This is a genomic window from Streptomyces panaciradicis (genome assembly GCF_023516615.1).
Taxonomy (GTDB): Bacteria; Actinomycetota; Actinomycetes; order Streptomycetales; family Streptomycetaceae; genus Streptomyces; species Streptomyces panaciradicis.
On sequence record NZ_JAMGBF010000022.1, the window covers coordinates 56,084 to 162,299 of the forward strand.

The following is a 106,216-nucleotide window of genomic DNA, read 5'->3' on the forward strand; positions in this document are numbered from 1 at the left end:
TGCGCTACCGGATCGTCGACGAGGACGTACGGCTGCTGCTCAAGCACTGTGCCGCCGACGCCACCTGACGGCGTGTGGACGTGACGGACGCCCCGGAGCGGGGGATCCCCGGGGCGTCCGTCGTTCGGGAGTGGTTCAGGAGCGGGCGCCGCGCCGGCGTCGGCTCGCGACGACGATCGCCGCGCCGCCGGCCAGGAGGACCGCCGCGCCGCCGGCGATCAGGCCGGAGCCGCTGCCGCCGCCGGTCTCGGCGAGGTCGCCTCCGCCGCCGTTCGGCGTGGCCGCCGGGACGCTGGTGGACGCGGACGCCTCCGGGGTGTCCGACGCCGGCATCGAGGCGCTCGGCGGCGGGGTGGGGCTCTCCTCGGCCGGGGTGGAGGGGGTCGTGGAGGGCGTGGCGGGGGGCTGCGACTCGGTGGTCGTGCAGTCCTTCGTGCCGCCGTTCCAGGACGCGATCAGCTTGTCCTTGATGACCGCGTGGTCCGGGCCGGCCGGCAGGTCGCCGTGCTCGAAGCCGTCGTTCGCGCCCTGCTTGCCGTCGAACTTCGTGGCGCCCCGGTAGAGGTCGATCTGCGCGAAGCAGCCCGCGTCCGGCACCGAGATGTCGAGGGAGTCGGTCTGGCCGGGCTTGACCGTCACCGTGTCGAAGTCGACGAAGACCTGCTCGCCCGAGGTGGCGAAGGTGGCGCCGTGGGCGAGGTAGGAGGCGAGCGAGGCGGTGCAGGTGGCGGCGTCGCCGGCGGTGCGGACCTTGATGTGGACCTTGCCGTCGTCGGTGGGCCTGAGGTTCTGGTCGTCGACCTTGACGGAGTCGAAGAAGCCGGTGCCGTCGAGGGAGAACTGGCAGCGGTCGGTCTCCGTCTTGGTGCCCGCGCCCGTGCCGGGCCGGTAGGAGCCGCCGGACTTCCAGCCGTCCCCGCCGGGGGCGCCGCCGTGCGCCCAGGCGCCGGAGGCGGCGGCGACGGTGGCGGCGCACAGGGCGAGCGACGCGGCGCCCGTTCCGAGCAGTCGGCGCGCGGTGACACGTCTCGCTATGGACATGGCGGATCCCCACTTCGGCATGTGCAGCACCCGGCGAGGGCCGCGGGCAGCGTGAGGGCATGCGGCGGCCGGCCCTGCCGGGGTGATGGTCGGAGAAACAACTGGCTCACTGGTCACATGAGCCTCAGTGCGCTCACATCGTGGATGCCGTGATCGAACACTGTCAACCTGCGGTGACGCAGCGGTAGTTCAATCTTGCATCACAATTCCGACACAAGCGGAAGGCGGCCCTTCCGCCTGTCCGGTGCTCAGCCCACGGTCGGGGTGGGGCTGGCGTTCGGGCTCTGCTCGCCCGGCAGGACCGGGGGTTGGGTAGTGCTGTCCACCGGCGGGGTGAGCACGATCTCGGGCTGGCCGGCGGCCGGGGGCGGCGGGGTCAGGTCCTTGGCGGGCAGCTTCGGCGGGGTGGTCTGCTGGAAGAGCACCTGGTCGAAGTTGACCAGACCGGTGTTCTCCATGACCGTGATGTGGTCCAGCACCGTCGCGTTGGCCTGGTCGGCCAGGGTCCGCACCACCGAGTTCGTGGTGGTGGAGCGGATCTTCGCGATGGTGTTGAAGATCGAACCGTGCGTCACGCGCAGGATGTTGGCGAAGTCGATGTCGAACTGCTTGCCACTGTCGGCCTTGAGCGTGTTGACGAACCCCACCTGCTGCGGGCTGGCCACGTTGGGGATGGTGATGTTGAGCATCCTGCTGATCTTGCGGCAGCTGGCGTCCAGCGCCGCGTGACCGTCGATGAGGTGCTTGCTGGCGGTCTTGACCGCCGCGCTCTGCCCCTTCTGCAGGCCCAGCTGGCCGACGGGGTACTCCCACAGGCCGGCCGCGCGCACCTTGACCACGAAGTCCCGGTCCTGCTCGGTCAGCGGCCCCCACTGGGTCTGCGCGATGACGTTCGTGCCCGAACTGGACACGGTGTTCACCCCGAGCATCGAGGGATAGGCGAGTGCGACAAGAGTCAGACTGAGGGCACCGCCCACGAAGAGAGTCCCCATCGCGTTCCGCGAAAAGCGCACCGTGCCTCCTGCCCCATCGGGTGTCCCGCCTTCGTGCGGCGGGGTCGGACGGAGGGGAGTACGGACGGCACAGGGTGTCGGAACCTTTTGATTTGGTAAAAACTCACGGGTGTGAGGCGGGTCATGTAGAGGTGTTCATGACATGCGTTGACGGAATGTTGACCACTTCACGGGAGAGTCGAGACGAAGCTCCGACCTAGATTCGGCCCATGCCCCCACAGCCCGCGCCCCGGGTCCCCGCGGCCCTTCCCGTCCTGCCGTACCGCAAGCCCACCAAGGGCCGCGACTACTGGGTCATCGACGACGTGCTGCCCGACGTCGACGCCGTACGCGCGCGCTGTCTGGCGAAGGACGACTGGGTCCGGGGCTACCCCTACACCTCGGAGACCTGGCCCGGGCTGCGGACGATGCCAGGGCTCGAACCCGCGGAACTCGCCCGGGTCGAGCGCCTGGTGCGGCAGGCGACCGGGGCGAAGGAGCTGTGGGTGCAGGAGGCGCCCGGCGGCGGGACCCTCAACCACAACTGCGTCCAGGTCGTCGGCGAGGGCGAGAGCGAGCCGCGTCCGCACACCGACTCGCGGGCGCTGTGCCGGTACGCGGCCGTGCTCTACCTCAACCCGGGCGTCGGCAAGGACTGCGGCACCGCCTTCTACCGGCAGTCCCTGCCCGGCGGCCGGCTCGGCGGCAACATCGTGCAGGCCCCGCACAACAACCTCGTCGAGGCCCTCGGCACGCGGTACGTGCCCGCCGACCACTTCGAGGAGGACGTACGCGTCCCGCACCGGTACAACCGGCTGCTTCTCTACAGCGCCAACCTCGTGCACAGCGCGACCGGTTACACCGGCAGGACGCTGGAGGAGAAGCGGATGACGGCGGTCTTCTTCTGGATGGCCTGAGCGGCCGGGGCGCTACCTCTGCCCCAGGCCGCCGCTGCCGAAGGAGCCGCTGGAGCCGGGCATCCAGCGCCGGCGGTGCTGATCCTTCCCGGTCCGGGTCCCCGCGTGGTGCAGCTCGTACGGCATCATGCGCTCGCCGTCCTCAGCGTGCGGGACCTCGTCCGGTTCGCGTACCTCGCGCATCTCGTGAACGGCTCCGCCCTCGGGAAGGTGGGGCTGCTCGCCCGGTGCCGGCCGCGGGAGCTCGCGGTCGCTCACCCGCATGCCGAACCAGAAGGCCCAGATCAGGGCACCGGCGATGACCAGGCCACCGACGAAGGCGCCGATCACGTTGAGTACGTCACCCGACGAGGCCGCTATTTCGAACGTCGCGGTACTCATGTACCGATTATCACCCAAACAGCCTGTTTGGCGAGGCGGAGGCGTTCCGCGGCGCCGGAGGGCGAACCGGGCGACGTCTCTTGAGGGTTACGGTTGCCGCAATCCCTGGTGTCGCCGCGGTGAGCACCGCACCATGGGCACATGACACGGGCTCAGAAGGCCATGGACCGGCTCGCGGCATGGCCCGACCTCACCCCGTGCGAGGCCGGCTGCGGAACGGGCCGGGCCTTGCGTTCGGCGCGGGACGAGATCGTGCACTTCCACTCCGGGCGGGACGTGGACCTGCACCTGACGGCCCGCGCGATCCGGCGGCTGCACCACGACTTCGCGGAGTCGTCCGCGATCCGGCTGGTGCCGGGGTCGCGCTGGGTCACCGTCCACCTCGACTGCGACGCCGACGTGGACCTGCTGCTCGGCCTCGTCAGCGTCGCCCTCAAGGCGCACGACCGGCAGGTCGGGGCGCCGGGCACGGACCCCCTGCCGGAGGCCGTGTGCAACTTCCGCCGGGTGACGGTGCTGCAGCGCGGTGAGGGCGGCGAGGGCTGAGTCCCACCCGCACGAAATCTCCCCATCACCCGAAACTCGCTCCACGACTGTCACAGGCATGACATACGCTGCTGACAGCAGCCGCGCCCCGTGCGCCACCGCCGTCGAGCGGTCGTGCCCGGGCGCCGCGCGGCGCTTTCGACCACCCGGTGCCACACCGGGTTCTCTCGTGGGGGTATCAGTACTGTGCGCAGGCGCAGCATCTCGACCGCGACGGCGCTCGCGGTCCTCTTCGGCTCGGCGGCGCTCGCCGTCGGCGTGGCGGGACCGGCCGCGGCCGACTCCGCAAAGATCCTGCCGGTGAAGTCGGTCGGCGACATGGTCGTCGACGGCGTCCACAAGGTGGTGTACATCTCCGACCCGGTCGGCGGGAAGATCCTCGTCGCCGACTACTCCGGCACGGTCCGGGCGACCCTGGGCAGCGAGCCCGGCGTGACCGGCCTCGCGCTGTCGGCCGACTCCGGCACGCTGTACGCCGCGGTCAAGGGCGAGAACCGGATCGTCACCGTGGACACGCAGACGGTGACCCCGGCCCTGAGCTACTCGCTGGGCACGGCCGCGCCGCGCGACCTGGAGGTCGTGGACGGCCGGATCTGGTTCTCCTACGACTCCGACCTCGGCTTCGTCGACCCCGCCGGCGGCGAGTCGGCGGTCCACCTCGACCAGGCGCCGGGCGATCTGTCGGGCCAGGTGCACCTGGGCGCCGACCCGTCCGCACCGGGCGTCCTGGCGGCCGGCGACGGCAGCACGCTGGCCGTGTACGACGTCTCGGCCGACGGCGCGAAGCTGCGGGTCAAGGGCGGCCTCGACTCCGGCGGCAAGCAGGTCGACATCACGCCCGACGGCAAGCAGGTCCTGACCTCCTGGGGCAGCGGCTACGGCTTCCCGGCGTACTCGACCACCGATCTGAGCAAGGTGAGGGACTACCCGGGCAACGCCTACCCGAACGCGGTGAGCGTCGCCCCCGACGGCTCGGTCGCCGGCGGCTCCTTCTCCTGGTACGACCCCGACGTGCACGTCTTCCGCCCCGGTGGCAGCAAGCCGGTGCGCGAGTACGACTTCCCCAACACCGGCAACAGCAGCGGCTCCGACACCCTCGTGGACGCGGCTCTGGCCTGGGCGCCGGACAGCAGCAGGCTCTTCGCCGTCTCCGAGAACGACGGCGGGGTCTACACCCTGCGGGCGCTGACCGACCCCACCAAGGAGCTGCCCACCCTGAAGGTGTCGGCCCCCGCCAAGGCGGACCGCGCCAAGAAGCTCACCGTCACCGGCAGGCTGACGTCGGTGACGGCCCTCCCGGCCGGCACGAGCCTGAAGGTCACCCGTACCGACCTGGACTCGCCGGACGGCAAGGCGCTGGCCGCCGTCGCGACCAAGGCCGACGGCAGCTTCTCCTTCACCGACACCCCGCCGGCCGGCGGCAAGGTCACCTACAAGGTGTCCTTCGCGGGCGACGCGACCCACACGGCCGCCTCCGGCTCCGACGCGGTCGAGGTCTCGCGCGCCACGCCCGCGCTGACGCTGAACAACAACGGCAAGCTGTACGCGTACGGCAAGGACGTGAAGTTCACCGCGCACCTCGGCACGACGTACAAGAACCGCACGGTCGAGATCTGGGCCAACCCCTTCGGCGGCGACAAGCCCAACAAGCTCGTCAGGTCCGGCCGGGTCGACTCGCACGGCAACTTCTCCGGCACGGTCGACATGACCCGGGACACCGACGTCACGGCCGTCTTCAAGGGCGACGCCCGCTACAAGCCCAGGACCGTCAAGGTCACGGCATACGCCAAGGTGAACGTCTCCACGGCGGTCACCAAGCACTACAAGAAGGCCAAGATCGGCTCGCGCACGTACTACTGGTTCCACAAGAACACGTCGCCGGTCGTCACCACGAGCATGACCTACTACCCGGGCCGCGAGCAGCGCCTGGAGCTGGAGGTCTACTACGCCGGCCAGTGGTACCCGGTCGACGGCAGCCCCCAGTACTTCGCACTGGGCTCGAACGGCAAGTCGGCCGTGAGCCTGGGCGCCGCGGGCGAGTCCGGCATCAAGGCCCGTGTGCGGGCGGCGTACATCAACGGCTCGTCGGGTGACACCGTCAACAGCTCGACGTACACCGGGTGGAAGTACATCTACTTCTCCAACTAGCCCCGCGGAGTGTCCTCCTGGTGGTCGTGAGCCGGGGTCCGGGAGAATGCCCTGGTGAGCGACCACATAGCGACACCACCCCCCACGTCCCCTCCCGCGCTGCGCCCGGTCCGCACCCTGGCCCGGCTGACCGCCGTCGCGCTCGGCCTGGCCGGTGCGGCCTGGGCGCTGCGGGCCGTCTGGGAGATCCGGCTGGCCGTGACGGGGGAGCCGGCCTCGGGCCCGCCGGACCAGGGCGGCGGCGAACACCGCCAGCTGACCTCGCTGGAGAACGGCTACCACCTGATCAGCAGCGCGGGCGGGATCACCGCGTTGATCTGCGCGATCCTCTTCGTCGTCTGGCTGGACAACGTGCGGGACAACGCGCGCGAACTGTCCGGCACACCGCCGCGCTACTCCGGATTCTGGCTCTACGCGGGCTGGTTGATCCCCCTCGCCAACCTGTGGATCCCGCGCCGCATCGTCGCCGACGCCCACCAGGACAGCGCCCCCGGCGAGCGTCTGCCGCGCTCGGTGAACGTGTGGTGGGCGCTGTGGCTGCTCGGCATGTTCGGCGGCGTGGGCCTGATGTACGCCGACGACACGGACGAGGTCATCGGCCGCGCCTACACGGACGTGTGGATGCTGCTGGCGGCCGACGCCGCCGTCGTCGGTGCGGCGGTGGCCGGCATCCTCGTCGTCCGCGCCGTCACCGCCGTACAACTGCGGTACGTGGACGGCGGGTTGCGGTCCGGCGAGTAGCCGGCGGGCCGCTCAGCTCACGCACACCAGGCCGAGCAGGCAGATCCCGGACGGGGACGTCGACGCCGTCGACGTGTCCGAGCCGGAGGTGCTCGTGGACGGGGAGGTCCCGGAGGTGTCCGAGCCTCCCGAGGCGGACGTCGAGGACGACGAGGTCGACGAGGACGACGTCGAGTCCGACGACGAGGCCGGGGCCGACGCCGTGCTGCCGCCGGCCGTCGAGGACGTCGACGACCCGCCCGACGTCGTGCCGGAGCCGCCGCCCGCCACCGTGGAGGTCTGCTGCGGGGAGCCGGCCGTGGTCTTCGCCGACGTCGTGCCGGAACCCGTCCAGGGCTGCGTGCGCGCCGAGTCGGTGTGGGCCGAGGTGCCCGAACGCTCCTGCGTGACGCCGCCGTTGGTGGCCGCCCCGGAGGCCGGGGTGCCGGTCTTGCGGTGCTTGCCCGTGCCGGCCGGGGGCAGGACGACGGTCCCCTGGTCGGCGGTCTCCGCCACGCCCATGCTCGTGACGTCCGGCGTCTGCGCGGCCTGGGTCTGCTGCCCGGACCCGCCGCGGTTCATCGCGGACACGGTCAGCCCGCCACCGACGAGCGCGACGGCGGTCGCCACGACGGCCCGCCGCTGGTTCTTCCTCCACCGCTCCCGCTGCCGGCGCCGCGCGGCCCTGCCCTCCTGGGTGGGCGCCGGGTCCTCGACGTCGGCGTCGGCGCCGAAGGGCTCCGGCTCGTCGTACGAGGCGGCGGGAGCCGGGTGCTCCCGCACCGGCTCCGGCCACGCGGCCGTGGCGGCGGGAGCGGCGACGGCACGGCCGCCGTCGGTCAGCGGCGCGATGTCCGGGGCGTAGGCGCCACAACCGGGGCACACCAGGGCGCCGTTGAGGTGCCGGCGGCACGAGGAGCAGTAGTCCATCCGCTGTCATCCTGACGGTTCGGCGTGTCGCTGTTCGACTTTTCGCATGGGGGGTCGAGCGGCCAGCAACGGTAACGACGGTTTCGAAAGACTGTGTGGGCCCTGTGTGGTGCTCCTGCGCGGGTTCTCTTCACACTCCCCACCCGGTGGGTGAACGGCCTGGTCAGCACGGGCGGCCGGGGACGCGATACGGGCCTGTGGCCTTGATCACTCGCCGGGGCGGTGGTGCTGTCCCCCGCGCCTCGGTGGCGCTGACACCACCGGCGAACCGGCTGGCAGCCGGAGTGATCGCGGCAGGGCGCGTGCCTAGCGTGGTGAGGCATGGCCACCCCCCTCAGCACCTTCATGCCGGGCAGACGCGCAGCCGCGGCGGCCCTGCTGGCCGCCCTCGTCGGGACCGTCGCTCCGGCGGCCGCCGCCCAGTCGCCGCCCGCGGCCGGGCAGCGCGCCGACTGCGGCGGACACGGCGAGCTGCGCCGGGCGCTGCGCGTGCTCACCGACCGCGACGGGATCGCCGGGGCGGCGGTCCAGGTCACCGACCCGGCGGCCGCGGACCCGTCGTGCGTCCGCTTCACCGCCGCCGAAGGCACCGCCGACCTGCGCACCGGACGCCCCATGAACGCCACGGACCGGCTGCGCGCCGGCAGCGTCACCAAGACCTTCACCGCGACCGTCGTGCTGCAACTCGCCGCCGAGCGGCGGCTGTCGCTCGACGCGTCCGTCGACCACTACCTGCCGGGCCTGATCCGCGAGAACGGCTACGACGGCCGCCGGATCACCGTGCGGCAGCTGCTGCGGCACACCAGCGGGCTGCCGGACTACCTCGACGCCCCCGAGTTCGAGCACCTCGACCGTCTGCGCGACCGCCACTTCGAGCCGCGCGAGCTCGTCGTCCGCGCCCTCCGGCTGCCGCACCCGAGCACCCGGTGGTACTACGCCACCACCAACTACCAGGTGGCGGGCCTGATCATCCGGAAGGTCACCGGCCACTCGCCCGAGTCGGAGATCACCCGCCGGGTGATCCGGCCGCTGCGACTGCGGGACACGTACTGGCCCGGGGACGACCCCCGCGTCCAAGGCCCGCACTCGCACAGCTACTTCACGCCGGAGGAGGGCGGGACCCGCGTCGACGGCACCGACTGGAACATGACCTTCGCCGGTGTCGGCGGCGCCCTGGTCTCCACCCCGGCCGACCTCACCCGGTTCACCACCGCGCTGCTCGGCGGCCGGCTGCTGCCCGCGGCCCAACTCGCCCAGATGCGGCGGACGGTGGCCGCCGACCCCGACCGGTTGTGGCCCGGCGCCCGCTACGGACTGGGCCTGATCTCCACACCGCTGCGCTGCGGCGGCCTGTGGTGGGGCCATGCCGGGACCGTGCCGGGCGGCCACCGGGCCCTGACGGCCGTGGGCCCCGGCGGGCGCAGCGTCGCCGTCGCGCTCAACCAGGTACCGGACTCGTTCGAGGCCGAGCAGCACTTCCAGGACGTCGTCCAGGCCGCCCTGTGCGAGGACCGCCACACCGGGACGCGGACGGCACCGACCACCGAAGGGACGACTTCATGAACCGCGCCGCAGCCTCCTTACGGCGGAGCACGGCCGGAAGGGCCGTGTTCGGCCTGGCCGCCGCCGCCCTCGCCACCACCCTCCTGCCCGCCGCCGCCCGCCCGGCCGCGGCGGCCCCCGGCCCCCTCGCCCGCTACGAGCATCAGCACCTGACCTGGAAGAGCTGCCTGCGCGGCCCCGACGACGCGCTGGGCAAGGAGCTGGAGCAGGCGGGCGCCCGGTGCGCCGACGTGACGGTCCCGCTGGACTACACCAGCCCCGGCGGCCGTACGGTCACCGTCGCGATCTCCCGGATCCGCGCCACCGACCGCGCCCACCGCGTCGGCGCGCTGCTGCTCAACAGCGGCGGCCCCGGCGGGCAGACGATCGGCGACCCGCCCTGGGTGCGCAAGGCGATGAAGGACGTCGGCAAGCGGTACGACATCGTGGGCGTCGATCCCCGGTTCGTCGGCCGCAGCACCGCGCTGGACTGCCACTGGCCGACCGGATCGGCGTTCCGCTCGGCGGGCGTCGACCGGGCCGGCTTCGAGCGCACGGCCGCGTTCTCGGCGGAACTGGCCCGGCGCTGCCGGACGTACGCCGGGGACCTGCTGCCGCACGCCACCACCCGCAACACCGCGCGCGACATGGACGTCGTGCGGGCCGCGCTCGGCGAGCGGCGGATCTCCTACCTGGGCTACTCCTACGGCACGTACCTCGGCCAGGTGTACGCCTCGATGTTCCCCGGCCGCACCGACCGGGTCGTGCTTGACGGCGTGATCTCCCCCGACCGGTACGGTCCCCGGCTGCTGCGCGGCGTGGCGCCGGCCAACCGGCACGCCCTGGAGGGCTGGGCGTCCTGGGCGGCCGCCCGCGACGCCACGTACGGCCTGGGCCGCACCCGGGGCCGGGTGCTGGCCGCGGTGGACCGCGTGCAGGCGGCCGCCGCCCGCACCCCGCTGCGCGTCGGTGCCCACCGGGTCGACGAGCACGTGGTGCCCGTCCTCGTCCTCAACGGCCTCTCGCAGGACAACGCCTCCGCGTACGGCGACCTCGCCCAGGGCGTACGGGACCTGCTGCGCGCGGCGGACGGCGGGCGGGTCCCCACCCCGTCGCCGTGGCTGGCCGACGCGCTCGCGTTCACGCTGACCGGGACCGAGTCGGCCTACGGCAGCGCCCAGACGTCGATCCTGTGCGGTGACGTGGCCGCCCCGCGCGATGCGGAGGTCTACTGGCGCGACGTCCAGCGCGCCCGCGCGCAGGACCCGTTCTTCGGTCCCGTCGCCGGCGACATCAACGCCTGCGCCTACTGGGACGCGCCCCGCGAGCGGCCCACGGCCGTGCGGGCCGACCTCCCGGCGCTGCTGGTCAACGCCACCGGGGACCCGCGCACCACCTACGACGGCGCCCAGGAGGTGCGCCGCATGTGGCCCTCCTCGCGCCTGGTCACCCTGCGCGGCGCGGACCAGCACGCGGTGTTCGGCGTCTACGGCAGCGCCTGCGCCGACGCGGCGGTCGACCGCTACCTCGCCACCGGGCGGCTGCCGGAGCGGGATGTCACCTGTCAGGCGCCGCCGAGGTAGGGTCGGCCACCGCTCCGCCACAACCACCCGAAATTACCGACGGGTTGGGGAGATTCCGTGGAACTGTCGAAAGGACAACCGGATGTCTTGACGTGACCCGCGGGCGCCGTTTGGCTACTCAGCTACCCGATGGCCCTTTTGCACCTCGCCCGCTCGCCCGGAAGGCACCCGTACGTGAACGCTCCAACCCCCCGCAGATCCACTGCCGTTCGGCTCGCCCTGCCGCTCGCCGCCGCCGCCTCGGCCCTCTCGCTCACCGCGTGCGGTGCGATCGACGCCGTGGACGGCGGTGACAGCTCGGCCGCTCCGAACCGGCGCAAGGACATCAAGGTGGGGCTGCTGCTGCCGGACAAGGAGACCGCGCGGTTCGAGAAGTTCGACTACCCGCTGTTCAAGCAGCGCGTGGCCGCCCTCACCGACGGCAAGGGCCAGGTCGTCTACGAGAACGCCGAGGCGAGCGCGGCCAAGCAGAGCAGGCAGTTCGCGGACCTGGTCGACCGCAAGGTGGACGTGATCGTGGTGGACGCGGTCGACTCCACGTCCATCGCCACGGGTGTGCGCAAGGCCAAGGACGCCGGCATCCCGGTGATCGCCTACGACCGCCTCGCGCGGGGTCCGATCGACGCCTACATCTCGCACGACAACGAACTCGTCGGCGAGGTGCAGGGGCGGTCGATCATCGAGGCCCTGGGCGACAAGGCCGGCTCCGGCAAGATCGTGATGATCAACGGGTCGCCCGCCGACCCCAACTCCGCCCTGTTCAAGGCCGGGGCGCTGAGCGAGCTGAAGGGGCGGGTGGTCATAGCCAAGTCGTACGACGTCGACGAGTGGCTGCCCGCCACGGCCAAGGCCGACATGCGCAAGGCCGTCCAGTCGGTCGGGCTGAACGGCATCGCCGCCGTCTACGTGGCCAACGACGGTATGGCGGGGGCCGCCATCGACGCCCTGAAGGAGGCCGGGGCCACCAAGCTGCCGCCGGTCACCGGGCAGGACGCCAACCTGGACGCGGTGCAGCGGATCGTCGCCGGCGAGCAGAGCATGACCGTCTACAAGTCCTTCCTGCTGGAGGCGACGAACGCGGCGGAGATGGCGGTGGCCAAGGTGCAGGACCGCAGCATCGCCTTCGACGCGCTGACGCAGGACTCGGTGGACAGCCCGACGAAGAAGGGCATCCCGGCGATGCTCGTGCCGGTGGTCGCCCTCACCAAGGACAACATCAAGGACACGGTGATCAAGGACGGCGTCTACACCGTGAAGGACATCTGCACGCCGAAGTACGCGGCGGACTGTGCGGCCGTCGGGCTGAAGTAGGCCTGCTCCCGGGGCTGGAGCAGGCCCTCCGAGGCCGCCGTGGGTCCGTCCGCTCACCTGTCCTTGCGGGCCACTCCGCCGTAGATGCCGATCGGCGGGGCGCCGGCCTCCGGCGGTTCCTGCGGGCGCCAGTCGGGGACCAGCACCAGGCCCGGCTCGACCAGGGTGAGGCCGCCGAAGAAGTCCAGGACCCGGGCGTGGCGGCGCGGGTTCATGGTGGCCGTGGCGCCCCTGTACACCTTCACCGCCTCCGCGCGGCCGTCCTCGTGGATGTCGACGGTCGCGTGGGACAGCACGAGGTGGGAGCCGGCCGGCAGGGCGTCGAGGAGGGTGGCGACGACGGCGTCCGGGTCGTCGTCCTCGGTGAGGAAGTGCAGGACGGCCAGCAGCAGCAGCGCCACCGGCCGGTCGAAGTCGATGACCCTGCGCACGTCCGGGTGGTCGAGGACGGCGCGGGGGTCGCGCAGATCGGCCAGGACGACGGAGGTGCCGGTGTCGTCGTCGTCCAGCAGCGTCCGTGAATGGGCGCTGACGATCGGGTCGTTGTCGACGTAGGCGACCCGCGTATCGGGGGCTACGGCGCGCGCGATCTGGTGCACGTTCGGCTCGGTCGGCAGGCCCGTGCCGATGTCCAGGATCTGCCGGACGCCGCCCTCGGCGACGACGTACCGGACGGCGCGCTCCATGAACCGCCGGTTGGCCCGGACGGCCGCCCGTACCTCGGGGGCGGCCTGGATGAACCGCTCGGCGGCCTCCTGGTCGACCTCGTAGTTGTCCTTCCCGCCGAGGAAGTAGTCGTACATCCGGGCCGGGTGGGGCCTGCTCGTGTCGATCACGAACGGCTGGGTGCCGCCGGCGCCGTCACCGCCGTACGGAGTGCTCATCGTCCCTGAACCGTCCTTCACTGCTGGTAGGGGTTCGGCTGCTGCTGCGGCTGCCCGTACGCCGGCCCGCCCTGCCCGGCGGCGGCGGCCTGCGCCTGCAGCTGCTCGGCCTGCTCCTTGGTGACCTTCTGCTCGGCGCCGCAGAAGGTGCACTGCGTGGCGTACCGGGTCGAGATCGGGAACAGCGGAACGAAGAACAGCGTGAACTTCGTGACCCGCTTGCGCAGCGTGTGAGCGGAGGGGTTGCCGCACTGGCCGCATATGAGGGTCAGGATGGCGAGCTGGTAGAGGTACCCCTTGGTGCCAAAAATGATCATGGGGAGCATCCTTCCGGAACGAAGCCTGTCGGCACAGGCTACGGCCGCTCCGGGCCGTTCCGGGCCGTTCCGCGCCGCCTCGAGTGCGTCACCGCCTTGACCGGTGACGCGGTGCGTGCCACAGTCGGTCGACGAGCAGATCGGCGCACGGCCGTCCGGAGGGATTCGCATGATCGACAGGCGTGGTTTCGGCAAGGTCCTGGGGCTCACGACCGGAGCGGCCACCGTCTCGCTGACCGGCCTGCCGGGGCTGCCCGGCGCACGGCCCGCGGCCGCGGCCGCCGTCCCGCGCGACGAGGCCGCGGGCGGGCACACCGGCTTCCCGCGGCTGAAGCGGATCAGGGCCGGGCTGCTGGACGTCGGCTACGCCGAACTGGGCCCGGCCCACGGCCCCGCGGTGATCTGCCTGCACGGATGGCCGTACGACATCCACAGCTACGTCGACGTCGCCCCGCTGCTGGCCGAGCAGGGCTACCGCGTGATCGTCCCCTACCTGCGCGGCCACGGCACGACCCGCTTCCTGTCCGCGCGGACCTTCCGCAACGCCCAGCAGTCGGCGATCGCCCTCGACGTCATCGCCCTGATGGACGCGCTGAAGATCGAACGGGCCGTGCTGGCCGGCTTCGACTGGGGCTCGCGCACCGCCGACATCGTCGCCGCGCTGTGGCCCGAGCGCTGCACGGCCCTGGTGTCGGTGAGCGGGTACCTCGTCACCGACCGAGAGGCCCAGCGGTCACCGATCGCGCCGCAGGCCGAGCACAACTGGTGGTACCAGTACTACTTCGCCACCGAGCGGGGCCGCATGGCCATGGAGGACCCGGACCTGCGCCACGACCTGACCCGGTTCGTCTGGGACACCGTCTCCCCGACCTGGGACTTCGACGACGCCACCTTCGAGCGCACCGCGGCGGCCTTCGACAACCCCGACTACGCGGCGATCGTGGTCCACAACTACCGCTGGCGCCTCGGCCTCGCGGACGGCGAGCGCCGCTACGACGGACTCGAGCAGCGCCTCGCCGGGCGGCCGACGATCGGCGTGCCCACCCTCACCCTCGACCCCGACCGCGACCCCTTCACCGCGCCGGGCGGCGGTGCCGCCTACCGGGACAGGTTCACGGGCGCCTACGAGCACCGCACCCTGACCGGCGTCGGCCACAACGTCCCGCAGGAGGCACCCACCGCCTTCGCCCGGGCGGTCGTCGACGCCGGCCGCCTCTGACGGAGCCGGCCCGGGGTGCGGCGGCACGGGAACGGCCCGGGTGGAGGCCCGGGCCGTTCGTGGTGCCGTGTCCGGGGGTCAGCCGTGGCGGCTCGCCTTGGCGAGGGCCGGGACGAACTTCAGGGCGTCCACGGTGCCGACGCCGGTGGCGAGGTCGTAGCCGTTGACGGCCTTGTAGCCGGTCACGCCGTGGTAGCTGTTGTTCGTGCCGTCGTTGACGTCCACGACGCCGTTGGCCTTGGCGTGGTGGGCGTACAGGCCGTACAGCGCCTGCTGGATGTTGCCCACCCGGTGGCCGGCCGCCTGGTCGGCGAGCGCGACGATGCCCGCGAACAGCGGGGTGGCCTCGCTGGTGCCGCCGCTGACGTCCCAGCCCACGGCGGTCGGGTCGTAGCTGGAGTAGATCCAGGCACCGCCGTTGACCGCGGCGGACATCGAGATGTCCGGGGTGCCGCGGCGGGCGCCGACCTTGCTCTTGACGCCGTTCTGGAACGACGGGCGGGTGAACACGTGCGACTGGCCGCCGCCGCCGGCGCCGTAGTCGTTGTAGACGCTGTCCGGCTTGACGCGCTCGCCCTTGTCGTTCAGGTGCAGCTGCGTGCCGCCGATGGAGGTGACCAACGGGTCCGAGGACGGCCAGGAGTTGACGCGCTTGTCGTAGTACGTCTTGCCGTCCAGCTTCATGTCGGTCGCGCCGCCGTCACCGGAGGCCGCCAGCACGGTCACGTGCTTGCGGTTGGCGTCCTGGAAGGCGTACCGCAGCTTCTTGATGCTGGAGAAGTCGCCCTTGCCGAAGCCGGGGAAGGTGTTCTCCGTGGCGCCGAAGCTCTGGCTGATGACGTCGCCGACGTTGTGGTCGATCAGGTACTTCTCGGCGTCCATCATCTCCGGCAGACCGGTGGTGCCCTCGGTCTCGGAGACGGCCGTCTCGACGACCACGATCTTGGCGGCGGGTGCCACCGCGTGCGCCATCTCGACGTCCAGGGTGGTCTCGCCGGCCCAGCCCGTCATGTCGGAGTTCTTGGGGTCGAAGGCGGGCACGTGGCCCCACTTGACCACCTTCACCTTGGTGCTCGGCAGCCCGAACTGCTTGCTGTAGACGTCCAGGTCGTGCTGGACGGTCGGCGAGCCGTAGGAGTCGACGATGACGATCGTGCGGCCCTTGCCCGTGACGCCCTTGCTGTACAGGGCGTCGAGGTCGTACGCGGTGCGGTACTGCAGCGGGGTGTAGCAGTTGATGTGCCACTTGGTCTGGCACTGCTCGCTGGTCAGCGGGCTGCTCACGCCATGGACCAGGGTGTGTCCGGCGACGGCCGGTACCGCCAGGGTGTGCGGTACGGCGGCGGGCGCGGCGGTCCCCGGGGCGGAGACCGCGAGGGCGGCGACGGCCGTGGTCGCCGCGACGCCCAGCCCGGTGCGGGCTATGTGCATGAATCCCCCTGCGATTCTGAAGTGCACGAAAAGTGATCGCGGTTATATGAGGTGATCGCGAATGGTCTTCGCGCATCCCATCGAATGGGTCATGCACAGTTCAAGGCCGTTGAACGGACGATGCCGAACCCTTTACCGGGCGATGGCCGGGGCGGGCACCGACGTGCCGTTCACCCGGCCCCCCGGTCCGCGTGCAGCGCCAGCACCGGGCACGCGGCGACGGCACGGCGGGCGTGGGCCCGCAGGTGGGAGGGGATCGCCGTCCCCTTCAGGATCGGGTAGCCCCACTCGTCCAAGTCCACCATCTCCGGCAGGAGTTCGGCGCACAGCCCCTGGCCGGTGCAGGCGGCGCGGTCGACACGGAGGGTGCGGGTACGGGTCATCGCCAGGTCTCCGGGGGTGTGGCCGCGGGCACGGACAGCCGCGGCGGGCGGCGGGCGGCGGCGCAGGTGCCGTGGGTGAGGTGGTGCTCGACGTCGTCCGCGAAGCACTCCAGGGCGGAGGCGGCGAGGCGGGCCGCGCCGTCGGGGTGGCGGCAGGCCCCGCGGTCGGGCAGCAGACCGGTGCGCCGGCGCAGCCGCGACAGCAGCAACGCGTCGGCCTGCCCGGCGGCCAGGGCGGCGAAGTCGTCGGCGACCGCGGGCAGTCCGAAGCGGCAGGGCCCGCACTGCCCGGCGCTGTGCGCGGCCAGGTAGGCCAGGACACGGGCCGTCTCGGTGAGCCCGCACGCCGAGCGGGGCAGGGCGACGAGCACGCCGGCGCCGGGCGCGGCACCCAGCCGGGCCAGGTCGGACCGGGTGAGCGGCGTGCCCAGGTGCTCTGCCGGGAGCCAGGTGCCGGCGAAACCGCCCAGCAGCACCGCCCGCAGCGGCTCCACGGCTCCGCCGGCGCGGTCCAGGACCGTGGCCAGCGGCGTGCCGAGCGCCACCTCCAGGACACCCGGTGAGGCGACCGCGCCGGAGACGGTGACCAGCGTGGTGCCGGGCTCGTCCGGCGTGCCGGCCTGCCGGAACCAGCCGGGGCCGTGGCGGGCGACGAGGGCGAGGTGGGCGAGGGTCTCGGCGTTGTGGACGAGGGTCGGCCGGCGTCCGACGCCGCGCTCGTGACTGCGCGGCGGGGCGCTCAGCGGGCGCGCCTCGCCGCCGTTGAGCCAGCGCACCAGCGACGTCGACTCGCTGGAGACGTAGGCGTGCGGCAGGGCGTGCGGGCGCAGGTCGACCTCGTCGAGGCAGGCGGCGCGGCGCTCGTCGACGGCCCGGCGCAGCTGCCAGTACTGCGCCGAACGGCCGCGCGGCACACACAGGTGCACGGTGTCGGCGCCGATCGCCCCGGCGGCCAGGACGGCGCCGTCGAGGACGAGGTGCGGGGCGACGGCGAGCAGGAACTGGTCCTTGTGGCTGGCCGGTTCGCTCTCCATGGCGTTGACGACGACCACGGGGCGTCCGCGTCCCGCCGCGACCGCGCGCAGCTTCTCCGCCGTCGGGAACCCGGCGCCGCCCCGCCCGGTGAGCCCGGCCGCCTCCAGGGCCCGGATCAGCGGCGCGGACCGGTGGTTGCCGCGGGCCGCGGTGACCGGCGGCGAGCCGTACCGGCGCAGATGGTCGGTCAGGTCGGCAGGGCGCCCGGTGGCGTACCAGGCGGACAGCAGCCGCGTCTCGGTCGCGGCCCAAGTGGCCTGCTCGGCAGGGGCGTTCACCGGGGACCTCCGGGGTGCGGGGTGATGGCGGGCGGCGGCGAGCCGTGCCGGCGCGGGGGGTCGGTCAGGTCGGCAGGGCGCCCGGTGGCGTACCAGGCGGACAGCAGCCGCGTCTCGGTCGCGGCCCAAGTGGCCTGCTCGGCAGGGGCGTTCACCGGGGACCTCCGGGGTGCGGGGTGATGGCGGGCGGCGGCGAGCCGTGCCGGCGCGGAGGGTCGGCCAGGTCGGCAGGGAGCCCGGTGGCGTACCAGGCGGACAGCGGCCGCGTCTCGGTCGCGGCCCAAGTGGCCTGCTCGGCAGGGGCGTGCACCGGGGACCTCCGGGGTGAGCGGTGGTGACGGGCGGCGGCGAGCCGTGCCGGAGCGGGGGGCCGGCCGGGTCGGCCGGGCGTCCGGTGGCGTACCAGGCGGACAGCAGCCGCGTCTCGGTCGCGGCCCAAGTGGCCTGCTCGGCGGGGGCGTTCACCGGGGACCTCCGGGGTGCGGGGTGGTGACGGGCGGCGGCGAGCCGTGCCGGAGCGGGGGGCCGGCCGGGTCGGCCGGGCGTCCGGTGGCGTACCAGGCGGACAGCAGCCGCGTCTCGGTCGCGGCCCAAGTGGCCTGCTCGGCAGGGGCGTTCACCGGGGACCTCCGGGGTGCGGGGTGGTGGCGGGCGGCGGCGAGCCGTGCCGGAGCGGGGGCGGCTGCCGGGTTCGGGTCGTGGAACAGGTGGCTTGCGTGGCGGGGGCGTTCACCGGCCGCCTCCGAGGTGCAGGGCGGTCGTCACGGCGGCACGCTGGGCCCAGCCGGGCTGCAGCGGCCCGGCCGCCAGGAACGCGGTGAGCACGACGGGCACCGCGCCCGCGCCGACCGCGGCGGCCAGCCGCCCGGCGGCCCGTCCCGGACCCGCCTTCGCCAGCCGCCACCACACGGCGCCGACCACCGTGAACAGGCAACCGGCGTACAGCCACAGCTGGAGGGAGAGCCGAGTGTCCGTGCCCGTGCCGGCGCCGTGGAAGAGCGCGAACGGCCAGGCCGCGTACGCCAGCCAGTGCACCGCCTTCCAGCGCCGCGCCCCGATCCGCAGCCGCAGCGCGCTGGTCACCAGCACCGCCAGCAGCAGATCGAACGCGACCGTGCCGAGCCCGAGCCACAGCGGCCGGTAGGAGGCGGCGAACGGCAGCACCGTCACCGCCCAGCCCAGGTGCACGAACGGGTCGAGGACCGCGGTGACCACGTGCAGCACGAGGAACACCAGGGTCAGGACGGACAGGTTGCGGTGCAGCCGGCCGATCTCGAAGCGGCCGATCGTGCGCGGCGCGGCGCGTCCGCCGGAGGCGATACCGAGCACCACGGTGGCGGTGAGCAGCAGCAGTGCCAGGGTGCCGCCGGCACGGCTGGCGTACCACAGCGGGCTGCCGACCAGGGCGAGGGTGGTCATCGGGGGCCTCCGTCGGGGGAGTCGAAGTCGTCGGGCGGCCAGCCGCCCAGTCGCAGGACCTGTCCGTCCGCCGCGACCAGCCGGGCCGGCAGTCCGGTGCCGCGCAGCCAGTCGGCGGCCGCGTGGCCCCGCACGATCGCCGCGGTGCTCGCGGCGTTGGCGTCCACGCAGGTCGCGGCGGCGACGGTGACGGTGCGCCAGACGGGGGCGGCGGGTTCGCCGGTGGCGGGGTCGACGATGTGGTGCACGGTGCGGCCGCCGCGGCGCCAGATGCGCACCCGCACGCCCGAGGTCGCCAGGGCGCCGGCCGTCACGGTGACCACGGGGTCCCGGCCGGGCCGCGGGCGGGAGTGGTCGTCGGCGAGCGCGATCCGCCAGCCGCCCTCGGGCGCCGGGCCGGCCACCGCGAGATCGCCGCCCAGGTTGACCACCACTCCGCAGCCGGCGGCGGCCGCGGCCCGTCGGGCGGCCCGGTCGGCGGCCAGCGCCTTGGCGGTCGCGCCCAGGTCGAGGGAGGTGTGCGGGGGCAGGCACAGGACGGCGGTGCGCGGGTTCCAGGCGATCCGGCGCCAGCCGGGGGCGGGCCGGAACACCGGCAGGGGGCGGGCGTCCTCGGGGCGTACGGAGGCGAACGTACGGTCGTAGCCGAGCGCGATCACCGCCCGCCCGACGGTCGGGTCGACCGCCCCGCCGGTCAGTTCGGCCGCCCTGAGCCCGGCCTCGACGGCCTCGGCGAACCGCGGACCCACCCGCACGGGGGAGCCCGCGGCCAGGTTCACCCGGCTGATCTCGGAATCGGCCCGAAACCGGCTGCACGCCAGGTCGATCGCCGCCAACTCGTCCCGCAGCACACCCTCGGCCACGCCCACCTGGTGCGGATCGGCGACGAGCAGCACGGCGGTGGTACCGAGAGCGGGAAACACGACCTCGGCGGGCTCGCCCGTCAGCCGGGATGGGGACGGGGGCGGCGCGGCGGCGTGGTGCCCGGGCGGGGATGGCGGGGCGGCGTGGTGCTCACGCGCGAGCGGCGGAGTGTCGTGGTGGCGGGGCGCCGACGGCGGCGTGACGGGGTCGCGGGGTGAGGGCGGCGGGGCCGTGGGCCGGGGTGTCATGACGCGCCCGTCGTGGTCTGGGGCTGCTGCTGGGTGGGGGCCGGGGGCTGTGCGGGGGACTGGAGGGCCGGTTGGCCGCCGCCTCCGTCGTCGTCGCCCTCCTCGCCGCCGTCGTCCCCGCCCGCGCGGTGGGTGGTCGCGGAGGAGGAGGGGGCCGCCGGGTTGTGCGCGGCCGGGCCGGCGGGGGCCGGGGACGCCGTGCCGCCGGGCAGGACGTGGGTGTACACGGCGCCCAGGGCGGCGGCGCCGGCGACGGCCGCGGCGGCGATCCAGCCGGTCAGGCCGCGGATCCGCGTCAGTCCGCGATCACGGGCACGCGCCGCGCCGGCGGACGGCACGGCGGACGGGTCGTAGTCGGGAGGGGGCGGGTACGACATGGCAGCGGCTCCTGGAGGATCGGCGGCCCGCGTTCGGCTGCGTGCATCTCCAGACTCCGCCGACGCCCCCTCGGAATCCGCTCACCTCTCCTTCAGAACCGGTAAAGATCTCGCCCCCGTCGTCTCCCTGGTCCACAGGGGCAGTTCCAGGACGACGGTCAGCCCGCCTCCGGGGGTGTCCTCCAGCCGTACCGTCCCCCCGTTCACCGTGACCAGCCGGTGCACGATGGCGAGGCCCAGCCCGCTGCCCCGGGCCTCGGGATTGCCGAACCGGTGGAACGCCACCTCCTTGGCCTCCGCCTCCATCCCCGGCCCGTCGTCGACCACCCGCACCTCGGCCGACCGCCCCGCCACCACGCGCCGCGCGACGGTCACCCGGCCCCCGTCGTCCACGGCGTCCAGGGCGTTCGCAATCAGGTTGTCGAGGACCTGCTCCAGATGCCCGCCGCCCAGCGCCGCGGCCGGAGCGGGCCCGGCCGCGGCCGTCAGCCGCACCCCCCGCTCCTCCGCGACCGGCGCCCAGGCGGCCACCCGTTCCTCCACCACCTCGGCGACGGGGACGGCGACGGGCCGGGGCGTGGTCTGCTCGGCGCGCGCCACCGCCAGCAGGCCGTCGACCAGCCGGGACAGCCGCGCGATCTCCACCTGCGCGGCCGCCAGCTCCGCCGCGGTCTCGCCCTCGGCCCCGGCGGCCAGCACGTCCAGCCGCAGCCGCAGCGCGGCGAGCGGGGTGCGCAGCTGGTGCGAGACGTCGGCGATCACGGCCCGGTGCCCGTGCACCAGCGCCTCGGTGCGCCCCGCCATGGTGTTGAAGGTCGTGGCCAGCCGCCGTACCTCCGGCGGCCCGCTGTCCACGACGGCCCGCTCCTGAAGGTCCCCCTCGCCCAGCCTGCGGGCGGCCTCGTCCAGCGTGGACAGCGGACGGCTCACCCAGCGGGCGAGCCGCACGGACAGCAGCACGCACGCGGCGAGGGCCAGCGTCCCGATCCCGGCGGACCAGCCCCAGATCGCGGCGATACGGGCGTCGAGCGGCGCGGCGGAACGGGCCAGGACGACGGCCCCGGCGGGCTGCCGTACGTCGCCGGCCGGTTCGGCGGCCAGCAGCCGTCCCTCGTTCTGCGGCGGTTCCGGCTCGTGCCCGGCGAGCACCCGGCCCACCAGCTCGTCGGCCTCCTCGCCCTGCGCGGCCTTGCAGGGCGTACTGGCCACCAGGTGCCCCGAGCCGTCGTAGACGGCGGCGCAGTCGCCCGCCTCGGCCGCCGCGTGCAGCTCCGTGCCCATGACCGCGGCCGACCGGTGGTCGGAGAGGTGTTCCTCGGCCGCCGCGGCGATCGCCCGGGTCGCCGCCTGCTGGTCGTCACGGAAGGAGACCCGTTCCCGGGCCGTCATCAGCACCCCGAGCGGTACCACCGCCAGCACCAGCAGCGCCGTGGTCAGGACGAGGAAGGTCAGGGCGATGCGCCGGCTCACGACGGCTCCCCGGCCTCTTCGGCGTCCGCGACGGCCCCGAGCCGGAAGCCGTGCCCGTACACCGTCTCGATCAGCCCGGGCACGCCGAGCTTGCGCCGCAGGGCGGCGACGTGCACGTCCAGCACCTTGGTGGGGCCGTACCAGTGGGCGTCCCAGGCCCGCTCCAGGATCTCCTGCCGGCTCACCGTCCGCCCCGGATCGGCGCTGAGGCACTCCAGGATGCCGAACTCCTTCGGCGTCAGCGCGACCGGCCGGCCCTCCACCGACACCTGCCGGGTGCGCAGGTCGACGGTGAGCGGACCGTGCCGCAGGATCTCCGGTCCGCTCGGGCGCCGGCGGCGCAGCACGGCCCGTATCCGGGCCATCAGCTCGGCCAGCCCGAACGGCTTGACCAGGTAGTCGTCGGCCCCCTCGTCGAGGGCCACCACCCGGTCCGCCTCCTCACCGCGCGCGGTGACCGCGATGATCGCGGCGTCCGAACGGGCCCGCAGCCGCCGGCACACCTCGACACCGTCGATGTCGGGCAGACCCAGGTCGAGGAGGACGACGTCGGGGGAGGGGGCCGCCAGGGCCGCCCGCCCGGTCCGGACGCCCTCCACCACGTAACCGGCCCGCCGCAGGCCGCGCACCAGGGAGTCGGCGATGCCGCGGTCGTCCTCGACGACCAGCACCCGTGTCTCCTCGACGGCGCCGGCGGCCTGCCCGTTCGTGCTCACGACCGCCTCCCGGCGCGCTGAGGTGCCCCGCCTGCCAGCATCCCAGCCTGCGCGCCGGCCCGCACCGACGGAAGGGGCCGTTCGTCCCTGGAAGCCCAGGCTCCCCAGCTCAGGGGGCCGACGCCGGCACCTGCGGGGAGTGGGTCTTGATCAGGGTGTTGGTCCAGCGCATCCGGCGCAGCGTCTGCGGATGGCACGCGGGGGCGGGACGCGGTCCCGGGCGGCGGGGCGGACCGAGCTCACCGCGTCGGCGGCGACCTCGCCGCCTGGCGCTCCTGCGTACCGGCACACCGTGGTCCTCGACGCGCTCGAACACCTGCACCGGCACCGCTGAGAACGCGCCGGCCGGGTACCCGGCCGGCGCATCCGAGGTCCAGGAGGCCGACATGAGCGAATCCACCCCGTCACAGGCCGAGGGCGAGCGGGACGAGGACGCACTCCGGTACCGGCCGGCGACCGCGGACGTCCGACCCGCAGGAGCCGCCCCGCACGACCCCTTCGCAGGCGGAGGGCGACGAGGACGCGTCCGACGACGAGAGGAGCGAGGAGTGGGAGAGCGGCCGTTCGGGTCCCTGACGGACTTCGCCGTACACGCCTGGTCCACACCCGTGTGTGCCAAGATCGGGCGGGACGGGTGCGTGGCACGGCCGCGGGGGAGGTGAGGCGCATGGCGGGCGGCGACCTGCTGGGCAGTGGTGACGCGGACCGGGAGACGGAGCTCGAACGGACCCGCATCGCCCGCGAACTCATCGCGGCGGTGGACGGTCTGCGGCCGCCCGACATGCCGGACGCGCTGTGCCGTGCCTGTTCCCGGCTGCTCCCCCTGGCGACCGGTCTGTCGGTGTCGGTGGCCGGGAACAACGACGGCACGGGCGTGGTGCTGTGCGCCAGCGACGACGTCGCCACCCGGCTGGCCGACATCCAGTACACCCTCGGCGAGGGCCCCAGCCCGGAGGCCGTCCGGCTGCGGGCCCCCGTGTTCGCGCCGGACCTGACGCGCCCTCCCGACACCAGCCGCTGGCCGCTGTTCTCCGTCCAGGCGGTCAGGTCGGGCGCGCAGTCGGTCTTCTCGCTGCCGCTTGCCGGAGCCGGGCGCTCGCTGGGCACCCTCGACCTCTACCGCGAGGACTCGGGCTCCCTGACCGGACCCCACCTGCGCACCGCCCTGCTGGTGGCCGACGCGGTGACGCACGCCGTCATGGCGCTCGATCACCACTCCCCGGCCCCCGAAGGAGTCGTAACGTGGCTGGCGGGTGCGGAGACGGACCGCGAGGAGGTGCACCACGCCACAGGAATGATCATGGTGCGGCTGGGAGTGAGCGCCGAGGAGGCCCTGCTGCGGCTGCGCGCCCGGGCCTTCGCCCAGGGGCGCACCGCGACCGAAGTCGCCCGTGCCATCGTCGACCGGACCATGGATCTCGGCGATGACTGAGGACACCAGGCGCATGCCACAGCGCGCGACCACGAAGCCGGGGAGGCGAGCATGAACCGCGAGCGAGAGCTGGCGCGGGCGTTCGTCGCCCTGTCCGACACCTACGCGGCGGAGTTCGACCCGCTGAGCCTCTTCCACCGGCTCGTCCACACCTGCCGGGACCTGTTCGACGTGGACGCCGTGGCCGTGATGATCGCGGACGCCCGGGGCGGTCTGCGCACGATGGCGGCGACCGACGAGGACGCCGAGTTCATGGAGCTGCTGCAGGTGCAGACCGGTCAGGGGCCCTGCATGGACTGCTACCGCAGCGGCACACCGACGAGCGTCCCCGACATCGGCGCCGAGCACGCACACTGGCCCAGACTCGTCACCGCCATGACCACGGCCGGCTACCGGTCCCTGCAGGCGATTCCGATGCGGCTGCACGAGCGCTCCCTGGGAGGCCTCACCCTGCTGCGCCGGCGGGCCGGACACCTGGCGGCGGACGACGTCGATCTCGCGCAGGCCCTCGCGGACTCCGCGTCGCTGGGCCTGATGCACTGGTCCGCCGAGCCGGCCCGTGCCGACGACGTCGTCACCCGCGTCCAGAGCGTCATCGCGGCGAAGGCGACGCTGGACATCGCCAGGGGCATGATCGCGGAGTACGCGGGATCCACCGTCGGCGAGGCCGCCCGCCTGCTCGACGGCTATGTGACCCGACGGCACCTCCGCCTCACCGAGACGGCCCACGCCCTGGTCAGCCGCACCCTGGAGCCGGCCGCCGTCCTGGAGCCGCGGACGGGCTGAGCCCCCGACGGCACCACACGGCTCGGGCCGTGTCTTCGATGTGCTCGCCAGCGCTGCCGCCCCGCCCGCGACGCCTCCTCCACCAGGCGCGCCGCGTGTTCCACGTACGGCGGGAGCCGCCCGCGGCGGGCAGCCGGGCCGGCACGCCGCGCAGGGCCCGGCGGGAGGCGTCTCGAGCGCCGTCGCGGCGGCCCTCACCCCGCACACCCGCCGCACGCCGTCCCCCGTCCCCCTGCCCACGAAGGACGGCGACCTCCCGGCCCGAGCGGACCTGGGCACGGCGGCCTGACCCACCGAACCGCCACCCCCGGCTTCCGCGGACCGGAGGTCAGCCGGGAACGGTCGGGTTCACCTCGTCGCGCCCCCACTCCGAGGAACCGAGCGGATAGGTGTACGCGGGCCGGCCCACGTTCCCGCTCGTGCGGAACGGCCTGCCCCGGTCGTCGACGCGTACCGTGCCCTGCCGGTCACCGCTGGACCAGTCCAGCTCCAGGTACCAGCTCACGTCGTGCGCCCGCGCGTCCGCGAAGACGTAGAACACCTCGGGATCGGACTCGCTCACCTTGTACGGGAAGTCCCGCTCGCCGTTCTTCGGGGAGAGCGCGGGCCGCCCGGCGTCCAGGTCCACCCCGAAGGCCGCCGTCCGCACCCCGCCGCCGCATCCGACGCCCATCGTGAAGTCGTTCCACGCGAGGGGCGCGCTCTTGTCCACCACCCGCACATGCAGCGCTTCCAGGACGACGGTGGCCTTGCCGGTGCCCTGCACGGTCAGCGCGAGCATCTGCTCCCCACCGGGCACCCCGCCCAGCGCGCCGACCCATCCGCGGGCGTCCTGCTCGCCGGGCGGCGGAGGCACCTGCTCGGGCTGCCGGTCCACCAGGTAGTGCTGGCTGCACTGGTCCTCCCACTTGTACGGGTCGACGGCGACCGTGGGCGCGGTGGCCCCGTCCCGCGATCCCGCCTCCGTGGCCGCGCCCGCTCCACCGCTTCGGGGCGCGGAGACGGAGGCCGTGGGGGTCCCGCCGCGCGAGGCCGACGGCGAGGCGGACCCGCGTCCGGCCGACGGGGTGGCGCCGGGACTTCTGCCGACGGACGCGGAGGCGGCCGCCCCCGCGGTGCGCCGGTCACCCCGGTCGTCGTCACCCCTGCCGGGCACGAGACCCACCACGAGCGCCGCCGACACCACGGCGGCCACCACGGCGGCCCCGGCGAGCACGACGGTACGGCGCCGCCGCGCGACGGACTCCCCGGCGGCGGGAGCCTGCTCGCCGAGGGGTGTCCGCGCACCGGCCGGCTCGGAGTCGCCGACCGCGCCGGACTCCGTCGCCTCGGTCGTGGCCGTCCGCTGCTCCCGGCGCCGGGCGTCCGCGAGGATCCACTGCCGGTGCAGTTCCACCAGCTCCTCGGGCGTCGCCCTGCACGCCCGCGCGAACCGTTCCACGGGTGCGTAGTCGGTCGGTACGGCGTCCCCGTTGACGTACCGGTGGAGCGTGGACCCACTCGTGTGCAGCCGCTTGCCGAGCACGCCGTAACTGAGCCCGGACCGCTCCTTCAACCGCCCCAGCAGCTCCGAGAACTCGTCCCCCGCCACCCTTCCTCCCTCTCCCCACGTCCCGGACCCGCGTTCCAGGGGCTGGTCGTTCCCCCAGTTCAGGGCCGTTGCGGGCGTTCCAGCGTCCCGGATGTCCCGGCGGTCCTGGCGGCCGGGACGGATCGCCCCACACCCTTGGGCCATCCAAGCACGCCGCTCCCGGCACCCGGTCGAGCGGTCCGCGCCAACACCCGTACACCACATGGGGGATCACATGTCCGCACGTACGCGCCGCACCGGCCGCGCCCGCATCCTCACCGCCGCCGCGCTCGCCGCCGCCGCACTGACGCTGACGGCGTGCCAGGACGGAGAGGGCGTCCACGACGAGGGGGCGTCCGCGGCGTCCGTGTCCGCGTCGGCCACGCCCACGTCCGCGTCCACCGCGGGTTCCTCGTCCTCCTCCGGGAGCTCAGCCGCCGGCAAGAACGCGTCGACCTCCGTGCACTCCTCGGCCGCCGCGAACTCCTCCGGTTCCACCGGTGGCAAGGGCGCGGCGGGCGGCGCGGGTGGCACGGGCTCGGGTTCCACCCACACCCGCTGCTCCACCTCCGCCACCCGGACGACCGCCACGGTGGTCTCCCGCCCGCTGAACCACCTTCTCCTCACCGTCACCAACACCGGCTCGAAGAACTGCGACCTGATCGGCTACCCGGCGCCCCGCTTCGGCGAGGCCCAGGCCGTCCCGCCGGTCTTCGAGGCCTCCAAGCCGCAGGCGGTGGTCACGCTGGCCCCCGGGGAGTCGGGCTACGCGAGCGTCCTGCTCTCCTCCGCGGACGGCAGCGGCGCGAACGGCTACACGGCCAAGTCGCTGGAGGTGTACTTCAACGACGGTACGACCGCGGCTCGTCCGCCGCTGCCCGCCAAGGGCGTCCACGTCGACGACTCGCTCCGCGTCTCGTACTGGCAGTCCACCCTGGACGACGCCCTGGCCTGGTGACGGGCCGGCACCGAGGCGCGCCGCCGCCTCACCGGTCGGAGTAGCCGATGTCCCCGATCGTCCAGGCGCTCACGTCCTCCAGCGCGACCCGGTACATGCCGCCGGTGTCGGGGATGCCGTAACTGCCCTGGAGGATCCGGGCGACATGGAAGTGGAGGTGGGTGGGGCCGTCGCCGTCGCCGTCGCCGCCGCCGTCGTCCGGCGGGGGGTCGCCGTCCTCCTTGGACGGGGCGAACGCGGCGGCGAACCGCCCCAGGTGGTCGGAGTCCCGCAGGACTTCGGCCACGCGTTCCTTCCACAGGGCTTCCGGGGCGAGCCGTCCGGTGATGACGGCTCCCGGAGTCACCACGGTCAGGGACATCTGACTGCTGTGCTGCGACTCCACCATCGCGGCGATCGCGCGGAGCAGGTCGTCAGGGCGCTTCATGCCTCGGGAGCCTAGCCGGACTCCCTGTGCCGGCGCGCGGCGGCACCGGAGTTGTCACCGCCACGGCACCTGCGCGGGGCGTCGTCTCCCGGCCGTGTTCCGCGCGCGGATGAACCCCATGAGTCGAAAAGACATCAATAACCAACGGTGACGGTCAACGACAGTCAACGTCGGACATGTCTTTTTCATGGGGGATCTCTGCTGTGTCGAAATACGCTCGAATAAGACCGTCGCGCCTCTTCGTCGCCCTCGCCACGGCCGCGACCGTCGCCCTGACCGTCGTCGTGATCGTGGCCCTGACGGTCACCACCTACGACCACACCTCACCGCGTGCCGCCCGGAGCAAGGCGTCGGGCTCGGTGGCGGGGCCGGTCGACTGCCGCAAGGCCAAGTGCGTGGCCCTCACCTTCGACGGCGGCCCGAGTCCGACGACCCCGGGCCTGCTGGACATCCTGAAGCGCCATCACCTGCACGCCACGTTCTTCCTGCAGGGCAAGGGGCACATCGACAGATACCCGCAGATCGTCCGCCGCATCAAGGACGAGGGCGACGAGATCGGCAACCACACCTGGAACCACAAGGTGTTGACGCAGATCGACGCGGCCGACGCCCGGCACGAGCTGAGCAGCACCCAGGACGCCATCGAGAGGATCACGGGCACCAAGCCCGCCCTGATGCGCCCGCCGCAGGGCCGCACCGACCGCGACGTGGCCAAGATCTGCCGGGAGCTGGGTCTGGCGCAGGTGCTGTGGAGCGTCACGGCCAAGGACTACGAGACCACCGACTCGGCCCTGATCACCCAGCGGGTGCTCGAACAGACCCATCGCGACGGCATCATCCTGCTGCACGACCTGCACAAGGGCACGGTGCCCGCCGTCCCCGGCATCCTCAAGGCGCTCCAGCGGCGCGGCTACACCATCGTCACGGTCTCGCAGCTGCTCGCCCCCGCCAAGCCCCGGCCGGGCATGGTCTACCGGCCCTGAACCCGGCCTCCGGCAGCGCCGTCGGGCCGGGCGACCGTACGGCACGGGCCGTACGATCCCGCGCGGTCCGCGGCTCCTGGCCGAACCGCCCCGGCGGGACCCGGTTCCGCTGTACGGCCCGCCCGTTCGACGGGTGCCACATCCCGCGGGGTTCACACGTCTCGGCGCGTGTCACCTGCCGGCGCGTTCACGCGGCACGGCGCCTCACGCGCCGGCGCGGTCACCAGCCCAGGACGTCCCCGCCCGGCGGCGGGTCCTGCGCCGGAGTGCTCGGCGCGGCGTCCTGGCAGGTGAAGCCGAGGCGGGTCAGCGCCCGGCGCATCTCGCCCGAGGTGAAGTCGCGGCGGTTCTGCCGCGTGATCACTTCCCCGACCTGCATCACGGGGTAGACGCGGCTGCCGATGGTGACCGTCACCCCGGTGAGGGGTTCGGGCTCGACGCCGCTCATCGACCGCTCGACCTCGCTCTTGGTGAGGTCGAAGGGGAAGCGGGCGATCACACAACGCATGGATGCCTCCATGAAGTCGGGCAGGGACGCCGGTCCCGGGGACTGCGGGGGAGCGGACCGGGCTAGGAGTTGCCGCGCGGCGTGGCGCCACGGCCGCGGGCGGCGGACCGTGCGGCCCCGCCCCGGCCGCCGGGCCGTCCCCTGCGGCGGCGATTGCCGGAACCGGTGCCGGTACCCGCGCTCCGGGCGGGCGGCGGCGGTGCGGCGACGGTGACGGGCACCCCGGAGGGCGTCCGGGCGCCGGTGATGCGCCGCAGCTCGTCCTCGCCCGGCCGGACCCGGGTGGTGCTCGGGGTGATGCCGGCGTCGGCCATCAGACGGTCCATCGCCCGCCGCTGGTGCGGCAGGACGAGGGTGACGACCGTGCCGGACTCGCCGGCCCGGGCGGTACGGCCGCCGCGGTGCAGGTAGTCCTTGTGGTCGCCCGGGGGGTCGACGTTCACGACGAGGTCGAGGTCGTCGACGTGGATGCCGCGCGCGGCGACGTTCGTGGCCACCAGGACCGTGACGTGGCCCTCCTTGAACTGGGCGAGCGTCCGGTTGCGCTGCGGCTGCGACTTGCCGCCGTGCAGGGCCGAGGCGCGCACGCCCACGGACAGCAGGTGCTTGGCCAGCCGGTCGGCGGCGTGCTTGGTGTCCAGGAACATGATCACCCGGCCCTCGCGGGCGGCGATCTCGGTCGCGGTGCTGCGCTTGTCGTCGTCGTGGACGTGCAGCAGGTGGTGGTCCATCGTGACGACTGCGCCCGCGGACGGGTCGACGGAGTGCACGACGGGGTCGTGGAGGTAGCGCCGCACCAGGAGGTCGATGTTGCGGTCCAGGGTGGCGGAGAACAGCAACCGCTGGCCTCCGGGGCCGACCTGGTCGAGCAGCGCGGTCACCTGCGGCAGGAAGCCCATGTCGGCCATCTGGTCGGCCTCGTCCAGGACGGTGACGCCGACCTGGTCCAGTCGGCAGTCGCCGCGCTCGATGAGGTCCTTCAGCCGGCCCGGCGTCGCCACGACGACCTCGGCGCCGCCGCCCAGCACACTCGCCTGGCGGCCGATCGACACGCCTCCCACGACGGTGGCGAGCCGCAGCCGCAGGGCGCGGGCGTAGGGGGTGAGCGCGTCGGTGACCTGACCGGCCAGTTCCCGGGTGGGGACGAGGACGAGGGCGAGCGGCTGCCGGGGCAGGGCCCGCTGCCCTTCGAGCCGGGCCAGCACGGGCAGGCCGAAGGCGAGCGTCTTGCCGGAGCCCGTACGTCCGCGGCCCAGCACGTCGCGTCCGGCCAGCGCGTTCGGCAGGGTGGCCGCCTGGATCGGGAAGGGCACGGTCACGCCCTCCGCCTCGAGCGCGCTCAGCAGGCGGGCCGGCATGTCCAGTTCGGCGAAGGCCGCGACGGGCGGCAGCGGCTCGGTGAGTGTCGCCGGAAGAGTGAACTCCTGCGGGCGGGGCGTGGCGGGCGCCCGTCGGCCACCGGTCCGCCCGGTGTCCGGGCGATGACTCTGGCGGCCCTTCTCCTGGGCTCGGAAGCGACCGGAGGCGCGGCCGTTACGGCGTGTGCGGTCCATGGAGGAACCCTCCTCGATGCGGCGCATCGAGGAATTCCACTCGCAGCGGCAGCCGCACGAGGATTCGCAAGAATGAGCCGAAGAAAATGGGGCAGAGAAAATGCCCGGGAAATGCGGAAAGCATGACCGAGGGCCCGCACCCCTAGGTGCGGGCCCCGGTCACGCGGTCGCGTCAGCGTCAGGCGGGAACGATGTTCTCGGCCTGCGGGCCCTTCTGGCCCTGCGTGACGTCGAAGGTAACCTTCTGGCCTTCCTGAAGCTCGCGGAAGCCGCTGGTGGCGATGTTCGAGTAGTGGGCGAACACGTCAGCGCCGCCACCGTCCTGCTCGATGAAGCCGAAGCCCTTTTCCGCGTTGAACCACTTCACGGTGCCAGATGCCATATTGAATCTCCCTTGGGGGGCAGTGCCGGAGTCCGCACTTTACGGAGTCCGAGTCGCCGCGATGATCACCCCTCCGGAAAGATCCGGAAAGCTCTGCAAAGAAAAAATTCTCTGGCAACCAAAACTGCAACTGCTATCACGCTAACACAGGTCGGGTGGGAACTCCCATCGATTTCCCGATCACTCCGCAAGCCTCACTCCGTCGTGCCGGGTATTTCTGCAGCGGCCGGACTAGGTATCCGTAGCGGGTTCGTCGAGCCCGCGGCGCATTTCCCGGTTCAGGCGGCGGGTGTCGTCGAGCTGGTCCTCGAGGGAGACGATGCGGCAGGCGGCCTCGATGGGCGTGCCCTGGTCGACGAGCTCGCGGGCGCGGGCGGCGATCCGCAACTGCCGTCGGGAGTACCGCCGGTGACCGCCTTCCGAACGCAGCGGGGTGATCAGGTCGGCCTCGCCGATGGCGCGGAGGAAGGCGGGAGTGGTCCCGAGCACGTCGGCGGCCCGCCCCATGGTGTAGGCGGGGTAGTCGTCGTCGTCGAGGTTCCCGGTGGCAGGGGCGTGGTCGGCGGGCATGGCACCTTGTCTTCGGGAACACGGGGAGGGACCGGGCGGACGCGGCCGGAGGTCCGGCACGGCCCACCCGCCGGACAACCCTAACGCCGCCCGCCCCGGAGATCTGGCCCCGCCGCGACAGACTTTCCCCACGGCACTTTTCTCATCGGCCGCACAGATGCCTCTCAGATCACAGAGGGACGATGGCGTCGTCGCCCCGTTCGGACGTTTCGTACGACTGATCGCGGGCGACTCGAACACAGACGTAAGGAGGCCGTCACCGCCGAGCCACCGCTGCCCGCGACCCAGGAGACCGCCGTATGACCGTCCTCGACCTTCCGCCCCGCTCCGGCGTGCCGAGATCGTCCGTCCGGGACCCGGTCATGGACGAGCGCAACCGCGGCCGTATCGGCTACGGCCTCGTCGTCTGCGGTCTGGCCCTGCTGCCCTGGCTCGTCGTCCTCGCCACGGGCGTCCTCGTCGACAGCGCCCGCGAGTCCCTGACCTGGGTCGGACTGGACAGCCTGGAGGCCGTCGGCCTCGTGACCACGGGCCTGCTCGTCCTGCGGCGCGACCCCCGGCGCACCCTCGGCGCCTCGGCGACCGCCGCGCTCCTGCTCGCCGACGCCTGGTTCGACACGACCACGGCGACATCGGGCACCGACCTCATATCGGCCCTGGCCATGGCGGTCGGCGTGGAACTCCCCCTCGCGGTCCTGTGCGTGATCCTGACGGTCCGCGGACTTCCCGCCGCTCCGGCCCGCGCGAGGACCCAGCCCGGCCGCCGCCCCTGCCCGCACGGTGCCGGCGCCCCGCCCTGCGGCTAGCGCTGCCGCCAGCGGGGCTGCTCTTCACCGGGCTTGCGCGAGCACACCATCGGCGTTCCCCGGTCCGTCCGGCCGGTCGCGCCCTCGGGGGAGCACCACGCGCCGGGATGGACGAAGCCGCCCGGGGCCGGCGAGGAAGAGGTGCCGGTCTGGCGCATGCGGGCACCGGTGATCACTCCGCCGGAGACGTAGTAGGTGCCGCTGTAGAGCTTGACGACACCGGAGGTCTGGGTCGCCTCCAGGCTGACCGTCACGGCCGAACCGGACACCTGGAGCACGCGCAGGCGGTCGTGTGCCGTTCCGGCGAAGGCCGCCACGAAACTGCCGTAGTCCGGGCTGAAGTTGCTTCCCCCGAGTCTCCAGGCGGTCCGGTAGTCGTGGGCGTTGATGGCGGCGTAGTAGGCCTCGACCACGGCGCGGGGCCCATGGGCCGGCCGCGTGGAGGGGGTGACGACGACGGTCCTCGTGACCGTCGGAGCGGGAGCCGAGACCGTCGTGGTCGCGGACGGCGACGGGGTGGCCGTCCCACCGGTGCCGCTCGTGCCGCAGGCGGTGGCGACGCCCACGGTCAACGCCACCACGGGCAGAAGCATCCGGCGCATCGCCATCACCACCCACAGCCGTACCGCGTGGCCGTGCCCGTGCCACTCATCGACCGTCCGACGGTGACCGGCGCTCCGCGCAGATGCCGAAGGGCCCCGCTTCGTGGGCCGTACGACCCGTCAGCGGGTCAGGTAGTGCAGCGCTCCCGCCAGCAGGAAGACGCTCAGGACCCCGAACGTGACGCGCATGGTGGTCAGGCTGCGCCAACGCCGTCCGTACGGCCCGCGCATCGTTTCCGCCCAGTCCCAGACCCACACGTCCGCACCGCGGCAGCCGCCCGCCACCGCCACGCAGGCGCCGGCCCCGAGCAGCAGGAGCAGCCCCATAACTCCCTGAACGAGCGATGCCATCGCCCACCCCCTCAGATCAAGGGACGCATGAGGCTCGTCCGGTTCCCACCGATGAGTTCCGCCGGCCGCCCCGGTCTACCAGTTCGTACGCCATCGAACCACCGACTGGAGACCCGACATGACCCAGCCCGCACACCCCGGCCGCATGCTGTTCGTGAGCCTCCCCGTCACCGACCTGGCGCGCAGCAAGGCGTTCTTCGCCGAACTCGGCTTCAGCTTCAACCCGGCGTTCTCCGACGAGACCTCCGCCTGCATGCTCGTCGGTGAGGACGCCTTCGTCATGCTGCTCACCTGGGAGAAGTTCGCCCAGTTCTCGAAGCTGCCGCCGGCCGACCCCACCACGCACGCGCTGGCGCTGTACTGCTTCAGCGTGTCCTCCCGCGAAGAGGTCGACAAGGTCAGCGCCGCGGCACTCGCGGCGGGCGCGACCGAGGCGGACGACGCCGAGGACCACGGCTTCATGTACGCCCGCAGCTTCTTCGACCTCGACGGCCACGGCTGGCAGGTCATGTGGATGAACCCCGCGGCAGCGGAACAGGGCCCCGAGACGTACGCAGGCTCCGCACACCCGTAAGGCGCGGTCCCCACTCCGACGACAGCAGGTTGTTGCAGTCGGGCCCGGCGCGCTGGCGGCGATCCTGGACAGCAAAAAAGGCCCGGGTCTCCGACCTGGGCCTTCGTGGAGCGGGTGACGAGAATCGAACTCGCGCTCTCAGCTTGGGAAGCCACGGCGCTTGGCGGACCGGATGGCTTCTGACCTGGTCATATGCGCTCTGGCGTGGCGCCCGGAAGCGTGGGATCGCACCGCTGTTGACCGCGGTTCACCGGTTTTAAGGGCACGCCATGGGCACGCCGTCGGCTTGGAGACGAGGAGGGCCCCCTCTTGGTGGCTTGCGCACGGACGAGCCCTGGAAGCGAGCGTTGCCCGGAAGGTCGCCGTTGCAGGAGCACCTGGAGAAGGGCTCAGCGGCGACCGAACAACTCGGGCCGGAGGTAGCTCGGACCAGTCCCTGCAACACGGGCCTGCTGGACACCGCCGAGGCGATAGAGCGGGCCGACTTCGGGGGGAGGGCTGCGAGGAGATGACGGGCCTGCGGGATCACGGGGGGTCAGGCATGTCGTGAAGAAGTCAGGCATGCCGTGAGGAAGCTGGGACACGGGCAGGTCCAGGGCTGAGTCTCGATGTGTCCCGTGTCAGTCACCACAGCACGGGCATCGATGGCGGCGGCAGCACCTCTCTAGGCGGGGACGCCGGGGTGCCTGAGCGGTGCTCCGGCTTGATGGAGGCTGGTGAGGGCCTGCCGGTAGGAGTTGATCAGCCCGGTCTCGGCGTAGTCCACGCCCAATTCCTCGCAGTAGCGGCGGACGATGGTCCGGGCCTTGCGCAGGTTGGGGCTGGGCATGCTCGGGAACAGGTGGTGCTCGATCTGGTGGTTCAGCCCGCCCAGCGCGATGTCCGTGAACCAGCCGCCGCGCACGTTGCGTGAGGTGAGCACCTGGCGGCGGAGGAAGTCCGGGCGGTCGTCGCCCGTCAGGATGGGCATGCCCTTGTGGTTCGGGGCGAAGAGGGAGCCGAGGTAGACGCCGAACAGGCCCTGGTGGACGGCGATGAACGCGATCGCCATGCCGGGCGGCAGCAGCCAGAGCAGGACGGTCAGGTAGAGCGCGAAGTGCGCGAACAGCAGGGCGCCGTCGAGTGTTCGGTGCTTGAGCGAGCGATTGGCCAGCGCCTTCACGCTCGACACGTGCAGGTTGAAGCCCTCCAGGGTGAGGAGCGGAAAGAACAGGAACGCCTGCCAGCGGCCGATCAGGCGGGGGAGCCCCTCGGCGGCCCGGGCCTGGTCCTGGGACCAGACCAGCAGGTCGGGGGCGAGGTCGGGGTCGAGTTCCTCGTGGTTGGGGTTGGCGTGGTGGCGGGTGTGTTTGTCCTGCCACCATCCGTAGCTCATCCCGACGCCGGTGCCGGCGATCCGGCCGGATGCTTCGCTGGCCCTGCGTCGGCGGAACACCTGGCGGTGGGCTGCGTCATGGGCGAGCAGGGCGACCTGGCCGAAGACGACGGCCAGGAAGCCGGCGACGGTCAGTGTCCACCAACTGTCGCCGATGAGCGCGACGGCGGCCCACCCACCGACGTAGAGCGCGGCCACCACTGTGGTCCGCACTGCGTAATAGCCGGGACGGCGCCCCAGCAGGCCGGCATCGGCGATCTTTCTCGACAATCGGGCGAAGTCACTTCCGGACGTCCCGGAGGGCGGGGGGCGGACCGTGGTGTTGGTGGTCATGTCGCTGAAGCTCTCTCCGAAGGAGGCAGATGGTCAGGCGCCGCCTCGGAGTTGCTGAGACCGGGCCACAGGCAGGGATGCGCTTTCGCCGTTGCGGACACACATCGCGCGAGGAGCAGGGACGACGGCCCTCTCCGCATGCGGGTTCCCTGCCAGGCGGGTCTCACACCGTGGCAGGACAGGGCCGACGGAGCGACGGCCGCGCGCCCTCAGGGAAGAACCGGGAAGGTCGGGGGCGACTGATCACTGAGGGGCACTCATAACGGTGACCGGCGAGGTCTGCCGCCAGGCCGCGGTTTCCGTGATGAGGACGGCGACGGTGGCCGGGCTCCGGGTGTCAGTGGTGGCTGCCTCGGCTACCGCCTCCCGGACGGCACGGGCGACTGTCAATGGATGGTGTCCGGGGCCGACCGCGAGGTGAACCTCGATCTGTCGGCAGGGTGGATCATCATGCTCCTCCACCCTGACCGGGCGGCTGCCCAGCACGGCGGTGAGGCGGGCGACGCCCGGCACACCCGCTGCGACGTCCGCCAGCTCCCCGGCGAGCCCCCGCACGGACCCTGTTCCGGTCACCGGGGGCGAGCTCCGCGCGGCCGCAGCTTCCGGCGTGGGCCTCGTGGACGTCGCCGCGGTCCGAGAAGCCACGCCTGCCTCCGTGGCCTCACGGAGATCCGTGACGCGCATGTCGGCCGACACCGTGGTCAGCCCGAGCTGTTCGGTGGCCGCGCCCAGCAGCGCGCTCCTCAATGCGTCGGCGGTCTCCGGCAGCGGCCGTACGAGGGAAGCGGTGAAGGCGGCCTCGATGGTGAGCGGGCCAGGCGGTAGCGCGCTGGCCGGCGGACGGACGGCCGGCTCGGACACGGGTTGGAGCGGCGCCGACCCGATGCGCAGGGACTCCAGCCGGACACCGGGAACCTCGGCGGCGGTGGGCGCGAGGGCCTGGACGGCCGCTTGCTCGGTGATCCACGTCCCGTCGTGGGGCCCGCCGAGCGGGAGCAGTCGGCCCAGGTCGAGCCGGCTTCGTACTGCCTGCGTCCACGCCTCGGTCACTGGCCCGCACCCTTCTTCTCGACGGCCGCGGCTCTCTTCCCGCGGCGCTCTGCCCGCAGTGTCCGCGAGAGCTTGGGGAGGGGCCTCAGGCCACTCGTCGGAGCACCCGTCCAACGCTGTTTGTCCAGGAAAAAGGTACTAAAAAGACTATAATCTCAGTAATGCGTGCTCTGTGGCCTCGCGAGGGAGGAATATCCCGATGACTGAGAACACCGGCGTCAGGCTCGGCGCAGCGCCCGGTTCTCGCGGCCGGACGACCATCGCCGATGTGGTGGTGGAGAAGATCGCCGGAATGGCGGCACGGGACGTACCCGGCGTCTATGCCCTGGGCAGCGGATTCGCCCGCTCGATGGGATCCATGCGGGAGCGGATGCCGGGCGCCGGCAGCGGCAAGTCCGCCACGCGCGGGGTCAGTGTCGAGGTCGGAGAACTGCAGGCGGCCATCGATCTGGAACTCGTCGTCGAGTACGGCGTCTCGATCACGGACGTGGCCGCCGCCGTGCGGGAAGACGTGATCTCCGCGGTGGAGCGGATGGCGGGTCGGGAAGTCGTGGAAGTCAACGTCACGGTCAGCGACGTGAAACTGCCCGACGAGGAGGACGAAGGGGAGGAGCGGCAGCGGATCCAGTAGCCGGGGCGGTAGCCCGCGTGAGTGAAGGAGCGCGAAATGAGCAGCAGGGCCGTGGTGGGCTTGATGGCCGGAATGGCGCTGGGTTTCGCCGCGTATTTCGGTAGCTTCTGGGCTTTCCTCCTGGTGCTGGTGCTGGGCCTCGTCGGTCTCGTCGTCGGGCGGTTCACGGAGGGCGACCTCGAACCGGGCGACTTCGTCCGCCGCCGGGACCGGCAGGAGCGGTTCGGCGACGACAGCCGACAGGCCCGGGGAGACTGGCGGCGGTGAGCGGGGAAGCCGGCGAGCGTCCGGGCGTCGTCCCCCGCGGGGAGCGCGGGGCGACCGCCGTCACCGACCGGGTGGTCGCGAAGATCGCGGCCCGGGTGGCGCGTGAGGCGCTGGGCCGGTTCACCGAGTCGGCCGGCCGCGTACCACCCGGCCGCCGGACGCCGCACGTGAGCACATCCGTACGGCGGGCGCCGGAACGGACCGGTGCGGGACAGAACGCCGAGTCCGCCGCCGGAGGGGACGCCGAGTCCGCCGCCGGACGGCAGGCGGTGCTCGGCGAGGCACGGATGCACATCACCGTCGAGCTCGGCTATCCGTCCGACATCGGGGCGCAGTGCGCCGCGGTACGCCGGGAGGTCACCGAGCGGATCAGGGCATGGGCCGGCATGGAGGTGCCCGACCTCGCGGTATCGGTCGACCGACTGCACTCGGCGCATACGCGGCACACGGACCGGGAGCGGGTGAGATGAGCGCGAACACCTCGCGGCAGCCGACCGGTGACACCTACCTCTCCTCCGGTCCGGGACAGCCCCCGTCCGCCGACGGCACCCCGGGGGCGGCCGAGGGCGCCACGAAGGTGACCGACGGATCAGGCCGGCCGGTGCACCGTTTCTGGTCGTCGCGGCGCCTTCCCGCGGCCTTGGCAGCCCTGCTGTCCGCCGTGGCCGTCGGATTTCTCCTGTACGACGTCATCGCGGTGCGGGCGGGCCGGGATGCGATGCGTTGGCGGCGGCGGCTCGCCGAGGAACTGGCCACACGGCCCCTGGACGACGTCTGGATGATCGTCGGGGCGGCGGTGGCGATGGCCCTCGGCCTGTGGCTCTTCCTGCTGGCGGTGACGCCGGGACTGCGCAGGCTGCTGCCCATGCGGCGGCCCACCGGTATCCCCGAAACAGAGGACGTCCGTGCCGGGCTCGACCGCCGCGCGGCCGCCCTGGTGCTGCGCGACCGGGCCATGCAGGTGCCCGGCGTCCAGTCGGCACGGATCGATGTCGGCCGCCGGAGGGTGAAGGCCCGGGCACAGGCACACTTCCGCGACCTCGAGGAGGTCCGCTCGGACCTGGACACCGAGCTGGGCGAAGCCGTGACGTCCCTGGGCCTGGCCCGGCAACCCGCACTGGCCGTACGCGTCCGGCGCCCGAAGAAGGGCTGAGGTGATCCGATGCTCAGGACGGTGAACCGGGTGCTGCTCGCACTGCTCGGCCTCGGACTGTTCGCCCTGGGCGGCGGCGTACTGCTGGGCGCACTGGACCTGCAGCGCCACTGGGACTTCGGCATGCCGGGCTGGTGGCCCTTCCGCGGGCCGCACGACGTGGTGCTGGGCGCCTGGGGACGCACCCGGTGGCGGGACGAAGGCTGGTGGTGGCCGACCGTGATCGCGGCGCTCGCGGTGCTGCTGGTCCTGCTGCTGTGGTGGCTCCTCGCGCAACGCCGACACCGTCTGGACAATGTCCTCGTCGACAGCGAAGACGGCGTGCCGACCCGGCTCAACGGCCGCACGCTGGAGAAGGTCATCGAGGAAGAGGCAGAAGCCCTGGAGGGGGTCTCACGGGCTCACGTCCGGCTGACGGGCCGACGTACCGCCCCGGCCGCACGCGTACGACTGCTGCTGGAGCCCCACGCCGATCCGACGGGAACCCTGGGTCGCCTGAGCGGCGAAACACTCGCACACGCGCGGGACTCGGCCGGCCTGGACCGCCTCCCCGCGAAGGTCCGGCTCCGGGAAGCCCGCCACCGCGCCGCCCGCACCGCCTGAGATCCCCGGAGAACACGCAGATTCCGCACGGCTCCTTCCCGGGAGGCAGCCCGTCATGACCCTCTTCCTGATCCTCCTCGTCGCCGGAATCGCCCTGATCACCATCGGCGCGGCCGTCGACGGCCTGCTCTACCTGATGTCGACGGGCGTACTGCTTCTGATCGCCGACCTGCTCTACCTGGCGGCCCGCTCCATCTGGCACGCCACCCGACGCCCGGCCCGCTGACCGGCTCCCGAATGCCCAGGACCAGAGTGCGATGTTCGGGATCGGCTCGTGCAGCAAGGCGTGAGGGGTGTCGCGGGGGAGGGAATGGGAGAGAACACTTCGCGCTCTGTACCGCATGGACACAGGGGCTGCGGCTTCGAGCGCCACGGCAAGAAGCGGTTCGTCGGCCGCCGGTTCGTAAAGAACAACCGCCTCGTCAACGCCGGTTTCCTCTGGGCCTTCGCCGCCCTCGCCGCCTCTCCGGGAGCGACGGCTCACTACCGACGTCGACGCGAGCACGGAGACTGGCATGCCGCCGCACCACGGCTCTTGCTGAACCGCTTCCTCGGTCAGCTCCATCACTGCCTCAAGACCCGGCAGTTCTTCGACGAACAACGGGCCTTCGCGCCGATGGCTCTGATTCCGGAAGCGTCGAGCGCTCAGACATGGGCAGGGCCGCTGTCGGCTTGCCGCTCACCCGCCTGCCCTGTCCGCTCCGGTTGCCCTGCTCAACTGGGCGGCGAGACGGACGGCGGTCTTCTCCCCGGCTCGCTGCCTTATCAGACCCTCTTTGGCAGCTGCACGAAGCCAGACCTCCGAGCTGTCCCCATCGGCCTTCAGCACCCGCGCGGTCACCACTACGGGATTCAGACCGCCGGCACCGCCGCTGGCAACGATGCGGATAGTTTCGTCCTCACCAAGGCGAACTGTCCTGCTCGTCGGCGACGCCGCCGGCTACATAGACGCCCTCACCGGCGAGGGCATCGCCCTCGCACTGGCCACGGCCGGGGCCGCCGTCCGCTGCCTGACTACCGGACGCCCTGACACGTACGAGCACGCCTGGGCCCGACTGACCCGCCGCCACCGACTGCTGCCGGCGCCCTCTTGGCCGCCACCCGCCGCCCCGCCACCGCCCGCCTCATCGTCCCCGCAGCATCCCGGCTCCCCCCACTGTACTCAGCAGCGGTCCACGCACTGCAGTAACGGTAGGCCGGACCTGGAGACCGCCTGTGTCCCGTGGCCGGGCACAGAGATCGTCTCGCCCTGTGGCCCGGAGGCCCGCTGCAGCCAGAAACTCACCTCGGCCAGGACGGAGGCACGAGCGCCGTCCTACTCAGCCTGCACCCACGAGGGACTGTCGGAGTCAGTGATCAGCCCCCTGCGCAGTGACATCAATCGCCCTCGACTGTCCACATCCTGAGATGGGGCGGCTTCGGGCCGTCTTTCCCACTGGGGCAGGACTACCATGCTGTACAAGCGTCCCAGACCCCGGCGGCTTGTCGTTGAGCGACACAGATGGCTGCGCGGAGCGGACCTCTCGTCCGTCACCCGACGCATCCCTGGAGAGAAACCGGGCGGACCCCATGTCCTGTTGCGCAGGCCCTCGGACCGGCCGTTGTTCCGCCTCCGCCGCACGTACGTCCCTGTCGGCGGCGCGTCAGGAGGAGCCGAGGCTCCCGGCGTCCCCATCTCGCTGCCTGATGGTCTTCTGAACCGAGGCGTCATGCCCCTCCCACAGCTCGCCATCTATCGTCATGACCGACGGAAACGGGCACTGATCACCCTGGCTGGTGAGATCGACCTGGATACGGCACCGCTGGTGTGCGCGGCGCTGGCGCGATGCCTGAGCGACGGCATCCGCGTCCTCGATGTCGACCTCACCCCTGTGACCTTCTGCGACTGCAGCGGCCTCAACGCCTTCCTCTACGCCGCGCAGCGGACCAGGGAGGCCGGCGGGACCCTACGACTGCACAATCCGCCGCCGTCACTGGCGCACATCCTCGACCTCACCGGTTGCGGGTTCCTGCTTCTCGGCCTTCCGCTCGGGCATCTTCCACCGTCTCTCGGGGACGTCCCCGACCCGGTCGCTCCGGCCCTGCCGGACCGGAGTGTTCCGCTGGTGACCGTCCTCACGGGCGATGTGCGGTGATGGCCCAGCCCGGACAGGGGCAGCCGCACGAGCGGCATGCGGGCGAGTCGTCCACCATGGACGCGGCGCGGTTGCGCCGCGTTAACCGCTGGCTGGCGCAGGACCTGGGCGAGGAGCTGGGGGATCTGTACGTCGACTCCCGAGAGACGTCCGCCGCTGAGGCGTACCGCAGCCGCAGCCGCCAAGACTTCCTGAACCGTCTCACCGGCGACATCCGGCGGTCGGGGTTCGCCATGGTGATCGCGGAGACGGACCACCTGGTGGGGTGCGTCTTCGGGTTCCCGGTGGCCAGTGACGGCATCTGGTGGCTCGGGTTCGACGGAGCACTGCCGCAGAGCATCGAGCAGCTCACCGCGTCCGGCGGCGTCTTCGCGATCACCGGCATCCTGGTCCGGCCACACTCACAGGACCAGGACGTGGCCCGCCGTCTGCAGGAGCGGCTGCTGAGCGGCCACCAGGCATCCCTCGGCGCCACCTTGGTGGATCCGGGTGATCACCTGACCCTCGCGTCGCTCCGCTCCTGGGGATGGCGGGACATGGGAGAGGTGCGGCGGCCGGCGGACCCGACCATGTTCCGTGCACTGGTACTCCCCCTCGGGGAACGCACGACGGCGCGGCTGGAGGGCCTGGCCCACGATGCCTGGACCCGGTGGCCCGGATGAGGGCCGACAGCCGGTCGGCCCGCATCCAGGTGCTGGTCGCCGAGCAGGCCGCCCGCCGCGGCGCCCCGGTCGGTGTGGTGGACGTGTGCACCGCGGCCGTGGCCGCCTTGCCGGTCGGCGGAGCCGGGGTGTCGGCGATGTCCCGGACCGCAGCAAGCCATCCGCTGTGCAGCACCGACACCATCAGCGAGCAGTTGGAGGAGCTCCAGCTCACCCTGGGCGAGGGCCCCTGCGTGGACGCCTTCACCCACGGCGCGGCCGTCCTGTCCTCCGATCTGCTGACCGGCGGGCTGCAGGACCGCTGGCCCGTCTTCGCCGACGCGGCCCTGGAAGCCGGGGCACGCGCCGTCTTCGCACTCCCCCTGCAGATCGGGGCGATCAGCCCGGGAGTCCTCGACCTGTATGCCGACGTGCCGACCGTGCTGGACGCAGAGCAGCTGGCCGACGCGCTGGCGTTCGCCGATCTCGCGACGCTGCTCCTGCTCGACGCGCGGATCGACGGGACGGGCGCGCAGGCCGGCGCACCGCCCCGGGACCACGGCTTGGAGGACCTGGGCGGATACCGGGCGGAGATCGACCAGGCCACCGGCATCCTCACCGTCCAGCTCGGCGTCGGCATCGACGAAGCCTTCGTCCGGCTCCGCGCCCACGCCTATACGCAAGGGCGCCGGCTCGCCGACGTGGCCGCCGACGTGGTGGCCCACCGACTCCGCTTCCTCCCGGACAGCGAACCGAAACGGACCGACAACGGCAACTGACCCATCGGCTCAGGCCGACGAACGTGCTGCGCTTCCCCCCGCCTCCCGGCGGGACTAGTCTCAATCGAGGGTGTCACGATGAATCAGCAGCTCCTGGCCAAGACCTTCGTCGAACTGGCGGACAACCTGGTCGCCGACTTCGACCTCATCGATTTCCTGCGCCTGCTCACCGACCGCTGCGTGAGCATGCTCGATGCGAGCGCCGCCGGGCTGTTGCTAGCCGACGGGGACGGCAAACTGCGCGTGATGGCCGCCTCCGACGAAGAGGTGCGCCTGCTGGAACTCTTCCAGCTCCAGAACGACGAGGGCCCCTGCCTGGAGTGCTTCAGTACCGGCGCACCGGTGATCGTCCCCGACCTGACGCGGGAGGCCGACCGCTGGCCGCGCTTCGTCACGGCGGCCCACCGCAGCGGGTTCGGCGCCGTCCAGGCCCTGCCGATGCGCTTGCGTGCGGAGACCGTGGGCGCCCTGAACCTCTTCCGCGCCGCGCCCGGCCCCTTCGACGCGCCCGACACACTCATCGCCCAAGCCCTGGCCGACGTAGCCACCATCAGCCTCCTACAGCAACGCTCCACCCAGCGCAGCACCGCGCTCAACGAACAACTGCAGACCGCGCTGAACAGCCGCGTACTGATCGAACAGGCCAAGGGCAAACTCGCCGAACGACAGAGCATCGACATGGAACGGGCCTTCACCGCCCTGCGTGGCTACGCCCGCGCCCACAACCGGCGACTGTCCGATGTGGCCCGCGCCTTCATCGACGACTCCGAACCCCTCCCCGGGCTGGTGACCTGACCACCCTGGCGCGGGCTGTCGCCTCCGCGGACGCTGCCGAAGGGGCTCCGGCAGCGGCTCTGGCAGTGGCACGGGGCGGCGTTCACAGCCGGCGCCAGCGAGCCGAGGCGAAGGAGAAGGCACCGAAGAGGATCAGCCCGATCGCGACGGCGACCAGGAGCCACGGTCCTACCGATGTCTGCGCGAAGCTCCGGAGCGTCGCGTCCATGCCCTTGGCCTCGTCCGGATCGAAGCGGACGGCTGCCACCAGGACGAAGATCCCGGCCGCGGCGAACACCCCGCCCCGTGCCACGCCTCCGACCACGCCCAGAGCGGTGACGACCTGCTTCGTACGGTGGCTCATGCTGCCGGTGTCCAACTGCTTCAGGAAGCTTCGCATGGCTGCCCGGACGGCGAGTACCGCGCCGATGCCGATCAGGAGGCAGCCCGCGGCTCCCACCAGCACCTGCCCGTACGACAGTTTGAGCGCCGATGCCGTCCAGTCCTGCGACTGCGCGTTGCCGCTGGAGCCCTGGCCGCCCCCGGCGGCGTACACCGCCGTAGTCCAGCAGACGAAGGCGTAGAAGACCGCCCGCCCGCCGTCCAGCGCGCGCGAACCCGCCTTCCGCCGGGTCCCCCTTGTGAGCACGGCGCGGGCTCCCCGCCAGAGCGCCATGGCCGCGAAACCGACGACCAGCGCCCAGAGCATCGCTTTCCCGAAGGGCTGCGTCGCGATCTCGTGCAGCGCGCCCTGCCGGTCCGCCTGACCGCCGCCGCTCCCGACGGCGATCCGGATGGACAGCAGCCCGATCAGTACGTACACGATGCCGCGCGCGACAAAGCCCGCCCGCCCTGCGGCGGTCAGCGTCTCGCGCTCCGTGGAACGGGCTGCGGACTTCGCGCCCCGGCCACGCCCTTGTGCGGTGGACGACGTCACGAAGTCCTCCCCATGGTGTGGACGCGCGATACGCGCCGTAGCCGGTCGCGGTCGGCCCGGCCGACGCGTTCGGTGACCCGGTACCTCAACGCCTGTGCCTTGTGCCTGATGGTCCGTCCGACGCTCATGGCAGCCTCCTGCCTGTCCGGTGAGTGGGCGCCCGCGTGATCGCCGGGCAGGCCGTTGATCCCGCGGGCAGGATCGAGCCTCCGGAACGGACTACCTGCGGCGGCTACGACCGCGCCCGCGCATCGCGAAGCCGACGATCCAGAGGACCAGGAGGACGGCGGCGACCCACCACAGGATCTGCAGGGTGAAGCCGAACCCGAAGACCACCAGGATCAGCAGAAAGAAAAGAATCCAGATCATTGCCGGGCCTCCAGATCGCGGGGATTTCCTGATGTCCGCGGGGTCCGGGCGAAGCGGGAAGGTGGAATGCCGCGCCCGAATGATCCGGAGTGGCATGGCCCTACACCGTGCTGCCAGTCAACGCCCGGCATCCTCCCTTGTCAACGCGGTGTCGACACTGAGGAGTTGGGGGAGCTGAGCAGGGGCCGCCGGGGTGAACGGAGCCTCGGCGGGTGGTTCGGCCGGCTCGGTCGGCGACGTCGGCAGGACGTGGTCCTCCCACCAGGACAGGGCCATCACGACGGCGAGCAGGACAAAGGGAGTTGAAGCCGGAACGATCAGCGCGTACATGCGTGCCGCCTGGTTCGGGATGCGTGCGACGCGGCGGGCAGCAGCTCGTTGCCCGCTTGAGGCACATCGGGCGCGCCGGGACCGCGTGACGCCGAGCGTGTGCGGGAACGGCCTCGCCCGTGACGCGGCGGGCCCCGGCACCGATGCGCGGGGTGCGCCCCCGGAAGGAACGCGAGAGGTGATCGACGCTGCCGGGGGCACGGGCGGCATGCCACACGCTAGCCCTCGCGGCGGTTTTCCGACAGGTGTCAAGCAGCCATCCACGCCGGGCAGACGCGCTGACCTCGCACGGTATCCACAACCCTCGTGCAGGACTACGCTCTGGTGTGAGGCCCCAGTCCCCGGTATCGACGCATTGTCCAACTCCCGGGGAGGCCCACCGTGTTCGTCCTGCTTCTCATTCTCGTCGCCGCCCTGTTCGCCCTCGGCTTCCTTCACCCGATCTGGTGGGTGGCCGCAGCGGTGCTGGTGTACGGCACGACCCGGTACGCCCGCGATCGTGGCGGAGTCCGGGGCCGCGGCGGCGGTTCCGATCCCGGGGACTACGACTACCGGGACTACCAGGAGCGCCGGGACCGTCAGGACCGCTGGGAGCGCCGCTACAGCCGGCAGAACCGGGGGCGCTGGCAGCGCGAGGACCGCCGGGACCACGAACACCACAGGTGACGCGTGGAGCGACCTGGCAGTCATGTGTGCCGGACGGTTTCAGCCGGACCGGGCACGTCGAACTCATTGAGAGGTGCATGTCATGCATCGCACGACCCTGTTACATGAGGACTTCTGGAAGCTGCGGGCCGAGGCCACGTGGGGGAACGCAGCCTCTGGAGACGATCTCGTCGCACTGCGCGCCGAGAACGATCAGCTGCGGCGGGCGATGGCCGGCCGCGCCGTCATCGACCAGGCCCGCGGCATGATGATGGTTCTGACCCCTTGCGGCCGCGGGACGGCCAGGGACCTCCTGGTCGACATCTCGCGGCAGTGCCACACCAAACTCGCCGAGGTGGCCGCGGCCGTGGTCGCCGCCTGGGAGGGCAAGCCGCTCCCGGAGCGGATGCAGCGGGCGCTACGGCGTGCACTTCGGCGGCTGCACGCGGAAGACCGAGACGGTGAGACTCACCCCCCGGCCGATGAGCCGTCCAAGTAGGGAGAGGCCATGATTCACGCAGCCGACGTCCGGGAATGGCGCAACCGCGACGTCGTCGACACCGAGTCGCACAAGATCGGTGTCCTGGAGGCGGTCTACGTCGACACCACCACCGACCAGCCGGCCATGGCCACGGTACGGACCGGACTGCCCACCCGGCACCGCCTGGTCTTCGTCCCCCTTCAGGACGCGATCGCCGGGCCGGACTATCTCAGGGTCGGCTACGACAGGGCACTGGTGAAGCAGGCCCCGTCGATCGGCACCGACGACGTGCTTCCCGCCGAGCAGGAGGAAGCGATCTTCAAGCACTACGGACTGCCCTACCAGGCCGGTGCGGCCGGCGAACGGCAACTGGCGCGCCGCTGACCACCTACGGACGCGACGACTGCCGTGTTCGCCGCGGCAGACGGTCGTCGGCGGGGGCTCCTTGGCGAGGTGCCCTCGCGGCCGGTGATGACGTGACGGCGGGTGGGCATGCCCAGGTCGAGGGCCCGGCGGGTGCGTGTCTGCTCTGCGTCGAGCTGCGCGAGCTGGTCCCGCGCCCCGGCGAGGCTGACTTGCAGACCCTCGACTTCATGCCGGCCGCCGTCTCGGATGCCGCGAACTCCGCGTCTGACCACATCGTGTGGCCGCTCATGTCAAAACTCCCGTGATGAGGGATGGGCGGGTTCTACGCAGCGCCGCTGGGTCTGGACAGTAGCCCGCGGACGGCGGCATCCCTCGGAATCGGAAGAAGACGAGCATGCCGGACTCTGCGCTGGTAGGCGTGTGAGGTCGGCGCGCCACTCACTGCCGGAATGGCGGATATGAACCCACGACCTCTTCCCTCCGAATGAGGACTGGGCGTGATCAACGCCTGCCAGTTTCGCATTTCCGCAGGTCAGGGCGTTGGATTGGCAGGTCTCGGGTGGTGTTGGGAGGGCTCGGGGAGCGGGTCGGGTCCCAAACGGCTCCCAGCGGCTGGGCTTCCGTGGCGTACAGGGTGTCGTTCGTTATCGGAGGGGGCGGCGACCGGTGCGGTGGGACCAGCGGACGGCGATAAGGCCCAGCGCAGGGCTATCCGGGAACCTCTGCGTCGGGCCCTCGCGCGGTGACGGTATCGGCCGTGGTAGTCGACTGGCATGCCGATGAAGCCTTCCGATGCCGCGGACCGTTCGTCTTGGTTCGGGCGGTTGCGCCGCGTGATCAGCCGTTCGCCAGTCGGGCGCGGAGGGCGGCGGAGCAGCGGTATTGAGCTGGGGTCGCGTTCGCTGGGCTTTGTGGCGCTTGGGTTCCTCACGCTGGTGCCACTGCTGTTCATCGTCTCCTCCGCCAGTCCCGAGCATGGGCGGGGGTTCGCGCAGTGGCTGGGGGAAGGGCTTGGTGTGCCGACAGCCTCCAGGCAGCAGGCCGAGCAGTTGTTCACTCGCGCCCGGCCAGGCCCTCCGGACCACGACCCCGTTCGGTATCGCTGCCCGTGCCGTGTTCGGCCTGACCTTCGGGGCGGCGGTGCAGACCGGCTACGAGAAGGTCTGGGACCTGCCGCCGGCCCGCTGGTGGGCAAGTTGGCGGCATGTGGTGTGGCTCGGCGTCCTCACCGGATACCTCTTCGTCTCCGCCACCACCATGCTGCGCCGCGAACCCCTGGCAGGTGGGGCCGTGGCCTCGCTGAGCGGCCAGGTCTGCTCCGCCGGCCACGAGTGCGCGTCGCTCTACGGCCGCGAGCCCTCCGTCCATGAGATCGCCAAGTACACCGGCCTCACCGAGGCGGAGGTGTGGCTGGGCCAAGAGGCGATGCGGAGCTTTACTTCCCTGTGCCTGGACGCCGTACCCGGCCGATCCGAGCACAGCCTTCTGGTAGCGGGCGCGGTGGGCCGGAGTTCCGGCCCCCTGGGCGCGCTCCCGGCAGGGGCGAATTTTCGGCGGAGGCAGAGCAACGGCCGGTCCGATAGCCTGCGGAGCAGGACAGAGGACCCACCCAGTTCCCTCCGGGGATGCGCAGGGTGACAGACGAAAAGTCCGCACCCCACAGCCATCTGTGTTCAGCACTAGCATGTCGCCGGGGTCCGGGACGTCTACACACAGCGTAGTGCTCGCGTCATGTACGGACCGTTCGAAGCAGCCCAACCCCAGGATATGGGCGCTGCAAAAAACGCGGTGGCTCACGCATATCCGAGGCACCGCACGGTATTCGCACGCGAAACGCCCAAGTCGGCCGCGTGGGGCGGTCCGTGCCTTGCCGTCCCGGTCCGGATGAGCCCCGCACTCGCCTGGGCACGATGCTGCCGACTGAGTCGGAGCCCCGTGGCGAAACGATCGTCGCGGGCGGGGCGGCGCGGAAAATCCCCGGGATCGCCGCAGCCGGGCAGCGGGTCCCTGTGGCGTCGGCCCTGTCTTCGCCGGGCGGTTGTCGGCTCACTCCAGGAGCACGAGGTGGTCGGCGGCGCCCCCGCGCCATTCGATCAGGAAGAGGGTCGCGTCGTCGGTGGTGCGGCCGCCCCGTTGCTGCTTCAGGGTGTGGGAGAGAGAGCGCACCACCGCTCGTACCCCCTTCGTTGTGTGTTCGATGCGGTTGACCGAGTGGATGAGTTGTTCTTCGCCGAATTGTTCTTCGCCGGCTTCGTGCTCCTCGATCAGGCCGTCGGTGAAGCACAGCACTCGGTCGCCGCGTTGGAGCATCTGCCCGCTGATCTGGGGCTCTTCACCGCCGAAGCCGACAGGCAGGGTGGTCGGGCCTGCCAGTTGCCGGACGACCCGGTGGTCGCGGATCAGCAGCGGTGCGGGGTGGCCCGCGTTGACCCACTGCAGGTGGCCCGTCGCGATGTTCAGACGCATCATCTGGGCGGTGACGAAGTGGTCGGGCCCGAACTGCTCGGCGATGGCCCGGTCCATGAACGCGTAGATCTCGGACAGGCCGATGTCGGCACGTCTGGCGTGCCGGTAGGCCCCGACGGCGACGGTCGCCATCGTGGCTGCGTCCAGGCCGTGGCCCATCGCATCGACCATGGCCACGTGCAGGATGTCCTCGTTGAGTGCGTAGTCGAAGCTGTCGCCCGCCACGTCGTAGGCGGGCTCCAGGATTCCGGCCACCGCGACCTGCGGGACGGCCATCGCCAGCGGCGGCAGCAGGGACCACTGGATCTCCGCGGCCACGCTCATCGGTTCACGACGCCGGGCGCGGAAGAACTGATCGGTGTAGCTGTGCTTGGTGACCAGCATGTCGGCGACCAGGCCGGCGAGCCTGCGCAGCAGCCGCCGGTCGTTGTCATCGACGGTGTCCAGGGTGAGGGCCATCACGCCCACCTGGTCGCTGCCGTCCAGCAACGGCAGGTACATCCGGACGCCGTCGGCCCTCGGCACCTCGACAGTGGTCGCCTGCAGAAAGGCCGTGCCGGCGGGAGAGTCGTCGATCGGCTCCGGCTCGCCGACCATCAGCCGCCGACCTGACAGCGGCACCAACACCAGCTGGCCGTAGTCCTGCAGCAGGATCGAGACGTCGCGGCCACCGACCCTGGCCACCTCTTCCGCGATCAGCGGGGCGATCAGCTGCGGCGGCATCTCGTGTGCCCGGTCCAGCAGCACCCCCAGCAGCCGCTCACCGAACCCTTCCGACCGGTCCAGCATGACCTTGTCAGGTCGGCGCTCGCCTTCCGTCACAACCGCACCCCCGCACCGGCGTCGTCAAACCATCGGCGACCGTGTCCATGCTCACCTCGTGCCGCGAGTCCAGCGCCCGCACCGACACACGGGCTCCTGACACCGCACAGAGTGACGCGGCCGCTCACCCCGAACAGCCCATTACGCCAGAGAACGGCATGTCACACATGATCAGAAAAGGTGGCTCTCCGTACCGCTGTGCACCACCTCTCTCCCGGAGCCGTCAGGGGAGCAGAAGATCGGAGCCGGTGTCCGCGAGGAGCCGCGTGGTCTGCGGGGACGGGTGGTGCAGCCGCAGGGACGCGTGGCTCCCGGCGGCGTGCCTCGACGCGTCGAGGAAGACGCGCGGACCGCTGTTGTCGCAGCGGCCGACGGTGGTCAGCTCCACGTCGATGGTGGTGATGCCGTCATGCAGGCACCGCTCCAGAGCGGCGCGCACCTGGGGCGCGGTGGCCGGGTCGATCTCACCGGCCAGGGTGATCAGTGCTCGCCTGCCCCGGTCGTGCCGGTAGATGTTCAGCTGCGGAAGAGTCATGACGCCTCGGTTCATGGGTCCCGGCCGCTCCTCACGCGGTCCATGGCCCGGGTGTACGTTCCCGGGCGTACGCGTCGGTACGAGCCGAGTCGACGGTCCGTACGCGCGGCCGGTGGGGGGAAACCAGCTGGTCACCTGGGGTGAGTGATACGGCGGCTGCGGCGGCGCGGCGGGAAGCGGCCGCGGCCCCCGTCGCGGTGGTCCCGTCGTTCGCCGGCGGTCGGCGACTCAGACCGGTCGGGTTCCACCGGGGGCTGCGGCGTGCCACGTCCGCGACGGCCGGGCAGGGCGGAGCTGTACCGGTGCACGGCGATTCTGTCGGCGTGCTCGATGTTGAGCCGGTGGATCACGTACGCCGCCGCTGCGATGAGGACCCCGAAGGCGGCGGCTGTCAGGAAGGCGTTCATGGCGGCCACCTCACATACCGATGATCAGGCGGCTGGCACGGCCGGGGGGAGGGGTCTGTTGCGGAACGGCCGCTGACACCGACACCGCGGAGGCGCCGCCCTCGTACTCCCATGCCTCGTCAGGGTCCAGTGGCTCGTCGGTCGCCAAGACGCCGTGCCGGCCCTCGTCCGCGGCGATGAGCGCGCTCGCGGTCAGTGGCGGGCCGTCGTAGTCGGACGCGGCAGCCATCAGCCGGGCCGCCGACTCCGCCCCGGTTTCGGGCGGGATGATCAGCAGGTCCCAGCGGCCGGTGCCGTAGGAGAGCAGCAGCAGCTTGTGCGGGTCGATCTCCGGGGTGAACCAGCCGACCTTGACGATGTGGCCGTGCACGGGAACCTTGGGCGGGATGACAGGCCAGTGCTTCGGGTTGACGGCGATGCGGGTGATGCGGCCCCACAGGGGGTCCAACACGTCGGTCAGTGCGGGCAGTTCGCTCAGCAGATCCCGGGAGCGGGGCCACCAGGCACCGTCCAGGAGTCCGCGGGAGGTGCCGTCGGTCTTCAGGGTGAGACGCGCGGCCGGGGCTGCGACGGGCTCGGGGTGCGGCAGAGGTGGAAGCAAGGTCGCCGACATGATGCGGACCCGTCTCCGGGCCGCTTCTGCGGCGGCCCGGGTTTCATCTCTCGCCGAGAACGACCCGGCGTGGAAGCCGGTGTGCGAAATGCTCTCGGTACTGTCCACACTACTCCGCGCTTCGAAGCAGCGAGGAGTAGTGGCCGCCTAGAGCTGGAGCAGTCGTTGGGTGATCTCCCGGTACTGCCTCAGCGCGTGCCGGAGTTCGTCGGACTGCGTCTCGGAGTCCTGGTCCTGCCAGTCGGCCCGTAGGAGACGCCGCCGTTCCGCGAGGGCGTTCACGAGCTGGGCGGTGGCTTCGTCGTAGGCGCTCTCGGCCTCTTGCAGCGCCTTGCGCGGGGTGTCGGCGAAGGTGTTGAGGGCATGCCGGAGGCGCTGGATGATCTTGTCCTGTTCGTCTGACGGGAGCAGCGGCTCCGGGACCGGAGCGCGGCGTTCGGCGCGGCCCCGGGGTTGGCCCGCAGGCTGCTGGGCGCGTGTCTGGTCGTACATCATCGAGGGCCGCTTCCGTTCCGCCTGAAAGTGTCCTTGGTCTTCTGGACGGCCTGTTTCAGGCTTCCGGAGACGCGGTCGATCCTGCCTCGGCGTTGCAATCGCCTGTCGTGCGGATCCTGCTCCGACGTGAACCAACCGGCCTTCACCACATGGCCGTTGACGAGGATCTTGCGCGGGAGGATCGGCCAGTGGCGGGGGTTGACGGCGATATGGGTGATCCGTCCCCACAGTGGATCCAGTACGTCCGCCAGAGCGGAGAGTTCGTGTGTCAGGTCACGTGACCGAGGCCACCAGGCGCCGTCCGGCTCGACGTGCCCTGGTGAAGGACTCACGGGTTTCAGCGCGAGGCGCGCGGTCGGGGTCCTGAAGGGAACGGCCCGTAACGCGCCGAAGCCGGCGAAGTATCCCGCGAAGCCCAGCGCCATCCGGTGAACAGGCCAACCGCGGCCACACCCATCGCGTGCTCCTTCCTCGCTTCGGCTCCGGCAAGCGACTACTCGAGCCGCCGCTCCGGTTGTTCCTCGTCCTCGTCGGGCAAATGCACATCGCCGACCGCGATGTTGACCTCGACCACTTCCAGACCGGTCATCCGCTCGATGGCAGCGATCACGTTCTCTCTGACGTCGCCCGCGACCTCGATGATGGAGACGCCGTACTCGACGACGATCTCCAGGTCGACCGCGGTCTGCACATCGCCGACCTCGACCTTCACTCCGCTGGTGACGGACTTCCCGCCCGCACCGGGCATCCGTTCACGCATGGCCCCCATGCCACGGGCGAACCCACCGCCCATCGAATGGACGCCCGGCACATCCCGGGCCGCCATGCCGGCGATCTTCGCCACCACACCGTCGGCGATCGTCGTACGGCCACGCGACCCCGGATCGCTTCCGTGCGGCACCCCCGCACTCTTCCCGCCGCGCGCGCCCAATGACCCCGCGCGAGGAGTCTCGGGCCGGTTCGGCAGTCCGGTATCCGTCATCTTCGGTCACCACTTTCCGACGCAACAGGCGGCCTGTCGTGCCCCTTCCTTTCACGCTAACGGCGAGTGCCCGACCTCGCTCAGGCAAGCGGCTTGTGAGCGATGTCGGGCATCGCGCCAGGAGGCGGTGTGGTACCCCGCACAGAAGGGCAGGTCGGGTGGCCGGTCGGAACGCCCTACCGGACAGCAGGACGTCAGCCTCCCGGTATCAGCGGCGGGCCAGCCGCTGTCCGCCGTCCACGTAGACGGTGCGTCTCCCCGCCCTTCAAGGCAACGGTGTTCCAGTTGTGTCACTCGCGGATGTCGGCCGAGTGGATCACACCATCTCCCTGTGGCATGCGCCGGTGACGCAACGGCCCCGGCGTATACACACCGGGGCCGCCCTTCCGGGTCGTTGCACGTGAGAGTGCGCCGACCCGCTCACAAGCGTATGCCCAGGAGGCCATTTCGGTCATCTGTGACCGGCCGCAGCTCTGAGGGCGGTCTGCGGCGTGTCAGTCACTGTCCTTCTCCTCGGTCTCCATGAGCTGGATCCCCTTGTGCAGCAGTGTGACCATCGCAGGTGTGTTTCCTCGCGCCCAGTCGACCTGGATCAGTCCCTCGGCCGCCAGGTACGTGCAGGCGGCGGCCAGGTCCTCCTCGGGCATGGCGAGTTCCTCGCGCAGCTGCGCCCCGGTGAGGCCGAGGAGGCGATTGCCTTCCATGGCCTCGTACAGGCTCTTCATGATCGCCTCGCGGTAGTGCTGCCGCTCGTGCAGTGTCGCCATGGTCGCCTGCCTCTCGTGCCGGCACCGACGGAAACCCTTACGTCTGGGGCGGTACCCTCTTTTCCCCCGCTGAGGGGCCATCTCCTCACATTTCGTCCGGCTGTGTGTGATCGTCCCGGAGGACTGGCTGGTCAACAGCCAGGAGCGCACCGGTTCCGCCATGCGCGTGGTGTCCACGGTGAGGTGGAGGCGTGTTCCGCCGTCAGCGCCCGCGGGGTAGCTGCGCGCTGCGGTGGCGGCGAAACAACGGCGGAGAATCTCCGCGACATGTCGAGCCGCCTTTGGGTCCGCGGCGACAATACGAACCTCCGCGGGCCCGGCCGACGGCAGTTTCGGTGACTTCATCGTGACCCCCGTTCGATCACGGGAGCGGGGCCACCAGGCACCGTCCAGGAGACCTGGAACCGAGCCGGTCGGGGCCAGGGACAGCAAGACCGACGCCGGAGGCAGGTGCTCTTTGATGATCGTAGGTTCGATGGTCGCAGTCATGACGCAGACCTGTCCCCGGGGGCTCCTCCTGGAGGCCGGTGTTGTTGCTCGCCGGGAACGGCACCGACGTGACGGCCGGTGTGCGAAGTACTCCCGGTCGTTTCACTCTACGCCGCTCCGAGGCCCGGGACGTGCTCGTGAGCAGGCATTTTACCGAGGGGCACGAGTCCGGCACCGTCGGCGAGCGTAGCCGGTGCGGCGGCGCACGACTTACGGTGAGAGGACGACCGAGAGGACGAGGTCCCGCGTTCGGCGGCGACACCGAATCCCGCAGACAGGCGGAGACACCATGACCGAATCCGACATCCCTCGCGCGCCCGGGCTCCTACCGGACGCGATCCACCGGGCCGCGAAACCCGGGACAGTTCTTCTGCGGCTGGAGACGACACCATCCCGGGAAGGCAATCTCGACGGCGCGTGGTGGCCGCGTTCCCGCGACATCGGCGCGGAGTTGCCCGACCTCATCCACGTGCTGACCGGGCACCTCGGCCCCATCACGCGCGTCGGCCTGGACGCCACCGCATGGGATGGACTTCCCACGCGGCTGGTCATCGACGACCGGGTCGTCCATATCGACTCCTTCCCGGTCGGTGACGACACCGTACTGATCACTCGGGGCGACCAGGACCACTTCTCCCTTCTCGTGATCCCGCCGCACGCGACACCCGATGCCGCCCGTGCCGCCATGGACAGAGCCGTCCGGGCGGACAACGTCACCCATGCCGCACAGATCCTCATCGACACCGGCACCCATCAGGCACACCCGATCCCCGCGAAGGACCCTCGGAGCGGCGAGGAACGCCACGAGCGCCAGGAATGACTTCTGGAGACCCGGGCGCCCGTAGGGCTGTCTTTGCCGGGCGGCGCCGACTTCAAGGCGATCCAGGAGGTGCCGCCCGTCGGAGTGGATGTCCGGTAGTGGTGTCCGCTGATGCTCCGCTGGTGCCGTTAGGGTGCGCGACATGGCCCGTACTCGGCTGTACCGCGACGGCTCCCTGGTCGAGGAGGACTTCCCGGTCCGCGACATCTCCCGGCATCTGGCGGATCCGTCTTCGATCGTGTGGTTGGACCTGTACCGCCCGAACCGTGCCGAGTTCACGGCGGTCGGCGAGGAACTCGGTCTCCATGAGCTGGCTCTCGAGGACGCGCTGCACGAGGGACAGCGGGCGAAACTCGACAGCTACCGCACCCATCACTTCCTCAGTGTCTACGCGGTCGCCGTCGACCCGGACGGCGCAGGACTGACGATGAGCGAGCTCGCGGTCATCCTCACGCCGCAGGCGTTGATCACCGTCCGCAAGGACGCCGCATTCGCCTTCGACGAGTTGGTCGCCCGCTGGGACCGTACCCCGGCTCTGGCAGCACACGGGGTCGCCTTTCTGCTCCACGGCCTGCTCGACTACGTCGTCGACGGGCACTTCGCCGCGGTACAGCAACTCGACGAACGTATCGAGGGACTTGACGATCTGCTCTTCGCTGAAGGCGGCCGGCAGATCCAGACCGTACAGCGCCAGTCCTACGCCCTGCGGAAATCACTGGTTCGCCTCCGTCGCGTGGTCCTGCCCATGCGGGAAGTCGTCAACGCCCTCATGCGCCCCGACCTCGACGTCGTCGACGGCCACCTGCTGCCGTACTACCGCGATGTGTACGACCACGTGCTGCGTGCCGGCGAGTGGACGGAGTCGCTGCGCGACCTGGTGGCCTCGGTGATGGAGACCAACTTGTCGGTGCAGGCGAACCGGATGAACCTGATCATGAAGAAGGTGACGAGCTGGGCCGCGATCATCGCCGTGCCCACGGCGATCACTGGCTTCTACGGACAGAACCTTCCCTACCCCGGCTTCGGACAACAGTCGGGCTTCATCGTTTCCAGCGCCGTCATCGTCGTTGTCCCTCTGACGCTGTACTTCGCTTTCAGGCACTGGGACTGGCTCTGACCGCAGGCACTGATCACCAAGCACGCTGATCTCCGTCCGCAGCACGGGATCCCTGAGGGCGCCCGCGGGTGGACCCACGGTGACTTCCAGTACCGGAACCTGCTGTGGGAGGGCGAGGACCTGGCCGCCGTTCTGGACTGGGACCGGGTGGGCGTGCGGCGGTACGAGGAGGAGGCCGTGCGGACGGCGCAGGTGCAGTTCGGGGTGGACGGGGTGTTCGACCTCGACCGTGTCTCGGCGTTCGTCAGCGGCTACCGGTCCGTGATGCTGGTGGACGTCACCGCGCTCGTGGACGGTGCCCGCAGGCTGTGGTGGAAGCGGATGACGGACTTCTGACAGCTGGAGTTCCACTACGACCGCGGTGACTTCTCCTGCGATGAGCTGTTCACCGCGGATGAGGCGCTGCTGCGCTGGTGGGCCGACCGGCTCGATCGGGTCGAGGACGCGTTCGCCGCCGGGTAGATCCCGAGGGTTTGGAGGTCCGGCCGTCGCGGCCGGGCCAACGGTGCTGCCTGCTGGAGAAGGCCGTCGACAAGGCTCACCGCGCGGGATGAGACCGCCGCCTCGGGCTATCGCATGCCTTCGGCGGACGCGGCGACTGCTTTCGGTAAGCCGGCGAAGTCGGTCCTCAGCGGGCTGAGGCGCTCGACGAGGCTGGACAGCCTGATGGACCTTTGGGTCGGGCAGCGTTCGTCCAAAACACGGGTGGGCAGGACATAGAAGGTCCACTGGTCGAGGTCCAGGGGATCGAGGGTCTGCTTGTCCTGGTGGTGCAGCAGGCAGAAGACGTAGACGTCCGAGCGGCGCATTACCTCCGCTGAGGTAACGCCGGTCTGGGCGTCCCAGCCGGAAGCTGGCGCGATGCCGAACTCGATCTTCGATGGCCGGGGCTGTGCCCACGACTGAAGGTAGGCCGCCGACTTCACCTCCACGCGCCGCTTCTCGGGTGTACGGATGTCCACGGTGTCCCATTCGGTGCGGGTGCCGATCGCGGCGCCCAACGCCACGGCCACGAGGTACTCGGCCAGGACGCCGCGCATGGTGTTGTTGGCCAGGTCGGAGTACGCCCAGCTCCAGAAGTCGCCGAGTCTGCCCACCGTTTCGCCCCCCGCCCGTATCGGCTCACTGCTTTTGCGGCGTGTGATGGCCAGCGGACCAAGCTCGGCAGTCATGGGCGTCCTCCAGACGACGATGTAGGGCGATGCTGATCCTGACAGCAGGCACTGACAACGGAGTTAGGCTCCCAGGCTCACGTGGGTTGCGACGGTTGTAGAGGCCGCAGGACGAAGACAATGACGGGCCTGACCAAGGATCGGTCGGGCCCGTCAGGCATTTACTGGAAGCTGTCGGGGCTCCCCCTCAATGGATTTCGCCGACGGTTGCGTCAGGCGAAGGCGAGAGTGCGGAAGGTGTTGCGCACGTCGGTCAGGGGCTGGCGGTCGCGGGTGTAGTAGAGCTTGTTGGTGAGCAGTACTGCCCACCGCCCCTGCTGCGGGCAGATCCACATGCCGGTGCCGGTGAAGCCGTAGTGGACCCAGATGTCGTCATCGGGGTGGGCGCCAGGGGGCGGGGTGCCAGAACAAGCCGCGCACGGGTTCGAGGGTGCCGGTCTGGACGGTCAGTGACTGTCTGGTCCAGGCAGGGCCGAATCCTGCTCGCCCCAGGCTCCGAGCGGGTGGCCATCGACCTCGGGCCAGAAGTCGTTGAAGGGGACGTCGAGGTCGAGCTTGCCCTCCTCCCACAGGGCGCCGATGGCGGACCAGACGGCGAGGATCTTGGTGAGGCTGGCGGCGTCGAAGACGGTGTCGGCGCGCATCGGCACGTCCGGCTCGTCGGGGTCGAGGACGCCGGGGTGCCCTGGGCGTGGATGCCGTTGGCGTCGCCGATGGCCCACACGGCGCCGGGGTACACCTTGTCGCTGACGCCCTCGTCCAGCAGAGCTTTGATGCGGTCGCCGTCGTACGTCATGGTCTCCCTCTTCGCCGGGGCCATCCCGCCGGTCAGCGTAGTGACGTTCGGGTTGCGGTTCGGAAAGCGACGTCGCTCGGGCGACCGGGTCGGGGCACCGAGGGCTGAGTGCCGGTTCCGTCGGACGAGGTCAGCTCTGCGTCTCCCCAAGGGCTGCGCGCAGCCAGTCCAGAGACTCGGTCGCAAGCACCGCGTCGGCGAGCTCATTGGCGGACTTCGTGGTGAGTCGTCGGCGGCTGTTGTCGATCCAGCGCTGCGCGTTCTCGTAGCCCTGGGCCTTGTACTCGATGCCCTGGATCATGCATTCCAGCTTGTCGGCGTCCCGCGCGCAGAGAGCCTCCGGGGACTCTTTCGCCTCGTATTCCGCGACCAGCTCGCGTACCGCGGTGGCGAGGGCCTCGGGCATGCCCGCGACCTGGTCCTCGGTGACCGCTCGCGGGTCTGCCTGCGGGGCGTACTTCCTGCCCAGGTAGTTCACGTCCCCGGTACGGGTTTCCTGCGAGTCGTGCCATACCGCGAGGAACGCGGCTTGTGCAGGGTCGGCGCCTTCCAGTTTCGCGATGATCGTCGCGAGGAGAGCGGTGCGCCATGAGTGCTCTGCCACCGACTCGGGGTCGCGTACTCCGGCCATCCACCAGCCGGTGCGCTTGGTCTGCTTCAGCGTGCCCGCCTCGTACAGGAAGCGCGCCACCGCGGACAGGTCTTCAGCCACCGTCGGACTCCTCTCACGCCTCGGCGAGGCGGATCGCGTACCGGATGCTCTCCAGCTCCCGGCGCCCGCGCGCCGACAGCTCCCGGCTATCCAACATCACGGGCAGCCTGTCGCGCAGGGCGCGTCCTGCTGCTCCGGATCGCAGCAGGTTGGGCCGTACCTGGAGCAGAGACCAGACGGAGTGGATATTGAGGTCGACGTAGCCGTGATGCGGGGCGAGGCCGTGCGCGAGGTGGGCGAGGAGTTTGTCGCCGGGCCACGGTCCAGGGGTGCGGGCGGCGATGAAGTCGTCGCTCAGTTCCAGGTGGGCCGTCTCGCCGATCCAGTAGGCCCAGTAGTTCAGGTTCGCGGCCTCGCCGGCGTCGTCGTCGATGAGGGCGGCGTCGATGAAGTGGCTCATGCGGTCCCGGTCCCCTTGCCGGGCCGAGACCGCGGCAACAGACCGGGAGTTGAGCCAGCCCGTAAGCCAGCCGCCAGGGCGTTCTGTCGCCTGCTGGTGAGCGAGCCATGCGGAGGCGTCGTCCTGGTCGTCGTACCCGGAGAGGTAGAGGGCCTGGCGGCGGAGCAGGAACTGGTCTTCGCTCCGGGCCTGTTCCGCGGTGCGCCGCATCTGTGTGAAGAATCGCGCGCGGTCTGCGGCCGACAGCTCCGGCCCGGCCGGCGCGGGGCCTCGGCGCTTGCGGGGTGGGGCGGGCAGGTCGCGGACGGGCTGGGGCGGCACGTGGTTGAGGGGCCATGCGAGGACCTCGACGAGGTCGCGCTGCATCACCCAGGCCCCGAGGGGGCTTGCCGCGACGTCGGTCTGGTCGTCAAGGGCGCTCGCGAGGAGGACGTCCGCCTCAAGGGCGCGGTCGAGGGCTTGCAGGAGCGCCGGGGCGGTGCCCATGTGCATGAGCCGATGACGGTGTACGAGCATCTGCCCGATCGGTACAGCGGTCAGCGGGCGGCGGCCCGATTCCCAGCCCGCGATCGTGTCCGCAGACACGCGCAGCTGCTCGGCTATGTCCTCCTGGGTGCGTCCCTGCTGCTCTCGGATGACCCGGAAGACGTAGCCGGAGATGACGCCCGTGCGCGGGCGCCCGCCTGATCCCTGACTGCCCGTCAGGGTTTGTCGCGAACTCGACTGCATGAACGGCCCCATTCCCGTGTGTCCGCAGCAAACCACCTGTACTTGCGGTCACTTCTAGGTGTGATCACGGCTCTCTACCGTCGTATGCACCACCGAACGAGCCTAGTAGGGAGGCTGTCACTGTGGGTTTCGTTGCGGATGCCCCCGAGCCAATACTCCTCAAGCGACAACGCCCCGACGGCCGGTGGTTGGGCTACCCCGAACGCGAGCACCTCCAAGGGACGCGACGATGACCATGACGACTGCAACGGTGGGACCACAGCGCTACCAGGAGCGGTATGCGGCGAGGCTGGAGTCCGTCACTCAGGCACGTCGGGACATAGCGCTGGTGCTTCAGACTTGGGGCCTGCCTCAGCTGGTGGACGTCGCCGCGCAGGTCGTCACCGAGTTGGTGGCCAACGCGGTGGAGCACACTGACGCCGCCACGGTCGGCGCCTCGATCACCCGGGTGGGCAAGGAGTCCGCCCGGATCGTCGTGACGGACACGTCCCGCACCAGACCCACCCCGGGCACGCCGTCACCGAACGACGAGCACGGCCGCGGGTTGCTCCTTGTCGAAGCTCTTGCCCACGCCTGGGGCAGCGAGCTGGTACGCGGCGGGAAACGCATCTGGGCAGAGCTGCGGGTGCCGGCCGCATGCTGATCGCGCTTGTCTCCTTACGGCTCCTGCCCGCAGAGGAGTTGGTCGGCGACCCGCGCCCGGACGCGTGCGTGGAACTGGCCTTCAACCCCACCTGTATGTCTGACGAGGCCGACGCGGTGGTCATCCCGGAGCCGGTCCGGATCACTCCAGCCGACCTTGTGCGGCTGCGCGTCGAGTCGGGCTTGGTCATCAACGAGATCCGCTCCGAGGTGCAGCGCGCCGAGAGCGCGTGGCGGCAGCACCTCAGCCACTGGTACCGCGACGGTCGGCTGGCGGCCGGGACTCGCGCACCGGACATCAGCCTTCTTCAGCGAGTCCTGGACGGACTGCGGAACCCCGTCCGGCTTTGACGCAGACCCGGCGCCTCTTCTTCCCGGCGCCCATGAGACCCCGCACCAGCAGGACTGCCTTCCGCGATGCCGTGCGGGTGAGCAAGGCACACGAAGGACAGGAACTCCCGACAGAGAGGAAGACCGTGTTCAACCACATGGACCGATTCCCCACCGGCAGCCCCCTGCCGCAGGGGCACCTGACCGCCGCCCCGTGGGGCCTGCGCCGCATCGCCCCGTATCCGCCTGTCGAGGGCCCCGCCTACGCGACGGTGACGCTGGACCCGGAGACGCAGACCGCCCGGTACTTCGACACTTCCGGGGTACCCACCATGTCCCCGGGCCACGGCACGTCCTCCGGCACGAATCCCGCGACCGGCACCACGGGCCAGGGCGACCGCAACAGCGACTCCCCGGACAGCGACACGGGCAACGACACCGACCAGTGACTCCGCTGACGAACGACGATCGTCCGGTCCTGGTCGTCACCAACCTCGACGACCCGACCGCGGACTTCGTGATCGCCGAGCTGCACGACCGGGGTGTCCCGGTCGTGCGGTTCGACTCAGGTGACTTCCCCGCCACTCTGTCGTGCTCGGCCGCCATCGGCGGCGACCGTGACAGATGGCGGGGAAGCGTGCAGACCCCGAGCCGGCGTGCCGACCTGGGCGCGGTGCGTTCCGTGTACTACCGGCGCCCCTCCGGGTTTGCCTTCCCCCATCTCGACAAGCAGGACGAACGGTTCGCTGTGGCCCAGGCCCGCTATGGGCTCGGCGGCATCCTGACCTCTCTGCCCGGCTGCCTCTACGTCAACCATCCGAACCGCATCGGCGACGCCGAGTACAAGCCGGCCGGGCTCGCGGCAGCGGCGGCAGCCGGCTTCACGGTGCCGCCCACGCTCGTCACCAACGTTCCGGACGACGCATGGGCCTTCATCAAGGAGCACGGTCCGGCGATCTTCAAGCCGATCTCGGTTCCGCTCTACCTGGTCGACGGCAAGGCCCAGACCGTCCCCGTCACCGAGGTGGCCGCCGACGAGATCGACGACTCCGTGGCCGGCACCATGCACCTCTTCCAGAAGCGGGTGGACAAGGTCGCCGACATCCGGGTCACGGTGATCGGCGAGCGGATCTTTGCCGTGCGGATCGACTCCGGTCTTCTCGACTGGCGCACGGACTACGGCACGCACACCTACACGCCGCTTGCCGCGCCGCCCGTGGTGGAGCGGTCGATGCACGCCTATCTGAAGCACTTCGGGCTCGTCTTCGGGGCGTTCGACTTCGCTCTGACCGACTCCGGCGAGTGGATCTTCATCGAGTGCAATCCTTCCGGGCAGTGGGCATGGATGGAGCCGCCGACCGGTCTGCCGATGACTGCCGCACTCGCCGATCTCCTGGAAGGAGGCATCCGTGGCCTGTGAGCCCGACATGGAGACGGCCGCCGTCGATCTACGGCGTCGGCTCGCCCGGCAACTGGAGAAGGACGGCCGGCTGCGCTCGCCGCAGTGGCGGGATGCTGTGGAAGCCGTGCCCCGCCACAAGTTCATCCCGCGCTTCTACCGGGAGAGTGACGCCCCCGGCGTCACCACCTGGGAGCCGGTTACACGGGAGACGGTCGGCAAGGAGGAGTGGCTCCGGCTCGTCTACACCGACGAGACATGGATGACCCAGTTCGACGGCCACGACATCGACTGGGCCGACCCTAAGCCGATCAGCAACGCGGCCCCCACCTCGTCGTCGACGTTGCCGAGCCTCGTGGTCCGGATGCTCGAAGACCTCGACGTGCAGGACGGTATGAACGTGCTGGAAATCGGCACCGGAACCGGCTACTCGACCGCCCTGATGTGCCACCGGCTCGGCAGCGAGAGCGTGACCTCGATCGAGACGGACGAGGGCGTGGCCCGCCGCGCCCGCGAAGCTCTCACCGGATCCGGTCACACCCCTCACTTGGTAGTGGGGGACGGCCGCGCCGGCCACGGCGCCGGAGCCCCGTACGACCGGCTGATCGCCACGTGCGGCTTCCGCAGCATCCCGCCCACCTGGCTGGAACAGGTGCGGCCGGGCGGCGTCATCCTCACCACCCTGCGTGGCTGGATGCGCTCCCTCGGCCTGGTCAAGCTCATCGTCACCGGGGGCAGCGCGAGCGGCTGGTTCAGCGAGGACGACCCGAGCTTCATGATCGCCCGCCAGCAGGGCGCCCCAGAAAGCCTCGGCATGGTGCCGGGACCCGACGACGGAACGGTGCGGAAGGCCGCGTATGGGCCGGAGGTGCTCAGCACTTCAGGGCCGGCCTTCATGGCACAGCTCGCGGCGCCGGACGCCCGCTTCTTCTCGACGGCGGTCGACGGCGGCCCGGTCAGCACGTTCCTGCTGGACAGCGTCACCGATTCCTTCGCCGTCCTTGCTCCCACGGACGGCGGCTGGCAGGTCCGCCAGGGCGGCCCCCGCCGCCTGTGGGACGCGGTCGAGGCGGCGGTGGGCACCTGGGAGGAGTACGGCTCACCCAACACCGCCGCCTTCGGTGTCACTGTCTCCCCCGACCGGCAGGTCGTCTGGCTCGGGAACCCGAACGGCCCGCAATGGCCGCTACCCTCCTGAGGCAGCCACCACCGACGCGAGGAACGCCAGGATGGACGACGAGCCGCTGAAGGACTGGGCGGAACGCCGTGACGCGAAGATCGGTCGCCTTCGTGCCGTGCCTGTTGTACCCGGCGGCGGGCCCAGGGCATCGCATCTGAATCCGGATGCGCCACGCGCCATCGAGCGCTGGAACGGGCACCTGTGGGAGCCGTACGGATTCGCCGCCAGCCTGGCCGAGGCCAAAGCCATCCTGTACCCGGAGAGCAACGAGCCGTCACCACTCCAAGGGCCGGTGCCGAAGCCGCTGGGCTCCGGCACCGGCAAACACCGCAAACCCCAGGCACCCAGGTCGGATGGCGGCCGGGCGCAAGGGTGATCAGCGCCGCTGCGCCTGCGGCTGCTGCGGAGCGGCGGGGTGCACCGCGGCATGCTGAGCATTGGGTGCCTGGGCTCGTGGGGCGGGTATGTGGCGTTCACCGAGGCGTTGGATGCGCCAGGTGAGGGTCCTGGCGGTGGAGCGAGCGTCGTCCAGTGCGCGCTGGCGGGCGGCGATCTGGAGGAGCTGGCGGGGGTCGTGGCCGGCGGTCTCGGCTTGGGTGAGGGCGGCGGCCAGTGCCGGCCAGGCGGGGTCGTCGAGGATCCGCTCGGCGTGGTCGGGCAGGACGGTTCGTATGTGCTGGGCGTGGTGTTCCACGATGTGGGTGGGTGGCTTGCGCTGGGCCAGGGCGGCCAGTGGCTGAGCGGCTGCGTGCTCGTAGGCCGCTTGGAGGTGGATCAGGGTCTGTTGGGCGGCGGCGACTTGTTGGTCGTGGTGGCGGGTCTGGTGCCAGCGGGTGGTGGCGATGACGACCAGGACGGCGATGTCGAGGAACATCGCCAGTCCGCTCCCGTCACCGGTGACCGGTGCGGTGCGCAGTGCTCGTACGGCGCCGCGCAGGGCGCGGGCCTGGTCCTGCTGGGCGCGGATGCGGGAGCGGGAGGCGCGTTCGAACGCGAGGGCGGCCTGCTGGAGCTGTGCTCGCAGGTGGTCGGGGGCGAGGAGCGGCAGGACGTCGAGGGCCTCGGCGAAGGCCGCGATGTGTGCCTGGGCCACGGTGTCTTCGGCCTGGTCGAGGTGGTGGGGGATGCGTTCGGCCGCCGCGGTGGCCTGGTGCCAGGGGTTTGGCCTACGTCGGCTGCCCGGCTCTGTGGCTGGTGGGGGTTCGATGCCGGTCAGGCGCTCGCGGATTTTGGGGAAGGACAGGTCGGGGGCGAGTTGGGAGCCGGAGAACCAGACCGGCTCGCCTGCGGCGTTGGTGTCGCCTTCGATGGCGACCTTGTAGCCCCGTATGTCCCCGGAGGGGAAGTGCTGGACGTCGACGCGGACACCGTCGACACCGTCGAGGAGGTGGAGGAACTCTTCCGGGCTGGCGGCGATGGACACCAGCTGGCGAACGGTGGTGCGCAGCAGCTCGCGGGAGGTTGTCTGCCGGCCTTGGCGGCGGGCCTTCTCCTGCTCGGCGCGGGTGGGCCGCTTGGCGGCGGTGCGGTCCCCGCGGACCACACGGAAGAGGCCGTATTCCTTCTCGATGGCGGCGAGTTCGCGGTTGGCGGTGAGGTAGTCGTTCCAGTGGCGTGCGGTGCGCAGGTCCGCCCGGACCTTGGTGGCGGCGATGTGGATGTGGTCGGGTGCGTGGCGGACGGCGACCCAGCGGCAGCCGTCGGGATCGCGGTCGGGTGCGATGCCGGTGGCGGCGACGACGCGGCGGGCGATGTCGGCCCACTCCTCGTCGCTGAGGATGCGGTCTTCGGGGGCGGCGCGGATGGAGCAGTGCCATGTGTGCTTCTCGGGTGCGCGGCCGTGCCGCCGGGCCTGCTTGACGTGCAGGTCGAGGTCGGCGACCAGGAGCCTCTTCGTGGTGTCGAAGTCGTCGGCGCGGCCGGGGTCGGGGGCAAAGCCGTCCCAGGAGGCCACCAGGTGCGGGTCGGTGTGGTCCTTGGCCTTCTTGGTGTCGAAGAGGTAGCGGATCAGGCCGGCGGTGTCCTTGCCGCCGCTGATCTTCGCGATCATCGGGCCGCCTTGTGGCTGACGGCCTGGTTCGCAGCTGCCGCGATGTGGCGCACTGCAGCACCGACGGCGTCCAGAGTGCGGTCGGTCTGGGCGAGGAGGGCACTGTCCCCAGGGTGTGGATGGCCGCCGGAGTTGAGCTTCTTGGCGATCTGGTTGACGTTGCGGCCGATGGTGGCGACCTGCTCGCGCAGGGCGGTCAGCTCGTCGATGTAGTCGTCCAGCTGGGTGCGTTGGCCGGGCACAGTGAGGTCACCTTCAACGTGGGCCAGGGTGACGGCGGCGACGTAGTGAGCGCCGCTCAGGTTCAGCGACGTGGCCTTGGCACGGATTGCGTCCCTCTCCTCAACGCTGTAACGGGCATCGACGCGCTTCTTGCGCCGGCCGCCTGGGTCGGGTTTGCGGCGTTGGGCGACTCGATGCAGAGCGGCTGCTTCGGCGGCGCGCGGCAGGGGCACGGCAACGGCGACGGGCTCGGCGTCAGAGTGTTGCTTCTCCTCCTCGGGCACCCCCTGGTGCCCGAGTGCCTCCGCCACCCCTGGGGCGGAGGCTTCCCCGTGGAACCGGCCTGTGGACGGTCCAGCGGGATACCTTGCTGCGCGGTTGTCTGGGGCGATGGGAGTCTCCTGCCGGTTGGTGTGTTCGTGGTGTCGGTCGTGCACGAGTGGTTCTCCAGGGGGTGTTCGGAAGGGGAGCTGAGCCGCCGTGGCGCCGACCGACGGCAGAGGAGGGCCGTGGCCGGAGCAATTCGGCGGCTGTGGGAGGGGATCTGGACAGGGCAACCGAGGTCGGCGCTGTCGGGTTCGGGGCTATAGCTGCAGAGAGCGCAACGGGGACCGGTCCCCACAGCGCTGCGGTGCACGGTCCCCAAACGCTTGGGGACGGGGATCGCGACGCTCATCGGGGACGGTCCCCTGACGCATCGTCAACGGGACGGTCCCCTTGACAGGTCGTCACCGGGACCGTCCCGTTCCCTGCACGGTTGCGGTCCCCGAGGGGGACTCGAACGGGCTGGTGCGGGGACGGTCACCGTCCCTGGGACGCTCTGGGGACGGGCACGAAACGACCTCTGAGCTGCGGTTTCCTCGGGGACTGGTCCCCTCTCGGTCCCCGGTGCGTCGTCGTCATGGTCCCCGCGATGCGGTCCCCGTGCGCCACCGTCCCCGCCATGAGGTGATCGTGATCTCGGGGACCGTCGGGGACCGAGGTTCGGTCCCCGATCTTCGCGGGCTCGGTCCCCGGGACGCGGTCGTCAGGATGTCCACGTCGATCGCGTACGGCTCGTCCGGGACCGCTCGGTCGTAGGACGGCGCAGCTGCCACGAGGAGCGAGGCCGGGCTGCGTCATGCAGCTCGCTGTCGGTCTAGCCGGGCGGTGGCGAGATCGATGCGCGACGGGTGGGGAGCCGCCCGTACGGTGTTGCCCCTGGCGGTGCCGTCAGGGTTCGTCCGCCGTTGACGGCACGGCGCACCCGCAGGTGCGTGGCACCACTCGCACCGGACGCTGAGCGCGTCGGGGACGCCGCTGGCGCCGGCAGCTTCGCGCGCGGCGCGGGTCCGACGGTAGCCGGCCAGCTCGGCGCGGACAGCCGGCGGGATGCACGACCCGATCTCGCGCAGGCGCTCCTCGATGTCGCGGGACCGGCCACCGCTGGTGATCTGCTGGTGCGTCGAGGGGGCGGCCATACCGGCGGCGACAGCGTTGCGGGACCGGAGCAGCTCGGCTCGCCAGGCGGCTGGATCGTCCGGGTCGGCAGCCGGTGTGGGGTCGGTGTGCCGGTCGAGGCGGTCGCGTCGGTGGGCACGCCACTTGCGGGCGATGTCCACGGGCAGGATCGGGTACGGCGAGTCGAGGACGTGGGACCGTATCGCCTCGCGGACGTCCCAGCCGTGGTCGGTGGCGAAGGGCACGTCGTCGAGCAGCTCCTGCCACTGGGCGATCTGGTCACCCGCTTCGCCCGGGCCGGTGCGGATGGTGCGGGGGTCCAGGCGGCCGATGTAGGCGAGGATGGCGGCGATTTCGTTGCGCTCCAGGGGTGGTTACTCCTTACGATCCGGTCGGTTCGTCGAGGGCGGCGAGCAGGGCGGCCATGTGCGCTTCGGAGCGCGTCATGCCGGTGGTCGAGGTGGGCGTGCCGCCGGGCAGGGCGTAGAGGTTGGGGCGGCCAGGGGTGGGGGTGCGCTCGCGGGCGATCCACGCGCGCCAGTCGGCAGCCCAGGCTGCAGCGGTGCGGGGGTCCCAGGTGGCCCGGTAGGTGCGCCACTTCTCGTCGGCGGCGTGCAGGGCATGCTCGCCGAGTCGGGCGAGGTGGCCGTGGTCCTGCAGCCAGGCCCGGGCGTCGTCGTCGATCTGCCAGTCGGTGGCGGAGATGAGCGGGGCAGAGCTGCTGCTGTTACTACCGTTCACCTTCGGTTCTCTTCTGTTCTGGGGGTCGGAATCCGCACCCCCAGAGGGTCTGAATCCGACCCCCCTGGGGGTCACATTCCGTACCGGGGGATCAGATTCCGGCCCCCCGTCGAAGGCGTCGGCAGGGTCGGATTCCGGGCCCCCAGGGGTCGGATCCTGACCCCCCGGGAGGGGCAGATCCTGATCCCCCTCGGCAGCCTGTTCGGCGAGGAACCGGGCAGCGTCCGGCAGGTGGTAGTACGTCTCTCCCCGTGGCCCCTTGCGTCCGGGGAGCGGGACCAGCTCCCCGCCGGCGATCAGCTTGGCCAGTGCGTCACGCACCGCGGTGCGGGAGGCGTTCGCGCGCTTCATGAGGGTGGGCACGGACGCGTACGCGATGCAGCGCCGGTCGATGCACCGGTCGGCGATCAAAGCGAGGACCAGGCGGGCGGTGCCTTTGCTGTGGCTGTTGTTCCACACCCATTCGCGGGCGTCGTGGCTCATGAGGCGGCGGCTCCTAGGTGAGGACGGTGAGATGCGGGCGGCCCTCGACGGGCGGTGCACAGGGAGAGGGGTGGCACACAGCCCCGGCCCGAAGGTGCGGGGGAGGCTGGTGGCGTCGTATGGCCAAGACAGCCACACCCATGCCGCACAAGTCCAGCATTCCGCCGGGAAATCAGACAGCTGACGGCGAACGCTTACGACGAGCGAGGGACCAAAACTATAAACCCGAATCGCCGGTTGCCGAAATAATGCCCCGTCAGATGAAGCCAGAAGCATCACATCGAGAACCCGTTGACTCCCGCTGCGAGCGCAAGCTACAACACAACACCCCACGTCAGAGCATGTCTCCGGGCTGACGAAGCCACCGCCGACCGGATACTCGAAACCCAGCCCGCAGGTACGTCCCGGCCGCTGAGCCGGGCGCAACATAGCCGACGATCGCCGGTTAACCAAACCGGGGATCCGGAGCTACAAATGGAGCTATGGCAGCACGATCCCTGGAAATCGGTCCGGCCGGAATACGGACCGCCCGCACCATCGAAATCCTCCGCACCGAACGCGGCCTCGCCCAGCGCGAGCTCGCCGCCCGCGTCTCCGCTTTCGGCCGTCCGATGACCAACACGATGCTGTCCCGCATCGAACGCGCCCAACGCCGCTGCGACATCGACGACCTCGTCGCCCTCGCCCAGGCCCTCCGGGTCTCGCCCCTGGCACTTCTCCACGGGGTTCAAGCCACATAGGCCCGCCTGCCACTGGCCCGGACTGCTGCCCCAAACCGCTTCCCCGAGTAAAGGACGCTTCGCCCTTGCGCCGACCTGCAATACCCCCTGCCCACGCCCGCTCTCAGTGCACCGCGAAGGAGGTGAATGTGGAATGGCTGACCGCCTCCTGACCGTGGCCGAAGCCGGCGAGCTGCTCGGCACCGGCGAGCGCTTCGTCCGCCGCCTCATCGCCGAGCGCCGTATCCGCTACGTCAAGCTCGGCCGCCCGGTGCGCATCCCCGAGAGCGCGGTCGCCGAGTACGTCGAGGCGCGCACCGTCGAGCCGGTCCGCCGCAGCCGTGCCCGCTACGGGAAGGCGGCCTGATGGCGGGACGCAAGCCGCAGCGGCGGCGCGAGTTCGGCACGGTACGGCGGCTCCCCTCGGGCCGGTGGCAGGCCCGCTACATCGGACCGGACGGCCAGCGGTACACCGCACCGGAGACGTTCGAGACCAGGTCCGACGCCCAGGACTGGCTCAACCTCGTCCGCGCCGACATCGAGCGCAACACCTGGCACAACCCGGATGCAGGCGCGCTCAACTTCGAGAAGTACGCCCTGCGTTGGATGGAGGAGCGTGGCCTGGCCGCGACCACGGTCGACCGGTACGGGGGTCTGCTGCGCGGGCACATCCTGCCGACGTTCGGCGGCAAGGACCTGGACGAGATCACCCCGCCCTCTGTCCGCACGTGGCGAGCCGAGCGCCTGAAGGCGACCGGCCCGACCACGGTCGCCAAGTCGTACCGCCTGCTGAAGGGCATCCTGCAGACGGCGGTCGACGACGACCTCCTCCGAACCAACCCGTGCCGCATCAAGGGCGCCGGCAAGGAGCAGGCCGACGAGCGCCCCACCGCCACCATCGCGCAGGTCTTCGACCTCGCCGACGCCATGGGCCCACGCTGGCGCCTGATGGTCCTGCTCGGCGCCTTCGCCTCCCTCCGCCCGGAGGAGCTGGCCGAACTGCGCCGTCACAGTGTCGATCTCGACGAATGCTCCCTGCGCATCACGCAGGCTTCCCCGGAGCTGACGAACGGACGACGAGTGACGGGCGACCCCAAGTCCCGTGCGGGCAAACGCACCGTGTACCTGCCCGACTTCCTGCTCCCCGAGCTCCGCCGCCACCTCCAGTGGTTCGCCGAGAAGGAACGGGACGGCCTGATCTTCGTCGGCGAGAAGGGCGCCCCCTTTCGCCGCTCGACCTTCGGCCGCAAGTGGCGAAAGGCGCGCACCAAGGTCGGGATGCCGGACAACTTCCGCTTCTACGACCTCCGCCACACCGGCAACACTCTGGCCGCTGACACCGGAGCCAAGTTGAAGGACCTCATGGTCCGCGCCGGCCAGTCTTCGGAGCGGGCCCAGCTGATCTACCAGCACTCGACGGCGAAGCACCAGCGCAAGCTTGCTCGGGGCATCGACGCCGAGGTGCGGCAGCAACTGCGCCAGGCAGATGTGGGGGGAATGCCAGCCGCAGAAGCGTGACGATGCGATGGGCGTAGCGAATCCGGCCGGGTTTCGCTACGCCCGTAGCCGTGTCGGGATTGCCGCTGCAGCACCGTGCGCCCCTCGTGCCCCCTTGAGGGACGGCTTCCGTTGAGATCAGCTTTCTCTGTATGTACTGACAGGGGAGTTGAGGCTGGTCTCGGTCGGCCCTTCTGGAGGGGGAGTAGTGGCGATCAAGTTGCTGTCGGTTGCGCCTGCGCAGAACGAGCTGATCGACAAGGCCATCGTGCTGGGCAATCGATACACGAAGACGTTGGGGCTCTTGAAGCCTCCCGCGTACGCCAAGGCGGCGGAAGACGGTGGACTACTCGTAGCTGTTGAGGCGGACGAGGTGATCGGCTACGCATTGTTCGGGCTCCCGAAAAGGAGCGCGCACATACGCCTGGCCCACTTGTGCGTGGCGGAGGAGCAGCGCGGCAGGAGCATCGCACGGCAACTGGTGGAGGAGATCAGGAAGAGGTATCCACAACGGCTCGGCATAAAGGCCAAGTGTCGTCGGGACTACAACCTCAGCGGCATGTGGACGAGCCTGGGGTTCGTCCCTCACGGCGAGGTACGCGGACGCGGCCGGGACGGGGAGATCCTCGACGGATGGTGGCTGGATCTCGGGCACCCCCACCTCTTCACTGAGGTGGAGAGCGATGCCCTGCTGGTCGTCGCGGTCGACCACGAGGTGTTCGCAGATCTCCGCGGACTCACCTACACAACCGACGTAGAGGAATCCCGTGCCCTGGAAGCGGGCTGGATGACGGATCTCGTCGAGCTCGCCTACACGCCCCAACTGGTCCATCAAATCCGCGATATCGCCGACACCGCCGAGCGCCAGCACCAGCGGGCGGCGCTGTCCGGACTGCGTCAGCTCACTCCCGCCCCTGCGGCCGTGGCTGAACGAACGGCTGAACTGCTCAGCGCGGCCAAGAAGTCACTCCCGGACCTTTCCGACGACGGGGCACTCCGTCGCTGCGCGCAGTACGTGGCCGAGACCTCGTGCGCCGGCCTCCGCGTGCTGGCCACTCGGAACCCCCTCCTGTCCCGCCTGGCGGACGTGGCTTGGGAAGTTGCCAGGGTCCGCGTCGTATCGCCCGCCACGGTGACGCTGCACGTGGACGAGCTTCGACAGGCCCAGGTCTACCGCCCGGCCGACCTGATGGGTACGGACTTCCGGTCCATGGAGGTGTCCCCAGGCGCCGAGGACGAACTGGTTGCCTTTTTCAATCAGTCCGGCGGGGACGACGGATCGGCCTTCGCTGAACGCTTGCGCTCCCTGGCCGCCGACTCGATCGATTGGCGCCGCGAACTGCTTCGGGACGGGGAGGGCCACCCCGTAGCCCTCTACGCGTGGGCGCTGGACGGGCGGACCCTGATGGTCCCTGTGCTCCGCACCGCAGAACATCCGCTCGAAGAGACCCTGGCCAGGCAACTCCTCTTCCTGCTCAAGCGCCTTGGGCGGGACTGCGGCGCGGAGACCATTCGAATCACCGACCCGCATCCCTCGGCCGTGGCCAAGGCAGCCGGTGGGGATGACGGCTTCTTCGAGCACGACGGCAGGCTCGTGGCTCTCCTGGTAAACGTGTGCGGTACGGCAGCTGAGGTGGAGGCCGTGGCTGGAGGGCTCGCTCGCGAGCTGACCGTGGAGGCAGCCGCCCTGCATGAGGGCATGCCCGCCGAGGTAGCCGCCGTGGTGGAACGCGCCTGGTGGCCGACGAAGGTCATCGACTCCGGGTTGCCGTCCTTCGTGGTGCCGATCAAACCGCGTTGGTCCACCGAACTGTTCAACGTCCCGGCCATGCTCCTGCCGCGCAGCGACGTCCTGGGCATCAGTAGGGAGCACGTCTACTACCGTTCGTCGGGGCATCGAGGCGAGAGCGTTCCCGCCCGCCTCCTCTGGTACGTCAGTGAGGGGCCCGCCGGGGTGGAAAGCCAGATGATCGTGGGCAGTTCGCGGCTTGACGAAGTGCTCATCGACACACCTGATGCCCTGTTCTCGAAATTCGAACACCTGGGCGTATATGGTCGAGCTGAGGTTCAGGAAGCGGCTGATGCCTCAGGTCACGCCATGGCACTGAGGTTCTCGGACACCGAGATCTTCCCCAGGCCGGTGACGCTGAAGCGATTGACCGCGCTGGCCAGGGAGCTGGGACTACCTTGGTCATCGAACTCGCTGATCTCGCTGTCGAAGATCAGCAACGAGCTGTTCCAGGCGGTCTACAAAGAGGGGCACCGAAAGACGTGAACGATCCGGAACGCGCGATGCTGCTGTCCGTCCACCCGCGCTTCGCCACCGCGATCCTGGCCGGCAGCAAGACGGTGGAGGTCCGCCGCCAACGCGTCGCCGCTCCTCCCGGAACGCCCGTCCTGCTCTACGCGACTGCCCCCACCATGGCTCTGGTCGGCATGGCGCGTATCGCATCGGTCCACGTTGCCTCCCCCAAGGAGGTCTGGTCGGCGCATCGTGCACAGACAGGGATCACCCGGCGCGAGTACGACGCGTATATGAGCGGTGCGACCCAAGCGAGCGGTCTCACCTTGGAGGACCCCGTGTCCTTCGACGAGCCGGTGACGCTCAGCGCGCTGCGCTCTGCGGGGACCTTCCACCCTCCGCAGAGCTATCGCTATCTGAAGAGTGCTGAACTGCGTCAGGTATCAGAGGCTGGGCCCGCCGTGGGCAGTGCGCTGCGGCAAGCACTGCCGGATGCGGTGCACGCGTAGATCGCTTGGCCACTGCCTGGGGAAGAGATCATCATGTGGGAATGCCTGAGAACCGATCCTACGTGGCACCGGCCGTGGTGCGGCTCCCCCAGTACACGAAAGCGGACCAGGAGGAGATCCTCGGCGACGGCGATGATCCCTTCGGTGTCGCCTCTGTCGGTCTGATCTGGCTGCCGAAGGAAGAACACTTCGCCATCAGGCACGAAGGCCGGCTCGTGGCGCACGCCGGCCTGCTGCGACTGCCTGTCGCGATCGGCGGCGCCGCGACAGAGGTGGTGGGCGTTGGTGGGGTGGCCGTCGCGCCGGGCATGCAAGGTCGGGGCCTGGCTCGGCTCGTCGTCACAGCAGCGCTGGAGCACGCCCGCACGATGGGCCCTGAGCACGCGCTTCTGTTCTGCCGGCCTCCTCTCGTGGCGCTCTATCGGCGCCTCGGATGGCACCTGCTCGACGGGGGAGTACTCGTTGAACAACCCGAAGGCCGCCTGGTGACCATGCCGCTGCAGACCATGGTGACGCCCCTGCGCGACGACGCCCGCTGGCCGCCAGGACCGGTACGGCTGTTCTCGCTCCCCATGTGACGGGTTCCTTCGGGGAGGGGCGCCTACCCAGCGCGGCGACAAAAGTTCACTCCATTCCGCACAGTGTGTGGGGGCCAATTGCCGTACCAGGTCGCGAACTCGGCGAATGCGGAGAGGCCGAAGCCGAGCGCTGCCAAGGGAGGTCTCCTGTGAGCCGAGAACCGCCTCCTAGTCTCCGGACCGGGTATCACGCGCGGTGGTCTGCACGTAGTTGCCGTGAACTGAGGCTTTGCGTAAGCGACTTCGCAGGCACAGTCCTCAGTAGTGACGCAGGTCACTCAAAACGCGTCTCGCCATTTGAGATGCTTGGGAGTCGAGTCACCCAAAGTGGCCGCCGAACGCCCCTGAGGTGCCGCGTTCAGCTCGACTTAGGGCACACGGAGGGCACGCCACCCTCAAATTGGTCTAGGCAACAAACAAACCCCAGATCGCCGACCTGGGGTTTCTCTCTGGAGCGGGTGACGAGAATCGAACTCGCGCTCTCAGCTTGGGAAGCTGATGTTCTACCATTAAACTACACCCGCGTGAGACGCCGACGGAGTCGGTGTCGGAACGCAACGTTACCTTACCTCATGGCAGACCCCCGGCGCTGGAGCCGCGGGGTCTGAGTGCGTTTCAGGGGATGGATGGGGCTGTGAGGGGCAGGAGTTGGGGCGTACGGTGGAGGGGTGGGAGAGGGTCCGGGTGAGGCCGGAGTGCCGCCTGGAGAGTCGTTCCTTCGATCCCGTAATGTGGCATTTGTCGTCCGGTGAGCAGCAGCCCGGCGAGGCTCTTTGGGGAAGGGACTCCAGAACTTGATGGAGCGCACCGTCGTCCGTTGTGCCGATGGGCACGTGTTCAGCACCGCTTCGTTCCCGATGCAGCAGGCCGAGCGGCTCGGCCCCGGTCGGTTGCTCCGATGTCCCCGCTGTGCGCGGCTTCGCAGCGTCGTACCGGTGACCCTCGAGAAGCGGTAGCGGCCCGAGCGGCCGGCAGACAGCACGAAAGAGCAGGCGCGCGGGCTGCCACGATTGTGGTCGGCTCGCGCGCCTTGCGTATCCTCGGGGCGTGCTTCTCTCAGACAAGGACATCCGGGCCGAGATCGACGCCGGGCGGGTACGGATCGATCCCCTCGAAGAATCCATGGTGCAGCCGTCGAGCGTCGACGTCCGGCTGGACCGGTACTTCCGGGTGTTCGAGAACCACCGGTACCCGCACATCGACCCCTCCGTCGAGCAGCCCGACCTCACGCGGCTGGTGGAGCCGGAGGGCGACGAGCCGTTCATCCTGCACCCCGGGGAGTTCGTGCTCGCGTCGACGTACGAGGTCATCACGCTTCCCGACGATCTCGCCTCCCGCCTGGAGGGCAAGAGCTCCCTCGGCCGGCTCGGCCTCGTCACGCACTCCACCGCCGGGTTCATCGACCCCGGGTTCTCCGGTCACGTGACCCTGGAGCTCTCCAACCTCGCCACCCTCCCCATCAAGCTGTGGCCCGGCATGAAGATCGGGCAGCTGTGCCTGTTCCGGCTCTCCTCGCCCGCCGAGTTCCCGTACGGCAGCGAGCGGTACGGCTCCCGGTACCAGGGCCAGCGCGGCCCCACCGCCTCGCGCTCCTACCTCAACTTCCACCGGACGCAGGTGTGACGGACGTGAGCGGCGTGCGGGAGAACCTGACCTACGAGGCGTTCGGGACGGCCGTACGCGAGCTGGCGCAGACCATCGCCGACGACGGGTACGAGCCGGACGTCGTCCTCAGCATCGCGCGCGGCGGGGTGTTCGTCGCCGGCGGGCTCGCCTACGCCCTGGACTGCAAGAACATCCACCTGGTGAACGTGGAGTTCTACACCGGGGTGGGCACCACCCTGGAGATGCCGGTCATGCTCGCGCCCGTGCCCAACGTCATCGACTTCTCCGACAAGAAGGTCCTCATCACCGACGACGTCGCCGACACCGGCAAGACGCTCAAACTGGTGCGGGACTTCTGCCTCGACCACGTCGCCGAGGTGCGCTCCGCCGTCATCTACGAGAAGTCGCAGTCGCTGGTGAAGTGCGAGTACGTGTGGAAGCGCACCGACGAGTGGATCAACTTCCCGTGGAGTGTTCTGCCTCCGGTACACAAGTCGGGAGAGGCGCCGAAGGAGAACCGGGAAGCCGTCTGAACCGCGGGGTTCGCGGAAGGACTGTTGCGGGCAGCAGGAGAGCCCCTCGGCGAAACGCCGGGGGCTCTCTCGCTGCTGCGGCGTCGGGGCCCGCACCGCCGTCGACTACCGGCGGGTGGCCCTTTGGCGCGCCGGGCGCCTGGTGGGCTCGGGCTCCTGCGCCTCGGACGGGAAGGACTCGTCGTCCTCGAAGAACTCGTCCCGGCCGAAGTCCGGGGCCTGGAACGGCGCCGTCGCCGGAGGCGGCGAGACGGCGGCGGGGCGGCGGGGCTGCCCTTCCAGGGGGGCGGAGAACAGCGAAGTCTGGTCGATGAGAGGTCTGCCTTTCGTTACGGGCTCCTGAAGGAGCCCGGTGTGCCGTGACCGGGCACAGCGGTTCTACAACTTGGTCATCTTGGTGTACGGGCTCAGGATGCGCATCTGGGCGGTGCCGAAATCCACGAGGGCCGCGATGCCTTCCTCGATGCCGATCACCCGGCCGAGGCCGTACATGTCGTGGGTGACCTGGTCGCCCGTCGCGAAGTGTTTCGGGGCCGGTGCGACCGGCGCCTTGAACGGGCTGGTGGGCAGATGGCGCTTCGATGCCGCAGGCTTTGTCATGGCTCAGTATGCGCCCAGTTGCGCCCCGCTCGCTGTGGCCGGCGGCACAGATCAGCATGACGGCCACGGCTGCCCGCCGCTGACCTGGGGTTTCCAGACGGCAGGAGAGAAACGGCCGGGAAAAAAACCGGCCACGGCCTCCTCACCGACCGTGCCGGGGCTCCCGGTGACACCCCGGGAGCCCCTCTCGTCGGTCCGATGACGGCCAGCCTCTAGAACGTGCCCAGCTTCACGATCGACAGCAGCGCGATCAGCTGGATCGCCGACGCGCCCAGGGCCTTCGGCCACGGAAGGTCGTGGGAGCGGCTGACCATCATGGTCAGCAGGGCACCGGCCGCCACCCAGGTGGCCCAGCCGAGCATTTGCACGAACGTCGCGTCGCCGCCGAAGAACATGGCGAAGACCAGACGGGGGGCGTCCGTGAGGGACGTGATCAGCATGGACAGGCCGACCGTGGGCTGCCAGGCCCCGTCGCCCCCGAGCTGGCGGGCCAGCGTGTGGGTGACCACGCCCAGGACGAAGGACGAGACGACCATGGCCACCGCGGTCGTCAGGACGATCGGCACCGCGTTCGACAGGGTGGCGTTGATCGCGTCCGAGCGGGCGCCGTCGAAGCCGAACACGGCCAGCAGGCCGTAGAGGAAGGTGACGACGAGAGCGGGGCCCCACATGGCGTAGTCCCGCATCTGCAGGAACGTCTGGGCGGGGGAGAGGACGATCCCGCGGAGCAGGTCCTTCCAGTGCAGCCGGGGGCCGATCGGGCCGGACGGCGACTGGGCCGAACCGGCGCGGTAGGTCTCGCCCTGGCTGTAGGGGTCCTCGCCGACGGAGAACGCCTGCGTGTGACCCGGGTTGTTGGCCGCGTACGGGTCCGGTCCGCCGTGCGGTGCGTAGCCGCCGCCGTCGCCGAAGTACTCCGGCTCGCCGTAGCCGCCGGCACCGCCCGACTGCGGCCACTGGCCGCCGCCGTTGCCGTACTGCTGACCCGGGTGGGGATGCGGCGCCGGCGGATAGCCGTACGACGGTCCCTGCGGCGTCTGCTGTCCGTGCGGGGGGTTTTGCGGTCGCGTTTGCGGAGCGCCGTTGTTCCGGCCGCCGCGTCCGATCCTGAATCCAGCCACGTCTTCGAACGTACCTGGTCCCGGAGAGTGACGTGCCGGACCCGGCCGTTCGGGCCCGGCTTTGCGGCCGACCTGTGACATCCCCTAAGGGGGCGGACCGGCGGCCCCTTAGGGAGCCCCCGGAAGCGTCAAGTCCCCCTGCCTCACAGGGCGATCTCCCAGCCGAAGTCGGAGCCGCCCTTGAGGGAGAGGTCGCGGGCGGTGAGCGACTTGGCGCCGGTGGCGGTGAGGCCGGAGGCGGTGCCCTTCAGGACGGTGACGGCGCCGTAGCCGTTCTCGTAGCTGGTGCCGATGACGAGGTCGGCCTTGCCGTTCCTGTCGAGGTCGGTCAGACGGACCGTCATGCCGAAGGCGTCGCCGGTCTCGCTGCTGCCGGGCACGCCCGTGGTGTTCTGGGTGTACGACGTCGCGTTCGAGGTCCTCAGGCCCGTGGCCGAGCCGAACAGGATCGTCACCGAACCCGAGTCCCTGGCGGTGCCGTTGTCCTCGCCGTAGGCGCCCACGGCGACGTCGGCGTACTTGTCGCCGTTGATGTCGCCGACGGCGATCGCCGAGCCGAAGAGGTCGTCGGTCTCGCCGGAGCCGGGTACGCCGGTCGTGTCCTGGTGGACGACCGTCGGCGTCTGCGCGGGGTCGGGGCCGTTCGGGCCGCCGTACCAGACGCTGATCTGGCCGCCCTTGTGGCCGCCCGGCTTGGCGGCGCGCGGGTCCTCGTGGTCGCCGAGGACGAGGTCGCCGTAGCCGTCGCCGTCGATGTCGCCGATCGCGCCCTGGTGGCCGTCGGCGGCGGGCAGCGCGGTGCGCGCGTAGTCGGACTCGGGGTGGTCGTCCCAGCCCGCGGGGTCGTAGTGGACGTACTCGATGACGCCGGCCTCGTCGCTCTCCAGGAGGTACGGGTACACCCGCTCGGCCGCCCGGTCGCCGTCGATGTCCCCGGCGAAGACCTCGTACGTGGTGCCCACCTCCTCCACGGGGGTCAGGCTCAGGGGCTTGCCGGTGCGGGTGAAGGGGCCCCGGTACAGGCCGGTGCGGCTCTGGCCGGTGGCGGTCACGTCCGTCCTGCCGTCGCCGTTGAAGTCGCCGGTGGCGAGGGAGCCGGCGTAGCCGCCCCACTCGCTCAGGCCGGAGGGGGAGGGCAGCGAGGCGCCGCCGGACAGGCCCGACTTGGACCCCCAGATCACGGTCGCGCTGCCGACGCCGGCGCGGTCGCCGATGCCCTCGTTCGGGGTGCCGACGATCAGGTCGGCGTAGCCGTCGGCGTCCAGGTCTCCGGTGGCGAGGCCGTCGCCGAAGCGGTCCAGTTCCTCGGCGGTGCCGGGGACGCCGGTGGAGTTCTGCGTGATCACGGTCTTCCTGGTGGCCGAGACACCGGAGGACGAGCCGTACAGCACCACGACCGCGCCGGCGCACGAGACCGTGCCGACGGTGGCGCAGGGGGCGGCGACGGCGGTGTCGCGGTAGCCGTCGCCGTTGAAGTCGGCGGCCAGGCCGGAGGGCGCGGCGGTCGCCGGGGCGGCGGTGAGGGTGAGCAGCCCGCCCGTCAGCGCGGCCGCGGTGGCCGACGCGAGGGCGAGTCGCAGGGGCTTGTGCATGCGGGGTCTCCTGCGGCATGCGGGGATGCCCGGGGGCATCGACAGTCGGTGGCGTGCCCTGGGGAGACCTATGCCGTCGGGTAAGGGTTGTACGTGAGAACGGTAAATATTCTCAGGCGGGTCAGTGGTCGGCCAGGAACTCCGAGGCGGAGAAGCGGACCGCCGCCGCGCCGCCACCAGCCCTTTCCCGGTGCCGGGAAGAACGGTGACGGTGTCGCCACCCCGTCGGCCCCGCCGACTAGGCCGGCCCCCTCATGCACGCGTCCGGGACACCGCGACGGCGCGCCCGCGCCTGGGCACAGTGGAGGGATGAGTGCGGACGGCAGGAATGTTCTGGCGGGGGCGCGGGTGGCTACCCGGCTGCCTGCCCAGGATCTGGACCGGGCACGGCGCTTCTACGCCGAGGTGCTCGGGCTGGAGCCCGTGGACGAGCGGCCGGGCGGGCTGCTGTACCGGTGCGGGGGAGTGGACTTCGTGCTCTTCCGGTCCACGGGGACCTCACCGGGGACGTTCACGCAGATGGCGTTCGAGGACGTCGGGGACCTGCCGGCCGTCGTGGGCGAGCTGCGGCGGCGCGGGGTGGTCTTCGAGGAGGTGGACGCGCCGGGACTGAGGACCGTGGACTCGATCGCGGAGGTCGAGGGCAACTACCCGGGCAAGGGGGCCCGCGGGGAGCGCGGCGCGTGGTTCCGGGACAGCGAGGGGAACCTGCTGGCGATCGGGCAGCCGGTGTTCTGAGGTCCCGGCCGGCGGGTGGAGGATGGGCCCATGAGCGTAGTCAAGATCAACGTACTGACCGTGCCGGCCGAGCAGCGCGAGGTGCTGGAGAAGCGGTTCGCCTCCCGGGCCCACACCGTGGACGGCTCCGACGGCTTCGAGTGGTTCGAGCTGCTCCGCCCGGTCGAGGGCACCGACCAGTACCTCGTGTACACCCGCTGGCGGGACGAGGAGTCCTTCCAGGCGTGGATGGAGGGCCCGATGAGGTCCGCGCACCAGGGCGGCCAGGAGGGCGGCGAACGCCCGAGGCCGGCGGCCAGTGGATCGACGCTGTGGTCCTTCGAGGTGGTGCAGCAGTCCGGGCCGAAGGGCGCGTGACGCATACGGCGGCGACCGCGTCGTGACGCATACGGCGGCGCCCCCCGCCTCGTGGGAGGCGGGGGGCGCCGGCGTGGTGGTGCGGGGTCGGGTTACTTCACCGGCTCCGGTTCCGGTGCGCTCTCCGTCTCCTCCTCGCCCGCCGGGTCGACCGGCGTCCTGACGGAGTCGAGGAGCAGCTGGGCGACGTCGACGACCTGGATCGACTCCTTCGCCTTGCCGTCGTTCTTCTTGCCGTTGACCGAGTCGGTCAGCATGACCAGGCAGAACGGGCAGGCCGTGGAGACGATGTCCGGGTTCAGGGACAGGGCCTCGTCGACGCGCTCGTTGTTGATGCGCTTGCCGATGCGCTCTTCCATCCACATGCGCGCACCACCGGCGCCGCAGCAGAAGCCGCGCTCCTTGTGGCGGTGCATCTCCTCGTTCCGGAGACCGGGGACGTTGGCGATGATCTCGCGCGGCGGCGTGTAGATCTTGTTGTGGCGGCCCAGGTAGCAGGGGTCGTGGTAGGTGATGATGCCCTCGACCGGGGTGACCGGGACCAGCTTGCCCTCGTCGACGAGGTGCTGGAGCAGCTGGGTGTGGTGGATGACCTCGTAGTCGCCGCCGAGCTGCGGGTACTCGTTGCCGATCGTGTTCAGGCAGTGCGGGCAGGTGGCGACGATCTTCTTGGCCGACTTGGGCTTGGCGGACTCCGGGACCACCTTGCCGTCGTCGTCCAGCTCCTCGCCGAACGCCATGTTCAGCGCCATGACGTTCTCCATGCCGAGCTCCTGGAACAGGGGCTCGTTGCCCAGGCGGCGGGCGGAGTCACCGGTGCACTTCTCGTCGCCGCCCATGATCGCGAACTTGACGCCCGCGATGTGGAGGAGTTCGGCGAAGGCCTTGGTGGTCTTCTTGGCGCGGTCCTCCAGGGAACCCGCGCAGCCGACCCAGTACAGGTACTCGACCTCGGTGAGGTCCTCGATGTCCTGGCCGACGACCGGGACCTCGAACTCGACCTCCTTGAGCCACTCCAGGCGCTGCTTCTTGGCCAGGCCCCAGGGGTTGCCCTTCTTCTCCAGGTTCTTGAGCATCGTGCCCGCCTCGGACGGGAACGCGGACTCGATCATCACCTGGTAGCGGCGCATGTCGACGATGTGGTCGATGTGCTCGATGTCCACCGGGCACTGCTCGACGCAGGCGCCGCAGGTGGTGCAGGACCACAGGACGTCCGGGTCGATGACGCCGTTGTCCTCCAGCGAGCCCACGAGGGGCCGCTCGGCCTCCGCGAGGGCCGCGGCGGGCACGCCGGCCAGCTGCTCCTCGCTCGCCTTCTCCTCGCCCTCCATCGACTTGCCGCCACCGGCGAGCAGGTAGGGGGCCTTGGCGTGCGCGTGGTCGCGCAGCGACATGATCAGCAGCTTCGGGGAGAGCGGCTTGCCGGTGTTCCACGCGGGGCACTGCGACTGGCAGCGGCCGCACTCGGTGCAGGTGGAGAAGTCCAGCAGGCCCTTCCAGGAGAACTGCTCGACCTGGGAGACACCGAAGATGTCGTCGTCGCCGGGGTCGGCGAAGTCGATCGGCTTGCCGCCGGACGTCATCGGCAGCAGGGCGCCCAGGGAGGTCTCGCCGCCGGCGTTGCGCTTGAACCAGATGTTCGGGAACGCCAGGAAGCGGTGCCAGGCCACACCCATGTCGGTCTTCAGGGCGACCGTGATCATCCAGATGAAGGAGGTCGCGATCTTCAGGCCGGCGAAGAAGTAGGTGAGGTTCTGCAGAGTGGAGACGTCCATGCCCGCGAGCCAGTGGACCACGGGGTAGGAGATGAAGAAGGACGCCTCGTAGGAGTCCACGTGGTGCTGGGCGCCCTCGAGCGCGTGCAGCATGAAGATGCAGACGCCGACGATGAGGATGACGGCCTCGACGAAGTACGCCTGGCCGAAGTTGGAGCCGGCGAAGCGGGACTTGCGGCCCGGCCTGCGCGGGTGGCTCAGCTGCCGGATGGCGATCAGGACGAGGATGCCGAGGACCGTCATGGTGCCGATGAACTCGACGAAGACGTTGTACGGCGCCCAGTCGCCGAGGACCGGCAGCAGCCAGTCGGCCTGGAAGAGCTGGCCGATGGCGTTGACGATCGTCAGCAGCAGGGTGAAGAAGCCCACCGCCACGAACCAGTGCGCCACACCGACGACACCCCAGCGGTTCATCCGGGTGTGGCCGAGGAACTCCCGGGCCACGGTGACGGTGCGCCGGCCGGGATCGTCGGTGCGGGTACCCGCGGGCACGCTCTGGCCGAGCCGCATGAAGTTGTAGATCTGCAGGATGGCGCGGGCGAACAACGCCACGCCAACCACGATCAGAACCAGCGACACGATGATCGCGGCGAGTTGCATTTGGGGGCTCCTCGGGCCTGCGAGGGGGTCTTTCGAGGGAATCCTCGACATTACTAAGCGGTAACTTATGCAGTCCGTCTGAGACTACCCACATTCTCCGTCGCAATGTAGTCAGCGGTGCGGTGATCTGCGTCGCTGAGGGTCACCTCAAAGGTCCGGGACGATCCGATCGTGTTATTCGTACCAAATTGATACATTCGCCCCTAATTTAGACCCGTGCTCTACGGGATCGCCGCCGCCACCACCGCCCTGTTCCTCGCCGCCGTCCTCTCCGCGCTCCTGCGGAGCCCCGCCCTGCGCCTCGGGGTCGTCGACCGGCGGCGGCAGCGGCCGTTGCCGCTGTTCGGGGGAGTGGCGGTGGTGCTCGCCAGCTGTCTGGTCGCCGGTGCCGGGGACTGGGCGGGCGTCGCGCCGCTCGGCGGCGGCGTCGGGCGCCTGCTCGTCGCCGGGGCCGCGGTCGCCGCGCTGGGCCTCCTCGGCGACGTGGGGCGGCTCAGGGTGTGGGTGCTCGTCGCCGGTACGGCGGTGGCGGCGGCCTGTGTGGTGCCGTACGGGGAGACCGGTGTCGGCGGCGGGCTGCTGGCCGTCGGGTGGATCACCTTCGTCGCCCTCGGCTTCCGCGCCCTCGACCACGCCGACGCGCTCGCCGGGACCGTCGGTGTGCTCACCGCCTTCGGGGTGGGGGCCTGCGCCGCCGCCGAGGTGATGGACGGGCTCGCGGTGCTGCTGAGCGTGCTGGCCGCCGCGCTGACCGGCTTCCTGATGCACAACTGGCATCCCGCGCGCGTGGGGCTCGGCGCGTGCGGCTCGCTGTTCGCCGGGTTCGTCCTGGCCGCCGCCGCGGTGTTCACGCGTGCCGGCTACGGACTCGCCTCCAGCGCGGGCGTCCTCTTCCCGCTCACCGCCGTCGCCAGTGCCGACGTACTGCTCGTGGTGCTGGCCCGGCGGCTCGGCGGACGGCCGCTGCAACGGCGCGGGCCGGACCATCTCGCCCACCGGCTGCGGCGGTTGGGGGTGACCCCGCAAGGAATCACCGTGCTGCTGGGCATCGGGGCGTTTGCGGGGGTGCTCGTCGGGGTGCTCGTGGACATGGGGTGGATCGCCGCGTCCGGGGTCTGGTGGGTGGGCGCGGGGGCGCTGATCGTCGTCCTGGCACTGCTCCGGATCCCTGATCGTTCCCCTAGGGGTCCGGCATCCGCGCAGGTCACGGGCAGGTTGCGTGTAAGGAACGGATAAGACTTGAGCCCATACGACTCAGGTCTGTTGACCCATTCGCCGCCGTCATGCACACTTGAGTCCGTTGCACTCAAGTCAGCTGGAGGAACCAACCATGGCACGTGCGGTCGGCATCGACCTGGGCACGACTAACTCCGTCGTCAGCGTTCTGGAGGGCGGCGAGCCCACCGTCATCACCAACGCCGAGGGCGCCAGGACCACGCCGTCCGTCGTCGCCTTCGCGAAGAACGGCGAGGTGCTCGTCGGCGAGGTGGCCAAGCGCCAGGCGGTCACCAACGTGGACCGGACCATCCGCTCCGTGAAGCGCCACATGGGCACGGACTGGAAGATCGAGCTCGACGGGAAGCAGTTCAACCCGCAGCAGATGAGCGCCTTCATCCTGCAGAAGCTGAAGCGGGACGCCGAGTCGTACCTGGGCGAGAAGGTCACGGACGCGGTCATCACCGTCCCGGCCTACTTCAACGACTCCGAGCGCCAGGCGACGAAGGAGGCCGGCGAGATCGCGGGCCTGAACGTCCTGCGCATCGTCAACGAGCCGACCGCGGCCGCGCTCGCGTACGGCCTCGACAAGGACGACCAGACGATCCTCGTCTTCGACCTCGGTGGCGGCACCTTCGACGTCTCGCTGCTGGAGATCGGCGACGGCGTCGTCGAGGTGAAGGCCACCAACGGTGACAACCACCTCGGTGGTGACGACTGGGACCAGCGCGTCGTCGACTACCTGGTGCAGCAGTTCAAGTCCGGTCACGGCGTGGACCTCGCCAAGGACAAGATGGCCCTCCAGCGCCTCCGCGAGGCCGCCGAGAAGGCCAAGATCGAGCTGTCCTCGTCCACCGAGACCTCGATCAACCTGCCCTACATCACCGCCTCCGCCGAGGGCCCCCTGCACCTCGACGAGAAGCTCACCCGCGCCCAGTTCCAGCAGCTGACCGCGGACCTGCTGGAGCGCTGCAAGACGCCGTTCCACAACGTCATCAAGGACGCCGGCATCTCCATCAACGAGATCGACCACGTCGTCCTCGTCGGTGGCTCCACCCGCATGCCCGCCGTCGCCGAGCTCGTCAAGGAGCTGACCGGCGGCAAGGAGGCCAACAAGGGTGTGAACCCGGACGAGGTCGTCGCCATCGGCGCCTCGCTCCAGGCCGGTGTCCTCAAGGGCGAGGTCAAGGACGTCCTGCTCCTCGACGTCACCCCGCTGTCCCTCGGCATCGAGACCAAGGGCGGCATCATGACCAAGCTGATCGAGCGCAACACCACGATCCCGACGAAGCGCTCCGAGATCTTCACGACGGCCGAGGACAACCAGCCGTCCGTGCAGATCCAGGTCTACCAGGGCGAGCGCGAGATCGCGGCGTACAACAAGAAGCTCGGGATGTTCGAGCTGACCGGTCTGCCGCCGGCCCCGCGCGGCGTGCCGCAGATCGAGGTGTCCTTCGACATCGACGCCAACGGCATCATGCACGTGACCGCCAAGGACCTGGGCACGGGCAAGGAGCAGAAGATGACCGTCACCGGCGGCTCCTCGCTGCCGAAGGACGAGGTCGACCGGATGCGCCAGGAGGCCGAGCAGTACGCGGAGGAGGACCACCGCCGCCGCGAGGCCGCCGAGACCCGCAACCAGGGCGAGCAGCTCGTCTACCAGACGGAGAAGTTCCTCAAGGACAACGAGGACAAGGTCCCCGGCGAGGTCAAGACCGAGGTCGAGGCCGCCGTCGAGGAGCTGAAGACCGCGCTCAAGGGCGAGGACACCGCCGAGATCCGCACCGCCACCGAGAAGGTCGCCGCAGTCTCCCAGAAGGTCGGCCAGGCCATGTACGCCGACGCCCAGTCCGCGCAGGCCGCGGGTGGCGCCGACGCCGGTGCCGAGGCGCCCAGGGCCGACGACGACGTCGTCGACGCCGAGATCGTGGACGACGAGCGCAAGGACGGTGCCGCGTGACGGAGGAGACCCCGGGCTTCGAGGAGAAGCCCGACGTCCCCTCAGGCGCCACCTCTGACGACGCCGAGCCGAAGGCCGCCGCCTCCTCCGAGGGGGCGGCCCCGGCCGGGGACGCAGCTCAGATCGCCGGTCTGACGGCCCAGCTGGACCAGGTGCGCAAGGCGCTCGAGGAGCGCACGGCGGACCTCCAGCGGCTCCAGGCCGAGTTCCAGAACTACCGCCGCCGCGTGGAGCGGGACCGGATCACGGTCAAGGAGATCGCCATCGCGAACCTCCTGACCGAACTCCTGCCCGTGCTCGACGACATCGGCCGCGCCCGGGACCACGGCGAACTCGTCGGCGGATTCAAGTCCGTCGCGGAGTCGCTGGAGACCGTCGCGGCGAAGATGGGTCTGCAGCAGTTCGGCAAGGAGGGCGAGCCCTTCGACCCGACGATCCACGAGGCCCTGATGCACAGCTACGCGCCGGACGTCACCGAGACGACGTGCGTGGCCATCCTGCAGCCCGGGTATCGCATCGGCGAACGCACCATCCGCCCCGCCCGGGTGGCCGTCGCCGAACCGCAGCCGGGCGCGCAGACGGTCAAGGCCGAGGGCGCCGAGGAGGCTCCCGCGGCCGGCGACGAGAAGGACAACGGCCCTGAGGAGGGCTGACGTAGACACCGAGCGGAACACCGGAAAGGGGGCGCGTCGAGGATGAGCACCAAGGACTTCATCGAGAAGGACTACTACAAGGTCCTCGGCGTCCCCAAGGACGCCACCGAGGCCGAGATCAAGAAGGCGTACCGGAAGCTCGCCCGCGAGTTCCACCCGGACGCCAACAAGGGCAACGCCAAGGCCGAGGAGCGCTTCAAGGAGATCTCCGAGGCGAACGACGTCCTCGGTGACCCCAAGAAGCGCAAGGAGTACGACGAGGCCCGCACCCTCTTCGGCAACGGCGGCTTCCGCCCGGGGCCGGGCGCGGGCGGCGGCTCCTTCAACTTCGACCTGGGCGACCTCTTCGGAGGCGGCGCCCAGGGCGGCGGTCAGGGGGCCGGCGGCTTCGGCGGCGGGCTCGGTGACGTCTTCGGGGGCCTGTTCAACCGGGGCAGCTCGGGCACCACGCGCGTGCAGCCCCGGCGCGGCCAGGACATCGACACCGAGGTCAGCCTCAACTTCACCGAGGCGATCGAGGGGGCGACGGTCCCGCTGCGCATGACCTCGCAGGCACCGTGCAAGGCCTGTTCCGGCACCGGCGACGCCAACGGCAACCCCCGGGTGTGCCCGACGTGCGTCGGCACCGGCCAGGTGGCCCGGGGTTCGGGCGGCGGCTTCTCGCTGACCGACCCGTGCCCGGACTGCAAGGGCCGCGGCCTGATCGCGGAGCACCCCTGCGAGGTCTGCCACGGCAGCGGGCGCGCCAAGTCGTCCAGGACCATGCAGGTCCGCATCCCGGCAGGGGTGGACGACGGCCAGCGCATCCGGCTGCGCGGCAAGGGCGCGCCCGGTGAGCGGGGCGGCCCGGCGGGCGACCTGTACGTCACGGTCCACGTCTCCGGGCACCCGGTCTTCGGCCGCAAGGGCGACAACCTCACCGTCACCGTGCCGGTGACGTTCTCCGAGGCGGCGCTCGGCGGCGAGGTCAGGGTGCCCACCCTCGGCGGCCCGCCCGTCACCCTGAAGCTGCCGCCGGGTACGCCCAACGGCCGCACCATGCGCGCCCGGGGCAAGGGCGCGGTCCGCAAGGACGGCACCCGCGGGGACCTGCTGGTCACCGTCGAGGTGAGTGTTCCGAAGGACGTGACGGGGAAGGCTCGTGACGCGCTGGAGGCGTATCGCGAGGCGACCGCGGGCGAGGACCCGCGGGCGGAGCTGTTCCAGGCGGCGAAGGGAGCTTGATCGAGATGGACGGCCGTCGACGCAACCCGTATGAACTGACCGAGGAGACCCCGGTCTACGTCATCTCGGTGGCTGCCCAGCTCTCCGGTCTGCATCCGCAGACCCTGCGCCAGTACGACCGCCTGGGCCTGGTCTCGCCCGACCGCACGGCCGGGCGGGGCCGGCGCTACTCGGCCCGCGACATCGAACTGCTCCGGCAGGTGCAGCAGTTGTCGCAGGACGAGGGCATCAACCTGGCCGGCATCAAGCGCATCATCGAGCTGGAGAACCAGGTCGCCGCGCTCCAGCAGCGCGTCATCGAGCTCCAGGCGGCCGTCGACGGCGCCGCCGCGGCGATGCAGCAGCGCGAGGCCGCGGTGCACGCCTCCTACCGGCGCGACCTGGTGCCGTACCAGGAGGTCCAGCAGACCAGCGCACTGGTGGTGTGGCGGCCGAAGAAGGCGAAGGACTAGCGGCACGCCTGTGTGAAGGGGCCCGGAGGTGCAGACCTCCGGGCCCCTTCGTGTGGGCTCGCGGGTCAGCGGCCGACGAAGAACTCCAGCGACGAACTCTGCGCGCTGGGGCGGCCGTAGGGGTCCACGGCGTACACGGTGACCGTGCACGGGCCGTTGTACGGCGGCGTCCAGGAGATGTCGCCGGTGGTGGACAGCTGAGTGCCGCTGGAGCCGCAGGCGCCGTCGATCTCCCAGGAGTAGCCCTTCAGGACGCGGCCCTCGTCGCCCGCGCCGGGCGCGGCCGTGACCTTGACGGGGGAGCGGGCCGGGATCCCCGCCGAGACGAGCGTCAGGCTCGGCGCGGCCGGTCCGGTCTGCGTGGCCCGGCCCAGCCGGTCGACGGTGAGCACCTCGGAGGGCGCGGACTCGGCGCCCGTGCCGTCCACGGCGACGACGTAGTAGGACGCCTCGCCGGCCGGGGCGACGATGTCGTCCCAACCGCCGCCGCGGACGCTGCCGATGGCGCTGAAGCCGCCGTCGGCGCGGCGGTAGACGTTGTACTGGCCGGAGTCCTCGGGCAGGTCCCAGCGCAGCTCGGTCCGGTCGTCGTGGAGGGTGGCGGTCAGCCCGGTCGGGGCCGGCGTGCCGCTCGGCTCGGGGCGGGTGGCGGTCACCGGGGCGGAGGCGGGGGAGACGTTCCCGGCGCCGTCGACCGCGTGCACCCGGTAGACCCAGGCGGTGTCCGTCCCGGCGCGCACGTCGGTGAAGGACGTGCCCGTGACCAGGTCGGGTCCGTCGGCGTCCTGCTGTCCCTCGGGCGCGCCCCACACCTCGTAGTGGTGGACGTCCGCCGCGCCGGAGGCCTGCCAGGCGACGGTGTTGCCGGCGGTGGTGCCCTTCGCCGTGACGCCGGTGACCTGTCCCGGCGCGGTGCGGTCGACGGTGGTCACACCCTGGTCCGCCGTGCCGGCCGAGGTGTTGCCCGCCCGGTCGTAGGCGCGCACCTCGTAGTAGTACGTCGCGCCCGTCATCGGCAGGGCGGCGTCCGTGTACGACGTCGAGGTGGTCGTCGCGAGCGGCGCGGTGCCGAACGACGTGCCCTTCAGCCGCCGGTAGACCCGGTACCCGGCGAGGTCCATCTCCTTGTTCTTCGCCCAGGTCAGCTTCGCCTTCCCGGTCGCCGTGTCGTACGACGGCGAAGTCCCCGTGGGCACCAGGGGCTTGACCTTGTCGACGTCGGCGGAGGTGCGCGGGGTGTACGCGAACCTGACCTTCGCGGCGCCGGTGAAGTTCGCGTAGTCCACCCGGAGTGTGTGCTTGCCGGACGGGATCGTGACGTCGACGGTCTTCGACACCGTCGACGACACGTTCTTCCAGAGGTCGATCCTGCGGGTGCCGTCGAGGTAGACGCGGATGCCGTCGAGACCGCTCGCGCTGAGCGCGAAGGGGCCGCCGGAGCCGAAGTCGCGGGTGACGCTCCAGCGGACGCCGAAGCCGTCCTTCGGCAGGCCGGACACGGGGGCGCCGCTCCAGCTCTGGTCGATCGCGCTGTCGCAGTCCGTCTTCTTCGCCGTACCGGAGAAGGCGGTGTTCCCGAAGAACTGGCGCTTGTAGACGGGCGAGGTGCAGGTGGCCGCCGCGGAGGCGGCGGAGACGGACGCGCCGAGCAGGGCGCCCGCGGCGGTCGCGAGCACCAGTGTCGAAGCCGTCGTACGTCTGGCTGAGTTCATTCGATCCTCTGATCGGTCGAGGACGGCTGTTCGGAACCGTCGTGATCACGACTCGCGAGGTATCGGCTTGGTTGTACGGATCTTTGCCTGACGATTGCCTGCCGTTGCATGGAGAGTCCGTAAAGGGTGTTTGGAGGCGTTTCCTTCATGTCTCCACAACTCAAGCGGAGCGTGGCGTTGCGCACTCGTTAAGTAGTTCCGCTTGACGCCCGGGGGCGGCTGCGCGTTGGCTTTTCAGACATCCGGGCACCTTCAGGCGCCCGAGTCCCGTAGGCACCAGAAGTGAGCAGGCCTGTGAGCAGTCCCACGCGTCGTATCGCCATATCCGTGGCCGCGTCCACGATGACCCTGTCGCTGGCCGGGTGCGGCATGCTCAACGTGTCGGGGGACAGCAGTTCGGCGAGCCCGACGAAGGGCAACGACGTCACCATCGGCCTGTTGCTGCCGGAGAAGGCCAACACCCGCTACGAGGACTTCGACTACCCCATCATCAAGCAGCAGGTGGAGCTGCTCACCAAGAAGCAGGGCAGCGTCGACTACCAGAACGCCGAGCAGGACGCCAAGAAGCAGGCGAGCCAGATGCAGAAGATGATCGACGACAAGGTCGACATCATCCTGCTGGACTCCGTCGACTCGCACGCCATCGCCGGCGAGGTGAAGAAGGCCAAGGACGCCGGCATCCCGGTCATCGCCTACGACCGCCTCGCCGAGGGCCCCATCGACGCCTACGTCTCCTTCGACAACGAACTGGTCGGCGAGGTCCAGGGCCGCACCCTGCTCGACGCCCTAGGCGGCAACGCGGACACCTCCGACAAGGTCGTCATGATGAACGGCTCGCTCACCGACCCCAACGCCAAGCAGTTCAAGGCCGGTGCGCTGTCGGAGCTCAACGGCAAGGTGACGGTCGCCGCGTCCTACGACACCAAGGACTGGAAGCCGGAGAACGCCGAGGCCAACATGACCCAGGCGATCGACAGGATCGGCAAGGACAACATCGCGGCCGTCTACTCCGCCAACGACGGCATGGCGGCCGGTGTCATCGCCGCCCTGAAGAAGGCCGGCGTGACGAAGATGCCGCCCATCACGGGCCAGGACGCCGAACTGGCGGCCGTGCAGCGCATCGTCGAGGGCGACCAGTACATGAGCGTCTACAAGTCCTACCCGCAGGAGGCCGAGGCCGCCGCGCAGATGGCCGTCGCCAAGGTCCAGGGCCACGAAATCCAGTTCGACGCCCTCACCCAGGACAGCGTGGACAGCCCCACCGACAAGGACATCCCCGCCCAGCTCGTCACCGTGACCGCCCTGACGAGGAAGAACATCAAGCAGACGGTGATCTCGGACGGCATCTACACCGTCTCGCAGATCTGCACGGCGAAGTTCGCCTCCGCCTGCGCGTCGGTCGGGCTGAAGTAACCCCTCAGCAGCAACCCCTCAGCGCACAGCGGCGGATATCCGCCATGAGACCCCGTCGGAGGCACCTCCGGCGGGGTTCTTCACGATGCCCCCACAACGTGCCCGTACCACCGTCATCTTGTTGCAAGTCGACGGACGGAGGGTTCTCGATACCCGTACAAACCGGTGTTTTCTTTCGGCCGTGGCCGTCGAAGCCGTGTTGCGGAGCAGGGTGTGTCCGCGCATAGTTGCGCTGCGGAACACGGCGGAACCGGGGGGTGGGATGAACGATGGCCGGGCACGGGGCGGACGCTCATCCACACGGTGCTGACCGACTGTGCGAGGCCGGGGACCGCGTGTACTCCCGGGCGGTGCGGCGCGGACGGGTCTCGCGGCGCGACGCCGAGCCGGTGCCCTGCCTGCTGGACCTCGCCCTGCTGCACCCCGACCCCGACGACATGGACTGGCTGGTCCCGACCTCGCCGCAGGAGGTCATGACCCGGCTGCTGCGCGGGGTGTACGACGAGGTCAGCTCCAGCCAGCGGCGGGTGGGTTCGGCCGTGGCGGCCTTCGAGTGGTACGCCGGTCTCGGGCCCTCGCTCCGGCAGCCGGGCCCGGCCGAGGGCTCCGCGATCCGCGTCCTGGACGGGCTCTCCCGCATCCAGGCGGCCATGGACGAGGCGACGGAGGCCTGCACCACCGAGGTCCTCACCGTCCAGCCCGGCGGCATCCGGCCCGAGCACGAGCTGACGGAGGGCCTGCACCGGGCGCTCGCCCTGCGCGGCCGGGGCGTGCGGATGCGCGACCTGTACACGCACGTGGCCCGGCACGGCCAGGGCCTGCTCAACTACCTGGAGCTGATGGGCGACGCGGTCGAGGCGCGCACCCTCGACGAGGTCATCGACCGCCTCATCCTCTTCGACCGCACGGTCGCCTTCATCCCCGCCAACGCCGACCGCACCCTCGCCCTGGAGCTGCGCCACCCGGCCCTGGTCGGCTATCTGGGAACGGTCTTCGACCGGCTGTGGCGGCTGGCCATCCCGCTGACCGCCCCCCTGCCCGACACCGGCATCGAGGGCATCTCCCACCGTGAGCAGTCCATCGCGGCGCTCCTGGCGGAGGGCCACCAGGACGCGGTGATCGCGGAACGGCTGGGGATAAGCGTGCGCACCTGCCGGGCGCACATCGCGCGGCTGTCGGAGACCCTGGGCGCGGCCAGCCGCACCCAACTCGGCGTCCGCATCGCCCAGGTGGGCCTGGACGGCCCCCGTCACCCCGCGGACGTCACCCCGGTCACTCTTCCGGGTCAGGAATCCCGGACCGTCCGCTGAGCCCGCAGGAAGCCCGTACGGAGCCGTACGGGGCCCGGTCAGCTGTCGGGGTCGAGGATCCCCGACTGGGCGATCAGGTACCCGAGCTGGGCCCGGCTGCCGCTGCCCAGGACCGTGGCCAGCTTGGCTATGTGGGCCCGGCAGGTGCGGACGTTCATGCCCAGGCGGCGGGCGATCGCCTCGTCGACGTGCCCCTCCACCAGGAGCTTGGCTATCGAGTGCTGGATGTCGGTGATGCCGTCGCGGGCGGTCTCGTACGGGGCGCCCGCGTTCAGCGGCACCGACCGCCCCCACATGAACTCGAACAGCCGCATCAGGTACCGGATCAGCCCGGGGTGACGCAGTTCCAGGGCGACCTGCTGGTCGTCCCTGGCGGGGATGAAGGCGACCGTCTCGTCGCAGATGATGAGGCGCTCCACCACCTCGTCGATCGTCCGGTACTCCACCTTGCCGTTGGCGAGCTGGGCGACGTACGCCAGCTTCTCCGGGCTGTAGCGGGCCGTGTGCTGGTACAGGGTCCGGATGCGCACACCACGTTCGATTAGTGGCTTGTCTCTCTCCAGCCCCTGGATGAGGGACTGTTCGGAGAAGCGGTCGTCGCTCGGCTGGATGGTCAGCATCTCGCTCCGGCACTGGGCCGTGGCCATGTTGAGGGCCGCGTTGATCCGCTTTCCGCCCTCCAGCACGGTGATCGAGTCGTCGGTCGCGGCGGCCTTGGCGCTCAGCGCCATGAACGGCTCGAAAGTGTCGGCGAGCTGAATGGACAGCCGCCGGCGTTCTGTGATGTCGCGCTCGATCGGGTAGAGCCGTTCGGCCAGCGCGGCCGACGGGGACACCGGCCGCAGCCAGTCCGCATCATCCGGATCCGGGTGGAGAAGGGCGAACTCGATCAGACAGGGAGCGGACTCCACGTCGGCTCGCGCGACCCGCCCCGTGCGCAGGGCGTTCGCATAGAGTCGGCCACCTTCCTCGCAGAGCTCGGTCACCGCATGGGGATGCGCCGCCTTAGTCTGATTTGCCACGAAATCTCCACCCCCCAGGGTCCTGAACATGCAGGAACATGATGCATCGATCCTGTGGCCATGACGTGCCTGAATGAGCCATCGTCTTATCCGACGGGGGAAGAGGAGACTTTCAAGTGAGGACGAAGCCGACCATGCGCAACAGAATGCTTCGCTCGGTGCTTGTGGCCGCCCTTTCCGCCGTTGTCGGACTCGCAGTGCTGGGCGGTTCTTCCGAAGCGAAGGAGAACACCCGAGCAGACTCCCACTGGCCGGCGGTCGCCGCGTCCACCGTGCTCGCTGACGGACCCGCACCGACGGTCGGCACAGACGACAGCGCCGGGAGCTGACGACGTGACCACTCCACCGGACGACCGTTCCTTCCGTAGAGAAATGGCCACCGCCTACCGATCGGGATGGCACTTCATCGACCTGGTCACCGCGATCCCCCACTCCGGTGACTCGTTGATGGTGACCGTCTTCGGTGAGCCGGTCGTCGTGACGCGGGACGAGGACGAGGACGTGCGGGCGTATCGATGTCTGCGGCGGCCTCGGGGGGCGCCGCAGCCCGTGCGATGTGCCGTCCGGTACGGAATGATCTTCGTCAACCTGGACCAACGAGACCATCGGCTGGTGGAACCCGAGTCCCCCAACGTACGGACCATCTCAGCCACCCCCCGCAGTGCCTGACGCGATTCCCCCGTCGTAACAGATCGCTCAGGTGCTTCCCCCCGCAGCGGCGTCACCGTGACCTGAACACGGTGACGCCGCTGCAGTTTTGGGACGACATTTCCCGCCGTCGGCGCAATCGTCCGGCGCGTCTCAGTGGCCGAAAACCGTCAGCCACATCTCGTCAGCCACGCCCCATCGCCCCCGTCAGCCGGATCTCGATGACCACACGGTTCGGGTTCGGCGCCGGTGTGCGCTCGTAGCGCTCCGCGTAGCGCCGCTCGGCCTCCGCCACCCGCTCCCGCTCGGTCCGTACGACGGCCAGCCCCTCCAGCGTCGCCCAGCGCCGCCCGGCCACCTGGCACACCGCCACCCGCGCGCCCTCCGGTCCGGCCGCCAGGACGTTCGCCACCTTCGCGCTCGTCCTGTTCGTGATCACCCGCGCCAGCCGCGCCTCCGGGTCGTAGGTGACCCCGACGGGCACCACGTGCGGGCTGCCGTCGGGGCGCGGGGTCGTCAGCGTGCACAGGTGCCGTTCCCGCCAGAAGGTGAGATACGAGGGGTCGGGGGCACCGGGATCCTGGGCGTATGTGGCCATGCCTGGAAGGTAGCCCGTCTCACCTTGAGTGGAATAGACTCAACTTTGTGTACGTTGCTCAAGTCAGTGCGGACGACGGCTGACGCCAGGAGGAGAACGCGAACGTGGACGCCGAGCTGACCAACCGGAGCCGGGACGCCATCAACGCGGCCGGCAACCGGGCCGTGACCGAGGGGCATCCCGACCTGACCCCTGCTCACCTGCTCCTTGCTCTGCTCCAGGGGCAGGACAACGAGAACATCGTCGATCTGCTCGCCGCCGTGGACGCCGACCAGGCGGCCGTGCGTGCCGGCGCGGAGAAGGTGCTCGCCTCGCTGCCCAGCGTGACCGGCACGACGGTCGCGCCTCCGCAGCCGAACCGCGACCTGCTCGCCGTCATCGCCGACGCGCAGTCCCGGGCCCGGGACCTCGGCGACGAGTACCTCTCCACCGAGCACCTGCTGCTCGGCATCGCCGCGAAGGGCGGCGCGGCCGGTGACGTACTGTCCGGTCAGGGGGCCACCGCCAAGAAGCTGCAGGACGCCTTTCAGAAGGCGAGGGGAGGACGCCGGGTGACCACCGCCGACCCGGAGGGCCAGTACAAGGCCCTGGAGAAGTTCGGCACCGACTTCACCGCAGCGGCCCGCGAGGGCAAGCTCGACCCGGTCATCGGCCGGGACCACGAGATCCGCCGTGTGGTGCAGGTGCTGTCCCGCCGTACGAAGAACAACCCCGTCCTCATCGGTGAGCCCGGCGTCGGCAAGACCGCCGTCGTCGAGGGGCTCGCGCAGCGCATCGTCAAGGGTGACGTGCCCGAGTCGCTGAAGGACAAGCGGCTGGTCGCGCTCGACCTCGGCGCGATGGTCGCGGGCGCCAAGTACCGCGGCGAGTTCGAGGAGCGGCTGAAGACCGTCCTGGCCGAGATCAAGGACTCCGACGGCCAGATCATCACCTTCATCGACGAGCTGCACACCGTCGTCGGCGCGGGCGCCGGCGGCGACTCGGCCATGGACGCCGGCAACATGCTCAAGCCGATGCTGGCCCGCGGCGAGCTGCGCATGGTCGGCGCGACGACCCTGGACGAGTACCGCGAGCGGATCGAGAAGGACCCCGCCCTGGAGCGCCGCTTCCAGCAGGTGCTGGTGGCCGAGCCCACGGTCGAGGACACCATCGCGATCCTGCGCGGCCTCAAGGGCCGGTACGAGGCCCACCACAAGGTCCAGATCGCCGACAGCGCGCTGGTCGCCGCCGCGACCCTGTCCGACCGCTACATCACCTCCCGCTTCCTGCCCGACAAGGCCATCGACCTCGTCGACGAGGCGGCCTCGCGGCTGCGCATGGAGATCGACTCCTCCCCCGTCGAGATCGACGAGCTCCAGCGCTCCGTCGACCGGCTGAAGATGGAGGAGCTGGCGCTGGAGAAGGAGACCGACCCGGCCTCCCGCGAGCGCCTGGAGAAGCTGCGCCGCGACCTCGCCGACCGGGAGGAGGAGCTGCGCGGCCTGACCGCCCGCTGGGAGAAGGAGAAGCAGTCCCTCAACCGCGTCGGTGAGCTGAAGGAGAAGCTGGACGAGCTGCGCGGCCAGGCCGAACGGGCCCAGCGCGACGGCGACTTCGACACCGCCTCCAAGCTGCTGTACGGCGAGATCCCGTCCCTGGAGCGGGACTTGGAGGCCGCCTCGGAGGCCGAGGAGGAGGCCGCCAAGGACACCATGGTCAAGGAGGAGGTCGGCTCCGACGACATCGCGGACGTCGTCGCCGCCTGGACCGGCATCCCGGCCGGCCGTCTGCTGGAGGGCGAGACCCAGAAACTCCTGCGCATGGAGGAGGAGTTGGGCAGGCGGCTGATCGGGCAGAAGGAGGCCGTGCAGGCCGTCTCGGACGCCGTCCGCCGCACCCGCGCGGGCATCGCCGACCCCGACCGCCCCACCGGCTCCTTCCTCTTCCTCGGCCCGACCGGCGTCGGCAAGACCGAACTGGCCAAGGCGCTCGCCGACTTCCTCTTCGACGACGAGCGGGCCATGGTCCGCATCGACATGTCCGAGTACGGCGAGAAGCACAGCGTCGCCCGGCTCGTCGGCGCGCCTCCCGGCTACGTCGGCTACGAGGAGGGCGGCCAGCTCACGGAGGCGGTGCGCCGCCGCCCGTACAGCGTGGTCCTGCTGGACGAGGTCGAGAAGGCCCACCCCGAGGTCTTCGACGTGCTGCTGCAGGTGCTGGACGACGGCCGACTGACGGACGGTCAGGGCCGTACGGTCGACTTCCGCAACACGATCCTGGTGCTGACCTCCAACCTCGGCAGCCAGTTCCTGGTCGACCCGTTGACCAGCGAGGCGGAGAAGAAGGAGCAGGTTCTGGAGGTGGTCCGGACGTCCTTCAAGCCGGAGTTCCTCAACCGTCTCGACGACCTGGTCGTCTTCTCCGCGCTGACCAAGCCCGAGCTGGAGCGCATCGCCAAGCTCCAGATCGAGCGGCTGGCCAAGCGGCTGGCGGAGCGCCGCCTCACCCTGGAGATCACCGAGGAGGCCCTGGCCTGGCTCGCCACGGAGGGTCTGGACCCGGCCTACGGCGCCCGCCCGCTGCGCCGCCTCGTCCAGACCGCCATCGGCGACCGGCTGGCCAAGGAGATCCTGGCCGGCGAGATCAAGGACGGCGACACGGTCCGGGTGGACGCCTTCGGCGACGGCCTGATCGTGGGGCCGGCGACGGGCAAGACGCTGTAACCCGTCCGCAGCGGTACGGGCCCGTCACCCCACCGGGTGGCGGGCCCGCCGCGTGTCACACCTCGGTCATGGCGAGGTACAGGACCACGACGCACCAGACGGTGAACACCAGGCACCCCAGCCACAGGGTCCACAGCAGCAGACGTACAGCCTTGGACAGTGCTTTGGGTGCGGTCACGGAGGGATCATCGCACCGGCGGGGTACTCGCAGCGGGCGGTGCCGGCAGACGCATCGTGTCAGCCGTGGGCTGACAGGACCGTCGAGGCTTGCCACCACCCGCCCCGCATGGGGGAGGATGGCGGCATCCGTACGAAGGGAAATTCACGGTGACCATCGACCCGTCCTCGATTCCGAACTTCGGGGGCCAGCCCGAGCCGCAGCCCCAAGGACCGGCGGGCCCCGTCGTCCCGGATCAGGACCTCGTGAAGCAGCTCCTCGACCAGATGGAGCTCAAGTACGTCGTCGACGACGAGGGTGACCTCGCGGCGCCGTGGGAGCAGTTCCGTACGTACTTCATGTTCCGCGGCGAGGCGGACCAGCAGGTCTTCTCGGTGCGGACGTTCTACGACCGCCCCCACAAGATCGACGAGAAGCCGCAGCTGCTGGAGTCCATCGACGACTGGAACCGGCGGACCCTGTGGCCCAAGGTGTACAGCCACACGCACGACGACGGCACCGTCCGGCTGATCGGCGAGGCGCAGATGCTGATCGGCACCGGCGTCAGCCTGGAGCACTTCGTGTCCTCCACGGTCAGCTGGGTGCGCGCCGCCATCGAGTTCGACAAGTGGCTCGTCGAGCAGCTCGGCCTCGAGCAGGAGGTCAACGAGGCCGAGGGCGAGTCCGGGGACGACGAGGAGTAGGTCCCCCCGGAGACGCCCGTTACAGAGGCGTGTGGGCGATCACGACCAGATACGCCCCGTAGCCGAAAGAGAGCCCGGCCAGGGCACCGACCACCACGGTCGCGTGCCAGGGCCGGGCTCTGGCCGTACGGACCAGGGCGCTGGCGAGGGGGATCAGCAGCGGGAAGGCCGGCAGCAGGAAGCGCGGCTTGGACTCGAAGAAGCCGGAGCCGCCGACGGCGATCAGCAGCAGCACTCCGCTGTACACGAGGAGCGGGAGCGGGGCGCGGTCGGCCAGCAGCAGGGCGAACAGCAGCACGCCGGCCGCGACGATCAGCAGGGCCATCGGGAAGACGAAGCGGTCCCCGTGCAGCAGCAGCCGCCGGACGAACAGCAGCGCCCCCCGCCCGAAGTCGAACTGCGACCCCCACCGCCGCTGCACCTCGAAGTACCCGCCGAGCGGGCCCCCCGTCCGCCGCCCCACCCACAGCACGTACGCGCTCCAGCCGAGCGGCGCGAGCGCGGCGCCCGTCCACAGCCTGTGGGAAACCTTTCCGCGCCGACGCCACACCTCGCAAACCGCCGCCGCGAGCACCGCCGCCGCCACCGCGCACCCGTTGGGCCGGGCCAGCCCCGCCAGCGCGGCCAGCGCGCCGGCCCACACCCACCGGCTGGTGAGCACCGCGTACAGCGACCAGGCGGCGCACGCGGTCAGCACCGGCTCGGTGTAGGCCATCGACAGCACGACCGAGTGCGGCAGCACGCCCCACAGCAGGACCAGCGCGGTGGCGACGGCCCGCCCGTGCAGCCGTGCGCCGACGGCGTGGATTCCGCAGGCGGCCACCGCCGCGGCCGTCCACGACACGACCAGCCCCGCCGCGCCGCCGCCGAGCGGGACCACGCTCGTCACCGCCCGCACCAGCCCCGGATACAGCGGGAAGAACGCCAGGTCGCTGTAGGCGACGCCCGGGCGGGGGCGCAGGACATGGCCGTATCCGTGCGCGGCGATCCCCAGATACCACCGGGAGTCCCAGGACCGCCCGAGCAGGGTGAGGGCGCCGTGCCCCGCCTCCCGGGCGACGAGAACGAGTACGGCCGTGCCGAGCAGGCGGGCGGCGAGGAACAGCCCGAGGGCCGTGACCGTCGCGGCGAGGGCGGAGTGCCGCGCACGGTCCTTCGTGCCGGGAGCGGGCTCGGTGAGCGAGGGGTGGGTGAGGGTGCTGGCGTGGGTCACACCGGCACATTGCAGGGCGAACCGGGCGGGCGCGAGCAGGAGGCGTCCGGGCGGGTACGGATGCGCCGGGCCCGGCGTGTCGGCGTGACGCGCCTCAGGCGAGCGTCTTCAGCCGCTGCACCGCCTCCGCCAGCACCTCGGCCCGCTTGCAGAACGCGAACCGCACGAACGGCGCCCCCGCCTCCCGGTGGTCGTAGAAGACCGCGTTCGGGATGGCGACGACTCCGGCGCGCTCCGGCAGGGCCCGGCAGAAGGCGAATCCGTCGCTCTCGCCGAGGGGGCGGATGTCGGTGGTGACGAAGTACGTGCCGGCCGTGCGGAAGACGTCGAAGCCGGCGTCCTTCAGGCCCGCCGCCAGCAGGTCGCGCTTGGCCAGCATGTCCTCGCGGAAGGCCGTGAAGTACGCGTCCGGAAGGGCCAGGGCCTCGGCGACCGCGTACTGGAACGGGCCGGAGGAGACGTAGGTCAGGAACTGCTTGGCCGAGCGCACCGCCGCGACCAGCGGCGGCGAGGCCGTCACCCAGCCGACCTTCCAGCCCGTGAAGGAGAAGGTCTTGCCGGCCGAGCCGATGGTGACCGTGCGGTCGCGCATGCCCGGGAAGCCGGCCAGGGGCAGGTGCTCGGCGTCGTCGAAGACCAGGTGCTCGTAGACCTCGTCCGTGACGACGAGCAGGTCCCGCTCCACCGCCAGCTCGGCGACCGCCGCGAGTTCGGCGCGGGTGAGGACCGCACCGGTGGGGTTGTGCGGGGTGTTGAGGAGCAGCAGCCGGGTGCGGTCGGTGACGGCCGCGCGCAGTTCGTCGAGGTCGAGGCGGAAGCTGCCCTCGTGCGGCCGGAGGGTGACCGGCACGCGGGTGCCGCCCGCCATCGCGATGCAGGCCGCGTAGGAGTCGTAGTACGGCTCCAGGGCGATCACCTCGTCGCCGGGCTCCAGCAGCGCCAGCAGGGACGCGGCGATGGCCTCCGTGGCGCCGGCCGTGACCAGGACCTCCGCGTCGGGGTCGTACGACAGCCCGTACCACCGCTGCTGGTGCGCGGCGATCGCGGTCCGCAGCTCGGGCACGCCGGGACCCGGCGGGTACTGGTTGCCGCGGCCGTCGCGCAGGGCCCGTACGGCGGCCTCCCGGACCTCCTCGGGGCCGTCCGTGTCGGGAAAACCCTGACCCAGGTTGATCGAGCCGGTCCGCAGGGCGAGGGCCGACATCTCCGCGAAGATCGTCGTCCCGAACTCGGCGAGCCGGCGATTGAGGAAGGGGCGGGTGCTGGAGGTCATGCGGGCCATCCTGCGCCGAAGCCGCGGGGTTCCTCAACCGTGTGCCGGGGCGCCGCGCGGAGCCCCTTCAGCCGGAGGCCGGCTCCGGCGGTTCCGTTCGGGGCGTCAGGACCACCACCGCGGTCTCGTGCGGCCGGCGTGCCGCGTAGGCGTCCAGGTTCTTGTCGATCTCGCGCCACCGGGCCCACAGCCGCGACCGCTCGTCGCCTGCCGCGGCGTGGGCACGCACGAGCCGCCGCCCGTCCACCAGATCGACGCTCGCGTCCGGGTGCGCCCGCAGGTTGAGCCACCAGGCGGGCTCGCCCGCACCCCACCCGTTCATCGCGAGCGAGACGAGATTCGGACCGTCCTCGAAATAGCCGATGATGACACCGCGCTGCCGGCCCGTGCGGCGGCCGGTGGTGGTCAGCCGCAGCGCGCCCCAGCCGTCGGCGCGCGGCCGCCACAGCGCGAACCGGCCTCCCAAGGCCCGGTACAGACCCCGGTGCGTGGACCAGGCCAGACGGATGAACCAGCGTGGTGGCAGCCAGGGCTTCCTCGCCCGCCGCTCGACCGACATGGCGACCTCCTCGGGCCGGGCCGGCTCCGGTCACCCCCGACGCTAACCGCGGCCGGCGACGGCCGGTAGAGCCGAACGGCCCGGCGTCCGCGACCGGACCCCGGCCGCGGACAACCCTCTGAACTTCCTCAACTCTGCTTTGGCCGTCCGCGCCCACGGGCATCCCCCCGGCACACAGCAAGCGAGGCGCCCACGGGGGGCCGCTTCGGGGGACTCGGAAGGACGGTGACGCCATGCTGACCGGCCTCATCGTGGTGGCGATCCTGCTCCTGTTCGTGGCAATCGTCGTGAAGGCGGCGCGCAGGAGCCCGAGGAACGCGTACGCCAAGCGGTCGTACAGCCGCGGCAGCCGCAGCAGTTGGTGGGCGGGCGACGCGGGCGGCGGCGCTGCGTCGTACGACTCGTCGTCGGGTGGCCACCACTCCGGTGGGCATCACCACTCCTGCGGGGGCGGCCATTCGTCGTGCGGCGGTGGGTCGTCCTGCGGCGGCGGCTCGTCGTGCGGGGGCGGCGGGTGCGGTGGAGGCGGCGGATGCGGGGGAGGCAACTGACGGCAGACGGCGGTCCTCCCTGAAGGGGGATCCGCGGCCGCGCCGAGGAGCGCCCGCCGGGGCACGCACCCGGCGGGCGCCCGCACGTTCCGGCGCACTCCCTGGCCGCCCTGGCGCACGCCCTGGTTGAACAGTTGAGCTGTGGAGCCCTCTGAGGGATGGAAACGCCACGAAGTTGGGTAAAAACGCTGTGGCGGCGCCTCTGTTCATGATTCCCTCTAAAACACCAACACGGCCCCTCGGACGTCCTGCGGACACCCCCTGACCTTCCGACTGGGCTGACCGGGCCGATCCCCCCACAGTCGCCCGGGTGTGCCGGACCCCCACACCACCCTTTCTTTGCGTGCTTGCGGAGCCGATCCATGCTCACGACCCTGAACACCTCGTACACCGACACGCGCGCGGCCGACCTCGCCTGGGCCCTGGGGCGTGAGCCGCTTCCCGCACTGGCGACGCTCGACCTCGAACTGACGGGGACCAGATTGCAGTTGAGACTCCTGGGGGCGTCCCACCAGGTCCTCCTGGAGGAGGAGCGGGGCATCTGTTCGGAGACGGTGGCGTGCATCCCCGGCAGCAGCACCCCGCTGCCGCTCGGCGTGGCCAAGCGCGTCGACGACTGGGAGTACGAGTTCGCGGCGCGGGTGGAGGTCCTCTCGCCGGGCTCCTTCGCGGGCCGCGCCCAGGAGTTGCTGGACCTGGTCTCCGACCACCCCCACGGCCTCGCGGGCGTCTTCCCCGGCAGCCCGCACGCCTTCACGGCGCTGCTCGCGCAGCGGCACGAGGGGCAGGTGCTGTGGCGGACCTGGCACGCCTACCCGCAGGACGGGCAACTGGTGGCGACACGCACGCGCGTGGGCGTCCGCGTGCCGGTGCCGGCCGCGGACGTCAGCATGTCGGGCGTTTGAGGGTGCCAGATCCACACGTGTGGGTGACGAACCGTGATGTCTCCGTGACGTAACGTCGCAGTCGTGATCGAGCCGCACGCTCCAGCCCCGCCGAGCCCCCCACCCCCGTGGGCGGTCCCCGCGCGGCTTCCCGTGCGTGCGGCCACCGGCCGGTTCCTCGTCCTCGCGTGCGTCTTCGTCTGCGCGGCCTGCGGACTGGTGTACGAGCTCGAACTCGTCGCCCTGGCCTCGTACCTGATCGGCGACTCGGTCACCCAGGCCTCGGTCGTGCTGTCCGTGATGGTGTTCGCCATGGGCATCGGCTCGCTGGCCGCGAAGCGGCTGCGCCGGCTCGCCGCGGCCGGCTTCGGCGCCATCGAGGCGACCCTCGCCCTGGTCGGCGGCTGCAGCGCGATGGCGATGTACGCCGTCTTCGCCTGGACCGGCGACTGGGGCGGCCTGTGGGCGGACGGCCCGCGCTGGCTGCTGGTCGCCTTCTCGCTGACCATAGGCCTGCTCATCGGCGCCGAGGTGCCGCTGCTGATGGAGCTGATCCAGCGCATCCGGCGCCAGGACGCGGGCGGCGCGGTGGCGGACCTGTTCGCCGCGGACTACGTCGGCGCGCTCGTCGGCGGCCTCGCCTTCCCGTTCCTTCTGCTGCCGCAGCTGGGCCAGTTGACCGGCGCCCTGATCACCGGCACCGTCAACGCGCTCGCGGGCGGTGCTCTCGTCCTCGGCCTGTTCCGCCGCGACCTCAGCCGCCGCGCCCGCTGGACGCTGCTGATCGCCAACCTCGCCGTCCTCGGTGTCCTCGCCTCCGCGGCCGCCCTGGTCGACGACTTCGAGCGGGCCGCGCGGCACGCGGTCTACGGCGCCGACGTACGGGTGGCGCTGCGCAGCGGCGTCCAGGAGGTCGTCCTCACCGGCGGCACCCACGGCCGCCCCCTCCACCTGTTCCTCGACGGCCGCCTGCGGGTCAGCGGCCGCGACGAACGCCGCTACCACGAGGCCCTGGTCCGGCCCGCGATGAACGGCCCGCACGCGCGCGTGCTCATCCTCGGCGGCGGCGACGGACTGGCCGCCCGCGAGGTGCTGCGCCACCGGGGCGTGCGGCGCGTGGACGTCGTCGAAGCCGACCCGGGAGTCGTCCGGCTGGCCCGCCACGACCCGGCCCTGTCCGCGCTCAACCGCCACGCCTACGACGACCCACGCGTGCGCGTGGTCACCGCCGACGCCTTCCACTGGCTGCGCACGGCACGCGGCGCGGCGTACGACGTCGTCGTCTGCGACCTGCCCGACCCGGGCATCACGGCGAGCACCAAGCTCTACTCCGAGGAGTTCTACGGCCTGGCCCGCCGGGTGCTCGCCCCCGGCGGGCGGCTGGCGGTGCACGCCGGTCCGCTCTCCGTCCGGCCGCACGGGTTCTGGACGGTCGTCGCCACCCTGCGCGCCGTCGGCCTGCACACCGTTCCCTACCGCGTCGGCGACCGCGACGCCGGTCTCGCCGCGGGCCCCGAGCGCATCGCGGGCGCCCTGCGCGCGCCCCCCGACTGGGGCTTCGTGCTGGCCGCCGTCCGCACCACCCCGCCCCTCGGCCTCGACGCGCAGGCCCCGCCCCCGCGCACCCTGACCCGCGCGTCCCTCGCGGCGGACGCCCACGCGGCGGCCCGCACCCGCCTCACCGACCTGCCACCGTCGACCCTGGTGCACCCGCGCTACGCGAACTGACGCCCGGGCGTGCCTGAACCGGTCGGCCATGGACGCGGCCGGTGTGGAGTCGGCAGGCCGGCTGAGTTGGCCGCGGACGCGGTCGTTGCGGAGTCGGTGGGCCGCCCCGGGTCGGGGCTGGTGGTGCGTGCGGGGTGCCCCCTTCCGGCCCGTCCGGTGGCGGACGCGGTCGCCCCTCGCGACGCGCGGTCACTTTCGACCAACAAGGGTGCATGCGGGGGCGTCCTGGGTAGGCTCCGTCGTCATGGAGCATGAGGTGTTTGTTCCGGTTGCGGTCCAGCGGCTCGAGGAGACCCTCGCCGACCCGGCCAGGGTCGCCCGGGCCGTCCCCGGGCTCCAGCAGGACGCCGGTGCAGAGCCCGTCTCCGGGCGGCTGAAACTGCGCGTGGGCAGCCACTCCGTCACCTACCGGGGCAGGGTGCGGATCACCCGGCTGGACGACGGTTCGTACGCCGCCGAGGGCGACGCTGTCGAGGCCCGCGGCACCGGCTCGGTCAAGCTCGCGCTCACCCTGCGTATCGAGGAGGCGGAGGACGGCTCCCGGCTGGCCTTCGGCGGCACGGCCTCCGCGGACGGCCGGCTCACCGAACTGCCCGCCGACGCGGTCACCTCCGCCGTACACCGCCTGCTGAACCGTTTCGCGGAGCAGCTGGCCGCGGTCGCCGAGGAAGGGCCGCAGGAGCCGGAGCCCCTGGTCACGCAGGACTTCGAGGCCAAGGCGACCAGCGACTTCGACACGACCCCGGACGCCGACGACGCCGCCGCGCCCATGCCGGCGGCCGCCCGCGGCCGGGAGGACGTCCCCGAGCCGGCGGACGCCGCCGGGCCGCCCGCCGAGGC

The 106,216-nt window shown here is 71.0% G+C and carries 116 protein-coding genes, 1 tRNA gene and 4 pseudogenes (1 of these 121 only partly in view); 64 read left to right on the top strand and 57 right to left on the bottom strand.

What is annotated here, in order from left to right; all coding sequences use genetic code 11:
- Positions 1 to 68, top strand: partial view of an ArsR/SmtB family transcription factor gene (locus tag M8J74_RS09815; RefSeq protein WP_249836003.1) — the 3' end only. 292 nt of this gene lie to the left of the window's left edge; only the last 68 of its 360 coding nucleotides appear in the window; its start codon lies beyond the left edge, outside the window; the stop codon is at positions 66 to 68.
- Between the two features lie 67 nt (positions 69 to 135).
- Here M8J74_RS09815 and M8J74_RS09820 read toward each other — a convergent pair whose 3' ends face one another.
- Entirely contained in the window at positions 136 to 1,041 is a 906-nt protein-coding gene (locus M8J74_RS09820) for an LAETG motif-containing sortase-dependent surface protein (RefSeq protein WP_249836004.1), read from the bottom strand.
- Positions 1,042 to 1,289: 248 nt separating this feature from the next.
- On the bottom strand, positions 1,290 to 2,033 hold the full coding sequence (locus M8J74_RS09825) for a DUF4142 domain-containing protein (protein ID WP_249836005.1): 744 nt from the start codon (positions 2,031 to 2,033) through the stop codon (positions 1,290 to 1,292).
- 230 nt (positions 2,034 to 2,263) lie between these two features.
- On the opposite strand from M8J74_RS09825, the gene M8J74_RS09830 reads away from it, so the two are divergent.
- The gene (locus tag M8J74_RS09830) at positions 2,264 to 2,950 is read left to right on the top strand and encodes a DUF6445 family protein (protein WP_249836006.1); all 687 of its coding nucleotides are present in this window, start codon (positions 2,264 to 2,266) and stop codon (positions 2,948 to 2,950) included.
- A gap of 12 nt (positions 2,951 to 2,962) precedes the next feature.
- Here the strand turns inward: M8J74_RS09830 and M8J74_RS09835 are convergent, their stop codons facing one another.
- Positions 2,963 to 3,331, bottom strand: a complete 369-nt coding sequence (locus tag M8J74_RS09835) for a DUF6479 family protein (protein WP_249836007.1) — start codon at positions 3,329 to 3,331, stop codon at positions 2,963 to 2,965.
- 141 nt (positions 3,332 to 3,472) lie between these two features.
- Here M8J74_RS09835 and M8J74_RS09840 point away from each other — a divergent pair, with 141 nt between their 5' ends.
- From M8J74_RS09840 to M8J74_RS09850, 3 genes are all read left to right on the top strand, one after another.
- Positions 3,473 to 3,877 (top strand): luciferase domain-containing protein, encoded by a 405-nt coding sequence (locus M8J74_RS09840; RefSeq protein ID WP_249836008.1) that lies wholly within the window; start codon positions 3,473 to 3,475, stop codon positions 3,875 to 3,877.
- A 186-nt stretch (positions 3,878 to 4,063) separates the two neighbouring features.
- The gene (locus tag M8J74_RS09845; protein WP_249836009.1) at positions 4,064 to 6,025 is read left to right on the top strand and encodes a WD40 repeat domain-containing protein; all 1,962 of its coding nucleotides are present in this window, start codon (positions 4,064 to 4,066) and stop codon (positions 6,023 to 6,025) included.
- Between the two features lie 54 nt (positions 6,026 to 6,079).
- On the top strand, positions 6,080 to 6,766 hold the full coding sequence (locus tag M8J74_RS09850) for a DUF4328 domain-containing protein (protein ID WP_249836010.1): 687 nt from the start codon (positions 6,080 to 6,082) through the stop codon (positions 6,764 to 6,766).
- 12 nt (positions 6,767 to 6,778) lie between these two features.
- Here M8J74_RS09850 and M8J74_RS09855 read toward each other — a convergent pair whose 3' ends face one another.
- Positions 6,779 to 7,675, bottom strand: a complete 897-nt coding sequence (locus tag M8J74_RS09855; protein ID WP_249836011.1) for an SCO2400 family protein — start codon at positions 7,673 to 7,675, stop codon at positions 6,779 to 6,781.
- Between the two features lie 321 nt (positions 7,676 to 7,996).
- Here M8J74_RS09855 and M8J74_RS09860 point away from each other — a divergent pair, with 321 nt between their 5' ends.
- The 3 genes from M8J74_RS09860 (at position 7,997) to M8J74_RS09870 (ending at position 12,111) form a co-directional block, all read left to right on the top strand.
- Entirely contained in the window at positions 7,997 to 9,238 is a 1,242-nt protein-coding gene (locus tag M8J74_RS09860; protein WP_249836012.1) for a serine hydrolase domain-containing protein, read from the top strand.
- Positions 9,235 to 10,800 (top strand): alpha/beta hydrolase, encoded by a 1,566-nt coding sequence (locus M8J74_RS09865; RefSeq protein ID WP_249836013.1) that lies wholly within the window; start codon positions 9,235 to 9,237, stop codon positions 10,798 to 10,800. The genes M8J74_RS09860 and M8J74_RS09865 overlap by 4 nt, the downstream gene beginning before the upstream one ends.
- 174 nt (positions 10,801 to 10,974) lie before the next feature.
- Complete coding sequence (locus M8J74_RS09870; protein WP_249836014.1) at positions 10,975 to 12,111, top strand: sugar ABC transporter substrate-binding protein; 1,137 nt, start codon at positions 10,975 to 10,977, stop codon at positions 12,109 to 12,111.
- 53 nt (positions 12,112 to 12,164) lie between these two features.
- On the opposite strand, the gene M8J74_RS09875 is transcribed toward M8J74_RS09870, so the two are convergent.
- Both M8J74_RS09875 and M8J74_RS09880 read right to left on the bottom strand, forming a co-directional pair.
- Complete coding sequence (locus tag M8J74_RS09875) at positions 12,165 to 12,995, bottom strand: SAM-dependent methyltransferase (RefSeq protein WP_249836015.1); 831 nt, start codon at positions 12,993 to 12,995, stop codon at positions 12,165 to 12,167.
- A gap of 17 nt (positions 12,996 to 13,012) precedes the next feature.
- Entirely contained in the window at positions 13,013 to 13,312 is a 300-nt protein-coding gene (locus M8J74_RS09880; RefSeq protein ID WP_249836016.1) for a zinc-ribbon domain-containing protein, read from the bottom strand.
- Positions 13,313 to 13,481: 169 nt separating this feature from the next.
- On the opposite strand from M8J74_RS09880, the gene M8J74_RS09885 reads away from it, so the two are divergent.
- Positions 13,482 to 14,531 (top strand): alpha/beta fold hydrolase, encoded by a 1,050-nt coding sequence (locus M8J74_RS09885; protein ID WP_249836017.1) that lies wholly within the window; start codon positions 13,482 to 13,484, stop codon positions 14,529 to 14,531.
- Positions 14,532 to 14,609: 78 nt separating this feature from the next.
- Here the strand turns inward: M8J74_RS09885 and M8J74_RS09890 are convergent, their stop codons facing one another.
- From M8J74_RS09890 to M8J74_RS09935, 10 genes are all read right to left on the bottom strand, one after another.
- Positions 14,610 to 15,962, bottom strand: a complete 1,353-nt coding sequence (locus M8J74_RS09890) for a S53 family peptidase (RefSeq protein WP_249836018.1) — start codon at positions 15,960 to 15,962, stop codon at positions 14,610 to 14,612.
- A 170-nt stretch (positions 15,963 to 16,132) separates the two neighbouring features.
- The gene (locus M8J74_RS09895) at positions 16,133 to 16,345 is read right to left on the bottom strand and encodes a ferredoxin (protein WP_249836019.1); all 213 of its coding nucleotides are present in this window, start codon (positions 16,343 to 16,345) and stop codon (positions 16,133 to 16,135) included.
- Positions 16,342 to 17,658, bottom strand: a complete 1,317-nt coding sequence (locus tag M8J74_RS09900; protein WP_249836020.1) for an NADH-ubiquinone oxidoreductase-F iron-sulfur binding region domain-containing protein — start codon at positions 17,656 to 17,658, stop codon at positions 16,342 to 16,344. The genes M8J74_RS09895 and M8J74_RS09900 overlap by 4 nt, the downstream gene beginning before the upstream one ends.
- Positions 17,655 to 17,813: a hypothetical protein gene (locus M8J74_RS09905; protein ID WP_249836021.1), complete on the bottom strand. Its 159-nt coding sequence runs from the start codon at positions 17,811 to 17,813 to the stop codon at positions 17,655 to 17,657. The genes M8J74_RS09900 and M8J74_RS09905 overlap by 4 nt, the downstream gene beginning before the upstream one ends.
- Before the next feature lie 306 nt (positions 17,814 to 18,119).
- Positions 18,120 to 18,278 carry a hypothetical protein gene (locus tag M8J74_RS09910; RefSeq protein ID WP_249836022.1) on the bottom strand — a complete coding sequence of 53 codons (159 nt, stop codon included), beginning with the start codon at positions 18,276 to 18,278 and terminating at the stop codon, positions 18,120 to 18,122.
- Between the two features lie 109 nt (positions 18,279 to 18,387).
- A complete protein-coding gene (locus M8J74_RS09915) occupies positions 18,388 to 19,077 on the bottom strand; it encodes a ferric reductase-like transmembrane domain-containing protein (protein ID WP_249836023.1) in 690 nt (229 codons plus the stop codon).
- Positions 19,074 to 20,189, bottom strand: coding sequence for an FAD:protein FMN transferase (locus M8J74_RS09920; RefSeq protein ID WP_249836024.1), 1,116 nt, complete (start codon positions 20,187 to 20,189; stop codon positions 19,074 to 19,076). The genes M8J74_RS09915 and M8J74_RS09920 overlap by 4 nt, the downstream gene beginning before the upstream one ends.
- Positions 20,186 to 20,566: a hypothetical protein gene (locus tag M8J74_RS09925; RefSeq protein ID WP_249836025.1), complete on the bottom strand. Its 381-nt coding sequence runs from the start codon at positions 20,564 to 20,566 to the stop codon at positions 20,186 to 20,188. The genes M8J74_RS09920 and M8J74_RS09925 overlap by 4 nt, the downstream gene beginning before the upstream one ends.
- A gap of 81 nt (positions 20,567 to 20,647) precedes the next feature.
- Entirely contained in the window at positions 20,648 to 22,036 is a 1,389-nt protein-coding gene (locus M8J74_RS09930) for a sensor histidine kinase (protein WP_249836026.1), read from the bottom strand.
- Positions 22,033 to 22,752, bottom strand: a complete 720-nt coding sequence (locus M8J74_RS09935; RefSeq protein ID WP_249836027.1) for a response regulator transcription factor — start codon at positions 22,750 to 22,752, stop codon at positions 22,033 to 22,035. The genes M8J74_RS09930 and M8J74_RS09935 overlap by 4 nt, the downstream gene beginning before the upstream one ends.
- 667 nt (positions 22,753 to 23,419) lie before the next feature.
- On the opposite strand from M8J74_RS09935, the gene M8J74_RS09940 reads away from it, so the two are divergent.
- Positions 23,420 to 24,184, top strand: coding sequence for a GAF and ANTAR domain-containing protein (locus M8J74_RS09940; protein ID WP_249836028.1), 765 nt, complete (start codon positions 23,420 to 23,422; stop codon positions 24,182 to 24,184).
- A 51-nt stretch (positions 24,185 to 24,235) separates the two neighbouring features.
- On the top strand, positions 24,236 to 24,970 hold the full coding sequence (locus M8J74_RS09945; RefSeq protein ID WP_249836029.1) for a GAF domain-containing protein: 735 nt from the start codon (positions 24,236 to 24,238) through the stop codon (positions 24,968 to 24,970).
- 328 nt (positions 24,971 to 25,298) lie between these two features.
- On the opposite strand, the gene M8J74_RS09950 is transcribed toward M8J74_RS09945, so the two are convergent.
- Positions 25,299 to 26,561, bottom strand: coding sequence for a helix-turn-helix domain-containing protein (locus M8J74_RS09950; protein ID WP_249836030.1), 1,263 nt, complete (start codon positions 26,559 to 26,561; stop codon positions 25,299 to 25,301).
- A 214-nt stretch (positions 26,562 to 26,775) separates the two neighbouring features.
- On the opposite strand from M8J74_RS09950, the gene M8J74_RS09955 reads away from it, so the two are divergent.
- Complete coding sequence (locus tag M8J74_RS09955) at positions 26,776 to 27,498, top strand: DUF4232 domain-containing protein (RefSeq protein ID WP_249836031.1); 723 nt, start codon at positions 26,776 to 26,778, stop codon at positions 27,496 to 27,498.
- 28 nt (positions 27,499 to 27,526) lie between these two features.
- On the opposite strand, the gene M8J74_RS09960 is transcribed toward M8J74_RS09955, so the two are convergent.
- Entirely contained in the window at positions 27,527 to 27,925 is a 399-nt protein-coding gene (locus M8J74_RS09960; protein WP_249836032.1) for a GvpU-like protein, read from the bottom strand.
- Between the two features lie 194 nt (positions 27,926 to 28,119).
- Here M8J74_RS09960 and M8J74_RS09965 point away from each other — a divergent pair, with 194 nt between their 5' ends.
- The gene (locus M8J74_RS09965) at positions 28,120 to 28,908 is read left to right on the top strand and encodes a polysaccharide deacetylase family protein (protein ID WP_372500147.1); all 789 of its coding nucleotides are present in this window, start codon (positions 28,120 to 28,122) and stop codon (positions 28,906 to 28,908) included.
- Between the two features lie 220 nt (positions 28,909 to 29,128).
- Here the strand turns inward: M8J74_RS09965 and M8J74_RS09970 are convergent, their stop codons facing one another.
- The 4 genes from M8J74_RS09970 to M8J74_RS09985 all read right to left on the bottom strand — a co-directional run bounded on the left by M8J74_RS09970 (position 29,129) and on the right by M8J74_RS09985 (position 31,921).
- Complete coding sequence (locus tag M8J74_RS09970) at positions 29,129 to 29,416, bottom strand: SCO5918 family protein (RefSeq protein WP_058924172.1); 288 nt, start codon at positions 29,414 to 29,416, stop codon at positions 29,129 to 29,131.
- A gap of 62 nt (positions 29,417 to 29,478) precedes the next feature.
- Complete coding sequence (locus M8J74_RS09975; protein ID WP_249836033.1) at positions 29,479 to 30,969, bottom strand: DEAD/DEAH box helicase; 1,491 nt, start codon at positions 30,967 to 30,969, stop codon at positions 29,479 to 29,481.
- A gap of 178 nt (positions 30,970 to 31,147) precedes the next feature.
- Complete coding sequence (locus tag M8J74_RS09980; RefSeq protein ID WP_007383480.1) at positions 31,148 to 31,351, bottom strand: cold-shock protein; 204 nt, start codon at positions 31,349 to 31,351, stop codon at positions 31,148 to 31,150.
- Positions 31,352 to 31,582: 231 nt separating this feature from the next.
- Entirely contained in the window at positions 31,583 to 31,921 is a 339-nt protein-coding gene (locus tag M8J74_RS09985) for a MerR family transcriptional regulator (protein ID WP_249836034.1), read from the bottom strand.
- A gap of 299 nt (positions 31,922 to 32,220) precedes the next feature.
- On the opposite strand from M8J74_RS09985, the gene M8J74_RS09990 reads away from it, so the two are divergent.
- Entirely contained in the window at positions 32,221 to 32,727 is a 507-nt protein-coding gene (locus M8J74_RS09990; RefSeq protein ID WP_249836035.1) for a hypothetical protein, read from the top strand.
- On the opposite strand, the gene M8J74_RS09995 is transcribed toward M8J74_RS09990, so the two are convergent.
- Complete coding sequence (locus M8J74_RS09995; protein WP_249836036.1) at positions 32,724 to 33,329, bottom strand: hypothetical protein; 606 nt, start codon at positions 33,327 to 33,329, stop codon at positions 32,724 to 32,726. The genes M8J74_RS09990 and M8J74_RS09995 overlap by 4 nt on opposite strands.
- A 120-nt stretch (positions 33,330 to 33,449) precedes the next feature.
- Entirely contained in the window at positions 33,450 to 33,680 is a 231-nt protein-coding gene (locus M8J74_RS10000) for a hypothetical protein (RefSeq protein WP_249836037.1), read from the bottom strand.
- A 118-nt stretch (positions 33,681 to 33,798) separates the two neighbouring features.
- Here M8J74_RS10000 and M8J74_RS10005 point away from each other — a divergent pair, with 118 nt between their 5' ends.
- Positions 33,799 to 34,254 (top strand): VOC family protein, encoded by a 456-nt coding sequence (locus M8J74_RS10005; RefSeq protein WP_249836038.1) that lies wholly within the window; start codon positions 33,799 to 33,801, stop codon positions 34,252 to 34,254.
- Positions 34,255 to 34,918: 664 nt separating this feature from the next.
- On the opposite strand, the gene M8J74_RS10010 is transcribed toward M8J74_RS10005, so the two are convergent.
- Both M8J74_RS10010 and M8J74_RS10015 read right to left on the bottom strand, forming a co-directional pair.
- Positions 34,919 to 35,962: a fatty acid desaturase family protein gene (locus M8J74_RS10010; protein WP_249836039.1), complete on the bottom strand. Its 1,044-nt coding sequence runs from the start codon at positions 35,960 to 35,962 to the stop codon at positions 34,919 to 34,921.
- Between the two features lie 243 nt (positions 35,963 to 36,205).
- Complete coding sequence (locus M8J74_RS10015) at positions 36,206 to 37,012, bottom strand: hypothetical protein (RefSeq protein ID WP_249836040.1); 807 nt, start codon at positions 37,010 to 37,012, stop codon at positions 36,206 to 36,208.
- Positions 37,013 to 37,211: 199 nt separating this feature from the next.
- Between M8J74_RS10015 and M8J74_RS10020 the strand changes: the two genes are divergently transcribed.
- From M8J74_RS10020 to M8J74_RS10075, 12 genes and pseudogenes are all read left to right on the top strand, one after another.
- Positions 37,212 to 37,643, top strand: a complete 432-nt coding sequence (locus M8J74_RS10020) for an Asp23/Gls24 family envelope stress response protein (protein ID WP_249836041.1) — start codon at positions 37,212 to 37,214, stop codon at positions 37,641 to 37,643.
- A gap of 36 nt (positions 37,644 to 37,679) precedes the next feature.
- On the top strand, positions 37,680 to 37,910 hold the full coding sequence (locus M8J74_RS10025; protein WP_249836042.1) for a hypothetical protein: 231 nt from the start codon (positions 37,680 to 37,682) through the stop codon (positions 37,908 to 37,910).
- Positions 37,907 to 38,380: an Asp23/Gls24 family envelope stress response protein gene (locus M8J74_RS10030; protein WP_249836043.1), complete on the top strand. Its 474-nt coding sequence runs from the start codon at positions 37,907 to 37,909 to the stop codon at positions 38,378 to 38,380. Before M8J74_RS10025 ends, M8J74_RS10030 begins: the two co-directional genes overlap by 4 nt.
- Positions 38,377 to 39,063 (top strand): DUF6286 domain-containing protein, encoded by a 687-nt coding sequence (locus tag M8J74_RS10035; protein ID WP_249836044.1) that lies wholly within the window; start codon positions 38,377 to 38,379, stop codon positions 39,061 to 39,063. Before M8J74_RS10030 ends, M8J74_RS10035 begins: the two co-directional genes overlap by 4 nt.
- Before the next feature lie 9 nt (positions 39,064 to 39,072).
- Positions 39,073 to 39,666, top strand: a complete 594-nt coding sequence (amaP, locus tag M8J74_RS10040; protein WP_249836045.1) for an alkaline shock response membrane anchor protein AmaP — start codon at positions 39,073 to 39,075, stop codon at positions 39,664 to 39,666.
- 55 nt (positions 39,667 to 39,721) lie between these two features.
- Positions 39,722 to 39,892, top strand: a complete 171-nt coding sequence (locus M8J74_RS10045; RefSeq protein ID WP_249836046.1) for a hypothetical protein — start codon at positions 39,722 to 39,724, stop codon at positions 39,890 to 39,892.
- Between the two features lie 147 nt (positions 39,893 to 40,039).
- Positions 40,040 to 40,285: pseudogene (locus tag M8J74_RS10050) on the top strand (IS110 family transposase); the annotation flags it as partial.
- A gap of 295 nt (positions 40,286 to 40,580) precedes the next feature.
- Positions 40,581 to 40,855: pseudogene (locus M8J74_RS10055) on the top strand (monooxygenase); the annotation flags it as partial.
- A gap of 520 nt (positions 40,856 to 41,375) precedes the next feature.
- Entirely contained in the window at positions 41,376 to 41,801 is a 426-nt protein-coding gene (locus M8J74_RS10060) for an STAS domain-containing protein (RefSeq protein WP_249836047.1), read from the top strand.
- Complete coding sequence (locus M8J74_RS10065; protein WP_249836048.1) at positions 41,801 to 42,463, top strand: hypothetical protein; 663 nt, start codon at positions 41,801 to 41,803, stop codon at positions 42,461 to 42,463. Before M8J74_RS10060 ends, M8J74_RS10065 begins: the two co-directional genes overlap by 1 nt.
- On the top strand, positions 42,460 to 43,221 hold the full coding sequence (locus M8J74_RS10070; protein ID WP_249836049.1) for an ANTAR domain-containing protein: 762 nt from the start codon (positions 42,460 to 42,462) through the stop codon (positions 43,219 to 43,221). The genes M8J74_RS10065 and M8J74_RS10070 overlap by 4 nt, the downstream gene beginning before the upstream one ends.
- 78 nt (positions 43,222 to 43,299) lie before the next feature.
- Positions 43,300 to 44,016 carry a GAF and ANTAR domain-containing protein gene (locus tag M8J74_RS10075; RefSeq protein ID WP_249836050.1) on the top strand — a complete coding sequence of 239 codons (717 nt, stop codon included), beginning with the start codon at positions 43,300 to 43,302 and terminating at the stop codon, positions 44,014 to 44,016.
- 82 nt (positions 44,017 to 44,098) lie between these two features.
- Here the strand turns inward: M8J74_RS10075 and M8J74_RS10080 are convergent, their stop codons facing one another.
- The 3 genes from M8J74_RS10080 to M8J74_RS10090 all read right to left on the bottom strand — a co-directional run bounded on the left by M8J74_RS10080 (position 44,099) and on the right by M8J74_RS10090 (position 45,631).
- The gene (locus tag M8J74_RS10080) at positions 44,099 to 44,932 is read right to left on the bottom strand and encodes a DUF1206 domain-containing protein (RefSeq protein WP_249836051.1); all 834 of its coding nucleotides are present in this window, start codon (positions 44,930 to 44,932) and stop codon (positions 44,099 to 44,101) included.
- Positions 44,933 to 45,151: 219 nt separating this feature from the next.
- Positions 45,152 to 45,301: a hydrophobic protein gene (locus M8J74_RS10085; RefSeq protein ID WP_249836052.1), complete on the bottom strand. Its 150-nt coding sequence runs from the start codon at positions 45,299 to 45,301 to the stop codon at positions 45,152 to 45,154.
- Between the two features lie 117 nt (positions 45,302 to 45,418).
- On the bottom strand, positions 45,419 to 45,631 hold the full coding sequence (locus M8J74_RS10090; protein ID WP_249836053.1) for a hypothetical protein: 213 nt from the start codon (positions 45,629 to 45,631) through the stop codon (positions 45,419 to 45,421).
- A 381-nt stretch (positions 45,632 to 46,012) separates the two neighbouring features.
- On the opposite strand from M8J74_RS10090, the gene M8J74_RS10095 reads away from it, so the two are divergent.
- The 4 genes from M8J74_RS10095 (at position 46,013) to M8J74_RS45000 (ending at position 48,761) form a co-directional block, all read left to right on the top strand.
- Positions 46,013 to 46,297, top strand: a complete 285-nt coding sequence (locus M8J74_RS10095) for a hypothetical protein (protein ID WP_249836054.1) — start codon at positions 46,013 to 46,015, stop codon at positions 46,295 to 46,297.
- A gap of 82 nt (positions 46,298 to 46,379) precedes the next feature.
- Positions 46,380 to 46,775, top strand: coding sequence for an ANTAR domain-containing protein (locus M8J74_RS10100; RefSeq protein ID WP_249836055.1), 396 nt, complete (start codon positions 46,380 to 46,382; stop codon positions 46,773 to 46,775).
- Positions 46,776 to 46,784: 9 nt separating this feature from the next.
- Positions 46,785 to 47,141, top strand: a complete 357-nt coding sequence (locus tag M8J74_RS10105; protein ID WP_249836056.1) for a PRC-barrel domain-containing protein — start codon at positions 46,785 to 46,787, stop codon at positions 47,139 to 47,141.
- Positions 47,142 to 48,236: 1,095 nt separating this feature from the next.
- The gene (locus tag M8J74_RS45000; protein WP_372500144.1) at positions 48,237 to 48,761 is read left to right on the top strand and encodes a sigma-70 family RNA polymerase sigma factor; all 525 of its coding nucleotides are present in this window, start codon (positions 48,237 to 48,239) and stop codon (positions 48,759 to 48,761) included.
- 408 nt (positions 48,762 to 49,169) lie between these two features.
- Here the strand turns inward: M8J74_RS45000 and M8J74_RS10115 are convergent, their stop codons facing one another.
- The 8 genes and pseudogenes from M8J74_RS10115 to M8J74_RS10150 form a co-directional block, all read right to left on the bottom strand.
- Entirely contained in the window at positions 49,170 to 50,411 is a 1,242-nt protein-coding gene (locus M8J74_RS10115) for a PP2C family protein-serine/threonine phosphatase (RefSeq protein ID WP_249836057.1), read from the bottom strand.
- Between the two features lie 223 nt (positions 50,412 to 50,634).
- Positions 50,635 to 50,946 (bottom strand): STAS domain-containing protein, encoded by a 312-nt coding sequence (locus M8J74_RS10120; RefSeq protein ID WP_249836058.1) that lies wholly within the window; start codon positions 50,944 to 50,946, stop codon positions 50,635 to 50,637.
- Positions 50,947 to 51,077: 131 nt separating this feature from the next.
- Positions 51,078 to 51,353 (bottom strand): hypothetical protein, encoded by a 276-nt coding sequence (locus M8J74_RS10125; RefSeq protein WP_249836059.1) that lies wholly within the window; start codon positions 51,351 to 51,353, stop codon positions 51,078 to 51,080.
- Between the two features lie 10 nt (positions 51,354 to 51,363).
- A complete protein-coding gene (locus M8J74_RS10130; protein WP_249836060.1) occupies positions 51,364 to 52,074 on the bottom strand; it encodes a DUF5994 family protein in 711 nt (236 codons plus the stop codon).
- A 39-nt stretch (positions 52,075 to 52,113) separates the two neighbouring features.
- Positions 52,114 to 52,461: a hypothetical protein gene (locus M8J74_RS10135; RefSeq protein ID WP_249836061.1), complete on the bottom strand. Its 348-nt coding sequence runs from the start codon at positions 52,459 to 52,461 to the stop codon at positions 52,114 to 52,116.
- A gap of 95 nt (positions 52,462 to 52,556) precedes the next feature.
- A pseudogene (locus tag M8J74_RS10140) lies at positions 52,557 to 52,886 on the bottom strand (DUF5994 family protein); the annotation flags it as partial.
- Positions 52,887 to 52,954: 68 nt separating this feature from the next.
- The gene (locus tag M8J74_RS10145) at positions 52,955 to 53,443 is read right to left on the bottom strand and encodes an Asp23/Gls24 family envelope stress response protein (RefSeq protein ID WP_249836062.1); all 489 of its coding nucleotides are present in this window, start codon (positions 53,441 to 53,443) and stop codon (positions 52,955 to 52,957) included.
- A 494-nt stretch (positions 53,444 to 53,937) separates the two neighbouring features.
- The gene (locus tag M8J74_RS10150; RefSeq protein ID WP_249836105.1) at positions 53,938 to 54,210 is read right to left on the bottom strand and encodes a hypothetical protein; all 273 of its coding nucleotides are present in this window, start codon (positions 54,208 to 54,210) and stop codon (positions 53,938 to 53,940) included.
- A gap of 778 nt (positions 54,211 to 54,988) precedes the next feature.
- On the opposite strand from M8J74_RS10150, the gene M8J74_RS10165 reads away from it, so the two are divergent.
- The 3 genes from M8J74_RS10165 (at position 54,989) to M8J74_RS45005 (ending at position 56,972) form a co-directional block, all read left to right on the top strand.
- A complete protein-coding gene (locus tag M8J74_RS10165) occupies positions 54,989 to 55,519 on the top strand; it encodes a DUF5994 family protein (protein WP_249836063.1) in 531 nt (176 codons plus the stop codon).
- 142 nt (positions 55,520 to 55,661) lie between these two features.
- Positions 55,662 to 56,636: a magnesium transporter CorA family protein gene (locus tag M8J74_RS10170; RefSeq protein WP_249836064.1), complete on the top strand. Its 975-nt coding sequence runs from the start codon at positions 55,662 to 55,664 to the stop codon at positions 56,634 to 56,636.
- A 12-nt stretch (positions 56,637 to 56,648) separates the two neighbouring features.
- Complete coding sequence (locus tag M8J74_RS45005) at positions 56,649 to 56,972, top strand: phosphotransferase (protein WP_372500148.1); 324 nt, start codon at positions 56,649 to 56,651, stop codon at positions 56,970 to 56,972.
- A gap of 233 nt (positions 56,973 to 57,205) precedes the next feature.
- On the opposite strand, the gene M8J74_RS10185 is transcribed toward M8J74_RS45005, so the two are convergent.
- The 4 genes and pseudogenes from M8J74_RS10185 to M8J74_RS10200 all read right to left on the bottom strand — a co-directional run bounded on the left by M8J74_RS10185 (position 57,206) and on the right by M8J74_RS10200 (position 60,457).
- A complete protein-coding gene (locus M8J74_RS10185) occupies positions 57,206 to 57,808 on the bottom strand; it encodes a hypothetical protein (protein ID WP_249836066.1) in 603 nt (200 codons plus the stop codon).
- A gap of 212 nt (positions 57,809 to 58,020) precedes the next feature.
- Positions 58,021 to 58,604 (bottom strand): annotated as a pseudogene (locus tag M8J74_RS10190) (serine hydrolase).
- Between the two features lie 130 nt (positions 58,605 to 58,734).
- Positions 58,735 to 59,316 carry an HD domain-containing protein gene (locus M8J74_RS10195; protein WP_249836067.1) on the bottom strand — a complete coding sequence of 194 codons (582 nt, stop codon included), beginning with the start codon at positions 59,314 to 59,316 and terminating at the stop codon, positions 58,735 to 58,737.
- A 13-nt stretch (positions 59,317 to 59,329) separates the two neighbouring features.
- Positions 59,330 to 60,457, bottom strand: a complete 1,128-nt coding sequence (locus M8J74_RS10200) for a helix-turn-helix domain-containing protein (protein ID WP_249836068.1) — start codon at positions 60,455 to 60,457, stop codon at positions 59,330 to 59,332.
- A gap of 223 nt (positions 60,458 to 60,680) precedes the next feature.
- Between M8J74_RS10200 and M8J74_RS10205 the strand changes: the two genes are divergently transcribed.
- From M8J74_RS10205 to M8J74_RS10230, 6 genes are all read left to right on the top strand, one after another.
- A complete protein-coding gene (locus tag M8J74_RS10205) occupies positions 60,681 to 61,088 on the top strand; it encodes an ATP-binding protein (protein ID WP_249836069.1) in 408 nt (135 codons plus the stop codon).
- The gene (locus M8J74_RS10210) at positions 61,082 to 61,438 is read left to right on the top strand and encodes a hypothetical protein (protein ID WP_249836070.1); all 357 of its coding nucleotides are present in this window, start codon (positions 61,082 to 61,084) and stop codon (positions 61,436 to 61,438) included. The genes M8J74_RS10205 and M8J74_RS10210 overlap by 7 nt, the downstream gene beginning before the upstream one ends.
- A gap of 125 nt (positions 61,439 to 61,563) precedes the next feature.
- On the top strand, positions 61,564 to 61,866 hold the full coding sequence (gene tgmA, locus M8J74_RS10215; RefSeq protein ID WP_249836071.1) for a putative ATP-grasp-modified RiPP: 303 nt from the start codon (positions 61,564 to 61,566) through the stop codon (positions 61,864 to 61,866).
- On the top strand, positions 61,863 to 62,837 hold the full coding sequence (gene tgmB / locus M8J74_RS10220; RefSeq protein ID WP_249836072.1) for an ATP-grasp ribosomal peptide maturase: 975 nt from the start codon (positions 61,863 to 61,865) through the stop codon (positions 62,835 to 62,837). The genes tgmA and tgmB overlap by 4 nt, the downstream gene beginning before the upstream one ends.
- Positions 62,827 to 64,014: an ATP-grasp peptide maturase system methyltransferase gene (gene tgmC / locus M8J74_RS10225; RefSeq protein ID WP_249836073.1), complete on the top strand. Its 1,188-nt coding sequence runs from the start codon at positions 62,827 to 62,829 to the stop codon at positions 64,012 to 64,014. The genes tgmB and tgmC overlap by 11 nt, the downstream gene beginning before the upstream one ends.
- Before the next feature lie 31 nt (positions 64,015 to 64,045).
- Positions 64,046 to 64,372 (top strand): DUF6087 family protein, encoded by a 327-nt coding sequence (locus tag M8J74_RS10230; RefSeq protein ID WP_249836074.1) that lies wholly within the window; start codon positions 64,046 to 64,048, stop codon positions 64,370 to 64,372.
- On the opposite strand, the gene M8J74_RS10235 is transcribed toward M8J74_RS10230, so the two are convergent.
- The 4 genes from M8J74_RS10235 to M8J74_RS10250 form a co-directional block, all read right to left on the bottom strand.
- On the bottom strand, positions 64,373 to 66,046 hold the full coding sequence (locus tag M8J74_RS10235) for a relaxase/mobilization nuclease domain-containing protein (RefSeq protein WP_249836075.1): 1,674 nt from the start codon (positions 66,044 to 66,046) through the stop codon (positions 64,373 to 64,375).
- Positions 66,043 to 66,579 carry a plasmid mobilization protein gene (locus tag M8J74_RS10240; protein WP_372500145.1) on the bottom strand — a complete coding sequence of 179 codons (537 nt, stop codon included), beginning with the start codon at positions 66,577 to 66,579 and terminating at the stop codon, positions 66,043 to 66,045. The genes M8J74_RS10235 and M8J74_RS10240 overlap by 4 nt, the downstream gene beginning before the upstream one ends.
- An 807-nt stretch (positions 66,580 to 67,386) precedes the next feature.
- On the bottom strand, positions 67,387 to 68,076 hold the full coding sequence (locus tag M8J74_RS10245) for a zinc finger domain-containing protein (protein WP_249836107.1): 690 nt from the start codon (positions 68,074 to 68,076) through the stop codon (positions 67,387 to 67,389).
- Between the two features lie 13 nt (positions 68,077 to 68,089).
- Positions 68,090 to 68,932, bottom strand: coding sequence for a helix-turn-helix domain-containing protein (locus tag M8J74_RS10250; RefSeq protein ID WP_249836076.1), 843 nt, complete (start codon positions 68,930 to 68,932; stop codon positions 68,090 to 68,092).
- A gap of 482 nt (positions 68,933 to 69,414) precedes the next feature.
- Here M8J74_RS10250 and M8J74_RS10255 point away from each other — a divergent pair, with 482 nt between their 5' ends.
- From M8J74_RS10255 to M8J74_RS10280, 6 genes are all read left to right on the top strand, one after another.
- Positions 69,415 to 69,672: a helix-turn-helix domain-containing protein gene (locus M8J74_RS10255; protein ID WP_249836077.1), complete on the top strand. Its 258-nt coding sequence runs from the start codon at positions 69,415 to 69,417 to the stop codon at positions 69,670 to 69,672.
- A gap of 133 nt (positions 69,673 to 69,805) precedes the next feature.
- Positions 69,806 to 70,018 (top strand): helix-turn-helix domain-containing protein, encoded by a 213-nt coding sequence (locus M8J74_RS10260; protein WP_249836078.1) that lies wholly within the window; start codon positions 69,806 to 69,808, stop codon positions 70,016 to 70,018.
- On the top strand, positions 70,018 to 71,169 hold the full coding sequence (locus M8J74_RS10265) for a tyrosine-type recombinase/integrase (protein ID WP_249836079.1): 1,152 nt from the start codon (positions 70,018 to 70,020) through the stop codon (positions 71,167 to 71,169). The genes M8J74_RS10260 and M8J74_RS10265 overlap by 1 nt, the downstream gene beginning before the upstream one ends.
- Before the next feature lie 187 nt (positions 71,170 to 71,356).
- Positions 71,357 to 73,423: a GNAT family N-acetyltransferase gene (locus M8J74_RS10270; protein WP_249836080.1), complete on the top strand. Its 2,067-nt coding sequence runs from the start codon at positions 71,357 to 71,359 to the stop codon at positions 73,421 to 73,423.
- Positions 73,420 to 73,899: an ASCH domain-containing protein gene (locus M8J74_RS10275; RefSeq protein ID WP_249836081.1), complete on the top strand. Its 480-nt coding sequence runs from the start codon at positions 73,420 to 73,422 to the stop codon at positions 73,897 to 73,899. Before M8J74_RS10270 ends, M8J74_RS10275 begins: the two co-directional genes overlap by 4 nt.
- A 41-nt stretch (positions 73,900 to 73,940) precedes the next feature.
- Positions 73,941 to 74,477, top strand: coding sequence for a GNAT family N-acetyltransferase (locus M8J74_RS10280; RefSeq protein ID WP_249836082.1), 537 nt, complete (start codon positions 73,941 to 73,943; stop codon positions 74,475 to 74,477).
- 450 nt (positions 74,478 to 74,927) lie between these two features.
- Here M8J74_RS10280 and M8J74_RS10285 read toward each other — a convergent pair.
- Positions 74,928 to 75,001 (bottom strand) — tRNA-Gly (locus tag M8J74_RS10285).
- Positions 75,002 to 75,524: 523 nt separating this feature from the next.
- On the opposite strand from M8J74_RS10285, the gene dcd reads away from it, so the two are divergent.
- Together dcd and M8J74_RS10295 are read left to right on the top strand one after the other, a co-directional pair.
- The gene (gene dcd, locus M8J74_RS10290; RefSeq protein ID WP_249836083.1) at positions 75,525 to 76,100 is read left to right on the top strand and encodes a dCTP deaminase; all 576 of its coding nucleotides are present in this window, start codon (positions 75,525 to 75,527) and stop codon (positions 76,098 to 76,100) included.
- Positions 76,101 to 76,105: 5 nt separating this feature from the next.
- Positions 76,106 to 76,615, top strand: a complete 510-nt coding sequence (locus tag M8J74_RS10295) for a phosphoribosyltransferase (RefSeq protein ID WP_249836084.1) — start codon at positions 76,106 to 76,108, stop codon at positions 76,613 to 76,615.
- 378 nt (positions 76,616 to 76,993) lie between these two features.
- On the opposite strand, the gene M8J74_RS10300 is transcribed toward M8J74_RS10295, so the two are convergent.
- The 3 genes from M8J74_RS10300 to M8J74_RS10310 form a co-directional block, all read right to left on the bottom strand.
- A complete protein-coding gene (locus M8J74_RS10300) occupies positions 76,994 to 77,215 on the bottom strand; it encodes a hypothetical protein (RefSeq protein WP_249836085.1) in 222 nt (73 codons plus the stop codon).
- Positions 77,216 to 77,427: 212 nt separating this feature from the next.
- Positions 77,428 to 78,417, bottom strand: coding sequence for a YIP1 family protein (locus M8J74_RS10305; RefSeq protein WP_249836086.1), 990 nt, complete (start codon positions 78,415 to 78,417; stop codon positions 77,428 to 77,430).
- A 62-nt stretch (positions 78,418 to 78,479) separates the two neighbouring features.
- Complete coding sequence (locus tag M8J74_RS10310) at positions 78,480 to 79,928, bottom strand: FG-GAP and VCBS repeat-containing protein (RefSeq protein ID WP_249836087.1); 1,449 nt, start codon at positions 79,926 to 79,928, stop codon at positions 78,480 to 78,482.
- A 309-nt stretch (positions 79,929 to 80,237) separates the two neighbouring features.
- Here M8J74_RS10310 and M8J74_RS10315 point away from each other — a divergent pair, with 309 nt between their 5' ends.
- The gene (locus M8J74_RS10315; protein ID WP_249836088.1) at positions 80,238 to 80,666 is read left to right on the top strand and encodes a VOC family protein; all 429 of its coding nucleotides are present in this window, start codon (positions 80,238 to 80,240) and stop codon (positions 80,664 to 80,666) included.
- A gap of 30 nt (positions 80,667 to 80,696) precedes the next feature.
- Positions 80,697 to 81,023 carry an antibiotic biosynthesis monooxygenase family protein gene (locus M8J74_RS10320; RefSeq protein ID WP_058924162.1) on the top strand — a complete coding sequence of 109 codons (327 nt, stop codon included), beginning with the start codon at positions 80,697 to 80,699 and terminating at the stop codon, positions 81,021 to 81,023.
- A 92-nt stretch (positions 81,024 to 81,115) separates the two neighbouring features.
- Here M8J74_RS10320 and M8J74_RS10325 read toward each other — a convergent pair whose 3' ends face one another.
- The gene (locus M8J74_RS10325) at positions 81,116 to 83,398 is read right to left on the bottom strand and encodes a heterodisulfide reductase-related iron-sulfur binding cluster (RefSeq protein WP_249836089.1); all 2,283 of its coding nucleotides are present in this window, start codon (positions 83,396 to 83,398) and stop codon (positions 81,116 to 81,118) included.
- Positions 83,399 to 83,614: 216 nt separating this feature from the next.
- Between M8J74_RS10325 and M8J74_RS10330 the strand changes: the two genes are divergently transcribed.
- From M8J74_RS10330 to M8J74_RS10350, 5 genes are all read left to right on the top strand, one after another.
- Entirely contained in the window at positions 83,615 to 84,634 is a 1,020-nt protein-coding gene (locus M8J74_RS10330) for an MraY family glycosyltransferase (protein WP_249836090.1), read from the top strand.
- A gap of 94 nt (positions 84,635 to 84,728) precedes the next feature.
- Positions 84,729 to 86,573, top strand: coding sequence for a molecular chaperone DnaK (dnaK, locus tag M8J74_RS10335; RefSeq protein WP_058924159.1), 1,845 nt, complete (start codon positions 84,729 to 84,731; stop codon positions 86,571 to 86,573).
- Complete coding sequence (gene grpE, locus M8J74_RS10340; protein WP_058924158.1) at positions 86,570 to 87,226, top strand: nucleotide exchange factor GrpE; 657 nt, start codon at positions 86,570 to 86,572, stop codon at positions 87,224 to 87,226. Before dnaK ends, grpE begins: the two co-directional genes overlap by 4 nt.
- A 42-nt stretch (positions 87,227 to 87,268) precedes the next feature.
- Positions 87,269 to 88,450 carry a molecular chaperone DnaJ gene (dnaJ, locus tag M8J74_RS10345; protein ID WP_249836091.1) on the top strand — a complete coding sequence of 394 codons (1,182 nt, stop codon included), beginning with the start codon at positions 87,269 to 87,271 and terminating at the stop codon, positions 88,448 to 88,450.
- 5 nt (positions 88,451 to 88,455) lie between these two features.
- Complete coding sequence (locus M8J74_RS10350; protein WP_058924156.1) at positions 88,456 to 88,902, top strand: heat shock protein transcriptional repressor HspR; 447 nt, start codon at positions 88,456 to 88,458, stop codon at positions 88,900 to 88,902.
- Between the two features lie 65 nt (positions 88,903 to 88,967).
- Here the strand turns inward: M8J74_RS10350 and M8J74_RS10355 are convergent, their stop codons facing one another.
- Entirely contained in the window at positions 88,968 to 90,614 is a 1,647-nt protein-coding gene (locus tag M8J74_RS10355; RefSeq protein ID WP_249836092.1) for a fibronectin type III domain-containing protein, read from the bottom strand.
- Between the two features lie 294 nt (positions 90,615 to 90,908).
- Here M8J74_RS10355 and M8J74_RS10360 point away from each other — a divergent pair, with 294 nt between their 5' ends.
- Both M8J74_RS10360 and M8J74_RS10365 read left to right on the top strand, forming a co-directional pair.
- Complete coding sequence (locus M8J74_RS10360; protein ID WP_249836093.1) at positions 90,909 to 92,027, top strand: sugar ABC transporter substrate-binding protein; 1,119 nt, start codon at positions 90,909 to 90,911, stop codon at positions 92,025 to 92,027.
- 269 nt (positions 92,028 to 92,296) lie between these two features.
- Positions 92,297 to 93,337, top strand: coding sequence for a helix-turn-helix transcriptional regulator (locus M8J74_RS10365; protein ID WP_283947977.1), 1,041 nt, complete (start codon positions 92,297 to 92,299; stop codon positions 93,335 to 93,337).
- Positions 93,338 to 93,375: 38 nt separating this feature from the next.
- Here the strand turns inward: M8J74_RS10365 and M8J74_RS10370 are convergent, their stop codons facing one another.
- A complete protein-coding gene (locus M8J74_RS10370) occupies positions 93,376 to 94,389 on the bottom strand; it encodes a helix-turn-helix domain-containing protein (protein ID WP_142153918.1) in 1,014 nt (337 codons plus the stop codon).
- A gap of 342 nt (positions 94,390 to 94,731) precedes the next feature.
- Between M8J74_RS10370 and M8J74_RS10375 the strand changes: the two genes are divergently transcribed.
- Positions 94,732 to 95,028 carry a Rieske (2Fe-2S) protein gene (locus M8J74_RS10375; RefSeq protein WP_058924153.1) on the top strand — a complete coding sequence of 99 codons (297 nt, stop codon included), beginning with the start codon at positions 94,732 to 94,734 and terminating at the stop codon, positions 95,026 to 95,028.
- A gap of 163 nt (positions 95,029 to 95,191) precedes the next feature.
- On the opposite strand, the gene M8J74_RS10380 is transcribed toward M8J74_RS10375, so the two are convergent.
- Positions 95,192 to 95,605: a pyridoxamine 5'-phosphate oxidase family protein gene (locus M8J74_RS10380; protein WP_058924152.1), complete on the bottom strand. Its 414-nt coding sequence runs from the start codon at positions 95,603 to 95,605 to the stop codon at positions 95,192 to 95,194.
- A gap of 104 nt (positions 95,606 to 95,709) precedes the next feature.
- Between M8J74_RS10380 and clpB the strand changes: the two genes are divergently transcribed.
- Positions 95,710 to 98,307, top strand: a complete 2,598-nt coding sequence (gene clpB / locus M8J74_RS10385) for an ATP-dependent chaperone ClpB (protein ID WP_249836095.1) — start codon at positions 95,710 to 95,712, stop codon at positions 98,305 to 98,307.
- Between the two features lie 55 nt (positions 98,308 to 98,362).
- Here clpB and M8J74_RS44465 read toward each other — a convergent pair whose 3' ends face one another.
- The gene (locus M8J74_RS44465; protein WP_283947978.1) at positions 98,363 to 98,485 is read right to left on the bottom strand and encodes a hypothetical protein; all 123 of its coding nucleotides are present in this window, start codon (positions 98,483 to 98,485) and stop codon (positions 98,363 to 98,365) included.
- Positions 98,486 to 98,634: 149 nt separating this feature from the next.
- Here M8J74_RS44465 and M8J74_RS10390 point away from each other — a divergent pair, with 149 nt between their 5' ends.
- The gene (locus M8J74_RS10390; protein WP_058924150.1) at positions 98,635 to 99,168 is read left to right on the top strand and encodes a YbjN domain-containing protein; all 534 of its coding nucleotides are present in this window, start codon (positions 98,635 to 98,637) and stop codon (positions 99,166 to 99,168) included.
- Between the two features lie 19 nt (positions 99,169 to 99,187).
- Here the strand turns inward: M8J74_RS10390 and M8J74_RS10395 are convergent, their stop codons facing one another.
- From M8J74_RS10395 to M8J74_RS10405, 3 genes are all read right to left on the bottom strand, one after another.
- On the bottom strand, positions 99,188 to 100,381 hold the full coding sequence (locus M8J74_RS10395) for a putative hexosyltransferase (protein ID WP_249836096.1): 1,194 nt from the start codon (positions 100,379 to 100,381) through the stop codon (positions 99,188 to 99,190).
- 94 nt (positions 100,382 to 100,475) lie between these two features.
- Positions 100,476 to 101,663 carry a pyridoxal phosphate-dependent aminotransferase gene (locus tag M8J74_RS10400; RefSeq protein ID WP_249836097.1) on the bottom strand — a complete coding sequence of 396 codons (1,188 nt, stop codon included), beginning with the start codon at positions 101,661 to 101,663 and terminating at the stop codon, positions 100,476 to 100,478.
- 58 nt (positions 101,664 to 101,721) lie between these two features.
- Positions 101,722 to 102,213, bottom strand: coding sequence for a nitroreductase/quinone reductase family protein (locus M8J74_RS10405; protein ID WP_249836098.1), 492 nt, complete (start codon positions 102,211 to 102,213; stop codon positions 101,722 to 101,724).
- 233 nt (positions 102,214 to 102,446) lie between these two features.
- On the opposite strand from M8J74_RS10405, the gene M8J74_RS10410 reads away from it, so the two are divergent.
- The 4 genes from M8J74_RS10410 to M8J74_RS10425 all read left to right on the top strand — a co-directional run.
- Positions 102,447 to 102,764 (top strand): hypothetical protein, encoded by a 318-nt coding sequence (locus tag M8J74_RS10410; protein WP_249836099.1) that lies wholly within the window; start codon positions 102,447 to 102,449, stop codon positions 102,762 to 102,764.
- A gap of 362 nt (positions 102,765 to 103,126) precedes the next feature.
- A complete protein-coding gene (locus tag M8J74_RS10415) occupies positions 103,127 to 103,669 on the top strand; it encodes a DUF2617 family protein (protein ID WP_058924147.1) in 543 nt (180 codons plus the stop codon).
- Positions 103,670 to 103,732: 63 nt separating this feature from the next.
- Entirely contained in the window at positions 103,733 to 105,376 is a 1,644-nt protein-coding gene (locus M8J74_RS10420; RefSeq protein WP_249836100.1) for a polyamine aminopropyltransferase, read from the top strand.
- Positions 105,377 to 105,620: 244 nt separating this feature from the next.
- Positions 105,621 to 106,216: SRPBCC domain-containing protein (locus M8J74_RS10425; protein WP_249836101.1), on the top strand; the 596-nt coding region annotated here is incomplete at its 3' end.

What these genes read in the sequence shown, in the direction of transcription:
- M8J74_RS09895 (WP_249836019.1), bottom strand. Translation starts at nt 16,345, where the DNA reads ATGACCCGTACCCGCACCCTCCGTGTCGACCGCGCCGCCTGCACCGGC.
- M8J74_RS09980 (WP_007383480.1), bottom strand. Translation starts at nt 31,351, where the DNA reads ATGGCATCTGGCACCGTGAAGTGGTTCAACGCGGAAAAGGGCTTCGGC.
- M8J74_RS10370 (WP_142153918.1), bottom strand. Translation starts at nt 94,389, where the DNA reads ATGTTCAGGACCCTGGGGGGTGGAGATTTCGTGGCAAATCAGACTAAG.
- M8J74_RS10000 (WP_249836037.1), bottom strand. Translation starts at nt 33,680, where the DNA reads ATGGCATCGCTCGTTCAGGGAGTTATGGGGCTGCTCCTGCTGCTCGGG.
- M8J74_RS10315 (WP_249836088.1), top strand. Translation starts at nt 80,238, where the DNA reads ATGAGTGCGGACGGCAGGAATGTTCTGGCGGGGGCGCGGGTGGCTACC.
- M8J74_RS10120 (WP_249836058.1), bottom strand. Translation starts at nt 50,946, where the DNA reads ATGACTCTTCCGCAGCTGAACATCTACCGGCACGACCGGGGCAGGCGA.
- M8J74_RS10010 (WP_249836039.1), bottom strand. Translation starts at nt 35,962, where the DNA reads ATGACCACCAACACCACGGTCCGCCCCCCGCCCTCCGGGACGTCCGGA.
- M8J74_RS10230 (WP_249836074.1), top strand. Translation starts at nt 64,046, where the DNA reads ATGGACGACGAGCCGCTGAAGGACTGGGCGGAACGCCGTGACGCGAAG.
- M8J74_RS10415 (WP_058924147.1), top strand. Translation starts at nt 103,127, where the DNA reads ATGCTCACGACCCTGAACACCTCGTACACCGACACGCGCGCGGCCGAC.
- amaP (WP_249836045.1), top strand. Translation starts at nt 39,073, where the DNA reads ATGCTCAGGACGGTGAACCGGGTGCTGCTCGCACTGCTCGGCCTCGGA.
- M8J74_RS10025 (WP_249836042.1), top strand. Translation starts at nt 37,680, where the DNA reads ATGAGCAGCAGGGCCGTGGTGGGCTTGATGGCCGGAATGGCGCTGGGT.
- M8J74_RS09820 (WP_249836004.1), bottom strand. Translation starts at nt 1,041, where the DNA reads ATGTCCATAGCGAGACGTGTCACCGCGCGCCGACTGCTCGGAACGGGC.
- M8J74_RS10170 (WP_249836064.1), top strand. Translation starts at nt 55,662, where the DNA reads ATGGCCCGTACTCGGCTGTACCGCGACGGCTCCCTGGTCGAGGAGGAC.
- M8J74_RS10005 (WP_249836038.1), top strand. Translation starts at nt 33,799, where the DNA reads ATGACCCAGCCCGCACACCCCGGCCGCATGCTGTTCGTGAGCCTCCCC.
- M8J74_RS10265 (WP_249836079.1), top strand. Translation starts at nt 70,018, where the DNA reads ATGGCGGGACGCAAGCCGCAGCGGCGGCGCGAGTTCGGCACGGTACGG.
- M8J74_RS09915 (WP_249836023.1), bottom strand. Translation starts at nt 19,077, where the DNA reads ATGACCACCCTCGCCCTGGTCGGCAGCCCGCTGTGGTACGCCAGCCGT.
- M8J74_RS10365 (WP_283947977.1), top strand. Translation starts at nt 92,297, where the DNA reads ATGGCCGGGCACGGGGCGGACGCTCATCCACACGGTGCTGACCGACTG.
- M8J74_RS09945 (WP_249836029.1), top strand. Translation starts at nt 24,236, where the DNA reads ATGAACCGCGAGCGAGAGCTGGCGCGGGCGTTCGTCGCCCTGTCCGAC.
- M8J74_RS10350 (WP_058924156.1), top strand. Translation starts at nt 88,456, where the DNA reads ATGGACGGCCGTCGACGCAACCCGTATGAACTGACCGAGGAGACCCCG.
- M8J74_RS09975 (WP_249836033.1), bottom strand. Translation starts at nt 30,969, where the DNA reads ATGGACCGCACACGCCGTAACGGCCGCGCCTCCGGTCGCTTCCGAGCC.
- M8J74_RS09920 (WP_249836024.1), bottom strand. Translation starts at nt 20,189, where the DNA reads ATGACACCCCGGCCCACGGCCCCGCCGCCCTCACCCCGCGACCCCGTC.
- M8J74_RS10165 (WP_249836063.1), top strand. Translation starts at nt 54,989, where the DNA reads ATGACCGAATCCGACATCCCTCGCGCGCCCGGGCTCCTACCGGACGCG.
- M8J74_RS10355 (WP_249836092.1), bottom strand. Translation starts at nt 90,614, where the DNA reads ATGAACTCAGCCAGACGTACGACGGCTTCGACACTGGTGCTCGCGACC.
- M8J74_RS10035 (WP_249836044.1), top strand. Translation starts at nt 38,377, where the DNA reads ATGAGCGCGAACACCTCGCGGCAGCCGACCGGTGACACCTACCTCTCC.
- M8J74_RS10255 (WP_249836077.1), top strand. Translation starts at nt 69,415, where the DNA reads ATGGCAGCACGATCCCTGGAAATCGGTCCGGCCGGAATACGGACCGCC.
- M8J74_RS10235 (WP_249836075.1), bottom strand. Translation starts at nt 66,046, where the DNA reads ATGATCGCGAAGATCAGCGGCGGCAAGGACACCGCCGGCCTGATCCGC.
- M8J74_RS09885 (WP_249836017.1), top strand. Translation starts at nt 13,482, where the DNA reads ATGATCGACAGGCGTGGTTTCGGCAAGGTCCTGGGGCTCACGACCGGA.
- M8J74_RS10250 (WP_249836076.1), bottom strand. Translation starts at nt 68,932, where the DNA reads ATGAGCCACGACGCCCGCGAATGGGTGTGGAACAACAGCCACAGCAAA.
- M8J74_RS09890 (WP_249836018.1), bottom strand. Translation starts at nt 15,962, where the DNA reads ATGCACATAGCCCGCACCGGGCTGGGCGTCGCGGCGACCACGGCCGTC.
- dnaJ (WP_249836091.1), top strand. Translation starts at nt 87,269, where the DNA reads ATGAGCACCAAGGACTTCATCGAGAAGGACTACTACAAGGTCCTCGGC.
- M8J74_RS09840 (WP_249836008.1), top strand. Translation starts at nt 3,473, where the DNA reads ATGACACGGGCTCAGAAGGCCATGGACCGGCTCGCGGCATGGCCCGAC.
- M8J74_RS10145 (WP_249836062.1), bottom strand. Translation starts at nt 53,443, where the DNA reads ATGACGGATACCGGACTGCCGAACCGGCCCGAGACTCCTCGCGCGGGG.
- M8J74_RS09960 (WP_249836032.1), bottom strand. Translation starts at nt 27,925, where the DNA reads ATGAAGCGCCCTGACGACCTGCTCCGCGCGATCGCCGCGATGGTGGAG.
- M8J74_RS10060 (WP_249836047.1), top strand. Translation starts at nt 41,376, where the DNA reads ATGCCCCTCCCACAGCTCGCCATCTATCGTCATGACCGACGGAAACGG.
- M8J74_RS10135 (WP_249836061.1), bottom strand. Translation starts at nt 52,461, where the DNA reads ATGATGTACGACCAGACACGCGCCCAGCAGCCTGCGGGCCAACCCCGG.
- M8J74_RS10100 (WP_249836055.1), top strand. Translation starts at nt 46,380, where the DNA reads ATGCATCGCACGACCCTGTTACATGAGGACTTCTGGAAGCTGCGGGCC.
- M8J74_RS09825 (WP_249836005.1), bottom strand. Translation starts at nt 2,033, where the DNA reads ATGGGGACTCTCTTCGTGGGCGGTGCCCTCAGTCTGACTCTTGTCGCA.
- M8J74_RS10310 (WP_249836087.1), bottom strand. Translation starts at nt 79,928, where the DNA reads ATGCACAAGCCCCTGCGACTCGCCCTCGCGTCGGCCACCGCGGCCGCG.
- M8J74_RS09860 (WP_249836012.1), top strand. Translation starts at nt 7,997, where the DNA reads ATGGCCACCCCCCTCAGCACCTTCATGCCGGGCAGACGCGCAGCCGCG.
- M8J74_RS10320 (WP_058924162.1), top strand. Translation starts at nt 80,697, where the DNA reads ATGAGCGTAGTCAAGATCAACGTACTGACCGTGCCGGCCGAGCAGCGC.
- M8J74_RS10090 (WP_249836053.1), bottom strand. Translation starts at nt 45,631, where the DNA reads ATGTACGCGCTGATCGTTCCGGCTTCAACTCCCTTTGTCCTGCTCGCC.
- M8J74_RS09985 (WP_249836034.1), bottom strand. Translation starts at nt 31,921, where the DNA reads ATGCCCGCCGACCACGCCCCTGCCACCGGGAACCTCGACGACGACGAC.
- M8J74_RS10210 (WP_249836070.1), top strand. Translation starts at nt 61,082, where the DNA reads ATGCTGATCGCGCTTGTCTCCTTACGGCTCCTGCCCGCAGAGGAGTTG.
- M8J74_RS10205 (WP_249836069.1), top strand. Translation starts at nt 60,681, where the DNA reads ATGACGACTGCAACGGTGGGACCACAGCGCTACCAGGAGCGGTATGCG.
- M8J74_RS09995 (WP_249836036.1), bottom strand. Translation starts at nt 33,329, where the DNA reads ATGCGCCGGATGCTTCTGCCCGTGGTGGCGTTGACCGTGGGCGTCGCC.
- M8J74_RS10125 (WP_249836059.1), bottom strand. Translation starts at nt 51,353, where the DNA reads ATGAACGCCTTCCTGACAGCCGCCGCCTTCGGGGTCCTCATCGCAGCG.
- M8J74_RS09880 (WP_249836016.1), bottom strand. Translation starts at nt 13,312, where the DNA reads ATGATCATTTTTGGCACCAAGGGGTACCTCTACCAGCTCGCCATCCTG.
- M8J74_RS10070 (WP_249836049.1), top strand. Translation starts at nt 42,460, where the DNA reads ATGAGGGCCGACAGCCGGTCGGCCCGCATCCAGGTGCTGGTCGCCGAG.
- M8J74_RS09940 (WP_249836028.1), top strand. Translation starts at nt 23,420, where the DNA reads ATGGCGGGCGGCGACCTGCTGGGCAGTGGTGACGCGGACCGGGAGACG.
- M8J74_RS10300 (WP_249836085.1), bottom strand. Translation starts at nt 77,215, where the DNA reads ATGACAAAGCCTGCGGCATCGAAGCGCCATCTGCCCACCAGCCCGTTC.
- M8J74_RS09830 (WP_249836006.1), top strand. Translation starts at nt 2,264, where the DNA reads ATGCCCCCACAGCCCGCGCCCCGGGTCCCCGCGGCCCTTCCCGTCCTG.
- M8J74_RS10150 (WP_249836105.1), bottom strand. Translation starts at nt 54,210, where the DNA reads ATGGCGACACTGCACGAGCGGCAGCACTACCGCGAGGCGATCATGAAG.
- M8J74_RS09835 (WP_249836007.1), bottom strand. Translation starts at nt 3,331, where the DNA reads ATGAGTACCGCGACGTTCGAAATAGCGGCCTCGTCGGGTGACGTACTC.
- M8J74_RS10280 (WP_249836082.1), top strand. Translation starts at nt 73,941, where the DNA reads ATGCCTGAGAACCGATCCTACGTGGCACCGGCCGTGGTGCGGCTCCCC.
- M8J74_RS10105 (WP_249836056.1), top strand. Translation starts at nt 46,785, where the DNA reads ATGATTCACGCAGCCGACGTCCGGGAATGGCGCAACCGCGACGTCGTC.
- M8J74_RS10075 (WP_249836050.1), top strand. Translation starts at nt 43,300, where the DNA reads ATGAATCAGCAGCTCCTGGCCAAGACCTTCGTCGAACTGGCGGACAAC.
- M8J74_RS10085 (WP_249836052.1), bottom strand. Translation starts at nt 45,301, where the DNA reads ATGATCTGGATTCTTTTCTTTCTGCTGATCCTGGTGGTCTTCGGGTTC.
- M8J74_RS10405 (WP_249836098.1), bottom strand. Translation starts at nt 102,213, where the DNA reads ATGTCGGTCGAGCGGCGGGCGAGGAAGCCCTGGCTGCCACCACGCTGG.
- M8J74_RS10045 (WP_249836046.1), top strand. Translation starts at nt 39,722, where the DNA reads ATGACCCTCTTCCTGATCCTCCTCGTCGCCGGAATCGCCCTGATCACC.
- M8J74_RS10020 (WP_249836041.1), top strand. Translation starts at nt 37,212, where the DNA reads ATGACTGAGAACACCGGCGTCAGGCTCGGCGCAGCGCCCGGTTCTCGC.
- M8J74_RS09865 (WP_249836013.1), top strand. Translation starts at nt 9,235, where the DNA reads ATGAACCGCGCCGCAGCCTCCTTACGGCGGAGCACGGCCGGAAGGGCC.
- M8J74_RS10400 (WP_249836097.1), bottom strand. Translation starts at nt 101,663, where the DNA reads ATGGCCCGCATGACCTCCAGCACCCGCCCCTTCCTCAATCGCCGGCTC.
- M8J74_RS09875 (WP_249836015.1), bottom strand. Translation starts at nt 12,995, where the DNA reads ATGAGCACTCCGTACGGCGGTGACGGCGCCGGCGGCACCCAGCCGTTC.
- M8J74_RS09990 (WP_249836035.1), top strand. Translation starts at nt 32,221, where the DNA reads ATGACCGTCCTCGACCTTCCGCCCCGCTCCGGCGTGCCGAGATCGTCC.
- M8J74_RS09925 (WP_249836025.1), bottom strand. Translation starts at nt 20,566, where the DNA reads ATGTCGTACCCGCCCCCTCCCGACTACGACCCGTCCGCCGTGCCGTCC.
- M8J74_RS10305 (WP_249836086.1), bottom strand. Translation starts at nt 78,417, where the DNA reads ATGTCACAGGTCGGCCGCAAAGCCGGGCCCGAACGGCCGGGTCCGGCA.
- M8J74_RS10200 (WP_249836068.1), bottom strand. Translation starts at nt 60,457, where the DNA reads ATGGGGCCGTTCATGCAGTCGAGTTCGCGACAAACCCTGACGGGCAGT.
- M8J74_RS10260 (WP_249836078.1), top strand. Translation starts at nt 69,806, where the DNA reads ATGGCTGACCGCCTCCTGACCGTGGCCGAAGCCGGCGAGCTGCTCGGC.
- M8J74_RS10410 (WP_249836099.1), top strand. Translation starts at nt 102,447, where the DNA reads ATGCTGACCGGCCTCATCGTGGTGGCGATCCTGCTCCTGTTCGTGGCA.
- M8J74_RS10185 (WP_249836066.1), bottom strand. Translation starts at nt 57,808, where the DNA reads ATGACTGCCGAGCTTGGTCCGCTGGCCATCACACGCCGCAAAAGCAGT.
- M8J74_RS09855 (WP_249836011.1), bottom strand. Translation starts at nt 7,675, where the DNA reads ATGGACTACTGCTCCTCGTGCCGCCGGCACCTCAACGGCGCCCTGGTG.
- M8J74_RS09970 (WP_058924172.1), bottom strand. Translation starts at nt 29,416, where the DNA reads ATGCGTTGTGTGATCGCCCGCTTCCCCTTCGACCTCACCAAGAGCGAG.
- M8J74_RS10375 (WP_058924153.1), top strand. Translation starts at nt 94,732, where the DNA reads ATGGCCACCGCCTACCGATCGGGATGGCACTTCATCGACCTGGTCACC.
- M8J74_RS09955 (WP_249836031.1), top strand. Translation starts at nt 26,776, where the DNA reads ATGTCCGCACGTACGCGCCGCACCGGCCGCGCCCGCATCCTCACCGCC.
- M8J74_RS10325 (WP_249836089.1), bottom strand. Translation starts at nt 83,398, where the DNA reads ATGCAACTCGCCGCGATCATCGTGTCGCTGGTTCTGATCGTGGTTGGC.
- M8J74_RS10380 (WP_058924152.1), bottom strand. Translation starts at nt 95,605, where the DNA reads ATGGCCACATACGCCCAGGATCCCGGTGCCCCCGACCCCTCGTATCTC.
- M8J74_RS10065 (WP_249836048.1), top strand. Translation starts at nt 41,801, where the DNA reads ATGGCCCAGCCCGGACAGGGGCAGCCGCACGAGCGGCATGCGGGCGAG.
- dnaK (WP_058924159.1), top strand. Translation starts at nt 84,729, where the DNA reads ATGGCACGTGCGGTCGGCATCGACCTGGGCACGACTAACTCCGTCGTC.